Annotated in this window: 98 protein-coding genes and 4 pseudogenes (2 of these 102 cut by a window edge); 52 read left to right on the forward strand and 50 right to left on the reverse strand. The window is 61.8% G+C overall.

Annotation, left to right across the window (positions count from 1 at the left end; translation table 11 throughout):
- The 3 genes in view from MTX21_RS09705 to MTX21_RS09715 are tightly spaced (at most 34 nt apart) and all read left to right on the forward strand, a layout consistent with a single transcriptional unit that may run on beyond the window.
- Nucleotides 1–649, forward strand: partial view of an EF-hand domain-containing protein gene (locus MTX21_RS09705; protein ID WP_280964578.1) — the 3' portion only. It extends 131 nt beyond the left edge of the window; only the last 649 of its 780 coding nucleotides appear in the window; the start codon falls outside the window, past its left edge; it ends in the stop codon at nucleotides 647–649.
- Nucleotides 646–1,302 carry a hypothetical protein gene (locus MTX21_RS09710; RefSeq protein WP_280964579.1) on the forward strand — a complete coding sequence of 219 codons (657 nt, stop codon included), beginning with the start codon at nucleotides 646–648 and terminating at the stop codon, nucleotides 1,300–1,302. The genes MTX21_RS09705 and MTX21_RS09710 overlap by 4 nt, the downstream gene beginning before the upstream one ends.
- A gap of 34 nt (nucleotides 1,303–1,336) precedes the next feature.
- The gene (locus MTX21_RS09715) at nucleotides 1,337–2,026 is read left to right on the forward strand and encodes an EF-hand domain-containing protein (RefSeq protein WP_280964580.1); all 690 of its coding nucleotides are present in this window, start codon (nucleotides 1,337–1,339) and stop codon (nucleotides 2,024–2,026) included.
- Between the two features lie 5 nt (nucleotides 2,027–2,031).
- On the opposite strand, the gene MTX21_RS09720 is transcribed toward MTX21_RS09715, so the two are convergent.
- The gene (locus tag MTX21_RS09720) at nucleotides 2,032–2,424 is read right to left on the reverse strand and encodes a nuclear transport factor 2 family protein (protein WP_280964581.1); all 393 of its coding nucleotides are present in this window, start codon (nucleotides 2,422–2,424) and stop codon (nucleotides 2,032–2,034) included.
- A gap of 142 nt (nucleotides 2,425–2,566) precedes the next feature.
- On the opposite strand from MTX21_RS09720, the gene MTX21_RS09725 reads away from it, so the two are divergent.
- The 3 genes from MTX21_RS09725 to MTX21_RS09735 all read left to right on the forward strand — a co-directional run bounded on the left by MTX21_RS09725 (nucleotide 2,567) and on the right by MTX21_RS09735 (nucleotide 5,253).
- Complete coding sequence (locus MTX21_RS09725; RefSeq protein WP_280964582.1) at nucleotides 2,567–4,051, forward strand: PLP-dependent aminotransferase family protein; 1,485 nt, start codon at nucleotides 2,567–2,569, stop codon at nucleotides 4,049–4,051.
- An 80-nt stretch (nucleotides 4,052–4,131) separates the two neighbouring features.
- Entirely contained in the window at nucleotides 4,132–4,761 is a 630-nt protein-coding gene (locus tag MTX21_RS09730) for an FMN-binding negative transcriptional regulator (protein ID WP_280964583.1), read from the forward strand.
- Nucleotides 4,762–4,806: 45 nt separating this feature from the next.
- The gene (locus MTX21_RS09735) at nucleotides 4,807–5,253 is read left to right on the forward strand and encodes a DMT family transporter (RefSeq protein WP_280971016.1); all 447 of its coding nucleotides are present in this window, start codon (nucleotides 4,807–4,809) and stop codon (nucleotides 5,251–5,253) included.
- 51 nt (nucleotides 5,254–5,304) lie between these two features.
- Here MTX21_RS09735 and gor read toward each other — a convergent pair whose 3' ends face one another.
- The 3 genes from gor to rpiA all read right to left on the reverse strand — a co-directional run bounded on the left by gor (nucleotide 5,305) and on the right by rpiA (nucleotide 8,071).
- Nucleotides 5,305–6,693 carry a glutathione-disulfide reductase gene (gor, locus tag MTX21_RS09740; RefSeq protein WP_280964584.1) on the reverse strand — a complete coding sequence of 463 codons (1,389 nt, stop codon included), beginning with the start codon at nucleotides 6,691–6,693 and terminating at the stop codon, nucleotides 5,305–5,307.
- 125 nt (nucleotides 6,694–6,818) lie between these two features.
- The gene (locus tag MTX21_RS09745) at nucleotides 6,819–7,355 is read right to left on the reverse strand and encodes a DUF2059 domain-containing protein (protein WP_280964585.1); all 537 of its coding nucleotides are present in this window, start codon (nucleotides 7,353–7,355) and stop codon (nucleotides 6,819–6,821) included.
- Between the two features lie 11 nt (nucleotides 7,356–7,366).
- A complete protein-coding gene (gene rpiA, locus MTX21_RS09750) occupies nucleotides 7,367–8,071 on the reverse strand; it encodes a ribose-5-phosphate isomerase RpiA (protein WP_280964586.1) in 705 nt (234 codons plus the stop codon).
- Between the two features lie 164 nt (nucleotides 8,072–8,235).
- Between rpiA and MTX21_RS09755 the strand changes: the two genes are divergently transcribed.
- From MTX21_RS09755 to MTX21_RS09775, 5 genes are all read left to right on the forward strand, one after another.
- Nucleotides 8,236–8,910, forward strand: a complete 675-nt coding sequence (locus MTX21_RS09755; RefSeq protein ID WP_280964587.1) for an HAD-IA family hydrolase — start codon at nucleotides 8,236–8,238, stop codon at nucleotides 8,908–8,910.
- Nucleotides 8,911–9,083: 173 nt separating this feature from the next.
- The gene (locus MTX21_RS09760; RefSeq protein WP_280964588.1) at nucleotides 9,084–9,566 is read left to right on the forward strand and encodes a hypothetical protein; all 483 of its coding nucleotides are present in this window, start codon (nucleotides 9,084–9,086) and stop codon (nucleotides 9,564–9,566) included.
- Nucleotides 9,567–9,676: 110 nt separating this feature from the next.
- Nucleotides 9,677–10,711, forward strand: a complete 1,035-nt coding sequence (moaA, locus tag MTX21_RS09765) for a GTP 3',8-cyclase MoaA (protein WP_280964589.1) — start codon at nucleotides 9,677–9,679, stop codon at nucleotides 10,709–10,711.
- Between the two features lie 169 nt (nucleotides 10,712–10,880).
- Nucleotides 10,881–11,462, forward strand: coding sequence for a TRAP transporter small permease subunit (locus tag MTX21_RS09770; protein ID WP_280964590.1), 582 nt, complete (start codon nucleotides 10,881–10,883; stop codon nucleotides 11,460–11,462).
- Nucleotides 11,463–11,489: 27 nt separating this feature from the next.
- The gene (locus tag MTX21_RS09775; protein WP_280964591.1) at nucleotides 11,490–13,145 is read left to right on the forward strand and encodes a TRAP transporter large permease subunit; all 1,656 of its coding nucleotides are present in this window, start codon (nucleotides 11,490–11,492) and stop codon (nucleotides 13,143–13,145) included.
- 104 nt (nucleotides 13,146–13,249) lie between these two features.
- On the opposite strand, the gene MTX21_RS09780 is transcribed toward MTX21_RS09775, so the two are convergent.
- The 3 genes from MTX21_RS09780 to MTX21_RS09790 all read right to left on the reverse strand — a co-directional run bounded on the left by MTX21_RS09780 (nucleotide 13,250) and on the right by MTX21_RS09790 (nucleotide 16,594).
- On the reverse strand, nucleotides 13,250–14,338 hold the full coding sequence (locus MTX21_RS09780; RefSeq protein ID WP_280964592.1) for a TRAP transporter substrate-binding protein: 1,089 nt from the start codon (nucleotides 14,336–14,338) through the stop codon (nucleotides 13,250–13,252).
- Nucleotides 14,339–14,544: 206 nt separating this feature from the next.
- On the reverse strand, nucleotides 14,545–15,918 hold the full coding sequence (locus tag MTX21_RS09785) for an ATP-binding protein (RefSeq protein ID WP_280964593.1): 1,374 nt from the start codon (nucleotides 15,916–15,918) through the stop codon (nucleotides 14,545–14,547).
- Between the two features lies 1 nt (nucleotide 15,919).
- Nucleotides 15,920–16,594: a response regulator transcription factor gene (locus MTX21_RS09790; RefSeq protein WP_280964594.1), complete on the reverse strand. Its 675-nt coding sequence runs from the start codon at nucleotides 16,592–16,594 to the stop codon at nucleotides 15,920–15,922.
- Between the two features lie 270 nt (nucleotides 16,595–16,864).
- On the opposite strand from MTX21_RS09790, the gene MTX21_RS09795 reads away from it, so the two are divergent.
- Complete coding sequence (locus MTX21_RS09795) at nucleotides 16,865–17,671, forward strand: hypothetical protein (protein ID WP_280964595.1); 807 nt, start codon at nucleotides 16,865–16,867, stop codon at nucleotides 17,669–17,671.
- A gap of 74 nt (nucleotides 17,672–17,745) precedes the next feature.
- On the forward strand, nucleotides 17,746–18,024 hold the full coding sequence (locus MTX21_RS09800) for a hypothetical protein (protein WP_280964596.1): 279 nt from the start codon (nucleotides 17,746–17,748) through the stop codon (nucleotides 18,022–18,024).
- Here MTX21_RS09800 and MTX21_RS09805 read toward each other — a convergent pair.
- Entirely contained in the window at nucleotides 18,021–18,764 is a 744-nt protein-coding gene (locus MTX21_RS09805; RefSeq protein ID WP_280964597.1) for an IS5 family transposase, read from the reverse strand. The genes MTX21_RS09800 and MTX21_RS09805 overlap by 4 nt on opposite strands.
- Nucleotides 18,765–18,983: 219 nt before the next feature.
- Nucleotides 18,984–19,622 (reverse strand): annotated as a pseudogene (locus MTX21_RS09810) (NADP-dependent oxidoreductase); the annotation flags it as partial.
- 196 nt (nucleotides 19,623–19,818) lie between these two features.
- Here MTX21_RS09810 and istA point away from each other — a divergent pair.
- Nucleotides 19,819–21,357: an IS21 family transposase gene (gene istA, locus MTX21_RS09815; RefSeq protein WP_280971017.1), complete on the forward strand. Its 1,539-nt coding sequence runs from the start codon at nucleotides 19,819–19,821 to the stop codon at nucleotides 21,355–21,357.
- Nucleotides 21,358–21,368: 11 nt separating this feature from the next.
- On the forward strand, nucleotides 21,369–22,112 hold the full coding sequence (istB, locus tag MTX21_RS09820) for an IS21-like element helper ATPase IstB (protein ID WP_280964598.1): 744 nt from the start codon (nucleotides 21,369–21,371) through the stop codon (nucleotides 22,110–22,112).
- A 175-nt stretch (nucleotides 22,113–22,287) separates the two neighbouring features.
- Here istB and MTX21_RS09825 read toward each other — a convergent pair whose 3' ends face one another.
- Nucleotides 22,288–22,752, reverse strand: coding sequence for a hypothetical protein (locus MTX21_RS09825; protein WP_280964599.1), 465 nt, complete (start codon nucleotides 22,750–22,752; stop codon nucleotides 22,288–22,290).
- A 305-nt stretch (nucleotides 22,753–23,057) separates the two neighbouring features.
- On the opposite strand from MTX21_RS09825, the gene MTX21_RS09830 reads away from it, so the two are divergent.
- Both MTX21_RS09830 and MTX21_RS09835 read left to right on the forward strand, forming a co-directional pair.
- Complete coding sequence (locus MTX21_RS09830; RefSeq protein ID WP_280964600.1) at nucleotides 23,058–23,231, forward strand: hypothetical protein; 174 nt, start codon at nucleotides 23,058–23,060, stop codon at nucleotides 23,229–23,231.
- Between the two features lie 108 nt (nucleotides 23,232–23,339).
- Entirely contained in the window at nucleotides 23,340–24,371 is a 1,032-nt protein-coding gene (locus MTX21_RS09835; protein ID WP_280964601.1) for an IS110 family transposase, read from the forward strand.
- 409 nt (nucleotides 24,372–24,780) lie between these two features.
- Here the strand turns inward: MTX21_RS09835 and MTX21_RS09840 are convergent.
- From MTX21_RS09840 to MTX21_RS09855, 4 genes and pseudogenes are all read right to left on the reverse strand, one after another.
- Nucleotides 24,781–25,112: pseudogene (locus tag MTX21_RS09840) on the reverse strand (hypothetical protein); the annotation flags it as partial.
- A 621-nt stretch (nucleotides 25,113–25,733) separates the two neighbouring features.
- The gene (locus MTX21_RS09845; protein WP_280964602.1) at nucleotides 25,734–26,825 is read right to left on the reverse strand and encodes a TRAP transporter substrate-binding protein; all 1,092 of its coding nucleotides are present in this window, start codon (nucleotides 26,823–26,825) and stop codon (nucleotides 25,734–25,736) included.
- Between the two features lie 199 nt (nucleotides 26,826–27,024).
- On the reverse strand, nucleotides 27,025–28,155 hold the full coding sequence (locus MTX21_RS09850; protein WP_280964603.1) for an Mrp/NBP35 family ATP-binding protein: 1,131 nt from the start codon (nucleotides 28,153–28,155) through the stop codon (nucleotides 27,025–27,027).
- A gap of 54 nt (nucleotides 28,156–28,209) precedes the next feature.
- The gene (locus tag MTX21_RS09855; RefSeq protein ID WP_280964604.1) at nucleotides 28,210–28,659 is read right to left on the reverse strand and encodes a VOC family protein; all 450 of its coding nucleotides are present in this window, start codon (nucleotides 28,657–28,659) and stop codon (nucleotides 28,210–28,212) included.
- 207 nt (nucleotides 28,660–28,866) lie between these two features.
- Between MTX21_RS09855 and MTX21_RS09860 the strand changes: the two genes are divergently transcribed.
- The 5 genes from MTX21_RS09860 (at nucleotide 28,867) to MTX21_RS09880 (ending at nucleotide 33,698) form a co-directional block, all read left to right on the forward strand.
- Nucleotides 28,867–29,736 carry an NAD(P)-dependent oxidoreductase gene (locus tag MTX21_RS09860; RefSeq protein ID WP_280964605.1) on the forward strand — a complete coding sequence of 290 codons (870 nt, stop codon included), beginning with the start codon at nucleotides 28,867–28,869 and terminating at the stop codon, nucleotides 29,734–29,736.
- A gap of 121 nt (nucleotides 29,737–29,857) precedes the next feature.
- Nucleotides 29,858–31,138 carry a sodium:proton antiporter NhaD gene (nhaD, locus tag MTX21_RS09865; RefSeq protein WP_280964606.1) on the forward strand — a complete coding sequence of 427 codons (1,281 nt, stop codon included), beginning with the start codon at nucleotides 29,858–29,860 and terminating at the stop codon, nucleotides 31,136–31,138.
- Nucleotides 31,139–31,274: 136 nt separating this feature from the next.
- Nucleotides 31,275–32,870 (forward strand): HAMP domain-containing sensor histidine kinase, encoded by a 1,596-nt coding sequence (locus MTX21_RS09870; RefSeq protein ID WP_280964607.1) that lies wholly within the window; start codon nucleotides 31,275–31,277, stop codon nucleotides 32,868–32,870.
- A 44-nt stretch (nucleotides 32,871–32,914) separates the two neighbouring features.
- Nucleotides 32,915–33,115 (forward strand): DUF1289 domain-containing protein, encoded by a 201-nt coding sequence (locus tag MTX21_RS09875; protein ID WP_280964608.1) that lies wholly within the window; start codon nucleotides 32,915–32,917, stop codon nucleotides 33,113–33,115.
- Between the two features lie 28 nt (nucleotides 33,116–33,143).
- The gene (locus MTX21_RS09880; protein ID WP_280964609.1) at nucleotides 33,144–33,698 is read left to right on the forward strand and encodes a TIGR02281 family clan AA aspartic protease; all 555 of its coding nucleotides are present in this window, start codon (nucleotides 33,144–33,146) and stop codon (nucleotides 33,696–33,698) included.
- Between the two features lie 7 nt (nucleotides 33,699–33,705).
- Here MTX21_RS09880 and dusA read toward each other — a convergent pair whose 3' ends face one another.
- The 3 genes from dusA to MTX21_RS09895 all read right to left on the reverse strand — a co-directional run bounded on the left by dusA (nucleotide 33,706) and on the right by MTX21_RS09895 (nucleotide 37,673).
- Nucleotides 33,706–34,701: a tRNA dihydrouridine(20/20a) synthase DusA gene (dusA, locus tag MTX21_RS09885; protein WP_280971369.1), complete on the reverse strand. Its 996-nt coding sequence runs from the start codon at nucleotides 34,699–34,701 to the stop codon at nucleotides 33,706–33,708.
- A 327-nt stretch (nucleotides 34,702–35,028) separates the two neighbouring features.
- Nucleotides 35,029–37,266 (reverse strand): carboxypeptidase regulatory-like domain-containing protein, encoded by a 2,238-nt coding sequence (locus MTX21_RS09890; RefSeq protein WP_280964610.1) that lies wholly within the window; start codon nucleotides 37,264–37,266, stop codon nucleotides 35,029–35,031.
- Between the two features lie 8 nt (nucleotides 37,267–37,274).
- A complete protein-coding gene (locus MTX21_RS09895) occupies nucleotides 37,275–37,673 on the reverse strand; it encodes a c-type cytochrome (protein ID WP_280964611.1) in 399 nt (132 codons plus the stop codon).
- Between the two features lie 157 nt (nucleotides 37,674–37,830).
- Here MTX21_RS09895 and MTX21_RS09900 point away from each other — a divergent pair, with 157 nt between their 5' ends.
- From MTX21_RS09900 to MTX21_RS09965, 14 genes are all read left to right on the forward strand, one after another.
- Nucleotides 37,831–39,231: a cytochrome c gene (locus MTX21_RS09900; RefSeq protein WP_280964612.1), complete on the forward strand. Its 1,401-nt coding sequence runs from the start codon at nucleotides 37,831–37,833 to the stop codon at nucleotides 39,229–39,231.
- Nucleotides 39,228–39,725 carry a (2Fe-2S)-binding protein gene (locus MTX21_RS09905; RefSeq protein WP_280964613.1) on the forward strand — a complete coding sequence of 166 codons (498 nt, stop codon included), beginning with the start codon at nucleotides 39,228–39,230 and terminating at the stop codon, nucleotides 39,723–39,725. Before MTX21_RS09900 ends, MTX21_RS09905 begins: the two co-directional genes overlap by 4 nt.
- Complete coding sequence (locus MTX21_RS09910) at nucleotides 39,722–41,944, forward strand: molybdopterin cofactor-binding domain-containing protein (RefSeq protein ID WP_280964614.1); 2,223 nt, start codon at nucleotides 39,722–39,724, stop codon at nucleotides 41,942–41,944. Before MTX21_RS09905 ends, MTX21_RS09910 begins: the two co-directional genes overlap by 4 nt.
- A 169-nt stretch (nucleotides 41,945–42,113) precedes the next feature.
- Entirely contained in the window at nucleotides 42,114–45,302 is a 3,189-nt protein-coding gene (locus MTX21_RS09915; RefSeq protein WP_280964615.1) for an efflux RND transporter permease subunit, read from the forward strand.
- Nucleotides 45,299–46,570, forward strand: a complete 1,272-nt coding sequence (locus MTX21_RS09920; RefSeq protein WP_280964616.1) for an efflux RND transporter periplasmic adaptor subunit — start codon at nucleotides 45,299–45,301, stop codon at nucleotides 46,568–46,570. Before MTX21_RS09915 ends, MTX21_RS09920 begins: the two co-directional genes overlap by 4 nt.
- A 294-nt stretch (nucleotides 46,571–46,864) precedes the next feature.
- Nucleotides 46,865–47,236: a YbhB/YbcL family Raf kinase inhibitor-like protein gene (locus MTX21_RS09925; protein ID WP_341512017.1), complete on the forward strand. Its 372-nt coding sequence runs from the start codon at nucleotides 46,865–46,867 to the stop codon at nucleotides 47,234–47,236.
- An 85-nt stretch (nucleotides 47,237–47,321) separates the two neighbouring features.
- Complete coding sequence (locus MTX21_RS09930; RefSeq protein ID WP_280964617.1) at nucleotides 47,322–48,566, forward strand: trypsin-like peptidase domain-containing protein; 1,245 nt, start codon at nucleotides 47,322–47,324, stop codon at nucleotides 48,564–48,566.
- 77 nt (nucleotides 48,567–48,643) lie between these two features.
- Nucleotides 48,644–49,072 carry a hypothetical protein gene (locus tag MTX21_RS09935; protein WP_280964618.1) on the forward strand — a complete coding sequence of 143 codons (429 nt, stop codon included), beginning with the start codon at nucleotides 48,644–48,646 and terminating at the stop codon, nucleotides 49,070–49,072.
- A 361-nt stretch (nucleotides 49,073–49,433) separates the two neighbouring features.
- Nucleotides 49,434–50,624, forward strand: a complete 1,191-nt coding sequence (locus tag MTX21_RS09940) for an NADH-quinone oxidoreductase subunit D (RefSeq protein ID WP_280964619.1) — start codon at nucleotides 49,434–49,436, stop codon at nucleotides 50,622–50,624.
- A gap of 20 nt (nucleotides 50,625–50,644) precedes the next feature.
- Complete coding sequence (locus MTX21_RS09945) at nucleotides 50,645–50,971, forward strand: antibiotic biosynthesis monooxygenase family protein (protein WP_280964620.1); 327 nt, start codon at nucleotides 50,645–50,647, stop codon at nucleotides 50,969–50,971.
- A 97-nt stretch (nucleotides 50,972–51,068) separates the two neighbouring features.
- Nucleotides 51,069–52,580 carry a PQQ-binding-like beta-propeller repeat protein gene (locus MTX21_RS09950; RefSeq protein WP_280964621.1) on the forward strand — a complete coding sequence of 504 codons (1,512 nt, stop codon included), beginning with the start codon at nucleotides 51,069–51,071 and terminating at the stop codon, nucleotides 52,578–52,580.
- 130 nt (nucleotides 52,581–52,710) lie between these two features.
- Nucleotides 52,711–52,989 (forward strand): hypothetical protein, encoded by a 279-nt coding sequence (locus tag MTX21_RS09955; RefSeq protein WP_341512027.1) that lies wholly within the window; start codon nucleotides 52,711–52,713, stop codon nucleotides 52,987–52,989.
- Nucleotides 52,990–53,168: 179 nt separating this feature from the next.
- Complete coding sequence (locus tag MTX21_RS09960; protein ID WP_280964623.1) at nucleotides 53,169–53,537, forward strand: HIT domain-containing protein; 369 nt, start codon at nucleotides 53,169–53,171, stop codon at nucleotides 53,535–53,537.
- Nucleotides 53,538–53,637: 100 nt separating this feature from the next.
- On the forward strand, nucleotides 53,638–54,837 hold the full coding sequence (locus MTX21_RS09965; protein ID WP_280964624.1) for a site-2 protease family protein: 1,200 nt from the start codon (nucleotides 53,638–53,640) through the stop codon (nucleotides 54,835–54,837).
- A 353-nt stretch (nucleotides 54,838–55,190) separates the two neighbouring features.
- Here MTX21_RS09965 and MTX21_RS09970 read toward each other — a convergent pair whose 3' ends face one another.
- Nucleotides 55,191–55,475 (reverse strand): hypothetical protein, encoded by a 285-nt coding sequence (locus tag MTX21_RS09970; RefSeq protein ID WP_280964625.1) that lies wholly within the window; start codon nucleotides 55,473–55,475, stop codon nucleotides 55,191–55,193.
- Between the two features lie 349 nt (nucleotides 55,476–55,824).
- A complete protein-coding gene (locus MTX21_RS09975) occupies nucleotides 55,825–57,258 on the reverse strand; it encodes an NAD-dependent succinate-semialdehyde dehydrogenase (protein ID WP_280964626.1) in 1,434 nt (477 codons plus the stop codon).
- Between the two features lie 205 nt (nucleotides 57,259–57,463).
- Here MTX21_RS09975 and MTX21_RS09980 point away from each other — a divergent pair, with 205 nt between their 5' ends.
- Nucleotides 57,464–58,036 (forward strand): uracil-DNA glycosylase, encoded by a 573-nt coding sequence (locus MTX21_RS09980; RefSeq protein WP_280964627.1) that lies wholly within the window; start codon nucleotides 57,464–57,466, stop codon nucleotides 58,034–58,036.
- A gap of 108 nt (nucleotides 58,037–58,144) precedes the next feature.
- Here MTX21_RS09980 and MTX21_RS09985 read toward each other — a convergent pair whose 3' ends face one another.
- From MTX21_RS09985 to MTX21_RS10020, 8 genes and pseudogenes are all read right to left on the reverse strand, one after another.
- The gene (locus MTX21_RS09985) at nucleotides 58,145–58,966 is read right to left on the reverse strand and encodes a phosphosulfolactate synthase (RefSeq protein WP_280964628.1); all 822 of its coding nucleotides are present in this window, start codon (nucleotides 58,964–58,966) and stop codon (nucleotides 58,145–58,147) included.
- A gap of 13 nt (nucleotides 58,967–58,979) precedes the next feature.
- Nucleotides 58,980–60,371 carry an MmgE/PrpD family protein gene (locus tag MTX21_RS09990; RefSeq protein ID WP_280964629.1) on the reverse strand — a complete coding sequence of 464 codons (1,392 nt, stop codon included), beginning with the start codon at nucleotides 60,369–60,371 and terminating at the stop codon, nucleotides 58,980–58,982.
- Nucleotides 60,372–60,749: 378 nt separating this feature from the next.
- Nucleotides 60,750–61,184, reverse strand: coding sequence for a CBS domain-containing protein (locus tag MTX21_RS09995; protein WP_280964630.1), 435 nt, complete (start codon nucleotides 61,182–61,184; stop codon nucleotides 60,750–60,752).
- Between the two features lie 464 nt (nucleotides 61,185–61,648).
- Nucleotides 61,649–62,371 carry a metallophosphoesterase gene (locus MTX21_RS10000; RefSeq protein WP_280964631.1) on the reverse strand — a complete coding sequence of 241 codons (723 nt, stop codon included), beginning with the start codon at nucleotides 62,369–62,371 and terminating at the stop codon, nucleotides 61,649–61,651.
- Between the two features lie 2 nt (nucleotides 62,372–62,373).
- Nucleotides 62,374–63,165 (reverse strand): nucleotidyltransferase family protein, encoded by a 792-nt coding sequence (locus MTX21_RS10005; RefSeq protein WP_280964632.1) that lies wholly within the window; start codon nucleotides 63,163–63,165, stop codon nucleotides 62,374–62,376.
- 82 nt (nucleotides 63,166–63,247) lie between these two features.
- Nucleotides 63,248–63,413, reverse strand: a pseudogene (locus MTX21_RS10010) (IS481 family transposase); the annotation flags it as partial.
- 103 nt (nucleotides 63,414–63,516) lie between these two features.
- The gene (locus MTX21_RS10015) at nucleotides 63,517–65,817 is read right to left on the reverse strand and encodes a TonB-dependent siderophore receptor (RefSeq protein ID WP_348637482.1); all 2,301 of its coding nucleotides are present in this window, start codon (nucleotides 65,815–65,817) and stop codon (nucleotides 63,517–63,519) included.
- Between the two features lie 742 nt (nucleotides 65,818–66,559).
- Entirely contained in the window at nucleotides 66,560–66,910 is a 351-nt protein-coding gene (locus MTX21_RS10020; protein ID WP_280964634.1) for a DUF3141 domain-containing protein, read from the reverse strand.
- Between the two features lie 742 nt (nucleotides 66,911–67,652).
- Between MTX21_RS10020 and rfbA the strand changes: the two genes are divergently transcribed.
- Nucleotides 67,653–68,522, forward strand: a complete 870-nt coding sequence (rfbA, locus tag MTX21_RS10025) for a glucose-1-phosphate thymidylyltransferase RfbA (RefSeq protein WP_280971370.1) — start codon at nucleotides 67,653–67,655, stop codon at nucleotides 68,520–68,522.
- A gap of 60 nt (nucleotides 68,523–68,582) precedes the next feature.
- Complete coding sequence (locus tag MTX21_RS10030) at nucleotides 68,583–69,485, forward strand: hypothetical protein (RefSeq protein WP_280964636.1); 903 nt, start codon at nucleotides 68,583–68,585, stop codon at nucleotides 69,483–69,485.
- A gap of 147 nt (nucleotides 69,486–69,632) precedes the next feature.
- On the opposite strand, the gene MTX21_RS10035 is transcribed toward MTX21_RS10030, so the two are convergent.
- The gene (locus tag MTX21_RS10035; protein ID WP_280964637.1) at nucleotides 69,633–70,550 is read right to left on the reverse strand and encodes a hypothetical protein; all 918 of its coding nucleotides are present in this window, start codon (nucleotides 70,548–70,550) and stop codon (nucleotides 69,633–69,635) included.
- A 684-nt stretch (nucleotides 70,551–71,234) separates the two neighbouring features.
- On the opposite strand from MTX21_RS10035, the gene MTX21_RS10040 reads away from it, so the two are divergent.
- The 3 genes from MTX21_RS10040 to MTX21_RS10050 all read left to right on the forward strand — a co-directional run bounded on the left by MTX21_RS10040 (nucleotide 71,235) and on the right by MTX21_RS10050 (nucleotide 75,066).
- Nucleotides 71,235–72,488, forward strand: coding sequence for an oligosaccharide flippase family protein (locus MTX21_RS10040; protein WP_280971371.1), 1,254 nt, complete (start codon nucleotides 71,235–71,237; stop codon nucleotides 72,486–72,488).
- A 364-nt stretch (nucleotides 72,489–72,852) separates the two neighbouring features.
- Entirely contained in the window at nucleotides 72,853–73,833 is a 981-nt protein-coding gene (locus tag MTX21_RS10045) for an FkbM family methyltransferase (RefSeq protein WP_280964639.1), read from the forward strand.
- 165 nt (nucleotides 73,834–73,998) lie between these two features.
- Nucleotides 73,999–75,066, forward strand: a complete 1,068-nt coding sequence (locus MTX21_RS10050) for a glycoside hydrolase family 5 protein (RefSeq protein WP_280964640.1) — start codon at nucleotides 73,999–74,001, stop codon at nucleotides 75,064–75,066.
- A 90-nt stretch (nucleotides 75,067–75,156) separates the two neighbouring features.
- Here MTX21_RS10050 and MTX21_RS10055 read toward each other — a convergent pair whose 3' ends face one another.
- The 4 genes from MTX21_RS10055 to MTX21_RS10070 form a co-directional block, all read right to left on the reverse strand.
- A complete protein-coding gene (locus MTX21_RS10055) occupies nucleotides 75,157–77,010 on the reverse strand; it encodes a WecB/TagA/CpsF family glycosyltransferase (RefSeq protein WP_280964641.1) in 1,854 nt (617 codons plus the stop codon).
- A gap of 58 nt (nucleotides 77,011–77,068) precedes the next feature.
- Nucleotides 77,069–78,661 (reverse strand): undecaprenyl-phosphate glucose phosphotransferase, encoded by a 1,593-nt coding sequence (locus tag MTX21_RS10060; RefSeq protein ID WP_280964642.1) that lies wholly within the window; start codon nucleotides 78,659–78,661, stop codon nucleotides 77,069–77,071.
- A 701-nt stretch (nucleotides 78,662–79,362) separates the two neighbouring features.
- Nucleotides 79,363–80,607 carry a polysaccharide biosynthesis/export family protein gene (locus tag MTX21_RS10065; RefSeq protein ID WP_280964643.1) on the reverse strand — a complete coding sequence of 415 codons (1,245 nt, stop codon included), beginning with the start codon at nucleotides 80,605–80,607 and terminating at the stop codon, nucleotides 79,363–79,365.
- Nucleotides 80,608–80,700: 93 nt separating this feature from the next.
- Entirely contained in the window at nucleotides 80,701–82,227 is a 1,527-nt protein-coding gene (locus tag MTX21_RS10070) for a tyrosine-protein kinase domain-containing protein (RefSeq protein WP_280964644.1), read from the reverse strand.
- Between the two features lie 1,369 nt (nucleotides 82,228–83,596).
- Here MTX21_RS10070 and MTX21_RS10075 point away from each other — a divergent pair.
- Nucleotides 83,597–84,844: a hypothetical protein gene (locus MTX21_RS10075; RefSeq protein ID WP_280964645.1), complete on the forward strand. Its 1,248-nt coding sequence runs from the start codon at nucleotides 83,597–83,599 to the stop codon at nucleotides 84,842–84,844.
- Nucleotides 84,845–85,023: 179 nt separating this feature from the next.
- Here the strand turns inward: MTX21_RS10075 and MTX21_RS10080 are convergent, their stop codons facing one another.
- Nucleotides 85,024–85,293: a hypothetical protein gene (locus tag MTX21_RS10080; RefSeq protein WP_280964646.1), complete on the reverse strand. Its 270-nt coding sequence runs from the start codon at nucleotides 85,291–85,293 to the stop codon at nucleotides 85,024–85,026.
- A 27-nt stretch (nucleotides 85,294–85,320) separates the two neighbouring features.
- Here MTX21_RS10080 and MTX21_RS10085 point away from each other — a divergent pair, with 27 nt between their 5' ends.
- Both MTX21_RS10085 and MTX21_RS10090 read left to right on the forward strand, forming a co-directional pair.
- Nucleotides 85,321–86,334, forward strand: a complete 1,014-nt coding sequence (locus MTX21_RS10085; RefSeq protein ID WP_280964647.1) for an NAD-dependent epimerase/dehydratase family protein — start codon at nucleotides 85,321–85,323, stop codon at nucleotides 86,332–86,334.
- Nucleotides 86,327–87,457: a DegT/DnrJ/EryC1/StrS family aminotransferase gene (locus tag MTX21_RS10090; protein WP_280971372.1), complete on the forward strand. Its 1,131-nt coding sequence runs from the start codon at nucleotides 86,327–86,329 to the stop codon at nucleotides 87,455–87,457. The genes MTX21_RS10085 and MTX21_RS10090 overlap by 8 nt, the downstream gene beginning before the upstream one ends.
- Nucleotides 87,458–87,603: 146 nt before the next feature.
- Here the strand turns inward: MTX21_RS10090 and rfbB are convergent, their stop codons facing one another.
- The gene (rfbB, locus tag MTX21_RS10095) at nucleotides 87,604–88,656 is read right to left on the reverse strand and encodes a dTDP-glucose 4,6-dehydratase (protein ID WP_280971019.1); all 1,053 of its coding nucleotides are present in this window, start codon (nucleotides 88,654–88,656) and stop codon (nucleotides 87,604–87,606) included.
- Nucleotides 88,657–88,959: 303 nt separating this feature from the next.
- Between rfbB and MTX21_RS10100 the strand changes: the two genes are divergently transcribed.
- Nucleotides 88,960–89,886, forward strand: coding sequence for a hypothetical protein (locus MTX21_RS10100; protein WP_280964649.1), 927 nt, complete (start codon nucleotides 88,960–88,962; stop codon nucleotides 89,884–89,886).
- A 359-nt stretch (nucleotides 89,887–90,245) separates the two neighbouring features.
- Nucleotides 90,246–90,989 (forward strand): annotated as a pseudogene (locus MTX21_RS10105) (sugar phosphate nucleotidyltransferase).
- Nucleotides 90,990–91,298: 309 nt separating this feature from the next.
- Here the strand turns inward: MTX21_RS10105 and MTX21_RS10110 are convergent.
- The 11 genes from MTX21_RS10110 to MTX21_RS10160 all read right to left on the reverse strand — a co-directional run bounded on the left by MTX21_RS10110 (nucleotide 91,299) and on the right by MTX21_RS10160 (nucleotide 103,105).
- On the reverse strand, nucleotides 91,299–91,460 hold the full coding sequence (locus MTX21_RS10110; protein ID WP_280964650.1) for a hypothetical protein: 162 nt from the start codon (nucleotides 91,458–91,460) through the stop codon (nucleotides 91,299–91,301).
- Between the two features lie 102 nt (nucleotides 91,461–91,562).
- A complete protein-coding gene (locus tag MTX21_RS10115) occupies nucleotides 91,563–93,071 on the reverse strand; it encodes a glycerol-3-phosphate dehydrogenase (RefSeq protein WP_280964651.1) in 1,509 nt (502 codons plus the stop codon).
- Nucleotides 93,068–93,805, reverse strand: a complete 738-nt coding sequence (locus MTX21_RS10120) for a class II aldolase/adducin family protein (RefSeq protein WP_280964652.1) — start codon at nucleotides 93,803–93,805, stop codon at nucleotides 93,068–93,070. Before MTX21_RS10120 ends, MTX21_RS10115 begins: the two co-directional genes overlap by 4 nt.
- Nucleotides 93,806–93,824: 19 nt before the next feature.
- Nucleotides 93,825–94,865 (reverse strand): 2-hydroxyacid dehydrogenase, encoded by a 1,041-nt coding sequence (locus MTX21_RS10125; protein WP_280964653.1) that lies wholly within the window; start codon nucleotides 94,863–94,865, stop codon nucleotides 93,825–93,827.
- Nucleotides 94,858–96,438 carry an FGGY-family carbohydrate kinase gene (locus tag MTX21_RS10130; RefSeq protein ID WP_280964654.1) on the reverse strand — a complete coding sequence of 527 codons (1,581 nt, stop codon included), beginning with the start codon at nucleotides 96,436–96,438 and terminating at the stop codon, nucleotides 94,858–94,860. The genes MTX21_RS10125 and MTX21_RS10130 overlap by 8 nt, the downstream gene beginning before the upstream one ends.
- 2 nt (nucleotides 96,439–96,440) lie before the next feature.
- Nucleotides 96,441–97,550 (reverse strand): ABC transporter ATP-binding protein, encoded by a 1,110-nt coding sequence (locus MTX21_RS10135; RefSeq protein WP_280971020.1) that lies wholly within the window; start codon nucleotides 97,548–97,550, stop codon nucleotides 96,441–96,443.
- 20 nt (nucleotides 97,551–97,570) lie between these two features.
- Entirely contained in the window at nucleotides 97,571–98,677 is a 1,107-nt protein-coding gene (locus MTX21_RS10140) for an ABC transporter ATP-binding protein (protein WP_280964655.1), read from the reverse strand.
- Between the two features lie 4 nt (nucleotides 98,678–98,681).
- Nucleotides 98,682–99,539: a carbohydrate ABC transporter permease gene (locus MTX21_RS10145; protein ID WP_280964656.1), complete on the reverse strand. Its 858-nt coding sequence runs from the start codon at nucleotides 99,537–99,539 to the stop codon at nucleotides 98,682–98,684.
- 14 nt (nucleotides 99,540–99,553) lie between these two features.
- Complete coding sequence (locus MTX21_RS10150) at nucleotides 99,554–100,486, reverse strand: sugar ABC transporter permease (protein WP_280964657.1); 933 nt, start codon at nucleotides 100,484–100,486, stop codon at nucleotides 99,554–99,556.
- Between the two features lie 125 nt (nucleotides 100,487–100,611).
- Nucleotides 100,612–102,051 (reverse strand): extracellular solute-binding protein, encoded by a 1,440-nt coding sequence (locus MTX21_RS10155; protein WP_280964658.1) that lies wholly within the window; start codon nucleotides 102,049–102,051, stop codon nucleotides 100,612–100,614.
- 22 nt (nucleotides 102,052–102,073) lie between these two features.
- Entirely contained in the window at nucleotides 102,074–103,105 is a 1,032-nt protein-coding gene (locus tag MTX21_RS10160) for a sugar-binding transcriptional regulator (protein WP_280964659.1), read from the reverse strand.
- 150 nt (nucleotides 103,106–103,255) lie between these two features.
- Here MTX21_RS10160 and MTX21_RS10165 point away from each other — a divergent pair, with 150 nt between their 5' ends.
- Genes MTX21_RS10165 through MTX21_RS10175 form a run of 3 tightly spaced genes read left to right on the forward strand, consistent with a single transcriptional unit; the run spans nucleotide 103,256 to nucleotide 106,441 of the window.
- Nucleotides 103,256–104,536, forward strand: a complete 1,281-nt coding sequence (locus MTX21_RS10165; RefSeq protein ID WP_280964660.1) for an FGGY-family carbohydrate kinase — start codon at nucleotides 103,256–103,258, stop codon at nucleotides 104,534–104,536.
- Complete coding sequence (locus tag MTX21_RS10170) at nucleotides 104,533–105,402, forward strand: TIGR01459 family HAD-type hydrolase (RefSeq protein WP_280964661.1); 870 nt, start codon at nucleotides 104,533–104,535, stop codon at nucleotides 105,400–105,402. Before MTX21_RS10165 ends, MTX21_RS10170 begins: the two co-directional genes overlap by 4 nt.
- Nucleotides 105,403–105,412: 10 nt before the next feature.
- The gene (locus MTX21_RS10175) at nucleotides 105,413–106,441 is read left to right on the forward strand and encodes a class II aldolase/adducin family protein (RefSeq protein WP_280964662.1); all 1,029 of its coding nucleotides are present in this window, start codon (nucleotides 105,413–105,415) and stop codon (nucleotides 106,439–106,441) included.
- A gap of 288 nt (nucleotides 106,442–106,729) precedes the next feature.
- On the opposite strand, the gene MTX21_RS10180 is transcribed toward MTX21_RS10175, so the two are convergent.
- The 5 genes from MTX21_RS10180 to MTX21_RS10200 all read right to left on the reverse strand — a co-directional run bounded on the left by MTX21_RS10180 (nucleotide 106,730) and on the right by MTX21_RS10200 (nucleotide 112,650).
- On the reverse strand, nucleotides 106,730–107,677 hold the full coding sequence (locus tag MTX21_RS10180) for an ABC transporter substrate-binding protein (RefSeq protein WP_280964663.1): 948 nt from the start codon (nucleotides 107,675–107,677) through the stop codon (nucleotides 106,730–106,732).
- Between the two features lie 82 nt (nucleotides 107,678–107,759).
- Complete coding sequence (locus MTX21_RS10185) at nucleotides 107,760–108,797, reverse strand: ribose ABC transporter permease (RefSeq protein ID WP_280964664.1); 1,038 nt, start codon at nucleotides 108,795–108,797, stop codon at nucleotides 107,760–107,762.
- Nucleotides 108,790–110,313, reverse strand: coding sequence for a sugar ABC transporter ATP-binding protein (locus MTX21_RS10190; protein ID WP_280964665.1), 1,524 nt, complete (start codon nucleotides 110,311–110,313; stop codon nucleotides 108,790–108,792). The genes MTX21_RS10185 and MTX21_RS10190 overlap by 8 nt, the downstream gene beginning before the upstream one ends.
- 137 nt (nucleotides 110,314–110,450) lie before the next feature.
- Nucleotides 110,451–111,896, reverse strand: coding sequence for a xylulokinase (xylB, locus tag MTX21_RS10195; protein ID WP_280964666.1), 1,446 nt, complete (start codon nucleotides 111,894–111,896; stop codon nucleotides 110,451–110,453).
- 40 nt (nucleotides 111,897–111,936) lie between these two features.
- The gene (locus tag MTX21_RS10200) at nucleotides 111,937–112,650 is read right to left on the reverse strand and encodes a GntR family transcriptional regulator (RefSeq protein ID WP_280964667.1); all 714 of its coding nucleotides are present in this window, start codon (nucleotides 112,648–112,650) and stop codon (nucleotides 111,937–111,939) included.
- A gap of 174 nt (nucleotides 112,651–112,824) precedes the next feature.
- Between MTX21_RS10200 and MTX21_RS10205 the strand changes: the two genes are divergently transcribed.
- Entirely contained in the window at nucleotides 112,825–114,471 is a 1,647-nt protein-coding gene (locus tag MTX21_RS10205) for a sugar ABC transporter ATP-binding protein (protein ID WP_280964668.1), read from the forward strand.
- Nucleotides 114,468–115,343, forward strand: partial view of an ABC transporter permease gene (locus MTX21_RS10210; RefSeq protein ID WP_280964669.1) — the 5' portion only. It continues 462 nt past the right edge of the window; 876 of the gene's 1,338 nt are visible here — the first part of the coding sequence; the start codon lies at nucleotides 114,468–114,470; its stop codon lies beyond the right edge, outside the window. The genes MTX21_RS10205 and MTX21_RS10210 overlap by 4 nt, the downstream gene beginning before the upstream one ends.

Below are 115,343 nucleotides of genomic sequence, written 5' to 3' on the forward strand. Positions count from 1 at the left end.
GCATCGCGCCCATCAGATCGCCCTGATGCTTCAAGCCGATCTGAACAGTGACGGCATTATCACCACCGACGAACTCACGATCTTCGCGCGCCACCAGTCGCATTTTATCCCGGGAGAAGGACCCGAGAGCGACGCCCGGCGGCTCGAACAGGCACGGCGAGTCGTGGAGAGCCGAATGCGCGCCGATACGAATGGCGACGGCCGGATCGATTGGGACGAGACCTTTGCTTACGCGCGGAAATTCCCGGCGGCCCCGGGAACCGATTTCGACGCGCCTTACCGCATCCTGGTGAGCTATGACGCCGACGGCGACGGTAAGACCACGTTCAAAGAATATGCCGAAGCGATGGAGCTGCGCTTTGCGGCCGTCGATACCGACGGAGACGGCGTGACCTCGCGCGCCGAATTCGATGGCTATTGGCAGCGCGCAGGTCTGCCGGCGCCGCGCGTCAACGAGATTCAACCAAGCTACGACGAAAAGCTGGCCATCGAGTGCGCTGTCCCCAAAGCCGGAAAAGATCTCAGGTTCGTGCTCTTCAACGGGCATGAGCCGCTCGCGTTGTCGACGGCAGCGCTCGGTTCGCAGGATGAGGAAACGCGTACAAGGTCATCATCGAGCCCGGCGGCGAGCCGCTCTATCTGGTCATGATCGCGTGGGATCGCATGATCTGGCAGTTCGAAGGCGCAGTCTACCGCGTGAAGCGTGTCATTCTGGCCGGCGGAGCGCCCAACGAAGGCGAATATCCGGCGGTCGGGGCCACTGGCCTCCCAAGTGAGGTCGTCACAATTGCCAAAGCAGGCCGGTGCAACAGCTTCTGGGTCAACATGACCGAACGCAATCCGAAAGAGACATCGTATAGGAGCAAGCTTCTTCTCGGACGCGACCCGGACATTGTCCTGACGGCCAAGCAGATGTGGAATGTGAAGCTGCCGTCGGGAACGACATCGATCCCGGATCCGGCCGACGCAGACAAAATATTCTCCAACCTTAATCCTGCCTGGCGCGAGGTTCGTGCGGATTTCCTCCGCTCCTATCCAGGTGGATTGATGTCGGTCGATGCGGCGGCCGTCATCGGTGCACAGGCCGTCACGCGTTACGAGGTCTTGCCGCAGGAGGCCGGCCTTTTGCAGCTCCTGACCGACGGAACACTGGTCCGCAATGGACGTGGCGAATTCGTCGTCACCCGTCAGACCCGCTTCCCGGCGGGGCTCGCCGGAGGTCATTCCGTCAGCTTCGTCGTCCCCAACGGCGTGCCGCGGCCGGCAGGCAATCCCGGCCACTCCAAGGTGACAATGGAGTAGCGGCATGATCTCCCGAATTCTTAGAGAACCGTCATTGCTCGCGCCGCCGTTGTTGGCGGTTGCAATTCTCAGCAACGCCGCTTGCGCTCAACCCGCACCAACTCCCGCGGCATCGGCGCGATCGCTACTTGGGCGCTCCACCCTGGCCGGCGAGACGCTCGTGCAGTACCTCGACAGGCGCGGCGAGGAGTTTCGCAAATTCGACGTGGATGGCGATAGCGAAATCACTGAAGCCGACCTCAAGCTGCAACGTCAGATCAACGAAGCCGCCGTCCGCGCGGGAGCGCTGTCCTCGCTTCTCCAGTTCGACCTCGATGGCGACGGCGTCGTGACTCGGGACGAGATCGAAACTTACCTCGCCGGAAACATGATGATGATATTGCTGTCGCAGAGTCGCGGCGACGCCGCCGACGCCGACCGTCAATTCCAATCGGCGGTGACGCAGGCGATGGCTCCGGACACCAACGGCGACGGTCGCATCGATGCCGCGGAGATGCTTGCAACAGCCGCGAAGCACGCAATCCGCTTCGGTGGCAATTCGCTGCAATGGGTCGCACTCACACTCGATGAGAATGGCGACGGGCGCGTCACGCGGGTGGAATATCTGCGGGCTGCGGAGGCAATTTTTTGGACCATCGACAGCAACGGGGACGGCGTCCTCTCCAAGGAGGAGATCGATGCATTCAGCAAGCAGGACGTTCAGGCGACGAAAACTACCAAGTGATAGCCTTACTCCGCCCCTTGCCCCAGCCGCTCGACGAGATGCGCGCGCGAGGGAGCAGGCTCGAACGGATCGGCGAAATATTGCGTCTCGTGCGCGACCAGGTCGTCACGGAATTCCATAATGCTCACCACGTAAGATGGCACACCGTCATAGGTCAGGACGAATTCCGTCACCCATAGATCGCCGCCGCCGACAATTCGCCGGACCGTGAGGCGTTTCCTGTTCGGTTGAAGGAAACGGCTCTCCTGAATGTTCCCGCGACCGTGGATCCGCTCACCCGATTGCGGATAATCAAGCACGGCATCATCGCGATAGATGTCATGCTCGGCCTCGAAATCGTTTGCGTCCGAAGCATCCCAATGGTGCTGAAGCGCCATCATCTTGGCCCGATCATCCATATCGACCTCCGATCCAGGCTTCCCTCATCGACCCAGCAGCACACTCTTGAAGCTGCCGCCTCCGGGAATGAAGCTATACAACGCGGCCCTCACTTCGTACTGATCACGAGCGTGAGATATCGCTCCTTCCCGCGAACGACGGATGGTCGAGATGAAAACGAGTCCCGGACGCCGCGCCGGCCGGATGGGAGCGCGCCAGATCTACGAGGCGCTGAGGGATCAGATCCTGGCGCGGGTTTACGGCACTGACGATCTCTTGCCGTCGTCGCGGGCGCTCGCCGACGAGATGGGCGTGGCGCGTTCGACCGTCACCGTCGCCTACGAGCAGCTTGCCGCTGAGGGCTTTATCGAGACACGCCACGGCGCGCGGCCACGCGTCGCCCGCGCCGTCGTCGAGCGGGGACGAGCGCGCGCCGCGTCCCGGCCGTCGACACGCAAGGCGCGGCTGTCGAAGTTCGGCGAGCAGTTGCGGCAGGACCCGCCGCGCTGGAGCGAGCCGCCGCGCGGTCTGGTCGCGAACTTCCGGTACGGCGAGCTTTCGCCGTCGGACTTTCCCGCGCTGGCGTGGAAGAAGGCCGCGGTCGCGGCGATGAACCGCAAGCGCGAACGGCTGGCCTATGACGATCCGTGCGGCTCGCTGCGGCTCCGCACGGCACTTCAAGGATATCTGTGGCGATCGCGAACCGTGCGATGCGAGGTCGACCAGATCGTTGTCGTGAACGGCTCGCAGCAGGGCCTCGACATCTGCGCGCGCCTGCTGCTCGACGCCGGCGACCGCTTCGTCATGGAGGATCCCGGATACCTGATGGCGCGGCACACTTTTGCGGCGACGGGCGCCGTGGCGATCCCAATTCCGGTCGATCAGGACGGCCTCGAGACCGAGCGCCTCGACGGCGTCGAGGCTCGCCTCGCCTATGTGACGCCGTCGCATCAATATCCGCTGGGCGGCGTCCTGCCGATCGGACGCCGGCACCAGTTGCTCGCCTGGGCGAGGAGGGCCGACGCTTGTGTGATCGAGGACGACTACGACAGCGAGTACCGCTACGACACCAAGCCGATCCCGCCGCTGCATGCGCTCGAAGGCAGCGACAACGTGATCTATCTCGGGACCATCTCCAAGACACTCTCTCCGACGCTGCGCATCGGCTATCTGGTGGTGCCCTCCGGGCTTCGGTCCCTGTTCGGCGCCGCCAAGCAGATCATGGACCGGCACACACCGCTGCTCGAGCAGGAGGCCCTCGCCGCGATGCTGGAGAGCGGCGCCTATGAGAGCCACGTCCGGCGTGTCCGCCGGCGCAACGCCGAACGCCAGCAGGCGCTGCTCAGTGCCTTACGCCGCCGGTTCGGCGACCGGGTCCGGATCGACGGCGCAGCCGCCGGCCTGCATGTGGTGGCGTGGTTCGACGACCTGCCGCAAACGCGCGAAGCGGCGTTGATCGAGGCGGCCCGCGCAAAGGGCGTCGGCATCTATCCCATCTCCGCACTGTTCGACGGGCGCCGCCCGGGCCGCCGCAGGTCGCGGGAGGCGGTCGGCCTCGTCATGGGCTATTCGGCGCTCGAGATCGCACAGATCGAGCACGGCTGCCGGCTCCTCGCCCGAGCCGTCGACGAGGTCAGCAGCAAATAACTGGACTGGTAAAATCTCTTCGAACTGGTCGTTTCCTGCAGACCAGATTTCGACTATCTCCGAGCTAACGGAGATAGACCATGTACATACCACCCGCCTTCAGGGACGACGACATCGCGAGCATTCGGGCCAGCATCCGCACCGCGCGCCTCGCCAGCCTGGTCACGGCCACGGCCGACGGTCCGGTGGCCACCCCGCTGCCGCTCTTCCTCGACGAGAGCGAAGGCGAGCACGGCGTGCTCTACGGCCATCTGGCGAAGGCCAATCCGCAATGGCAGCTAGCCCCGATCGGTCACGCGCTGGCGATCTTTGCCGGTCCCAACGCTTATGTGACGCCGTCCTGGTACGCGACCAAACAGGAGACCGGAAAGGTCGTGCCGACCTGGAACTACATCGCCGTGCATGCCTACGGCCCGGTGGAATTCTTCCACGAACCTGAACGGTTGCTCGATGCGGTCACGCGGCTCACCAACAGGCATGAAGGATCGCGCGCCAAGCCTTGGGCCGTCACCGACGCCCCCGCCGACTTCATCGCCGCGCAGCTCCGTGGAATCGTGGGCCTGCGCATTCCCGTGGTGCGGTTCGAGGGCAAGCGCAAGATGAGCCAGAACCGTCCCGAGGCCGACCGTATCGGCGTCGCGGCCGGGCTCGCGGCCAGCGAGGACGCCGGCGATCGCGAGGTTGCTCCCCTGATCCCGCTTCCGGCTTGAACGAGGCACGCGGCGGCGAGCCGGAGAACCAGGGTGGACCAAGAGATGTTGAAGCTGACGTTTCCGATGATCCTGGCCATGGCGGCCGGGATCTGCCTCGTTGTGCAACAGGCGCTCAACGCGAACCTGCGGACGGCGTTGAGCTCGGCTGCCTGGTCGGGCTTCATGAGCTACTTCATCGGCGTCCTCTGCATGGCGGCGCTGGCGCTCCTCTTGCGAGATCCTGTCCCTTCGGCTGCGACCGCGGCCCGAATACCCTGGTTCGCATGGAGCGGCGGACTGTTCGGCGCCATCTACATCGGCTTGGGAATCTTTCTCGTCCCGCAGCTCGGCGCGGCTACATTCTTTGCGCTACTGATCGCCGGCCAGATGTTCGGATCGATCGCGCTCGACCATTTCGGTGCGATGGGCGTTCCCGTCCATCCCGTTAGCGCAATCCGGATCATCGGCGCCGCGCTGCTGGTCGGCGGCGTCGTCCTGATTCGCATGTAGGGCGGCGCGGCAGCTTGCTGGGCATCGCGCGCCGCCTTCCAGCGACGTGCCCTATTCCGCCGCCTGGCGCACGTGGCGCGCGGTCGGCGTGCGCATGGTGACGAGTTCTTCGGCCGCGGTCGGGTGCAGCGCGATGGTCGCGTCGAAATCGGCCTTGGTCGCCTTCATCTTCACGGCGATGGCGACCGCCTGGATGATCTCGGCGGCGGCATCGCCGACGATGTGGCAGCCGAGCACACGGTCGGACGAGCCGTCGACGACGAGCTTCATCAGCACGCGGGTGTCGCGGCCGGACATCGTCGCCTTAATCGGACGGAACGTCGTCTTGTAGATGTCGACGTGGCTAAACTGCGCGCGCGCCTCGGTCTCGGTCAGCCCGACGGTGCCGACCTCCGGCTGCGAGAACACGGCAGTCGGGACGTTGGCATGATCGACCCTGACCTCGCGCTTGCCGAACACGGTGTCGGCGAAGGCGTGGCCCTCGCGGATCGCCACCGGCGTCAGGTTGAAGCGATGGGTAACGTCGCCGATCGCGTAGATGTTGTCGACCGAGCTCTTCGAGAAATGGTCGACCGCAATGCCGCCGTTCTTCGGATTGATGGCGACGCCGGCCTTGTCGAGGCCGAGATTGGCGACGTTGGGGTGACGGCCGATCGCGAACATCACCTGGTCGGAGGCAACGCTCGAGCCATTCGACAGATGGCTGGTGAATTCGTCGCCGTGGCGATCGACCCTGGTCACCGTGCAGCCGGTGAGGATGGTGATGCCCTGATTCTCCATCTCGGCGCGGACGTGGGCGCGGACGTCGTCGTCGAAGCCGCGCAGGATGTTGTCGCCGCGATAGATCACGGTGACGTCGGAGCCGTAGCCGGCGAAGATGCCGGCGAATTCCAGCGCGATGTAGCCGCCGCCCTGGATCACGATCCGCTTCGGCAGCTTCTTCAGATGGAACGCCTCGTTGGAGGAGATCACGTGCTCGATGCCGGGGATGGAAGCCCCGTGGTTGGGCGCGCCGCCGGTGGCGATCAGGATGTACCTTGCCCTGATCTTGCGGTCGTTCTCGAGCAGGCGAACGGTGTGGGCGCCTTCCAGCACCGCGCGGCTCTTCACGATCTGCGCGCCCGACTTCTCGACGTTGGTCGTGTAGGCCGCCTCCAGCCGCGCGATCTCCTTGTCCTTGTTGGCGATCAGCGTCGGCCAGTCGAACGTGGCTGTCGGAATGGTCCAGCCAAAACCTGCGGCGTCCTCGATCTCGTGACGGACGTGCGATCCGATCACGAACAGCTTCTTGGGCACGCAGCCGCGGATCACGCAGGTGCCGCCCATGCGGTACTCTTCCGCGATCATCACGCGGGCGCCGTGACCGGCCGCGATGCGCGCGGCGCGCACGCCGCCCGAACCGCCACCGATGACAAAGAGGTCGACGTCGAATTCAGCCATTGTCCACTCCGACCTCTAGAGCATGATCCGGAAAAGTGCGTCGCGGTTTTCCGAAAAGATCATGCTCAAATAACAACCTAAAGCGCGATGACGCGCTTTAGGTATTTCTGAACAGATAGTGTCGGTCAGATGTCCTTGCCACGCTTGCGCATCTCGGCGCGGAAGGCGCCCATCACGGTCTCGGAGAAATTGTGGGCCCACGAATTCATGAAGGCCATGCTGAGGCCGATGGCGCGGGGCTCGGCTTCGATCAACTTCTTGCCGAGCGGCGACTTGTAGAAGGTGACGAGGTCCTTGAGTTCCTGCTCGGTGAACTCGCTGGCATAGACCTGCGCCATGCCTTCGCCGATCTCCTTCTCGCGGCCGGCGAGCTGCTGGGCGACGATCGGCGCGACCTCGTTCAGATCCTTCTGGTAGTTGAGGTTCTGCTGGATCAGTGCGGTCTTGGTCTTCTCGACCATGCCGGGCACGGCGTTGGCGTACATCGAATTGGCATTCTTCAGCGCCAGGATCTCCCTGGCCGCTGCGATCGCCGCCGGAGTCGATTTTGGCTGGGCGGGCTGCTGTGGCGCGGCCGGCTGCTGGGCCGAGGCCGGGAAGGCACACAAGGCCAGTCCCACAGCAAGGGTCGCGGCCGGCAAGAATTTAAACACGCTCTTCATTCCTAGTCTCCTTAGGGCTTTCGCCGTTCAACCACGCGGATTCCGCCGCCACCCGCCAGAACAGCCGAGCTGGCCAAGCCGATGAACAGCCCATGCTCGACCACGCCCGGGATCGCGCTCAACGCCTCGGCGAGGCGAGCCGGGTCCTCAATACGTCCAAGCTGGGCATCGACGATCCAGTGGCCGCCATCGGTGACGAAAACGTGGCCATCCTTGGCCTTGCGGACCGCCATTTGCCCGGAAACGCCGCAACTCGCAAATGCCTTCTCGATCGCCCGCCGGGTCGCGCCGAGCCCGAACGGAATCACCTCCACCGGCAGCGGAAAGCGGCCGAGCGTCGCCACCCATTTGGTGTCGTCGGCAATCACGATCATGCGGTCCGAGGCCGCCGCCACGATCTTCTCGCGCAGCAGCGCGCCGCCCCCGCCCTTGATCAAATTGAGCGCCGGATCGATCTCGTCGGCACCGTCGACGGTAAGATCGAGATGATCGATCTCGTCCAGCGTGGTCAGCGGCACTCCGCAGCGCTCCGCATCCGCGCGCGTCGCCTCCGAGGTCGGCACGCCGATCACCTTGAGCCCGGCCCGCACGCGCTCGCCGAGCAGCTCGACGAAATGCTTGGCCGTCGAGCCCGTTCCGAGCCCGACCTGCATGCCGTCCTGCACCTCTTCGAGCGCACGCGCCGCGGCCTGCCGCTTCAATTGGTCCATGTCCACGTTGCGCCCGTCCTTAGGTAGTGTGTGCCGCTGAAATAGTCGCTTGCGGCGGCCTATCTAGCCTCGTTTTGGCCCGGAGAACAGGGTCTCGGACATAGGCTATAAACCGAACTTATGGGATGTCCCCTTGCGCGGGCGCGGCCGGACCGATAGCGCTTTCGGCCATGACTTCCCCTCACACCATCGTCTTCGATCTCGACGGCACGCTCGTGGATACGGCGCCCGACCTGATCAACGCGCTGAACCACGTGCTCGACCGCGAGGGGTTGCCGCCCGTGCCGGTGCAGTCCGCCCGCAACATGATCGGCGCCGGCGCCCGCAAGCTGATCGAGCGGGGGCTGGAGGCCGAGGGCCGCACCGTCAGCGTCGAGGAGATGAACCGGCTGACGGCCGATTTCATCGGCTATTACGCAGACCATATCGCCGACGAATCGCGGCCCTTCGACGGGCTCGAGGCGGCGCTCGCCCACCTCGCGGAGTGCGGCCATACCCTTGCGGTCTGCACCAACAAGCTGGAATGGCTGTCGAAGCGGCTGCTGGACAAGCTGGGTCTGAGCGGCCGATTCGCGGCGATCTGCGGCGCCGACACCTTTGGCGTCCAGAAGCCCGATCCGACCATCCTGCGCCAGACGGTGGCGCGGGCCGGCGGGCAGCTCGCCGCCAGCATCATGGTCGGCGACGCCGGAACCGACGTCGGGGTGGCACGGCGCGCCGGGATTCCCGTGATTGGGGTCAGCTTCGGCTATACGGACGTACCGATCGCCGAATTGAAGCCGGACCGGCTGATCCATCACATGCGCGACCTGCCGGCCGCCGCAAGCAGCCTGATAACGGCCTAAGGGAACCACTTAGGGAATTACCGCAAGATACTGAAATCACTAGATAATTCCTTATATACCCTTGCGTTAACCATCTGTTATCTATGCATGCCCGGCCGGTTGCCCGGGCGGAACGACGCACCTAAGGTCGCGGCCGGGGATTGTGGCGATTCGTCGCACAGAAGTGGATGGTCATGCGTCGTGTCATCGCGATTGCGTTAGCGGGGGCGAGCCTTGGTGGCTGCTCCGCGGGCTCCTGGGACATGTTCAAATCCGCCCCGCCGGCGCTCCAGGTCAAATTTGAATCCAACCCGCCGGGTGCCGAGGCCAAGACCTCGCTCGGTTCGGGCTGCACAACCCCCTGCTCGGTCGCGATTCCCGCCCCGGATGGCCCGTTCACGGTCAGCTACACCCTGGACAAGCATCAGCCGGCCAGCGTGCCAGTGAACGTCATCAAGACCCCCGGCAGCTTCACCACGCCTGCGACTGCCACCACCGATCCGAATCCGGTGTTTGCGGAACTCCAGCCCGCCGTGCCGCCCAAACCGGTCAGGAAGAAGCCGCACCGGCCGAACAAGCCGAAACCGGCTCCCGTCGCATCCACGCCCGCAAGTGCCGCACCGGCCGGTGCCTCGCCGTTCCCCGATCCCAACGCGGGGTCGCCGCCGCAACACTGAACTCCGCGACAAGCGCACGATTGTCCTTGCCGCGTCCGGTGCTTAGATTGGTTGGAGAGCACCGCCAAAGCAACGGTGCGCCCGTCGCCGTAAGTGACAAGGCCTCTCATATGAACGGACCCTCCGCGAGCCCCCTCGCCGCGCTGTCGAGCCCCATGACCGATCCGTTCGGGCGGACCATCACCTATTTGCGCGTCTCCGTCACCGACCGCTGCGACCTGCGCTGCTTCTATTGCATGTCGGAGGACATGACGTTCCTGCCCAAGGCGGACCTGTTGACACTCGAGGAACTCGACCGGCTGTGCTCCGCCTTCATCGCCAAGGGCGTGAAGAAGTTGCGCCTGACTGGCGGCGAGCCGCTGGTCCGCCGCAATGTGATGTCGCTGGTGCGCTCGCTCTCGCGCCACCTGACGACCGGCGCACTGCGCGAGCTGACGCTGACCACCAACGGCACGCAGCTTGCGAAATACGCAAAGGAGCTTGCCGATTGCGGCGTCCGCCGTATCAACGTCTCGCTCGACACGCTCGATCCGCAGAAGTTTCGCGAGATCACCCGCTGGGGCGAGATCGACAAGGTGCTCGAAGGCATTGAGGCGGCACGCGCCGCAGGCCTTGCCGTGAAGATCAACGCGGTGGCGCTGAAGAACCTCAACGAGGACGAAATTCCTGACCTGATGCGATGGGCTCACGGCAAGGGCATGGGCCTGACGCTGATCGAGGTGATGCCGATGGGCGAGATCGGCGCAGGGCGCATCGACCAGTACCTGCCGCTGTCACTGCTGCGTGCGCGGCTCGCCCAGCAGTTCACGCTGACGGATCTCACCGAGACCACCGGCGGGCCGGCGCGCTATGTCGGCGTCGGCGAGACCGGCGGCAAGCTCGGCTTCATCACGCCGATGACCCACAATTTCTGCGAATCCTGCAACCGGGTGCGGATCACCTGCACGGGAACACTGCACACCTGCCTCGGCCACGAGGACGCCTCCGACCTGCGCCAACCTCTGCGTGCATCGGCTGACGATGCGCTGCTTGCGGATGCGATCGACCGCGCCATCGGGCTGAAGCCGAAGGGCCACGACTTCATCATCGACCGCCGCCACGACCGTCCCAGCGTGAGCCGGCACATGAGCGTGACCGGCGGGTAGCCCTTAACCGCCGCGGCCGTTATTCCCCTTAACTATCAACAAACTTCCGATTGACTGGCGGCACGCTCGCTGGTTTGGTGCGCCTGCCTCATGCCTGCGCGGCGAGAAAAGCCACGCGCCCAGTCGGCGCAGTCAAGACGGCCGGGGCAAATCCGGGGAGGACCTATCGTTGCAAGCGCTCCTAAAGTTGAGCCGTGGGATTGATGCGTTCACGCGTTGGACGGGCAAGCGTCTGGCGTGGCTGATCCTGGTCGCTGTCATCATCTCGGCGATAAACGCCATCGTGCGCAAGACGTTCGACACGTCCTCCAATGCCTGGCTCGAGCTGCAATGGGTGCTGTTCAGCATCGTCTTCCTGCTGTGCTCGCCCTGGACCCTGCTCGATAACGAGCACATCCGCATCGACATCATCAATAACCTGCTGCCCAAGACGGCGCGCAACGTCATCGACGTCATCGGCCACGCGTTCTTCCTGCTGCCGCTGACGATAGTCATGATCATCACCGGCGTGCCGTTCTTCGAGCGGTCGTTCCAGATCAACGAGCAGTCCGGCAACGCGGGCGGCCTGCCGCAGTGGCCGGCCAAGTCGCTGATCATGATCGGATTCGCATTCCTGCTGGTGCAGGGCATCTCCGAGCTGATCAAGCGCATCGCGATTATGCGCGGCATGATCCCCGACCCGCACGATTCGCAGGTGTCGGCAATCGAGGCTGAGGTCGAGCACCTCGTCGAGGCGATCGAGAAGAAGTAGTCGCCGGCGGCGTTTGAGGGGGAATTGATGACCGCGTTTCTTATCGCCAATATGGCGCCGATCATGTTCGCATCGCTGGTGGTGGTGCTGCTGCTCGGCTATCCCGCAGCATTCTCGCTCGGCGCCGTGGGCCTCATCTTCGCCGTGATCGGTATAGAGCTCGGCGAATTCCGCCCGGACTTCCTCCAGGCATTGCCCGAGCGCGTCTACGGCGTGATGAACAACGACACGCTGCTCGCGATTCCGTTCTTCACCTTCATGGGACTGGTGCTCGAGCGCTCGGGCATGGCGGAAGACCTGCTCGACACCATCGGCCAGCTCTTTGGCACGATCCGCGGCGGCCTCGCCTATGCGGTGGTGTTCGTCGGCGCCCTGCTTGCGGCGACCACCGGCGTGGTCGCGGCGTCGGTGATCTCGATGGGCCTGATCTCGCTGCCGATCATGCTGCGCTACGGCTATGACCGTCGCATGGCGACCGGCATCATCGCGGCCGCCGGCACGCTGGCGCAGATCATTCCGCCCTCGCTCGTTCTGATCGTGATGGCCGACCAGCTCGGCAAGTCCGTCGGCGACATGTATGAAGGCGCGTTCATTCCGGGCCTGGTGCTCGCAGGGCTCTATGCGGGTTACGCGTTCCTCGTGACCCTGATCTTCCCGAAGGCGGCCCCTGGCCTTCCGAAGGAAGCCATCGGCTTCCGCGAGGAGAGCGGCAGCCGTGGCCTGACCTCGCTGGGCGTGCTGTTCCTGGCGAGCTGCGTCTTCGGCTGGTTCATGATGCGCAATTCGGAGGCCCATGGCGCGGACTTCGTCGTGCTCGCCATGTTCTTCGGCATCCTGTTCGCGTTCTTCGTCGCCGTCGTTAACTGGATCATCGACAAGCTTACGGGCTTCCGCTTCCTGTCGCGCATGGCGCAGCAGACCACCTTCGTGATGGTGCCTCCGCTGTTCCTGATCTTCCTGGTGCTGGGCACGATCTTCATTGGTATCGCGACGCCGACCGAAGGCGGCGCGATGGGCGCAACCGGCGCCCTCATTCTCGGCGCCATGAAGCGGCGCCTGAGCTGGGACCTGATCCGCCAAGCCACCGAATCCACGGCGAAACTGTCCGCCTTCGTCGTCTTCATCCTGGTCGGCGCGCGCGTGTTCTCGCTGACCTTCTACGGCGTCAACGGCCACGTCTGGGTCGAGCACCTGCTGACCTCCCTGCCCGGCGGCCAGATCGGCTTCCTGATCTTCGTCAACGCCTTCGTGTTCGTGCTCGCGTTCTTCCTCGACTTCTTCGAGCTCGCCTTCATCGTGATCCCGCTGCTCGGGCCCGCGGCCGAGCATCTCGGTATCGACCTGATCTGGTTCGGCGTCATCCTCGGCGTCAATATGCAGACCTCGTTCATGCATCCGCCGTTCGGCTTCGCGCTGTTCTACCTCCGCTCGGTCGCGCCCAAGGACCGCTACACCGATCGCGTCACCGGCAAGCGCATGGAGCCGGTCACGACCGGACAAATCTATTGGGGCGCCGTGCCGTTCGTCGTCATCCAGGTGATCATGGTGCTGCTCGTGATCTTGTTCCCCTCGATGGTGATGCACTACAAGGGCGTTCAGTCCAACATCGATCCCAACAGCATCAAGATCGAGATCCCGCAGATCGATCTGCCGCCGATCGACTTCGGCCAGCCCAAGCAATAAGCAGGATCCGGAAAAACTGTGGCGCGGTCCTCTGAAACCGCGGGCGAAAAAAAGACCCGGAGCTATTGCTCCGGGTTTTTTATTTGACCCGATGGGTGTTTCGATCAGCTCTGCGAGTTGCGGGCCATGAAGTTGTCGTAGCCGACTTCGGCGACCTGGAACCACTGATAGCCGTTGTTGGAGAAGTTCGTCAGGGATTCGTAGACCTTCTTGAAGTCTGCGTTGCTGTCCGAGACCTCTTTGTGGAGTTCCTTCGCCGCCTTGAAGCAGGCCTGCATGACCTCTGGCGAGAACGGATGCAGCTTGGCGCCCGCACCGATCAGGCGGCGCAACGCTTGCGGATTGGATTGATCGTACTTCGCCATCATCCAGTTGTTGGAGTAGTGGCCTGCCTGCTCGAGAATGTTCTGATAGTGCTTCGGGAGCGCATTCCACTTGTCGAGATTGACGAAGGCGAGCAGCATCGGTCCGCCTTCCCACCAGCCTGGGAAGTAGTAATGCGGGGCGACTTTGACGAAGCCGAGCTTCTCGTCGTCGTAGGGGCCTACCCATTCGGCGGCATCGATCGTGCCCTTCTCCAGCGCCGGATAGATGTCGCCGCCGGCGATCTGCTGCGGCACTGCGCCGAGCTTCTGAAGCACGCGGCCGGCGAAGCCGCCGATGCGGAATTTCAGCCCGCTGAAGTCCTGAGGCGTCTTGACCTCCTTGCGGAACCATCCGCCCATCTGGCAGCCGGTGTTGCCGGCGAGCAGTGAGGTGACGTTGTACTTCTTGTAGAACTCGTTGAGGATCTCCTTGCCGCCACCCAGCATGTACCAGGCTTGGTTGATGCGCATGTTCGGACCGAACGGCACCGACGAGCCGAAGGTGAAGGTCGGATCCTTGCCGAAATAATAGTAGGAGGCGGTATGTCCGATCTCGCAGGTACCGTTCTGCACGGCATCGAGCACCTGAAGGCCAGGCACGATTTCGCCGCCGGCAAATGTCTGGATCTGGAATTTGTTGTCGGTGGCTTCGGCCACCATCTTGGCCATCATCTCGGCGCCGCCATAGAGCGTATCGAGCGATTTCGGCCAGCTCGTCGGCATACGCCATTTGATCTCCGGCATCGACTGCGCGATTGCCGGAGCAGCGACCGTCGCGGCTCCCGCCGCACCAAGTCCAGCGACTTTGATGAAGTCTCTTCTCTTCATGTTTCCTACCCTGATGGATTGTGATTGCGAGCCTTCTTGCCGAGGCTTGGATGCCAGCATGGAACATCGCGTTGCCGATTTCCATCCCGATCAAGCTGAGGGAGTGAAAATGCCTGACCTCGCCGGCCATTTCGATCTACGACTTTAGGCTTAGGCGGCAGAGAGGCGGGGCACAAAGTGACGTGGACCCGCTGGGTGCCGGCCGGTCACGCTAAAGCGGGATGGGTTTTGGTTGAATCGTTGTCCGCCAGCCTGAAGCGCAGCGTGAACTCCGCACCGCCGCCGGGGAGGTTTTCCACGCAGATGCTTGCGGCGTGATCCTCCGCGACACCACGCACGATCGACAACCCCAGGCCGGCGCCGTCAGTGCGCTGGCGGTCGGCGCGCCAGAAGCGCTGGAAGATCAGCTCGCGCTCGGCCTCGGCAATGCCGGGGCCGCAGTCGCGCACCCGCACCGAGCCATCGTCGCGCACCTCAATGTCGACGGAGGTGTCCTTCGCGGTGAACTTGATCGCGTTTTCCGCGAGGTTGAAGATCGCCCGCTGCAGCATCACGGAATTGCCGTGGATCATCACCGGCGCCTCGGTGCCTTTCAGCGCGATGTCCTTGCGCTGGGAAAGCGCGAGCGGCGCGATCGCGCCGATCACCTCGGCGCAGACCGCGCGCAGGTCCGCGGTCTCGCCCGGCTCGATCACCAGCGTGTCGAGTTCGGCGATCTCGAGGAGCTGGGCGACGATCCGGCCCATACTCTCGATGTCGGCATGCAGCGCTTCCCTCGCCGCGCCATCGCCGAGCGTGTCGATCCGCGTACGCAGGATCGCAAGCGGCGTGCGCAACTGATGCGCGGCGTCGGCCGTGAACTGCCGCTGCACGCGAAAACCGTCCTCGAGACGGTCGAGCGCCTGGTTGACGGCAGTGACCAGCGGCACGATCTCGCGCGGGATCAGCTCTGTCGGCAGGCGGATGTCGGTGCGCGATGGGCCGATATTGCTCGCCTCCTCCGAGGCCTTCCACAGCGGCGCGATCGCGCGGCGGAAAATGACGATGTCGGTGGCGAGCAGGACCAGCAGGATCGGGATGGTGGTCCACCCCACCCGGCGAAAGAAGTTCGAGACGATGTCGTCGATGATCACGTCGCGATGAGCGAGATCCTCGGCGACCTGGATGCGAACGGTCTTGCCGTCGATGGTCCTGCTGACGCCCGCGCCGGAAATGGTCTCGGACAGGGGCGGTGCCGGTGAGCCGGGGCGCCGATGCGACGAGAACAGCAGCCGGCCGTTGCCATCGCGGATGTCGTACTGGTAACGACCATAGGCGTCGGAATAGAGTCCCCTAAGACTGTCCGGCAGGTTGAACGTCAAGGTACCGTCCGGCTGCACCGCGATGCGCTCCGCCAGCACTTCAGCCTGCGCGCGCATGGCGTCGCGATGGAGCTGGCCGATCTCCGAGTTGAGCAGCCAGAACAGCAGCAGCGGCAGGAAGATCGCGACCACCGCCACGGCAACGATGTGCAGGAACACGATTCGCCAGATCAGCGACTTGAACGTCGGCGTTCTCGCATAGGCGCCGGCCGCGGACACGCTACTTCTCCTCGGCCATCAGATAGCCGACGCCGCGAATGGTATGGATCACGACCTTGGCGCCATGCTCGGCGAGTTGCTTGCGCAGCCGCGAGACGTAGACCTCCACCGCATTGGAGGCGACCTCGCCGTCGAGGCCGAAGATGTGATCCTCGACGTTCTTCTTCGGTACCACCCGCCCCTGCCGGCGCAGGAGGATCTCCAGCACCGCGCTCTCGCGTGCAGAGATGATCCGCGGCTGATCGTCGACGAAGATCTGGCGACTCTCGGTGTCGTAGACGAGGTTGGCCAGGCGCAGCGAGCGGCCGAGCAATTGGCCGGGCCGGCGCAGGATCGCCTCCAGCCGTGCCACCAGCTCCTCCATTGCGAAGGGCTTGGCAAGATAGTCGTCGGCGCCGCTACGCAGGCCGTTGACGCGGTCCTGCAGCCCGCCACGCGCGGTCAGCACCAGGACCGGCAGCGGATCCATCTGCCGGCGGAGCTCGCGCAGCACCGAGAGGCCGTCGCCGTCGGGCAGGCCGAGGTCGAGGATCATCGCGGCATAGCTGACGTTGCGCACCGCCTCGCGCGCCTCTCCGGCGCTGCTCACGATGTCGCTCTCATAGCCTGCCGCCGATAGGCCGCTCGCGACGAGTCGCGACAGCTCGGCATTGTCCTCGACGATCAGAAGGCGCATCACATTCCCGGTGTAACTGCGCGGCTCGCGCCGTATCTTCGCTCATTCTACCATTCCGGGCGCCTCGGCCAGCGAAAAAGGCCGTCGGCAGGTCGATCGTTCCTGCCTGTCAGCTTCGTGTAAGCCAATCAGGACGTCTCCTCACGAGGCGGCGAATGTTGCCGTCAGAGCGTGGGGAGAAGGCATTACCGCCGCTTCGGGACCCTTAGCGGAAATTAACGTTGTGCAGTCAAGATGATTGGCATGCTTTGGAACCAACGACTTCCGTGTTTGGCCCGCCCCAAGAAGTGGCTACTTGCTGTTGCGATCATCCTTGGGGTGGTGCCTGCCTATCCTCAGCAAGTACATCAGCAGTACGCAAAGGATAATGGGTATTTTTATCGGTTTAGGGCCAATTTCGAAGTCACGCAAACTAGAGAAAAGCTGTACTTCGATTACGTCGTGGCCTGTAGCATTCGCCTGACGCGCTGGCGCGGTGGCGGGCTATCCGATGATTCAACGCTTAGCCCAAAGGCCATGGCCGCAGCTACGCGCGACGGCCACGCCGTCATGGTACGAACACTGCAGGCATGTTCGGGGCTGACTTCCGAGAACTACGACGTGCCGCCTGATGTCTTGCCGTTGGTCGTCTGGTTCGACGATGTGGCAGACCTCTCGATCGGAGTGGGCTACATGACGGAGGCTGCCTACGATAATCCGCTCGGCAAACTCAAGTTTTTGGGAGCGCGGATCGACCGAGCGACGCGGGAAGAATGGGAGCTTTGGCGGGAGAAGTCGGCCAAAGATTACGTGCAACTGGGAGCGTTACCTGGGCCCTGGGGCTATGATTTTCCAAATCCCAAGCCGTCCGACCAACCTGCGTATATTCGGACGTGCGAGACCTTCCGAAGAATTGTCTTGCCGGACGACCTCCGCGCAAAGCTTCGGGAGTTGTGGCCCGAGGGACGCCCTCGATTTTGGACTTTACCTAGCGCAATTGAACTGAATACCGTCCGAGGAACTGTCTGGAGCTTCATTCGAAAATTTGGCCAGGGGAGCCTTGGAGCGGCCAACCGATTCGGAGTGGCCAGATCGTAGGCCGACTGCCTCACGTTCCCGGTCGATGGCCGGCGGAGTCATATCCTCTGCTCTGGCCAGGTCTGATCTCGATCATGCCCGTCGAGAAAGCGCCCCCCGCTTCGCGATTCAAAAAGTTCGTTCTCAAGCTCGACTATCGAGACGGCGCGATGAATGGGTTTGGCGCATGCCAAGACGCGGGCGATGCATTTTTGTACCATGCGACTCCGGCCGGCTTGGACGAAAATCATGTTTTTGACGTCGATGGAGCTGTAGTGAAGCAACTCGACAGAAAAACACCAGCGATGCAGCGACCTCAGTTCGTCTTCGAGCGGGATGAAGCGGTGTTTGCTTACGAGTCACAGGGATTCTAGGACGCGGACTCATTAAGGCGCAGCCATAGCCTGATTGACGCGAGTTGAACGAATGCGAGGTAGTTGGCGGCGAGCCTATCGTAGCGCGTCGCCACCCGACGACATTGTTTGATCCTGTTGAAGAACCGCTCGACCTGGTTGCGAGCACGATAGAGATAGGGGCTGGAGCAGATCGGATCGCTGCGATTGCTTTTCGGCGGGATGTTCGCCCACGCGCCCTTCTTCATGGCAAGCTCCCTGATCCAGTCCGCGTCATAGCCACGGTCGGCAAGCAGCATTGACCCGGATTTCAGACGAGACAGCAGTTTTCCGGCGAGTCGAACGTCATGGGCCTCACCGGGGCTCAGCGCCAGCCGTACCGGCAGACCATTGCCATCGACCACCGCATGGATTTTGCTCGTCAAGCCGCCGCGGGACCTTCCCATCGATTGGCGCTGGTTCCTTGTGATGCAGGCTCCATGCTGATGCACGCGGACAATGGAGGTGTCGATCATCTGGACAGCGGCATCATGGGCAGTGGAAAGCGCTTCTATGATGCGGCCCCAAACACCGGCCCGCCGCCACCTGACGGTGTATGGGCCAAACGCCGTCGGCAGATCACGCCAGGGTGCTCCTGATCGGAGGACCCAGAAGATGCCATTCAGGACCCGTCTGTCGTTCACTCGAGGAACGCCACGCGGCATGTTCGGCAGCATCGGCTTGATGGCGGTCCATTCATGGTCGGCGAGTTCGTAGCGCATGATTCGAGCCCCCAGTTCGGGAGTTTGAATCACGGCAGTCCGGCCAAACGCAACGCTCCTGGCCCGCTCCTGGTACGGCGCATACGGACAGGAGCGGACATCAACCAGCCCTCAATCTCTGCCAAATGCGTCGAAAATGACCCGAAGCGGAACTTACAAACCGTTTCCCCGAAGGATTGCTGCCAAAGATCCGTTGGGTGGCACTTCCGCTGTGGATCGCTATTGCACCCGAACCATGCGCTTGCCGCGATTTTCGCCCGCCAGCAGCCCGACCAAAGCTGCTGGAAGGCTCTCAAGGCCATCGCAAACATCTTCGATGACCTTGATGCGTCCCGCCATAACCCACGCCTTCAGGTCTGCCAAAGCGAGATTTCGTTCGGCATTGAAATCGCTCATGATGAAGCCCTTCACCATAAGGCGCTTGACCACGATCTGGGACGGATTGACACGGGGGCGTGCGTCGGAAAGGTCACCATCATAGCTTGATACCGCTCCGCAGCATACGATGCGGCCGTGCAATTTCATTTGCGATGCGCAGACCTCAAAAGTCGTGCCGCCCACATTGTCAAAGTATATGTCGATGCCTGCTGGTGAGGCAGCTTTCAAAGCCTTAGTCAGGTCACCCTCTTTGTAGTTAACGGCATCATCGAACCCGAGCTCACGTACGAGCCAACCGCACTTCTCGGCCGAACCGGCAATCCCAATTACGCGACAACCCTTTATTTTTGCGATCTGACCGACGAAAGTCCCGACCGAACCGGCAGCGGCTGACACGACGACGGTCTCGCCTTCTCTCGGCTGTCCGATTGAAAGCAAGCCGTGATAGGCTGTACGGCCGGCAATGCCGTAGGTGCTGATTCCGCTCGATGTCGCCCACCATTCCGGAATGATCTCGCCCACCGTTCCGATTTGATGTCGCCCACCATTCCGAGATGATCTCGCCCACCATTCCGGGATGATGTCGCCCGGGGTGACGAGGCCTCTTCTGGCTCCGATACGGTCCCGCCTTTCGGCTTTGCGAAGGGGGACCTGGATGCCGACGGAGAGGCTTGCGATGCGCCATGTGCGCGAAGTGATCAGATTGAAGTCGGCTGGGATGCCGACCCGCGAGATTGCGCGGCGGTTGGGGACGGCGCCTTCGACGGTGCGGCTGACGATCCGGCGGTTCGAGGCATCGGGGCTGACCTGGCCGCTGCCCGATGACGTCACCGACACTGATCTGGAGGCCCGGCTGTTCGCCAGCGCCGGTGCGGGTTCCGGCACGCGGCGGGGCCATCGCCGGCAGGCGGAGCCGGACTGGGCGGCGGTGCACCGCGAGCTCCGGCGCAAGCACGTGACGCTGTCGATCCTGTGGGAGGAGTACATCGCAAGCGAGCCCGGCGGGTATCGCTATTCGCGTTTCTGCGAGCTCTACCGCGCCTGGGAAGGCCGGCTGTCGGTGACGATGCGCCAGTCGCATGCGGCCGGCGACAAGCTGTTCGTCGATTATGCCGGTGACGGCGTGCCGGTCGTGATCGACCGGCTCAGCGGCGAGCGGCGCGCCGCGCAGATCTTCGTCGCGGTGCTCGGCGCTTCCAGCTTCACCTACGCGCAGGCGACCTGGACGCAGGGGCTCGCCGATTGGATCAGCGGCCACGTCGGCGCCTTCGAGGCGATCAACGGCGTGCCGGCGCTGCTGGTGCCGGACAACACCAAAGTCGCGGTGATCAAGGCCTGCCTCTACGATCCGCAGATCAACCGCAGCTACGCCGACATGGCGGCGCATTACGGCTCGGCCATTCTGCCAGCCAGGCCGCGACGACCACGAGACAAGGCGAAGGTCGAGCAGGCGGTCCTCATGGTCGAGCGCTGGCTGCTCGGGCGGCTGCGCCACCGCATCTTCCACAGCCTCGCCGAGGTCAATGCGGCGATCGCCGAGTTGCTCACCCGGCTCAACGAGGAGCGGCCGATCCGGCGGCTCGGCGTGACCCGCCGCAAGCTGTTGGAGGAGATCGATTGGCCCGCGCTCAAGGCCTTGCCGGAGAACCCTTACGTGTTCGCCGAGTGGCGGATCTGCCGGGTCAGCATCGATTATCACGTCGAGGTCGAGGCGCATTACTACAGCGTTCCACATCGCTTCGTCCGCGCCGAGGTGGAGGTGCGCTTCACGGCTCGCACCGTCGAGATCTTCCACAAGGGTGAGCGGATCGCCGCGCATCAGCGCATGAGCGGCAACCACAAGCACACGACGGTGCCGGAGCACATGGCCTCCAGTCATCGGCGCTACGCTGGCTGGACTATCGAGCGCATCCGTAAGGACGCAGCCTCGATCGGGCCGGCCACCGCGGCGCTGTGCGACCTGATCCTCGACGAGCGCGCGCATCCGGAACAGGGCTTCCGCGCCTGTCTCGGCATCATCCGGCTCGCCCGATCCTACGGGCACGAGCGGCTCGATGCCGCCGCCATGCGGGCGATCGATATTGGCGCGCGCACCTACGGCTCGGTCAAATCGATCCTTGCCAACAATCTCGATCGGCGTCCTTCACCCAAGCGCTCCGCGGACGACGCGCCGATCCTTCATCCCAACATCCGCGGGCCGCGCTACTACAATTAGGAGATCACGTCTTGCTTACGCATCCGACCCTCGATCAACTCTACGCGCTCGGCCTGCATGGCATGGCCAAGGCCTTCGCCGACATCGAAGCCGGCGGCGAGGCCGCAAGCCTCGGCCACGCCGAATGGCTCGCGCTGCTGCTCGAACGCGAAGCGTCATTGCGACGCGACAAGCGGCTGTCGAAGCGGCTGCAATACGCCAAGCTGCGCCAGGAGGCCTGCGTCGAAGACATCGACTACCGCACCCCACGCGGCCTCGACCGCAGCCTGCTGACGATGCTGGTCGAAGGCCGCTGGATCGATGACCACGCCAATCTGCTAATCTGCGGGCCCTCCGGCGTCGGCAAAAGCTGGCTCGCCTCAGCGCTCGGCAACAAGGCCTGCCGCGACAATCGCTCCGTGCTCTACCAGCGCGTCCCGCGGCTGTTCACCGATCTTGCTTTGGCGCGCGGCGATGGCCGCCACTCCCGCCTGTTGCGCGCGCTTGGCCGCGTCGATCTCCTCATCTTCGACGACTGGGGCCTCGAGCCGCTCGACGCCGCGGCCCGCCACGACCTCCTGGAGATCCTCGAGGACCGCTACGGCCGCCGCTCCACCATCGTCACCAGCCAGCTCCCGGTCGATCAATGGCACGCGCTGATCGGCGATCCCACCTACGCTGACGCCGTCCTCGACCGCCTGGTCCATAACGCCCACCGGATCGATCTCAACGGCGAAAGCATGCGGCGAACCCGCAAACCCGACCGAAAGGCCTGAGCCTGTGGCGCTGTGGACATGCCGCTACGCTTGGACAACGCGAAGGGCGTTGCCCACATGCCCACAGCAGGAGCAACAGAAAAACCCGCCCGTCGAGCCGCGATTCAAGATTGACCACGCGGCTTCGCCGATGCCAGAAACCAGACAGCCAGAACGCCTCACGCCCCGGGCGACATCAAATCGGAATGGTGGGCGAGATCATCTCGGAATCCTGGGCGAGATCAAATCGGTACACCCGGGCGAGATCATCGGAATCAGCACCGTAGGCGCTCAACAAGTGCGTGAGGGGGTCCACCCGTTCGACTTTGGTCACGTTGCTGGCTGGTACAGCGATGTAGTCTTGCCAGCCTGTAGTCGTGAAGACGAGGTCTCCCGGAGCGAAGCCGGTAGCCTTACTGTCAACAACTTCGGCGATACCGTAGGCGTCCATCACGTTTCCTGCCTCCACGGCTGCACGATAGGTCTCGCGATGCATCCAGGCTCGATTGGCAGCATCAAGAGAAACTAGGCGCACATTGAGCAGAAGCTCTCCTTCGTTTGGTATTGGGATTGGGGCCTCACGCATTTTGAAATCGTGGACCGAAAGCTTCCCCTTGGGTACCACGGAGAGAATAATCTGCCGATTGATGGTGCGGTTCATAACCCCTCCCTTGGGTATTCCAAGTTCGAAGGCTAGTGGAAAGGCAGGTCCGGTACAACGACCTGAAGGATGATGTAGGTCGCCTATTGGCCCTTCGCGACCTATTGCATCGCCGCACGACCTCGGTCGCGAACGGGGGAATATCGGAAATCGCCCGGCCTCCGTCTATCGGAGAGGTCGACGCTCGTGACCCCAACCGGACTTCGCCTCCAGCATCGATATAATTTGAGCAGAGTTCGTTAGCAGAGCGAAAGGATGCTTACCTACATCGTAAGCAAAGCGTGCAGCATCAGCGGAGAAATCCCGTGACAGAGCTAGAGCAAGAGGCTGAGAAATTGACGGAGCTGTTGAAAGGAAAAACGGTCCGAGTTGTTTGGCGTCATCGCGCGGACGAGATAGCAATCGAGTTTGACGATGACGATAGAACCCGTTTGTTCGTCAACCGCGATCCTGCTGGACTAGACATTTCCGTTACTTGAAAGCGTAGCCTTGTCCGCTTGTGATGCTGTGGACGGCTCCTCCACCGGCACGAGAGTGCCAAGGAATGGGCGCCGTTTTGAGGCTCCCACGATTCGGAGGAGCGGCCTATGCAGCCAATTTCGACTATCGGTTTGGATATCGCGAAGTCCGTCTTTCAGGTACACGGCGTTGATGCAGCCGGCCAGGTGGTCATACGCCGCCAGTTGAGGCGCCGGCACGTCCTGGCGTTTTTCCAGAAGCTGCCGCCATGCCTGGTGGGGATCGAGGCTTGCGCATCATCGCACCATTGGTCCCGCGAGTTGCAGTTGTTAGGGCATACGGTGCGATTGATGCCTCCGGCCTATGTGAAGCCCTACGTCAAGCGGCAGAAGAACGACAGCACCGACGCGGAGGCAATTTGCGAGGCAGTCACGAGACCCAACATGCGGTTCGTGCCGACCAAGACGGTCGAGCAACAAAGCTGTCTGATGCTTCACCGGGCGCGCCATCTCTTCATCCGCCAGCAGACTGCCGTGATCAACTCAATCCGCGCCTATCTCGCCGAGTTCGGGATTGTTGCCCCTGTCGGGCGCAGGGGTGTCGAGCAACTGCTGGAAGTCGTCGCCGATACAGCCGACCACCGGCTCCCCGAGGTGGCCCGTGCGTGTCTTGCTGCTCTCGGCAGTCAATTGCGCGCACTGAAGGCTCAAATCCTGGAGTTCGACCGACGCATCATCGCCTGGCATCGATCAAGCGTGACGAGCAAACGGCTGGACGCGATCCCCGGCGTCGGGCCGGCGCTGGCAACAGCTCTGGTCGCCAGCATTGCGGATCCCAAGGCTTTCCGATCGGGACGAGACTTCTCGGCCTGGGTTGGGCTCGTGCCGAAGCAGAACTCGAGCGGGGGCAAGGACAAGCTTGGCAATATCAGCAAACAAGGGGATCGCTATTTGCGTAGCCTGTTCACGGCTGGCGCGCTCGCAGTGATCCGCTATGCCAAGATCCATGGCACCAATCATCGGCCCTGGCTCACCCGATTGTTGGCCCGGCGCCCCACCAAGGTCGCCGCCATTGCGCTCGCCAACAAACTCGCCCGGATGGCTTGGGCGATGATGGCAAGGAACGAACGTTACAATGAACCCGTCGCTCTCGCGGCGTGACGAGATCACACCGGTCATCCGGGTGTGACGTAACGGTTGGAAGGGCGAACAGCACTAATGCAGCGCCGGTCGATCCGGCGATCAGGACAACCCACTTGGGCCACAGCATCGTCGAATGCGTGCTATTGACCGGGACCTGATCCGCGGAGGGCATTATGGCCAGCGGTCATGCGTACCGCGTAAACAGGCCGAACACATGGCTGCTCCGACCAATGCTGCAAAGTGAAGATTCTTCTTGCCAACCCGGAGCCGTCCACACATGGCCCATCGCGACATATTGCGCTGCCGCACGAAGTCGGTCGCTATAGGGGCAAAGCAGACATTGCTTTAGTCACATCACGCCGCCGGGTTTATGGGTACACGGCCTAGTCACTGGGACTGACGATCGAGCTGGACCCGACTTGGTACGGTGCTCCTGAAAAGCCGCTCTGAGTTCAGCTAGTTCGTCGTTTGTTGCTCCTGTTCTGCGTCGGCCCGATTTGTAGGCAAGTCCATGTAGGCGATTGGCTGATCGAACTGGCTCGCCGTGAAGTCAAACCTCCGGCCTCCGATCCGATCGTAAAAATGGTCGCCGGCCGGTAGAGGCGTCTTCAGTAAGTCACCGCCAAAGAGTTCATGAATCAGCAGCGAAGTGACATTGCATTGCCCTGCTGCGGGATTGTTCGGAGTCCATTTGCTGGCAGTGGACAATGACCATGCCTTGCTCAGCGCGCTTTGAACTTCATCAGGATCGAAGCTCATCGTCACTCCAAAGATCGGCGAGGCGCAAATTCGGATTATACGATAATCGCTTTTCTGACACTGTTTTGCCCGACGTGTCAAACGGCTTCGCAGATCGCGGGATCCGTGGAGCGAAGCCCGTCACCTTCGCCAGCGCGCGCTGATGGCGGCGGTCGCCGCGAATGCGCAGCGCCGGGCGGGAGCCCAACTCCACCCACTCGTCATTGCGAGCGTGGCGAAGCACTCCAGGATCTTTGCGCAGAGGGACTCTGGATTGCTTCGCTCCGCTCGCAATGACGGTGTGGGAGCACACCCGCGTAAAATGACGATGTCATTCCGGATGCGCGCCGTCAGGCGAATGACCTGCACCGGCCTCGGCTGCGCGGTGATTGCCTCGTTCTGCCGATTTGGTCCGACGTGTCAAACCGTTGGCAGCATCCACAGGGCATCGTGCCCTCACCCCTCGTCTACTTTGCATGGGGTTGTTTTCCATATTTTGGTTGGGCGCCCTCCAACACGCTGCGGCGGCAACGCCCCGGAGCCTTCGCTCCGGGGCCCTGCATTCGATATGCGCGCGACCGCCGCAAAAAAGCCCGGCCTCGCGAGCGAGGCCGGGCTCTGTTGTCGAGCGATCGTTCAGGATCAGCCGCGGGTGCGCGAGCGGATCATGAAGCTGTCGTAGGTGTATTCGGCGACCTGCCACCACAGATACTCGTCGGAGCGGTAGGCCTGCATGGCGTCGATCACCTTCTTGAAGTCGGGGTTCTTGGCCGAAATCTCCGCCCACAGCTCATTGGTTGCCTTGAGGCAGGCCTCGAGCACCTCGTTGGTGAACGGACGGAGCTGCGTGCCGCCGGCGACGAGGCGCTTCAAAGCCGCCGGGTTCTGCAGGTCGTATCGCGCTGCCATCCAGGAGTTGGTGTTGGCGGCCGCATTGGTGAGGATCGCCTGGTAGGCCTTCGGAAGCTCGTTCCACTTGTCGAGGTTCGCGAATGCGTGGACGGTCGGGCCGCCTTCCCAGAAGCCCGGGTAGTAGTAGTACTTCGCAACCTTTGCGAAGCCGAGCTTCTCGTCGTCATAGGGACCGACCCATTCGGCGGCGTCGATGGTGCCCTTCTCCAGGGACGGATAGATGTCACCGCCGGCGAGCTGCTGCGGCACGACTCCAACTTTCTGCAATACCTGACCGGCGATGCCGCCGATTCGGAATTTCAGGCCCGAGAGATCGGCAACCGTCTTGATCTCCTTGCGGAACCAGCCGCCCATCTGCGTGCCGGTGTTGCCGCAGGGGAATGCGATGGCGTTCGCCGACTTCTTGAAGAACTCGTTGGCGAGTTCGTTGCCGCCGCCCTGATAGAGCCAGGAATTCTGCTGACGCGCATTCAGCCCGAACGGCACCGAGGCGAAGATCGCGTAGGTCGGGTCCTTGCCGACATAGTAGTAGGAGACGGTGTGACACATCTCGACCGTGCCCTTCTGGGTCGCGTCGAGCGCCTGCAGACCCGGAACGATCTCACCCGCCTGGAAGACCTGGATCTGAAACTTGTTGTCGGTCATCTCGGCGACCTGCTTGGCGAGATACTCCGCACCGCCATAGATCGTATCCAGCGACTTCGGAAAGCTCGAAGTCAGGCGCCACTTCACTTCCGGCGAGGACTGCGCAATCGCCGGCGAGGCCACTGCGGTCGCCGCCGCGCCTGCTGCCGACACCTTCAAAAAATCACGACGCTTCATCTTCAGGTCTCTCCTTGCTGGGGCGTTTCCCCTCAACTTCTCTTTTGCCGCCGCTCATCTCGGCGATGCGTTCATTAGAAATCGCGTCGAACCGATGGCGCTAGACTGCCGTGGGCCTTTAACACGGAAGCCCCGGTTGCGGAACGCGACATTGGCATGACGGACCTCTACGAAAGTCGCATGTCCACTGCGAACCAGCTCAGGCCGCTGCAATGACGCCCTTGAGCTGGTCCCGCACCTTCTCTGCGACGGCGCGGTAGATCGCCGCATGGGGTCCGTCGGGCTCGCTGTCGACCACCGGGCTGCCGGCATCCGACGTAGCGCGAATCGCCATGTGCAGAGGGACCTCGCCTAGGAACGGAACTCCAAGCTTCTCGGCCTCATGCCGGGCACCACCATGGCCGAAGATGTCCGACTTCGTGCCGCAATGCGGGCACTGGAAATAGCTCATGTTCTCGACGATGCCGAGCACCGGCACGTTCACTTTCCTGAACATGGCAAGACCCCGCCGTGCATCGATCAAGGACAGGTCCTGCGGGGTCGAGATGATGACGGCGCCCTTCAGCGGCACGTTCTGCGCCAGCGTGAGCTGGGCATCGCCCGTGCCCGGCGGCATGTCGACCACCAGCACGTCGAGCGTGCCCCATTCGACGTCGCGCAGCATCTGCGTCACCGCCGACATCACCATCGGGCCGCGCCAGATCATCGCGGTCTCTTCCTCCACCAGGAAGCCGATCGACATGATCGCGAGCCCGAAACGCCTGAGCGGAATCATCTTGCGTTCGCCGTTCAGCTCCGGCTTGTCGCGCAGGCCCGTCAGCCGCGGCATCGAGGGACCGTAGATGTCGGCATCGAGGAGCCCAACCTTCAACCCGAGGTCGCGCAGCCCCAGCGCCAGGTTGAGCGCGGTGGTCGACTTGCCGACACCGCCCTTGCCGGACGCCACAGCAATCACGGCGGCAACGCCCGGGATCTCGGATTGCCGCGACATCGGCGAGGCGGCGCCCTGCGGCGGCCGATGGGCATGGGCCGGCTGCACTCCCGGCGCGCCGCGGCTCGGTGCCGGTGGCGGCGTGCTGCCCGGCTTGCGCTCGGCGGTCAGCGCCACCAAGACCGTGGTGACACCCGGAATGGCGCGCACGGCGGCTTCGGCCTCGGCGCGAACCGGCTCCCAGGTCCGCGCCTCGGCGGCATCCACATTGATCGAGAAGAACACCTTGCCGTCAGAGGCACTGATCGCGCTCAGCACATTGGCATTGGTGAGCGCGACCCCGCGCGGCGATTTGATCCGGCTGAGGCTGTCGAGAACCTGTTGCTGCGTCACGCTCAAAGCGCATCTCCTGAACTCAAGATGTGCCCCATTAGAGCGGAAACGCCCAAAAGGCTACTGCCTGCCGATATCGTCAGCCATCTCGGCGGGCGCCGCCGCTCTCTGTTCCTTGGCTGCCTCGTAATTCAGCTCGATCATCACCCCGTTGGGATCGTGGACGAATATCTGCCAGAGGTCGCCGCCGGGCACCTGGCGGGACTCGAACTTCATGCCCTTGGCCGTCAGCCGCCGCTTCATGCCGTCGAACCCGCGGCTGACGAAAGCGACGTGGTGGACAACGCCGGAATCCGGCTTTTGTGGCTCCGCGGTCGGAGAAATATCGACGAGATGCACCACCGGCCTGCCCTCGCTGTACATCCAGGCCCCCGGAAAGGCGAAATTGGGCCGCGCGCCGTTCTCCAGGCCGAGCACCTCTTCATAGAAGCGGACCGTCTCCGCCAGCTTCCGGGTCCGGATATTGAAATGATCGAGGACGCCAACGCTCACGCCCAAATCCTCACCCATGCCGTCGCTCCTTTTTTGAAGTCCTTGGTCTTTTGAAGTCTTTTGAAGTGCTTGTCCTGCCATCCTAGCACAGGAGGGCGCCAAACGAAGCCGTTGCCCTCTGGCCTTAAGGGTTTATGGTGCGCGCGATCCGCCCTCGCAGCGGAACCTGGCGCCCCTCGCCCGGCAATAACCGTAAAAACCCAAACTACGGACAAGGTTACACACATGGCTAAAGTCGCTTTCCTCGGTCTCGGCGTGATGGGCTTCCCCATGGCCGGACACCTCGTGAAAAAAGGAGGCCATGAGGTCACCGTCTACAACCGCACCGCGGCCAAGGCGAAGGACTGGGCGGACAAGTTCGGCGGCAAGACCGCCAGCACCCCGAAGGCCGCCGCCGAAGGGCAGGATTTCGTGATGTGCTGCGTCGGCAACGACAACGACCTCCGCGCGGTCACGACCGGACCCGACGGCGCCTTTGCCGGCATGAAGAAGGGCGCGACCTTCGTCGACCACACCACTGCCTCCGCAGAGGTCGCACGCGAGCTCGATGCGGCCGCCACCAAGGCCGGCTTCAAATTCGTCGACGCGCCGGTCTCCGGCGGCCAGGCCGGCGCCGAGAACGGCGTGCTGACCGTGATGTGCGGCGGCGCCAAGGACGCCTATGCCGGCGCCGAGCCGGTGATCGCGGCCTATGCGCGCATGTGCAAGCTGCTCGGGCCGGCCGGCTCCGGCCAGCTCACCAAGATGGTCAACCAGATCTGCATCGCCGGCCTCGTGCAAGGCCTCTCGGAGGGCATCCACTTCGCCAAGAAGTCCGGCCTCGACGTGGCGGCCGTGATCGACACCATCTCCAAGGGCGCGGCGCAATCCTGGCAGATGGAGAACCGCTACAAGACCATGAACGAGGACAAGTACGATTTCGGCTTCGCGGTGGAATGGATGCGCAAGGATCTGTCGATCTGCATCGCGGAGGCCCGCCGCAACGGCGCCAACCTGCCGGTGACCGCGCTGGTCGACCAGTTCTATGCCGAGGTCGAGAAGATGGGCGGCAAGCGCTGGGATACGTCCAGCCTGCTTGCGCGCCTGCAGCGCTGAGGAGCGCTGCCAACCCGTTCGCTGACCGGGCAGGCGGCGACGGTCCCGAGCCTCGATGCGGCGCCTGCTGCGACGAGGCCGGGCAAGCGTGCATTAAGAGAGAAGTTCAGGGGGAACTGACTTGCTGAGTGTGATAGCCGCCGTTTTCATCGTTGCGTATGCAGCCATCGCGCTCGAGCACCCGCTAGGTATCAACAAGAGCGCTACCGCTCTGTTGGGAGCCGGCCTGCTCTGGACCATCTACGCGCTGTCCGTCGGCGACGCCTCGCTCATCAATCACCAGCTTGACGAGTCAGTCTCGTCGACCGCGCAGATCGTCTTCTTCCTGATCGGCGCCATGACCATCGTCGAGGTGGTCGACGCCCATAACGGCTTCGAGGTTATCACCTCGCTCATCCGCACCACGAGGCAGACCACGCTGATGTGGATTCTCGGCTTCGTGACCTTCTTCCTGAGCGCGATCCTCGACAACCTGACGACCACCATCGTCATGATCTCGCTGCTTCAGAAGCTGATCGGCGACAGGCAGGATCGGCTGTGGTTCGCGTCGATCATCGTGATCGCCGCCAACGCGGGCGGCGCCTGGACGGTGATCGGCGACGTCACCACGACGATGCTCTGGATCGGAGGCCAGATCTCTCCCGTCAGCATCATGGGCGCGGTGTTTCTTCCGTCACTGCTCAACCTGCTCATTCCCTTGCTGATCATCGGCTCCTTCGTGAAAGGGAAGGAAATCATCCCTCCGCTGCAGCAGGAAATGCAGGGCCGCAAGATCGAGCTGTTCGAGCGCAACCTGATGTTCTATCTCGGCCTCGGCACGCTGATCGCCGTTCCGGTTTTCAAGGCCGCCACCCACCTCGCCCCCTTCATGGGCATCCTGTTCGGGCTGGGCATCCTCTGGCTGGTCGGTGAGATCGTTCACCGCCACAAGGACGAGGAAGCGCGCCGTCCCCTCACCCTCGTTCATGCGCTGACCCGCATCGACATGAGCTCCATCGTGTTCTTCGTCGGCATTCTTTTGGCGGTCGCGTGCCTGGAGCACGCCCACATACTGGAGCAGCTCGCGAAATGGCTCGATGCCACGGTCGGCCGTCTGGACATCATCGTGATCCTCCTCGGCCTGCTGAGTGCCGTCATCGACAACGTCCCGCTCGTCGCGGCGACGATGGGCATGTACAATCTGGCGCAATATCCGCCCGACAGCTTCATCTGGGAGTTCATCGCCTATTGCGCCGGCACCGGCGGCTCGATCCTGATCATCGGCTCGGCCGCGGGCGTCGCCGCCATGGGCCTCGAGAAGATCGAGTTCCTCTGGTACGCACGCCGCATCGGTGGCCCCGCGCTCGCAGGCTATCTGGCCGGCGCCATGGTCTACATCGCGCAGCATGCGGCGCTGCATTGAGCGGGCCGCACCGCCTGAAATTAACGCCCCGTTAACGTAATTCTTTAGCTCCTTAAGGCAGCTCTTAAGGATTTGTTGCCAGAGATAGACAATGCAGAAGGCCCGCCTCCGCGTGGGCAGGAATCGTTGTTGTTCGATGAGTAACCCCGCTGAAAAGCCCGAGGTTGTGCAGCTTCCGGCCGAGCCGGTCAGCGTGCCATCGGCGAGCAGTCGCCGGGCTGCCTTGCAGCGGGTGCGCGAGGCGCGCGACAAGTTAACGTCGACCAGCGGAACCCGGCCGGCCTTCGACGCCGAGCTGCTGCGCCAATATGCCCAGACGCGGCTGTCTGCTTCCTACGTCGTGATGCTGCTGGTGGTGGCGACCGGCGTGTTGTTCGGGCTGTGGATGCAGCCGATCCCGGCCGCGGCTTGGACCTGCGGCATGCTCTGCATCCACGCGGCACTGATCCGGAGCTGCCGGCGCTTTCTGGCCGAGCCGACCTCGCCCGCCGCGACGCGCACCTGGCAGACGCGCTTCGTCGTGCTCGATCTACTCTATGGCCTGTGCTGGATGGCGATCCTGATCCATCCCGTGCTCGACATGGTCACGGAAACGCTGATGATGTTCCTGATGCTGCTGGTGATCGCAGTGTCGAGCATGCTGGCCGCCAATTTGCCGATTGCAGCGCTTGCCGCCACCGCGCCCGTCGCCGTCGCGATGGCCTTGAGCTTCGCGATGAGCGGCTCACTGGACAATTACATCCTGGCTGCGCTCGCGCTTGCGGCCGAAGGCTATTTCGTGCTGCTGGCGCACCGGCTGCACTCCTCGACCTTCGCCACGCTGGAAGCGCGCGCCGAGAAGGATGCGCTGATCGGCGAGCTCGAGCAGGCTAAGGCGATCTCCGACGAGGCGCGCCACCGCGCCGAATCCGCCAACGTCGCCAAGTCGCGCTTCCTCGCGCAGATGAGCCACGAGCTGCGCACGCCGCTGAACGCGATCCTCGGCTTCTCCGAGGTGATGAAGAGCGAGATTTTCGGCGCGCATCAGGTCGCCGTCTACAAGGAATATTCCGCCGACATCCATAATTCCGGCGTGCATCTGCTCAACCTCATCAACGAGATCCTCGACCTGTCGCGGATCGAAGCCGGCCGCTACGAGCTGAACGAGGAAGCGGTGTCGCTGGTCGGCATCGTCGCCGATTGCCATCACCTGATGAAGCTGCGCGCCTCGAGCCGCGGCATCACCATCCACGAGGTGTTCGAGCAGGCGATGCCGCGGCTGTGGGCCGACGAGCGCGCGATCCGCCAGGTCGTGCTCAATCTGCTCTCCAACTCGATCAAGTTCACCCCACAGGGCGGCGAGATCTGGCTCAAGGCCGGCTGGACCGCCTCGGGCGGACAGTATCTCTCGGTGAAGGACACTGGCTCCGGCATCCCCGAGGACGAGATCCCGGTCGTGCTCGCCTCCTTCGGCCAAGGCTCCAACTCGATCAAGTCGGCCGAACAGGGCGCAGGGCTAGGCCTGCCCATCGCCAAGAACCTAATCGACCTGCATGGCGGCACGTTCACGCTGAAATCTAAGCTGCGCATCGGGACCGAGGTGATCGTCACCTTCCCGCCGGAGCGCGTGATGAGCGCGCTGGCGCCGCTGACGGAGGATTCGCCGCCGCTGCAGCCTGAGAGTTCCATCGTTCCCGACGAGAAGCGCCGGCCGCGCCACAGACCGATCATGAGCGCAGGCACGGGCTCTTAAACAGATGCTTGCAGACATACCCGACGATCCCTCACTATGTCCGAATGAGCAAAGACACGCCGTGCGTCGCCGTCTGCATGATCGATCCCAAGACCAAGCTGTGCTTCGGCTGCGGCCGTACGCTGCCGGAGATCGCGTGCTGGCATGCGATGGAGCGCGCGGAACGGCTCGCGGTGATGGCGCAGCTCGCGGCGCGCATGGCGGAGGCCGGACTTGCGCCGATCGCCGGATCGAGGCGCACCTGACCTGCGTGCGCGTCGGCGGAGGCGCGCGATGATCCGATTCCTGCTCGTTCTCGCCATGCTGGCCGGCACCGCCGGTGCGGTCGTCGCGTATGGCGATCCTGCGCAGATTGCACGCGCCAGCCACAAGGTCTCGCACATGTTCCGCGCACAAGCCGCCGCGCCCGCTCCCGCCGTACAGATCCAGCGCGGCCAGGGCGGCGAATTCGCGCTGCGGGCGAAGATCAACGGCGTGACCGCGCCGATGGTGATCGACACCGGGGCAACGTCGGTGGTGCTGACCTGGGAAACCGCAAGAGCGATCGGGCTGCCGCTCGAGATGCTGGAATATGACGTCGACCTGGAGACCGCGGGCGGTCATACCAAGGCGGCCCGGCTCACGCTCGACCGTCTGGCCGTCGGCCACCTCGTCGAGAAATCGGTGCCGGCGCTTGTCGTGCAGCGCGGGCAGATGAAGACCAATCTGCTCGGCATGAGCTTCCTTGACCGCCTGGAGAGCTGGGGCGTGCGCGCCGATACGCTGATGCTTACCGGCTACCCGGAGCTCCAAAGCAGCCGCCGCCGGGCGCGCACGGCGGTCGACTAAAGCGCAGCTACGCAGCCGCCTCAGCAGGTAGAGCGCGGCCGATGCGGGCGATCGCATCGCGCAGCACGTCGACGCCCGCGCCCGGCTTCACCCCTTTTTCGGCAAGATGGCGGCGGAAGGCGCGCGCGCCGGGCACAGCGTGGAAGGCGCCGACGAAATGCCGTGTGATCGCATGCAGCCGCGTGCCGCGCGCAAGCTGCTGCTCGATATAAGGCATCATCGCCTCGAGCGCGTCCTGCATCGTCGCATGCGGCGCCGCCTCGCCGAAGATCTCCGGATCGACCGAGAGCAGCCGCCATGGCGCCTGATACGCGGCGCGGCCGAGCATCGCACCGTCGACATGATCAAGATGCGCCCTCACCTCGTCGATGCCGCCGATGCCGCCATTGATGACGACACGCACATCCGGCATCGCGCGCTTCAGGCGATAGACGCGATCGTAATCGAGTGGCGGGATGTCACGGTTCTCCTTCGGCGACAAGCCGTTGAGCCAAGCTTTGCGAGCGTGCACGATCAGGGCGTCGGAGCCTGCCGCGACGACCGCGCGTGCGAGCGTATCCAACGCGGCTTCCGGATCCTGGTCGTCGATACCGATGCGGCACTTGACGGTGACGGGCACGGCGACCGCGCGCTTCATCGCATCGACGCATGAGGCAACGAGTTCCGGCTCCGCCATTAGACAGGCACCGAAGCGGCCGTCCTTCACGCGATCCGACGGGCAGCCGACATTGAGATTGATCTCGTCATAGCCGAAGTCCTCGCCGATCCGCGCGGCCAGCGCGAGCTCGCGCGGATCCGACCCGCCAAGCTGAAGCGCCACCGGATGCTCGACCGCGTCGAACCCGAGCAGCCGCTCCCGATCGCCGTGAATGACGGCGCCGGTCGTCAGCATCTCCGTATAGAGCAGCGCCCGCCGCGTCAGGTGACGATGGAACACCCGGCAATGACGGTCAGTCCAGTCCATCATCGGGGCGACGGCAAATCTCCAGCGCAAGTCCTTCATTTCGTTTATCTATTTTGCTCCCTCGATCCCAAATGTGATTGGACCGACTGAGAAATTTGGTTCGATGAGGCTTCCTCAGATTGCTCGTTCTAGGCTCATATATGTCCGAATTGGAAGCGAAAATCTGGCTTTCGGATTCTCAGTGCGCACACCATGCACACGAGGTGTGTAATCGAAAGGTCATGCTGACGAAACTCCGCTCGCAGGGTTCGATCACCCGTCCACCCGACCCAAAGCACAAGTCCACCAGCACAAGATCAACTGGCGTGGTCGAGGGTGACCGCGGCGCGACGGCACGGTCGTAGAAACGACCATCATCAGACCAGTCTAGTGGGCGAGAGGATCCGGGCGGAGCTGAAACTGAACAACCAGCGGACTCGATCGCGTGGCCTCCGTCGCCCCTGGCGCGCCGGGATGGGGCGCATCAATGCCCTCGATATGAACGGGGGTGCGGTTGCCTGAGGTCGCCCACAGCCCACGAGCTTTCCAGCCGGCAGTGGGATCATCTATCCGCCCGTCAAGCTGCTTGGCAAAGAACCCCATCGGATACGGCACGCGCAGCTCGATGATGCGGCCATTCACCAGCGCATGCAGCGAATCGGACTGGTTGCCGGTGGCGATCGGCGTATTGACGCCGAGCCCCAGGATATCGTGCTGATCGACCCAAAGATAATAGGGGTTCTCTGCCGCGGTCGTGTCGCCCTGCAACGGCGGCCCCGGCAAAGGATAGAAGCTCCAGCCTTCGGGACATTTGTCGCCCTTCTCCGCTCCAGCACCGTTCAGCGGACCTTTGCATTTGCGGCGGTCGAAGCTGCCGATATGGCCACTGTCGAGCGGGACCCACACGACCCCGTTGCGATCTACGTCCATGCCGCGGATGCCGTAGCCGGGCAGTGGCACCTTGTAGACCTCGGATAGCGCTGTGCCGGGTGGATCTGACCCGGGATCGATGCGGACGATGTAGCCGGGATGCGGGAGGCTCGAGCCCCAGATCGAGCCGTCCAGCGGACTTGCCGAGATGCCGTAGAGACCGAGCGGAATGCGCGTATCCTTGTTCGGATCGACCGGCTGACCGGGCTCGTTGTAGCCTTCGTCGCGTCTGCCATTGCCGTTCGTATCGATCACGAGAGCAGTCCAGCCCTGCGCGGCCGCGGCATCTCCGTCCGACCAGAACCGCTTGGTATTCACCCATCCGACGACTGCGCTCTTGCCCTGCGTGTTGTTGCTGAACCAGAGCGTGTTCGCTTCATCCTCGGCAAAATTCAGATGCTGGGTGCCGAAGCAGGTATCGATGAATGTGAACTTCCCGGTACGGGGATCGTAGACGGTCACCTGTCGCGAGTTCTGATTGAACCCCTCCGGCCTTGCCGTCAGTGGATAGAGCTGCGCCGAGCGAAGCGGCGAGTCTTTGCCGCAGTAGGTGGGGATTTCCGCCGGTGGCCGCATTTGGGCCGTGAAATAGATGCGGCCATCCCGGTCCATCGCCGGCGAATGGGCATTGACTTGGCTATCCCATACCTGCTCGCGCCCCAAGTAAGGCGAAGATGCAAATACGGGGTTCGCCAATGCCGAGCTTGGTGTGCCCTCGGGCTCGCGGACCGGCACGTCGACGACGCGCTTGTGGTTGCGCACCGGATCGAGCACGGGCATCGTATTGCTGCTGAGCTCGGTCGCACCATAGAGCGGACCGTTCGCATTCACGGTCGGCTGTCGCTTGTCCGTTGCCGTAAGGTCATGCAGATAGTGCTTCGGGTCGAGCCAGTCGCGCACGGTGACGACGAGTTTTCGCTCGATGCCCATCGGCCGCGACGGCGCAGTTTTTGGAAACTCGCCGGCCTTGATGCGGTCGGTCCAGTCCGCGAGAGCCGCGAGGTGGCCGCCGTCCGGCGTCAACAGGCGGCCCATGGTGCGCACCATGGTCGTCCCGCCCGGTCCCGATTGCAGTCGCTGCGCCCAGGCCGCCACACTCGACCCAAGTTGGTCGAACACCGGCGGCATCGTGCGCGTGGCATAATTTCCAATCTGATGACAATTGCCGCAACCATTGGTCTTGATGACGTCGAGCCATTGATCGCGGGTCTTGAATTCACGCGGAATGCCGTTGCCATTGGGACCGGTGCCGGGAAATTTGTCCGCACCTGGCGGCTTGAACAGTGAAAACCAATAGATCGCAGGATAGTATTGCGCCGCCGCAGCGCGATCGGGCGCGGTCACTGCGTCGAGCTTCAACCGTTGGCCTCTTTCACCACTGACCTTCGGTGAGTCGACAAGACCATAGCCGCGGACCCAGACCTGATAGCGCGCGGCCGGAAGATCCGGAATGACGAAGCGTCCCGCATCGTCGGTGACGACCATCTTGGCGAAGCGTGTGCCGAGATCCCGCGTCTCGGCGATCACCCAGACCCCACCTTCCGGTCCGTTCGCGCTTCTGACGGCGCCGCCGATGTCATGCACACCGATGTCGACCGACAGCGGCTGCCCAGCGTCCTCTGCAAGCGCGACTAACGGCCGCGCAAATGCAAGTGTCAGCACCAATGCCACGGTCGGGCCAATCCGCAGTCCCATGAACGCCTCTATTTCTGAGCCGTCACGTAGGCAATGAGATCGTCAAGCTGCGAGTCCGCGATCCCCTGAAACACCGACATCCTGTTGCCCGGAATCATGAGGTCCGGCGCGAGGACGAACGACGCAATCTCGTCGGCGCCCCAGGTCCAGGTCGCTGCAGTAACGAATTCCGGCGAATATTTGTATCCTGGCGCGGTGCCGGCCTTGCGCCCCGCGATCCCGAACAGATTTGGTCCGAAGCGATTTGGCTCGCCTTTGCCGATGGTGTGACATAACGCGCACTCGCGGCTGAAGCTCACGGCGCCTTTGACCGAATCGCCGGCTGCGCAGGCGAGATCGGGAGCGATGCCGACTGCCGCCACCGACAGGAGAAGAAGACGCACAGCCGAGAACAACGCCTGGAGCACGGGCGTGCCTCCCTGTTCAAATTCTGGCGACAACACGTCCCGGCAGCGTCGGTTCCTACCACTAACGGCACCCTCAACATCTGGTGATCTGCGAGGCGCTGGATGAAACCTGCCGCGAAGGGCCTGGTTATGCGATCGTCAACCGCGAATATTCGGCATGGCCACCTCAACTCGGATCAGCCTAGCCGTTGCCGGCGTGCTGCTGATCTTCGGTGGGACGACCATTGCGCTTGCTTGGCGCCCGGCCATCGGGACGGTCGAGCCGCCTGCCCCCCAATCGTTCGATCCCGAGCTGGTCAAACGTGGCCGTCAACTTGCCGCGATCGGCAATTGCATTGTCTGCCATACAGTGCGCGGCGGCGAAGAGCTCGCCGGCGGCATGCCGGTGTCCACACCGTTCGGCACCGTGTACTCCACCAACATCACGCCCGATCCGGACACCGGCATCGGGCGCTGGTCGGAAGCCGCCTTCCAACGCGCAATGAGTTACGGTGTCGACCGTGCAGGTCAGCATCTCTATCCGACCTTTCCTTATGATCATTTCACCCGTGTTACGGGCGAGGACGATCGCGCCCTTTACGCTTATCTCATGACACGACAGTCGGTGCGTGCGCCGGCCCGTCAAAACCAACTTTCGTTTCCGTTCAACCAGCGCCTGCTGATCGCCGGCTGGAAGCTGCTCTTCTTGCGTCACGGCGAGTTTCGCCCCGAGCCTTCGAAAAGTTCTGAATGGAACCGAGGCGCTTATCTGGTTGAAGGACTGGCTCACTGCGGCGCCTGTCATACGCCACGCAATGCCTTGGGTGCCGAACGGAACGAGGCAGCGTTCGGCGGCGGCGAAGCCGAGAACTGGCTCGCCTACGCCATCAATGCGCAATCGCCCGCGCCTGTCCCGTGGACGGAAGAGGCCCTGTTCGCCTATCTGCGGCGCGGCTGGGCTTCCGATCACGGCGTGGCACGCGGGCCGATGGCACAGGTCGTCAGCAATCTCTCTGACGTCGACGACGACGACGTCCGCGCGATTGCGGCCTACACCGGCGGCCTGTTCGGGCCGCCTGCCCCCGATCGCGTTCGCGCCGGCGAAACCGTACGCGCGGAAGCGGGCAAGACGCAGACCACGTCACCGCAAACATCAGCCTCGATATCCACGCGAAATGCGGGCTCGCCCACGACTGATAGCGGGGCGGTGATCTACGCGGCGGCATGCGCCGGTTGCCATGAGACCGCGCGGCCGCTTCCCTATGCCGGGGTCAATCTCCGCCTCTCGACGGCAATCAGCGCGCCGGACGCGCGTAATGCCGCCAACACCGTTCTGTATGGCCTGCCAGCGCTCGAAGGCGAACGTAGTCCGATCATGCCCGGCTTTGCTTCGAGCATGACCGACGCACAAGTGAGCGCGCTCCTGAAATACCTGCGCGCTCATTTCAGCAACCAGCCTCAATGGAGCAACATCGATCAGACGGTTGCCGGCGCCAGGCAGGCCCAGGCAGCCTTCCTCCAGACGTCGGCGGACCCGCCAAACATCGCCACCGATCCATCGCCGCGAGACAAGCCATGATCAAGCTGAATGTGAACGGGCAAGATCACTCCGTCGACGCAGAACCGGACACTCCCCTGCTCTACGTCCTGCGTGACGACATCAAGCTGAATGCAGCCAAGTATGGCTGCGGGCTCGGCCAGTGCGGCGCCTGCGCGGTCATGGTCGACGGCAAGGCGGCGCTTTCTTGCGTCACGCCGCTCGTGGTGCTCGAGGGCAAGCAGATCACGACGCTCGAAGGATTGGGCACAGCGGAGAACCCGGCACCGATCCAGCGCGCCTTCATGGAAAAGCAGGCAGCGCAATGCGGTTATTGTATTCCCGGCATGATGATGCGTGCGCAAGCGCTGCTCCAGCGCAACTCAAAACCAACCGACCAACAGATCCGAACCGAGCTCGCGCCGCATCTGTGCCGTTGCGGGACACACATGCGGATCCTGCGCGCCGTGCAGCGCGCCGCACGGATGATGGAAAGCTCTGATCATTCCTCTTCAGGTCATGGAAGTTCGCTATGAGCGCCCTCCTCACCATCGATCGCCGTCGCGTGTTGATTGGTAGCGGCGCTCTGATCGTCAGCCTGTCGCTCGGCCGAGCGTCAGCACAGGAACAAACATCGGCTGGCGCGCCGAACCTTCCTGGCAGCCTCGCCAAAGCACCTTATCTCGATTCCTGGATCCGCATTGATGCCGACGCCGGCATTACCGTATTCACCGGCAAGGCGGAACTTGGCCAAGGCATCAAGACCGCGCTGCAGCAAATCGCCGCGGAAGAGCTCGATGTGCCCTTCGAGTCGATAAAGCTCGTTACAGCAGACACCAAATTCACTGCGAACGAAGGCTACACGGCAGGAAGTCACTCCATGCAGGATAGCGGCACGGCGATCCAGAATGCTGCCGCGCAGGCGCGTCAGTTGCTGATCGAGGAAGCATCGCGCCGGCTAAGCCAACCGATCGAACGCCTGAAAACCGAGAGCGGCGCAGTCGTCGCTCCCGGCGGCACCCGGTTGAGCTATGGCGAACTCGTCGCTTCCGAGCTTCTGCATGTGCAGGCGCAGCCCGGCGCAAGGCTGAAGGATCCCTCGACCTTCAAAGTGATGGCTCAGCCGATACCGCGGGTCGACATTCCCGCCAAGGTCACGGGCGGCGCAGCCTTCGTACAGGATATCCGGCTGCCCGGCATGCTGCACGCGCGCGTGGTGCGTCCGCCGAGCTATGGCGCTCAATTGATGGATTGTGACCTCTCCGCCGTCGAGAAGATGGCAGGCGTGGTCAAGGTCATCCGCAACGGGAATTTCCTGGCGGTTACCGCGGAAAAGGAATTTCAGTCGATCAAGGCCATGAACACGCTCGCCGCCGCAGCCAAGTGGCGGGAGACCCCAACCCTGCCTAAAGGCGATCTGCACGACGTATTGACCCGGTTGAGGTCGCAGGATTCGACCATCCTCGAGCTCAGCGATGCCGCGGTGACGGGGCAGCGAACGATCGGGGCGACCTACGTGCGGCCCTACCAGTTGCATGGTTCGATTGGACCATCATGTGCGGTCGCTCACTTCAGCGATGGGGCGATGACCGTCTGGACCCATACGCAGGGCGTCTACCCCGACCGTCAGGCGATTGCAGAGCTATTGGGCATGCCGCCGGACAGCGTGCGTCTCATTCACGTCGAAGGCTCCGGTTGCTACGGTCATAACGGCGCCGATGATGCTGCGGCCGATGCGGCATTGATCGCCAGCGCCTTGCCGGGACGCCCGGTGCGCCTGCAATGGATGCGTGAACAGGAGCACGCCTGGGAGCCGTTCGGTCCGGCCATGGTGACGAGATTGAGGGCATCGCTCGATGCCGAAGGACGTGTCGCGAACTGGCACTTTGAGGTCTGGAGCAATACGCATTCGATGCGCCCCGGCGGCGCCGGCGCGCTGCTTGCTGCGCAGCACAAGGCGCAACCGATCGCTGCGCCAGAGCCAAAGCCGCTCCCCTTGCCGGAAGGCGGCGGCGACCGCAATGCGATCCCAATCTATTCGTTTCCCAACGCAAAGGTCGTGCACCACTTCATTGCCGACATGCCGCTGCGCATTTCCGCGCTGCGCGCGCTCGGTGCCTACCACAATATCTTTTCCATCGAGAGCTTCATGGATGAGCTCGCGGCTCTTGCTGAGGCGGACCCGGTCGAATTCCGGCTGCGACACCTCAAGGACCAGCGCGCTTCCGAGGTCATCGAGCAAGCTGCGAGGGGCTTCGGCTGGACAACGGATCGGAAGCCACCGAGCGGTCACGGTTACGGATTTGCTTTCGCCCGCTACAAGAACCTCGCGGCCTACTGCGCGATAGCCTCGGAGGTCGAGGTCAACCGAGACACCGGCCGCGCGCGTCTCGTCCGTGCCGTGGCTGCGGTCGACGCAGGGCAAATCGTCAATCCCGACGGCCTGATCAACCAGATTGAAGGGGCGATCCTGCACTCGGCGAGTTGGACCCTCTATGAGAGTGTGACCTTCAACGACTCGGAAATCACCAGCGTCGATTGGCAAACTTACCCTATCCTGCGCTTCAACGCCGTGCCGGAAGCCGTTGAAGTTCATCTCCTCAACCGGCCCGGCCAGCCGTTTCTAGGCAGTGGCGAAGCCGGCCAGGGACCGACCGCGGCCTCGATCGCAAATGCAATTGCAAATGCCACTGGCAAGCGCTTGCGCGATCTGCCCCTAACCCGGGATCGGATCAGGAAGGCAATTCAGGCTTAGACCGGAGTTCGGCCTCGGTCCGTCAGGAACTTCGTGGCCAACGACAATGGCGCGAGGCCTGCCTCTTCTGGAACAATTCCGTTGCGGTCCACTTCTACCGGATTGGCCATGCCGAAGGTGCAGGACAAGTCCGTGTGGCGACGATCATCAATGACATTGGAACGGTCTGATGGGAATCGTTCGCTTTGCTTTGAAATACAGGCATACGTTTTATGTCATGGCTGTCGCCATGCTGGTCCTCGGGACCAGCGCCATCTTGAGTACGCCCAAGGACATCTTCCCCCGGATCGACATACCTGTCATCACGCTGATCTGGCAATACACCGGCCTTACTCCGGAGGAGATGGAACAGCGGGTCACGACCTACAGCGAATATTCCATCAGCTCGAGCGTCAATAACGTCCGTAATATTGAGTCGCAGACGTTGTCCGGCATCAGTGTCGAGAAGATCTACTTCCAGCCCAATGTCAACGTCGATCTCGCGATGAGCCAGATCGTCTCGGCGAGCAACTCCATCCGCAATCTGATGCCCGAGGGCATTCAGCCACCGATCGTGGTGCAGTACAATGCATCGAGCGTTCCCGTGCTGCAACTTAGCCTGAGTTCGGATCGCCTCAACGAGCAGCAGCTCTACGACTATGGCATCTACCGCATTCGTCAGGCGCTCGCCCCGATCCAAGGCATCACGCTGCCCACGCCCTATGGCGGCAAATATCGTCAGATCATGGTCGACATCGATCCGGCCGCGCTGCGTGCCAATGGACTGACGCCGACCGACGTGGTGAACGCGGTCAATGCCCAAAGCCTGACGCTGCCATCGGGCGACGCCAAGATCGGCCACAGGCAATACATCGTCGGCATCAACTCGCAACCGTCGACCATCGACGATCTCAACAACGTGCCGATCCGGCAGATCGGCGGCACGCCAGTGACGCTCAAGGACGTGGCTCACGTGCGCGACGGCTGGGCCGTGCAACAGAATGTCGTTCGCTCCGAGGGCCGCCGCTCGATCCTTCTGACCATCATCAAGAATGGCGACGCTTCCACGCTCGACGTCGTAGATCGAGTCAAAGCCGCGCTGCCCGAGATCCAGAAGGCAGCGCCTCAAGGAATGGAAATTCGTCCGCTGTTCGACCAGTCGGTGTTCGTTTCGCAGGCTATCGGCGGTGTGGTGCGCGAAGGCCTGATCGCGACCGCGCTGACCGCGCTGATGATCCTGCTCTTCCTCGGCTCGTGGCGTTCGATGCTTATCGTGGCCGTCTCGATCCCGCTATCGATCCTGACCTCTATCGCCATATTTTCTGCGCTGGGCCAGACCATCAACACGATGACGCTCGGAGGACTTGCGCTCGCCATCGGCATCCTGGTCGACGATTCCACCGTGGCGATCGAGAATACGCATCGGCTGTTCGAAAGAAGGATGGATTTTCATCAGGCGGTGGTCGAAGGAACGGCCGGAATCGCCCTTCCGACCCTGGTGTCTACGCTGGCGATCTGCTCCGTGTTCGTCTCCCTCTTCTTCCTGCATGGGCCGGCGAGGTTTCTGTTTACCCCGCTTGGACTTGCGGTGTCGTTCGCCATGCTGGCATCCTATCTCATCGCGCGCACGCTGACACCGATCATGATCGACCTAATCCTGCGCGGCGAGCGGCCAGGCGAACACACTCGGTCGACAATCACGCGCTCATTCTCGCGGCTTCACGACCGTTTCAACCGCGGCTTCGAGCGCTTCCGCGAGTTCTATGGCTGGCTGCTCGCAGGCTTGTTGGCGCGTCGCATCCTGGTGCCGATCGTGGCAATCGTCACCGTCGCTACGTCTGTCGCCATTTCTCCCTTCATCGGCTCCGATTTCTTTCCGCCGGTCGACGCCGGCCTCATCCAGCTTCACGTGCGGGCGCCGGCGCGCACACGCATCGAGGATACGGAGCGGATATTTCAGAAGGTCGAAGACAAGATTCGCCAGCACATTCCAGCCCGCGACCTCGGACTTGTGCTCGACAATATCGGGCTTCCCCAACGTCTCTACAATCTCGCTTTCACCGACGGCTCGACCATCGGGGTCAATGACGGACAGATCCTGATTTCCCTGAAGGAGGGCCATCGCCCCACGGCGGACTATGTCCGCAGTCTGCGCGAACAACTGAGGCAGGCCTTCCCGGATGTGCTGTTTTATTTCCAGCCGGCCGACATGGTCACCCAGATTCTCAATTTCGGCATTCCTTCACAGCTTGACATCGAGGTGCAGGGACAGAACCACGCCGAAAATCGTGAAATCGCCAAGACGTTGAAGCAGCGCATGAGCAGCGTGCCCGGCCTCGTCGACGTCCATATCCAGCAGGAGCTCGATGCGCCCGAATTGCGTTACGATATCGACCGAAACCGCGCTCAGGAGCTGGGCCTGTCGGTCCGCAATATCGCCAACGACATCAATGTCAGCCTGAGCTCCTCGGAACAGGTCTCTCCGAATTTCTGGACTGATCCGAAAGCCGGAATTCCCTACTATCTCGTAGTCCAGACGCCCCAATACAGCATCAGCAGCGTCGACGACATCAAGAATACGCCGATCACCAGCTCCGCCTCGGCGCAAGCGCCCATTCCAAATGTGCTCGGCAACGTCGCGACTATCGCGCGCCGCCCGATCCAATCCGTCTACAATCATTCGAACGTGCAGCCGGTCTACGACATTTATGGGAGCGTGCAGAATTCGAATCTCGGCGAGGCCGCGTCACGGATCCAACCGATCGTCAATGATCTCAACTCCAAGCTCAAGCCCGGCAACCGCATTGCGGTACGCGGGCAGGTCGAGAGCATGAATTCCGCATTCAAGGATTTGACAATCGGCCTGCTGTTCGCGGCGCTGTTCGTCTACCTGCTCATGGTCGTAAACTTCCAGAGCTTCCTTGATCCGCTTGCCGTCTTGCTGGCGCTGCCAGGGGTCGGCAGCGGCATCCTGCTGATGCTGTTCGTCACCGGGACGTCGCTAAGCGTACCTTCTCTGATGGGCGCGATCATGGCGATGGGCGTCGCCTCGGCGAACTCCATTCTCCTCGTTGCATTCGCGCGCGAGCGACGCCAGGCGGGCGCAGACGCCACGCAAGCGGCGCTCGAAGCGGGCAAGACCAGGCTGCGCCCGGTTCTGATGACGGCCGCCGCCATGGTGGCCGGCATGATACCAATGGCGTTCGCAGGCGCGGGCGAGGAGCAGAACGCCGTACTGGCCCGCGCCGTGATCGGCGGAGTCGCGATGGGTACCGCCACCACGCTACTCTTCGTTCCCTACCTGTACTCGGTCGTCGGTCGATACGAGCATGCTACAGCGTCCGAGTCGCGCGGCGGTGCCAGGGAGACGCTGAGATGAATGGCCATGGACAGACGCGAAGCCCTGTCGATCCCGCCGACTCCGACGATATGCGCGCAACTACCCAACGTCGCCGGATCACCTGGAGCGTCGCCCTCGGCGCGCTCGCGATCGTCGCCTGCCTCGTGGGCTACGGCGCCTGGCGCCACCTGGAGACCAAAGCGCTGGCGGAGGAGACCCTGCAGCGCGAGCAGCGCACGGTACCCACGGTTCGGATCAAATCGGTCAGCCCGGTCGTCGAACCGAGGCCGCTCGATCTTCCGGGCACGATCGATGCGTTCGAGAGCGCCACGCTGTTCGCGCGGGCAACGGGCTATATCAGCAAGCGTAACGTCGACATCGGCAGCCGCGTGCACGGCGGCGATCTCCTCGCGACGATCGCTGCGCCGGATCTCGATCAGCAACTGGCCCAGGCGCGCGCGCAACTGGTGCAGCTCGAAGCCGCGCTGGAGCAAGCCCGCGCAACCGAGCAATTGGCGCGCGCCAACAACGAGCGAACCTCTCGTCTGGTGGTTCAAGGCTGGCAATCGCAGCAACAGGGGGACACCGACCGTCTCTCATTCGCGGCACAATCGGCCGGCGTACGCGTGGCCGCGGCCAATCTCGAGGCGCAGAAGGCACAGGTCTCCCGCCTCGAGCAACTGACCGGATTCGAGCGTGTGACAGCTCCATTCGACGGCGTCATCACTGCGCGCCAGGTCGACGCCGGCAGCCTGGTCACGGCCGACACCGCCAGCGGCACGCCTTTGTTCTCGATTGCCCGGACCAACACGCTACGTGTGCAGGCCTATGTGCCCCAGGACGCTGCGCTGGCGATCAAGGATGGGTCGCAGGCCGATATCACCGTTCCGGAACTTCCCGGACGGACATTTCATGGCACCATCGCGCGCAATGCCAATGCGCTGCAGGCCGGGACCCGCACTTTGCTCACGGAAGTCGATATCGACAACTCGGACGGCACGCTCCATCCCGGGCTCTACTGTACGGTTCGGTTCGCCGTGCCACGCACGCAGCCGGTGATGGTCGTGCCGGCTGAGGCCGTGATCTTCGACGAGCGCGGATTGAGCGTAGCGGTCTTTACCGACGGAAAATTGCATCTGCGGCATATCGAGCTTGCAGCGGATAATGGTGCACAAGTCGAGGTCAAGCAGGGCTTGAATGCCGGCGAGTACGTCGTCCTCAACCCACCGGTGACGATTACAGATGGCATGCCGGTTAACGCGAACGGCGCAAATTCCGGAACCGATCGGAAGGTCGCCACTCAATAGGTCGGCCCACCGAGGCGTAAGCCAACCGACGCGACGGAAACAAGGAGTCGTTTTGTTCCGACAAGAAACTCCTGCTGAAATTGGCCGTTTCTTGAGGACGGTAGAAACCTTTGCCTCGATCTGTCGTTGGGCGGAAGAAGGGCAAGGCTTCTGCCTCAAGAGGTCACCACGACATCATGCAAGCCGACCGGAGGCTCAAATGCCATTCACCTTGACAAGCCCTGCATTCCGCGACGGCGAGCGTATACCGGTCAGATACACCGCGGACGGCGAGAACTTCTCACCGCCCTTGCAATGGTCGGATCCGCCGCCGGCACCAAAAGTTTTGCGCTCGTGGTCGAGGATCCGGATGCGCCATCGGGCACGTTCCGTCATTGGGGACTCTACAATATCGTGAGCGGACGTACCCTTCTGCCGGAAGGTGTCGGCCGCGGCGAGGCAAAATCAGAAAACATAGGCAAGGGTGTCAACGACTTCGGCGAGCCGAACTACCGTGGGCCCGCACCGCCCAAGGGCCACGGCACGCATCACTACCATTTCAAACTCGCGGCGCTCGACATCGAGGCGCTCTCGCAGGCACCCACGCTCGCCGTGGCCGATGTCTGGAAGGCGGCCAAGAAGCATATGCTTGGACAAGCGGAGCTCGTCGGCACCTACAGCCGGTGAGCCGTCACGGGATTGTGCTCCGCGCGGACCTTGGAGTACGGCCGCGAGCGAAGCGGATTGCCAGGCAACGGGAAAAACGAAAACAATGACAGTGGAAGCAGCGTTTCGAAAATTGATCTTCGGCCATCATCGAACGTCAGCTACCGGCGGCATGATCGCTTTGACGGCCCTGGCCGCCGTCAGCACCGCTGTTGCGCAGCCGCAATCTACCCATGACACCAGTGTCGCAGTGTGGCCTGCGGGCGCGATCCACTTGATTCGAGATGTCGCGCCGCCAAATGGAGGGCCTAATAACTTTGCCGAGATCGCTGAGAGAGTTCAACCCGCAGTCGTCGGCGTCATCTCAAAATCTGCAGAGACTAGGCAACTTCCGCCAGACCTACCGTTTCGATTCGATACGCCTGACGAGGACATTCCCGGTAAGCGAGTTCCGGGACCTGATGGCCTGAACCCCGGAAGAGGGCCGAATACACTCGAAGCGGTTGCAATGGGATCAGGATTCTTCATCTCGCCCGACGGTTACGCCGTAACGAACAGTCACGTCGTCAAGGACAACGATACTGCCGAGATCCTCACGAGCGACAAGAAAACCTACTCCGCAAAGGTGGTCGGAAGGGATCCGCTCAGCGACCTGGCCCTCATCAAGGTCGACGGGCGAACCGACTTTACCTACGTGAAGATAGCTGGGCAACCGCCACGTGTCGGCGACTGGGTGCTTACCGTAGGCAATCCATTCGGGCTTGGAGGTACAGTCACGGCGGGCATCGTCTCGGCTCGCGAACGCGAAATCGAGAATGGTCCGAGCGAGGGTTTCATTCAGATCGATGCACCGATCAACAGCGGCGATTCTGGCGGACCAAGTCTCAACACCAACGGCGATGTCATCGGCGTGAACAGTATGATCTTCTCGCTGACCGGTGGCTGGTCGGGGGTTGCGTTTGCGATCCCGGCAGACACCGTCAGCGCGGTAATACCCCAATTGAAGGAAAACGGCACCGTAACGCGCGGATCGATGGGTGCCGAAGTCCAATCAGTTACTCCCGAGATTGCCGATAGCCTCGGTGCCGACAACCTTCATGGTGCGATCGTTACCGGCATTCAAGACGGCGGCCCCGCAGCGAAGGCCGGATTGCGACGTGGTGACGTAGTCACGTCGGTGGGTGGACAACCAATCAAGAGCGCTACCGAGTTGACAAAGAAGATCCACGCGACGGCGCCCGGCTCGTCGGTTCAGCTCGCGATGGTTCGCGCCGGAAAGCAGAGTTCATTGAGCGTAACCCTGGGTCAGCTCCCGCATGAGCCGCGGCAGCAGCCGGGCAGTCCAGAGTAGTCGACGCCGAACCCGAACGGTTCCGTCGGTCTGCCTGCCCGCCAAGCGGTACTGCGAAGAACAAGTTGGAGAATTTCATGTGTGACTACAGCCTCCATGCCGTTCACTCGCGTCCGGCAAAGGCTGGCGATTTGCTGATCTTAAGCGAATTCGCCGGTACCGCTACGCGAGGGTTCTCGACAATCGCGGAGCCAAAGACGTGCGCGTGCCTCCTGCCAGGCACCGAACTTGCCTTCAGCGAAGACGCCGTACTCGACCACCCGTTTGCGACGCTTTTCCCGAAAATGGAATTCGGCAACATTGGGTCGCGGTTGGCGCGATTCCGAAAGATCAACCAGAGAGTGACGAACAGGCATCACGACGCGCTGGAATTTGCGAACGGCAAGGTTGTGCTTCTTACAAGACTGCGCGTGGGTCAGAGGGCAGTCGTGCTGCAACTTCCTGCGAAGCCCAATGAGAGCAGGTTGTTCAGATTGGAGCCGGACCAGCACGCGCCAGTGGTCTAGAACGACCAGGGGCATCCTGTTGAGTCGTTCCCAGCGGCGCGCGGGGGGCGGATGCTCAGGCTCGGACAGGTGGAGGCCGCCCCCTCTGTCGCACAGAACCATCCAGCCGCCAATCGTGCTCAACATCGTCTGTCATCTGCATCTTCTGTCATCTGCCCAATCGAGTGCAAACCCGAGCGCTTCCGGGTTGTGGCTGGGGCACGGTGCGGTTGCGCAATCCTCGCTCGCGGCCGAGTGAGGCGAGACGAGCTTTAGGAACGCCAAAGGCTTGGGACGCGTTGAAGGCGCGTGAATGCTGTGCGCCGCCCAGGCCATGGGTCGAACTATGCCGGCTCGAAGGCGCCATAACTGCGAGTTTGCTATGACTGAAGCAGGCCTCCGCAATTTCACCATCAATTTCGGTCCCCAACATCCCTCGGCCCACGGGGTGCTTCGACTTGTGCTGGAGCTTGATGGCGAGGTCGTGCGCCGCGTCGATCCTCATATCGGGTTGCTTCATCGCGGCACCGAAAAGCTGATCGAACACAAGACCTATCTGCAATCGATCGGGTATTTCGACCGGCTCGACTATGTTGCGCCGATGAATCAGGAGCACGCATTCTGTCTCGCAGCAGAAAAGCTGCTTGGCCTCGAAGTGCCGCGGCGCGGCCAATTGATCCGCGTGCTCTATTGTGAAATCGGACGCCTGCTTTCGCATCTTCTCAACATCACGACCCAAGCGATGGACGTCGGCGCGCTCACCCCGCCGCTGTGGGGATTTGAGGAGCGCGAAAAGCTGATGGTATTCTACGAACGCGCATCCGGCGCGCGCATGCACGCAAACTACTTCCGCATCGGCGGCGTGCACCAGGATCTTCCACCGAAACTGATCGACGACATCGAGGCCTTTTGCGACCCATTTCTGCGCGTGGTGGACGATCTCGATCGACTCCTGACGAATTTACGCATCTTCAAGCAGCGCAATGTCGATGTAGGAAAGGTGACGCTGAATGAAGCCTGGGGGTTGGGCTTTTCCGGCGTCATGGTGCGAGGCTCGGGCGCGGCCTGGGATCTGCGCAAGGCGCAGCCCTATGAGTGCTATCCCGAGATGGATTTCGACATTCCGATCGGAAAAAACGGCGACAATTACGACCGCTATCTGATCCGTATGGAGGAGATGCGCCAGTCAGTGCGCATCATGAGGCAGTGTATCACCAAGCTCCGGGCTGCCGACGGACAGGGCCCGGTTGCGGTGCAGGACAACAAGGTCTTCCCTCCGCGCCGTGGCGAAATGAAGCGCTCGATGGAGGCCCTGATCCATCACTTCAAGCTCTACACTGAGGGCGTTCATGTGCCTGCTGGCGAGGTCTATGCGGCAGTGGAAGCCCCCAAGGGCGAATTCGGCGTGTATCTGGTCTCGGATGGGACGAACCAGCCTTACAGGTGCAAGATCCGTGCGCCCTCCTTCGCGCATCTGCAGGCGATGGACTTGCTCTGCCGCGGCCATTTGCTGGCCGACGTCGCAGCGATCATCGGTTCGCTGGACATCGTTTTTGGAGAGATCGATCGATAATGTCGTGAAAGGAGATCGCCATGCCGCAGATCCAAATCGACCCGCAGCCAGTCACACAAATTACCATCATCGACGCGGAGCCGGGGAAGCAGACCGAAGCCTTGTCGCTCATGAGAGAGCGAGCCCGCTTCATGCAACGCCAGCCGGGGTTTATTTCGATCAGCCTGCATCGCAGCCTCGATGGGCGCCGTATCGTCAACTACATTCAGTGGGAAAGCCGCGACCTGCTGCGGGCCGCGCACCAGTCGCCTGACTTTCGCAAGGCCTGGAGCCAGTTCGGAAGGCTCACCGACGATATCGATCCTCATCTGTACGAGGTCGCCGAGGTCCTCGCGGAGAGGGGGTGAACCGGCGCTTGGTGAGCGCGAGGGCGAAACGACACAGTTCATGTGAGAGGCTCCCCATGCAGATGGAACCGGAGCAGCACGGGACTGTTAGGCGCTCATGAACATCCGAAGCGCCTTTTCAATGGCGGCACGTCCTGTATTGATGGCCGGACTACTTGCACTTGCGGCGTCGCCGCCGCTGTCCGTCCTTGCTCAAGACAGCTCGGTTCTGACCTATCACGGTGACAATAGCCGAAGCGGCCAGTACGTCGTTCCGACGTTGTCCTGGGAGAAAGCCAGATCGGTTGAGCTGGATCGGGCGTTCAACGCCCACGTCGCGGGCTCGATGTACGCCCAGCCACTTTACTGGCGTCCTCCTGGCGCGGACGCCGGGATGCTATTTGTGGCCACCGAGGACGACGTCGTCCAGGCCTTGGACGCGACGACCGGCAAGGAATTGTGGAGGCGCGTAGTCGGGCGTCCTGTTCGCCGTTCGTCGCTGCCGTGCGGGAATATCGATCCGCTTGGCATCACCGGGACGCCCGCAATCGACCCTACAACCCAAGCCATCTATTTCGATGGTGCCGTGGAGCGGAGAAACGGCCCGCGCCACGAAGTGTTCGCACTCTCGACAAAGGATGGCAGCGTTCTCCCCGGCTGGCCGATCGATGTGGCTGCCCTTCTGCAAAAGGCAGGACGACATTTCGATCCGAGCGTCCACAACCAGCGTGCGGCACTCACCCTTCTCGACGGCACTGTCTATGTCGCCTTCAGTGGCCATTTCGGTGATTGCGGAAACTATCACGGCTGGGTGGTTGGACTCTCCCTGCGCGAACCCGGCAAGCATGTCAGTTTCGAAACGCGTGGGCGAGGAGGCGGCATCTGGGCGCCGGGTGGTCTCAGCGTCTCCGAGCACGACATCTACTTTGCGACCGGGAATACGCTCGGCGCACCGACCTGGAGCGACGGTGAAGCCGTGTTTCACGTTGGACCCGACCTGCGCCGCAGTGACGACAAGAAGGACTATTTTGCGCCGTCGGACTGGAAAACACTCGATGCCGGCGATGCGGATCTCGGGGGCAGCAATCCGCTTGCTTTCAACATATCCGGAGCCGGCGGGAGCCGCGCTCTGATCCTGGCGCTGGGAAAGGATGGCAAGGCTTATCTTCTCGACCGAAATAGACTCGGCGGCGTTGGCGGCCAGTTGGCGGTCGAAACAGTATCCCAGTCGTCGATCGTCACGTCGCCAGCCGCCTATCGTGTCGGCGAAGATGTCTTTGTTGCCTTCCAAGCCTCAGGAGCGCACTGCCCGCAGCCTGGCCGAGGCCACGATTTGACGGTCTTGAAGATCGCGGCAGGCCCGTCGCCGGCGGTCGCCACCGCCTGGTGCGGCGCGCTCCGCGGCCGCGGCTCCCCCATTGCGACCACCACGGACGGCCATTCCAACCCGATCGTCTGGATGCTTGGCGCCGAAGGCGACAATCGGCTGCACGCGTTCCGCGGCGATACCGGCGAACCGATTTTTGTCAGCGAGCCCTTGAGCGGTCTCCGACGCTTCCAGACGCTGATAGCGACGCAGGATCGCCTCTATGTCGGCGCCGACGGGCGCATTTACGCCTTCAAGTTCTGAACGGCACGGTGATCACCTGAACGGTCATGACCCTGCTCCCCCCAATGCGCTCGTCAACTCTTTGATCCATCAGGCGATGTGCTAGTGTCCACGATCACCCAACCGGACCGACGGTGAACGCACTGTGATCATGGTCGAGCGAGTCAGCGATGGCGATCCACTCGGATTCGAGGTGATCGTTCGTGTGGGAGACGGTGAGACCCGTCACCACGTCACTTTGGCACGAGATACTTGCGAGAGGCTGACGATGGGCACGTACCCGCCGGAGCATTGCATCAGGGCTGCGTTCCAATTTCTGCTTGACCGCGAACCCAAAGAGTCAATCCTGCGGCAATTCGACGTCACCGTGATCTCCCGCTACTTTCCCGAGTTCGAGCGCGAGCTGCCGAGCTATCTCTCCCGATCCTGATTTGGCCGGCAATCGCCAGCATGTTGGCGGCCGCAGCCGGCATCCTAGGCATCGGAAAGAGGAACCCTCCCCCGGTGAGCAGCGGATGAACACGAACCGGCATGAACCTGTGACCGAGACTCGCGTTGACTTCGCGTCGAAATGTCCGCCCCTCAGTTTCGCAGCAAAGGGCATGAACAATGGTCGACTGTCCGTTCTGCAAAATCGTCAGCGGCGAGATTCCGTCAACGAAGGTGTATGAGGACGACGAGCATCTCGCGTTTCTCGACATTCGCCCGCAATCTCCGGGGCACACTCTTGTCATCCCAAGAAAGCACCGGCGCTGGGTCTGGGATGTGCCGAATGTTGGCGCGTATTTCGAAGTCGTACGAATGATTGCGCGCGCAATGCAACAGGCATTCTCCGAGGAAATACATTCCCGCATTATGGGCGAAGAAGTGCCACACGCACACATTTGGCTGTATCCCGCTCCAGGCCGGGCGAAAGGCGACCCGAGCGATTTCGAGCAGAATGCGAAAGCAATCCGCGACGCACTTGGGACGAAATGATCCAGAGTTCTGGGCATCAAGTTCGCCGACATTCTTCGTGCAGCGCCTGATGCGCCTTGTTCAGCCTTAGGAACAAGCGCCTTCGACGCGATGTTTTCCCATGAACGCCACTGCTCGCGAGGCAGCGATGTTCCTGCACAGGATCAAGATCCTCACGCTCGCCGGGTTTACGGTATGGATCGACATCTCGTGGCTCATCCTGGCGGCTCTGTTCATTTGGACACTGGCGCTCGGCGAGTTCCCCCGCACAGTTCCGAATTTATCGGCCAGCGCCTATTGGTGGATGGGGTTCGCCGGCACGATCGGTTTGTTCATCTCGATCGTCCTGCATGAGCTGAGCCACGCTCTGATTGCGCGGCGTTACGACATGCCAATCGCCGGCATTACTCTGTTCATCTTCGGCGGGGTCGCTGAACTGCACAAGGAGCCGAGCAGCGCCAAGGCAGAATTCCTTATGGCGATCGGCGGGCCGATCGCAAGCATGGTGCTTGGCACCATCTTGCTCCTGGTCGCTGCTGCAGGTGAGCAGACCCTGTCTCGCGCCGCATTCGGCGTGCTCGACTATCTTGGTACCCTCAATTGGATCTTGGCGCTGTTCAATCTCATTCCCGCGTTCCCGCTGGACGGCGGACGGGTGCTCCGCGCCGGCCTTTGGGGCTGGATGAGCGACTTTGGACGGGCCACACGCATTGCCGCCGGCAGTGGCGAGTTCTTTGGCATTGCCATGATCCTGTACGGCATCCTGGAATTCATCGCCGGTAGTACAATCAGTGGTGTCTGGCTGTTCTTTATTGGGTATTTCCTGCACGGCGCCGCCGGTGCGGCGCGGCACGAGTTGGCACTTCGCCGAACTTTCGGTGGGCTTCCCGTTTCCACGCTCATGCAACGTAATCCGATCGGGGTCGCACCGGATCTTTCCATTGCGAAATTGATCGAGGACTACTTTTATAGATACTACTTTAAGGCTTTCCCAGTGCTGCGCGACGGCGAACTCCTCGGCTGCATCATGGCGAAAGACGTCCGCGATCTGGGTCCCTCCGACACCACCCGGCGCCACGTCGCTGATGTCATGCGCCCCTGCTCGCCGGAGATCATTGTCCCTCCGCATCTGGATGCGCTGGAGGCGCTTGCCAGGATGCAGGGCGGTCGGCACAGCCGGCTGCTTGTGGTCGAACAGGGACGGCTTCTCGGCGTCCTGGCCTTGTCCGATATGCTTCAATACCTCTCGCTGAAGCAGGAGCTTGACCCAAACATGCAGGATCTTCCGTGGAACGATGCCAGGACCCGGGTTGGGATCTGAAGCGCCTCTGTGCGCGAGTGCTGAAGCAGCTTGGTATCAATCGGCTGACCAAATCATAAGGTCAGGACGCAGAAGGTCGGCTCAGCCAGGTTGAAGGCGATGCCCGAAGCCCGAAAGCCAAGCGCCGCGGCCCACGGCACCAACATGTCGATGGCAGAATCCCTGCCCCTGAGTCGGCTCCTGCCAAATCTCGACCGATCCATCGACCCATTGGCCAAAGCCCCTATTGCTCGTCAATGAAGGTGGCCGTCACTGCGAGGCGCGTGGACCGCGCGCCCCCTTCATTCGCCGCCTGACGCAGAGAGGGCGCTGACCCGGGCGCGTTAACTTGCGTGACATCACTTCATGACCGCTCACTTACCACCAAGAGGCTTCGCGGGTGCGCCATTCTTGTTTCCGGGCAGGCCGGCAATTTCCGCGGAATCCTGTTGCTTGACCGTCGGATTCACCTGCTCAGCGACTGTTGCGGAACGAGGCGGAGGGCCGCTCTGGATTCCGGCGTCGCCTGGAATTCCGGCGCCTGAATTCTGGGCGCTCGGAACGTGGGTGTCGAGGTTCATCGTTTGCGCGGCGGCCGGCGGAGCCGATACCGCCGCCGCAACGATCACTGTGCCAACAATGTTCTTCATCGTCTCCATCCTTTTTCGTTGGAAGGTGTCGGAACAAGAGCCGTTCGGCCTTCTCCCGATTTGCCAACACCGGTCGCGAACGCCTGTTTCCGCCCGCGCCGAATTTAACGTGTGAGGAATCGCGGCCCCACGGGGTGACCAAAGCGCGGCGCAACGACGCGACCGGCACGGATTTGCGTGGATCAAGTGCCGCTCAGTTCCGCAGGCAGAACCGCCTATTCGCATCGATCCACGTTTTGGAGCCCAAGGTGGCCTCCGCACGGTTCATGCCTTCAAGTCGTCCGGGCAAAAAGCGCTGTGGACATTCTCGTGTACCGAAGGCCCGTGCCTCGGTTACCGAATTCGACCCGCGAAGCAACTACAGTGGCTCAACCAAGACCGACTTGATATTGCAGAATTCGCGGATTCCAAATTCGGATAGTTCACGCCCGTAGCCACTGTCCTTGACGCCGCCGAATGCCAACCTTGGGTCTGAACGGACGTTCTCGTTCACAAACGCGGCGCCCGCGTCGAGCTCTTCCGCCGCTATCCGTTCTCCTCGAGCGGCGTCACCGGTAATCACCGCCGCTCCGAGACCAAAGTGACTGGCGTTGACGGTACGGATCGCGTCCACCTCGTCCTTGGCGGAAATGACGGCGGCGACCGGTCCGAACACCTCTTCATCATGCGCAGGCTGCCCGGGCCGCACGTTTGACAGCACCGTGGCGGGATACCATGCACCCGGTTGCTTCGGCACTTCGCCACCGAGCAGAATTTTGGCGCCCTTCTTCACGCTATGGCTAACCTGGCTCGCAATCTGATCGCGCGAATGTACGCTTTCCATCGGTCCCAGTCTGGTCTTCGGATTGCTCGGGTCTCCCACTACATAGTGGCGCATCTCTTCGATCAGCGCGCGCTCGAACACTTCCCGTATGCTCTCGACCACGACAAACCGCTTGGCCGCAATGCAGCTCTGGCCGCCATTGACCATCCGTCCGCGCGCGCAGATCTTGGCGGCCGCAATGGGATCGGCATCTTCCAGAACGATGTAGCCGTCCGATCCTCCAAGCTCGAACACGCCCTTCTTCATGACGGCGCCCGCAGTTGCAGCGACAGACTTTCCGGCCGCGACGCTGCCCGTCAGCGTCACGGCGGCAATATGCGGATCCTCGATCAGCGGCTTGAGGTCCTTGGATGACAGAAGCACTGTTCGGAAGATGTTGGTCGGAAATCCGGCCTCCCGAAAGACCTCCTCAATCGCAAGCGCGCAGCCGGGCACATTGGAAGCATGTTTGAGAACGCCGCCATTTCCGGCCATCAGATGCGGCGCCGCAAATCGCATCACCTGCCAGAAGGGAAAATTCCAGGGCATCACCGCAAGGATGACGCCGAGCGGATTGAATGTCACGAAAGCACGAGGGGGAGGCTTTGGCCCGGCATGGTTGACGCTCATATCCTGAGGGATTGGCCTCAAAAATTCTTCGGCATGTTCCGCAAAAAATTCGCAACACCAAGCGCACTTCTCGAGCTCGGCCAAACCATCCGTAACGGTCTTGCCCATCTCGTCGGTCATCAATCTGGCATAGCGTTCGCGGTTCCTGCGAATGGCTTGCGCCGCGTTCTTCATCAGATCCGAACGAACGCTGAATGGAGTCCGCCGCCAGTCAATTTGCGCCCGATGCACATCAGCCGCAATCGACATGGCTTGATCCACTGCATGTCCTTGATAAACGCGGCCGTTTTCGCCAGTCGCCGGATTGATGGTCTGGAATGAACGAGCTGCCGCCGCTGCCAGAGTCTTTGTCTTGGCCATGTCACGCTCCTATTCTTTGGCATTGATGCGCGCGGCAGCCATGCGTCGAGCGCTCTCTAGAACGAGCTTATGGGTCGAAAACTCGCGCCGGCAACACCGGGTTCCAATGCGGAATTCCGAGGGTCTAGCGCTCTTGGAAATCGGCGGCGCGACGATGGTTGATAGAACCAGAACGTCGCCGTTCTCAGGCCTGGCAGAGGAACCGATGGGCAAGGCAAGCGCCCCCAACACACGTCTCGATCATCGTCGTGTCGCGCCCGAGGGCCGGTTCCGACGACCGCGGCTATACGTGGTTGGCGAGGCACCCGGCGCCGAGGAGTCTACGCAGGGCAGGCCTTTTGTCGGTCCGGCCGGCAGAGCGTTGCGCGAGATGCTGGAGGAGGCCGGAATCGAACCCCGCCAGGTGCGTTTGGCAAACGTCATTCCTTTCCGGCCAATCGCATATTCCAAGGATCGGAAACCACGCAATCGCAGCCCAACGATCGAGGAAGTCGACCACTATGGCGCAGCCGTGTTAGCCGACATCCGGCGTTCAAGGCCTGGCATAATCGTTGCGCTCGGCAGCACAGCATCCCGCCTGTTTGGCCAGTCACAATCAATCCGGATGACGCGCAAGGCAAAACTGCAATTTGAAGGCCATCCGCTCCGCATCACTTTCCACCCAGCCTACGCCCGCCGCTTCGGCGGGCGTAACGGCGATGCATGGCGTCAGGCGGTCGCTGATCTCCGCCTGGCTTGGCAAGAATCGGCGGTTCATTTGAATCCAAATCGCGCTTGAAGACTGGATGACGCGTACCATTGACGATTTCGGCCTCGATCGACCGCGAGGTCACCGGCGGCGGAAACGAAACGCACAATGTGCGATCCGTCGCTCAGGTCCGCACCGTCAACCGGGCAGGTTCTGAATTCGACCCCAGGTGCTCTTGGTGCCCCAGATCCCTGAGCGCAGCGCCTCGAGTTGCACGATCTGGCTGTGGTCGACGAACAGATTGACCTCGTTTCCGTAGTTCTTGACATACCATTCAAAGACCTGCGGGTCGGCGCCTTCGAACATGACCTTTTCGAGCCCGAGCTGATTGATGATGCGGGCGACCACATCGGTGCGCCAACTGCTGACGTTTTCGGTGATCCCTTCGCTTTCGATCATGATGATGTCGGCTCCGGCATCGAGCACCCGCTCGGCTTGCGCGACGAGCCAGCCGACATCCTTGGTACCCTCGGCTGCGAGCTCCTCGGTCGACGTGCTGCCGCCAGCGCCGAACTGAATGCCGAGTTCGGGCTTCGCCTTCAGCCCCGCTCTTTTCACCTTCTGCACGAGACGCAGCAGGCTATCGGTCGGCAAGCTGATGAAGCCTGTCGAAATCTCGATCACATCAAAGCCAAGCACCTTGGCCTCCTCGATGTAGCGATCGACCGCGTCCACGCCGAAGCGCACAACGTTCTCGATCCAGCCGCCGGTTGAGACGTAGACGTCATGATCGTGCGCCAGCTTGTTGATCGACCTGACCGCATCGGCTGGCATCAGCGCAAAAGAACCACCGGCATATTTGAGACCGTCAACCCAGGTGCCGACCGTTTCCAGGATATCGGCCAGATGGCGGGGACCATAGGCGCTGTAATAGGGACCTCTGATCTCGGTGATGCCGACCCGGCGCGGCTTGGCCGAGCGTGCCGCCCGGGGAATGAAGGGAAATGTGGTGTCTGCCATGGCTTCATCCTCCTCAGAACTTCGTTCGAACCTCCGCCGGCGGGATTGAGATGTCGCCGAGCAGCGACGTGAGAGCGGCAACTGGGCACTCCTCCAGCGACGCAATCGCCTCGGCGAGTGCGTCGCACTCGGAACGGCTCGCGACGGCAGCCGTGACGCTATCGAACTTGCGGCGCGCCGCGGCCCAATCGAACGGCCTGGTATGAAAGCCGTGATAATCGTCGCAACGGATCCGAAACACAGTCCCGTCCTTCTGTTCGACTTCGAGATCAGCAGGGATCCGCTGCGGGAACTGCGCCGACAGGCCGGGATCGGGCGTGACCGTCACCTTCCGCAGCAGCATCTGGACATCTTCGGCCGAAATCCGTTCGGGTGCGTATTGCTCCGGCTGCACCTCGCCGTCGATCAACGCGACCGCCAGCATGTAGGGCAGACTGTGATCGGCCTCCTCCTTGGTTCGCACGATTCGCTTGTCGCCCTCCTCCCCTCCGCCAATGATCTGATGGGCTACCGCAAACGTCTTGAGCCGTATTGCCGAGACTGCGGCCGCCTCGAAGCCCGGGCGAGCACGAATATCGAGCGCTGCGTCGAGCGCAGATTGGGCGTGGATCTCGGCATTATGCTGCTTCACGATCGTTCGGCGCACGCCTTCCAGATCCTCTTGTCGCCAGTCAATCTCGAAGGGGCCGCCGATCACCTCCTTGAATCCCTTGATGCCCTCGAACACAGCTTGGGGGCCGGTAATGCCGCGACTGGCGAGCAGCGCTGCGTGCGTGGCCGACATCGCCGTATTCGGATAGGCGAGTCCCTTCCAGTGAGACAGCGCGCCTGTGCGGGTGATACGCAGCGCATTGTTGGCAGTGCCGCTGATGGCGATCGCATGCGCGATCTGTGCAGACGGCAAGGCCAGCGCCTTGGCAGCGCCTGCAGCGGCCGCGTACGCCCCCTGTGTGGTATGATCGAAGCCCTTGTCGCGGACCGGAGCGGCATCGCTCAATCGGATGTGGACCTGGTAGGCGACAGCGAGCGCGGTGAGCAGATCGGCCCCACTCGCCTCCCGCATCTCCGCTGTTGCCAGGACTGCGCCGAGATTGTCGGATGGATGGCACGTCTCACCGGGCGCTATATAGCTGTCCATGAAATCAAGGTACCGGCTGAGAGCGCCATTGTAGAACGCGGCGCGGTCCGGCGCGGTGCGACCGCCTCCGATGAGCGTGGACAACGGACGACCGCCAAGTTCGGCGACGAGACCGCGAATCGCCGCGACAGGCGGCGCATCCAGCGCTGCGATGGCTACACCAACCGTATCCAGCACGCGAATTTTGAGCTGCTCCAGCGCCCGCTCGCTCAGATCCTCCAGTCGGGCACGTTCCACAAACGTTGCGAGCTCCTGTACCTCTTTCATGACCGCAGGCTCCTTGTCTTGCTCCGCTGCCGAGCTCCGCCCATGCGGGCAAGCATTCCAGCACGGTCAGCCTCAGGCCCGCATCGTCGCCGTCCTTTCAGCCGCTTGCCTGCGATGCAGGGTCAACGTAACAGCATGAAGACGGTTGCAACGCGAGAACAAGAACCGGGATGGGTAACTGGGCTCGATTACGACGGCCCGCCGCGTCTGGCTTGAACCGAGCGATGTCATCAATGCCCCCCTTGCCAAGTTGAGAAAGCTGTTGAGACGGTAGCGCCGGACCCCGCTAGCTGTGACCGGCGCGGCGGGGGTCCGCATGCCGGCGATATCTTCCGTCAGCTCACTTGCTTGGCTGATGCGATCGTCGTGTTGCTCTGTCTAGGCAGCTTGCGTGTGCTGGCCGCCGGGCCGCGAGATTTGCTGCAACGAGGCTGCAGTTGCATCGCGTTCGTGGCTTCGCGCTATGTCACCCAAGGAAAGTATGCCTACCAGACGCTTTTGCCGATTGAGCACCGGCAGCCGCCTGACTTGAATATCGCCCATGTTCCAGCAAACCGAGTCCAAGTCCTGGTCCTCGAAGCAATATTTGACGTCGGGGGTCATGACTGCCTTGATCTTCGTGTCCGGTCCGCGCCCTTTTCCAAGCACGCGGATAGCGAGGTCCCGGTCGGTGACCATGCCTACGAGGTAGTCACCTTCCGCAACCGGCAATAGCCCAACGTCAAGCAGGGCCATCGCTTCGGCTGCCTCTCCTACCGTGTCTTCGGGGCTGCAAAGCTGAACGTCCGAGGTCATTACATCAGACACTCTCATGGAATTTCTCCGCTCTGATTGGCCTCCAACAGCCAGCGATACCTGACGTTCCTGAGCGGCGGACAAGCCGTCCTGCAGGCGATTCCGGTGCACTTCGGGCGAGGCTTCCCGCTTGCTGTGTGAGGCCTCGCGATCGGCGGAACCTTCCTAGAAGTCCGCTTGAGGGCCATGTTCCGGCGATCCGACCAGCGCTCGCCTTCCAGGTGCGTCGATTTCCCAGATCCGCCCATTTCGTGCGTATCAAATTCTTGCTGCCCAAAAAAGCGGCCCCGCCATTTGCATTTGCGCAAAGTGACGGGGCCTTCGGAACATTCGCCTCTTTCGAGGTCCCTGCTCCTTGTCGGGCAACGTCCAACCAGCCGCCGCGTTCCGTTGGCTAGGGCTTTTTTCAATCCATGCCGTTCCGGGTTGAGATCTCGACGCTGGCGGTGCTTGCGTTACCGCATTGAATCTAGATGCCCGGCTCAGACCTCAATCAAGGCATAGGGTCGGCCGGTGGGCTTCTCGATTGATCGGGCCACGTTGTAGACTCGCGCCCCCCCGGGCGTGCGGCCCTCATAGCGGCCCTGATGGGCATGGCCATGCACCACTGCACTCACCTTAAATCGATCGATCGTTTCGCCGAGACGTGACGAGCCGAGGAACGGAAGAATCTCCGGTGGCTCGCCCTCTACCGTATCGAGAACCGGCGCGTAGTGAAGAACAACGACAGCCTGCTTGCTGGCGACGGCGCGCATTGCATTTTCGAGGCGCGTCGCTTCGTTGACGGCTTCGGCGACCAGGCTTTTGACGACGGCCTCGCCGAACGAAGCAAGCATGCGGCGGCCAAACCCACCGATGAAGCCCTTCACCCCGACGAAGGCGACGCCATCGATTTCGTACGACTGCCCATTGAGCAGGTGCATCCCGGCACCCTTCAAGATGCGCTTTACGTCTTCAGTCTGCCCTGACTCGTAGTCGTGATTTCCGAGCACGCCGACAACGGGAATGGAGCAGGCGCGCAAATCCTCCGCCAGAAGTTCCGCTTCGGACGGTTTGCCGAGGTCAGTGAGGTCGCCGCAAAGGACAAGCGCCTGGGCCTTGGTCGAAAGCTCAGCAAAGAGCTCCCGGAAGGACAACGTGCGATCCTCCTTCACGTGGAGATCGCCAATGGCAGCGAAAGTGAGGTTGTCGGGCTTTTCAGACATCGCTACTCACTATCCTCGTCTGCGTCGACAAAACCCCATTCCTCAATGGCCTGCTCGTAATCGACCTGCGAAAACAGACGCCCACGACATATCTTCACGCGCGGAGGAGGAAGCTCAAACTGAGTCTTCAGGCGGGCGACCAGTTCGTCCATCAGCCAACGCGGCACGCATTCGCGTTCGCTCGGATAGGCCCAGCGGAAGTTGAGTAGATGTGCCAGAAGCACCTCCCAATGCAACTCCATGTGGGCAAGCAGACGCCGCCAATCGATCTGGTCGTGCTGTTTGAGAATGAGATGCGCGATGTCCGCACCGTCGTAACGGTGCCGTAGCTGGACGAAAGCCTTGGACCAGATCAACTCCGTCGGGGCAATGATGCGCATCAACGTGCCGAACACCTCGATGCGCGGTGCGGATTCGAACCATTGGTCGGTCACCGGAGCCATGCCATGCCAGAACGCGAAGATCACATCGAAGAAGTCCTCGCCCTGGAAGACTTTGCCGAGCCAGCGTTCGTCCTCGATTTGGACGGTGTATCCGAGGCGCCGGAAGTGATTGAGAACCCGGGGATAATCAGTCGGCTTGCACACGATATCGAGATCTTTGGTCGCGCGCGCCACGCCGGTATAGGCGCTGAGCGCATAAGTGCCGGCCAACAGAAACGGAAGATCGAGCTTCGCGAGCTCGCGCAAGGCTTGAGTATAAAACACCTCGGCGCGGACCGACGGCACGGTCGGCTCAGCGGCTGCATCGACCGTCTTTATGGATCCAGCGACCGGTCTGATTTCCTTTGCCATGAAGGTTCACTCGAAGCTTATCGGCTTCGGCCATAAGCCACCTATTTGACAATCGAATAGGCCATGCAAGGTTCCGCTCGCCCTAGATGTGGAGCCTCAAGAGGTTATCCTCGGTCAAACCCAGTCTGCTGATCGGCGTTCTATAGTCGGTGCCAGTTGTATCAGTGCAGCCAGATCGGCAGCCCTTGGGCGCGCCGATCTGATGTCGGATAGGCTTTGGCATAAGCTCAATCCCGAAGTGCGGTCTGCGATTTCAATGGCTTACACTTATGCACCGATGCAACACATGAACGTCCAAACTCGCGCTTCAGAAGCTCCCATGAAGCGCATCACCAGCCATAAGAGCAACGATTACATGTCCACGGTCATCGACAGCAGATACGTGCGCGGTGCTCCCAGGAAGAACGTTCCGAATGAAGCTACGCTGGACCAGTAATTCGTACCGGTCACATTCTGAACGTTGGCGCGGAAAACCGTCTTCCTGCCGTTGATCGCCGTCGTGTAGCGCGCACCGAGATCGAGTCGCGTCCAATCCGGGATCGGCTGCTTGTTCGCCGCATCGACGAACTGCCTGCCCGTGTAGATGACTGCCCCATTCAAGGTGAGCCCTCTCACCCACGGGAGATCCCACTCGGCTCCAATATTGGCCTGTAGGTTCGGAACGCCGATTGGGGTGTTGCCCACGTTTGCCGCGATCGCGGTCTTCGTCAGGGTGCCATCCAGCAGCGAAATGCCTCCGAGAACACGAACATCGGGCATGAGTTCGCCGTAGACGTTGAACTCGAGCCCGCGTACTTGCGTTTCGGCGGTCGCCGCGAAGCGCCCGGCCAACAGCTCGCCGCTCGCCTTCGATATCTCGAAGGCGCTGAAGGTGGTTGCGAGCCGGCCGAAGTCCACCTTGATGCCGGCCTCGTATTGCTTGGCGATATAGGGCGCGAGCACTTCGCCGGAATTGGAAGCACTTTGAGGCGCGATGTCGCCCCGGCTTAGCCCTTCGACGTAGTTCGCGTACAGGGAAACGTTGTCCATGGGCCGGACGACGAGGCCGACCACGGGAGTGGTCGCGCTCTTGTCGTAGGACGTCGTTAGCGTTCCGACATTGGAGAGATAGTTGTTCGCCTCGACGCCCTGGCGCCGGACACCCAAAGTCAACAGGATACGTTCATCGAGCACGGACAAGGTGTCGGCGATCGCGAGCCCCGTGAGTTCACTGTCCGAGAGCCGAGGGCGCCCGCTGATCTCGTTGGCGAACTGAGTTGGCGCCACGGTCGGAATATAGATGTTCGACGTAACCAGACTGCCATTGGTGAGCCGCCGGTACAGCGCGTCATGATAGACCGAGGCCTGGAAGGTGACGGCATGGTGAACGAATCCGGTATCGAAGCGGGCCCGTACACCGCCATCATATGTGTGCCGATCAATGCTCAGCCCGAAGAATTGCGGCGTCGAGGTCGTGTCGCCGCTGGTGTTGATGATCGTTGGAAGACCGAAGAAGCGCTCGACATTGGTTCGCGATCCGCCGACGTCGGCAAACAGCGTAACCTGATCGGTTATGTCGTATTCGGTGCGCCACAAGGCAGATTGATCGTTGATGCGCGACCACTCCCAGGATTGCGTCACGTTCAGCCGGCCGTCCGGCGCCTTCGGCACTTGCAGCCCGGTCGCCATGAGGAACGGACGTGACGGAGCATCGAACCGATCGGTCTGCGCGATAAGGTAAAGCCAGGACCTGAACCGTTCGCCCTGATAGTCGAGTGCCAGTGATCCGACACCCGTCGTTTCAGACTGGCGGTCAATCGGCGTGTCGCCGCTGCGCAGACTGCCGCTGGTGCGCAGGCCCCATTCCTTGCTGTCGCCGTAGCGCCTCGCAACATCCCAGTAACCGCCGAACCGTGTGGTCGAACCGTAACCGGCGGTGAAGCGGGTCAAGTCCTCTCCCGCACGCTTAGGCACAACATTGATGACGCCGCCGACACCGCCATTGGGTGCGATCCCCGAGAGCGCGGCTAAGGGCCCCTTGAGCACTTCGATGCGCTCGACGTAATCCGTGAAGATGCGATAGCTCGGTGCGATGCCGTAGAGACCTTCGAAGGCGAACTCACCATTGTTGCCTTCGTTGATCGGGAAGCCGCGAATATTGAAGGAATCGACCACACCGCCCGTGGGGTGGGAACTGCGCACGGAAGGATCCAGGATCAATGCATCCGCACCCGTCGCCGCCTGCTGATCCCGGATGAATCTGTCCGTGTAGCTCGTCACGTTGAACGGTGACTTCATCGTGTCGATGTTTCCGAGCAGTCCGAGCCGCGCACCTTGAGCGACTTGGCCGCCTGCAAAGGCCGGCATGACACCCGACTGCGACGGCTGCGATTGCACCGCGACGGTTACGGTCTGTGGGGCGCCAGGCGCCGTGGTGCGGCGCGAAGCTGATCGAGCCCCGGCGGCATTTCGTTTGATCGATGCGCGGCGGACCGACTGTTGCGTCGGAGCATCGATGGTCACGGGTGGAAGTGAGGTGGTGCCTTGCGGTGTTTGGGATCGAGCGGGCGATTCGCACCACGCCAACAACGCCGCTCCACCCAGCAGCACCGCACCAAAGCGAGCTACCGTCCCAACCCCACCTGCACGTCGCATTTCCAGAAAGTCCCTCATCAACAACACGGCGCCCAACGTGAAATGGCTCCACGATCGGCCTGCAACAACCACGGATCGACGATCCGCTCTCCGCGTTCGAACTCGGCCGACACGTATGGCGCCGTGAATCAACTCCCCCGCAGACTCGAACTCCGCGTTGGTTGCCTGCGCCTCATCGGCAAGTCCGATCGCTAGCGATCTGCACCGTCTCCTTAGAGAGACGCTATGGTGACCACAACGCAAATGCGTGGGCTGCGACTTAGAATGTCTCGATCGTCGATCGACTCGAGCCAGCGGCACCGTGTTTGGAGAAATTCCAAAGTTGCTTTGGAAGATTCTAGATCAGTGCTGTTGAAATTTGGCAGGAAGGATGGACGGGAACGCTCTCCGCAGAGGAGATGCTTTTCCTGGAAGCGGCAACGATTTGGCTCGCCTTTGCCGATGGTGTGACATAACGACTCGCGGCTGAAGATCACGGCGCCTTTGCCGGATCACCGTGATCAGTAGCGGTGCCGCGTGCCGCCACCGACAGGACAAGAAGACGCGCAACCGCGAACATCGCCTGCAGCACGGGCGTGGCTCCCTGTTCAAATTCTGGCGACAACACGTCCTGGCAGCGTCGGCTCTCACCCGACCAAACGCGCAGAACGCTCAACATCTTGGTGATTTGGGAGGTGCCGGATGAAACCTGCCGTGAAGGGCCTGGTTATGCGATCATCAAACGCGACTATTCGGCATGGCCACTTCAACGCGGATCAGCTTAGCCGTTGCCGGCGTGCTGCTGATCATCTTCGGTGGGACGGCCATTGAGAGTGTTGGACGGGTTCTGGTTCTCGAAGTTCTGCACCAGCCAGGCACCATCGAATCTGCCGGCGCCAAGATCGCTGGTCAGCGCCGTGAGCCAGCTTCCGCCCAGAAGCCCACCCGAGTAGCGCATCGGATATTTGCCGTGCATGCCGACCCAGTAGGCAAGCGGTGCGCCGGCGATAATCAGGGGGCCGAACAGCTTGGGCCGCAGCGAGGCCCTGGGACGCGCAAACACATAGGACACGCCGGCCGTGCGCAGTTCCAAAAGGTGAGCGTCGGAGACGTGCTCTCCGAGAACCGCCATGGCATGATCGCCGCCCACATTGTCTTTACCGAAATGTACGCGCCCCGATGGGTCTATCCCGATCGCGAGCTTGGGGCCGTTGCGATTTCCGAGATGCGCCTCGCGTGTCAACTTTGGCGCACTGGGGCGTCCCTTTGCCATTTCGCTCATCGTCTTGCGGCCGACGATCCACCCATCGGCCTCAAAGCTTTCGTGAATCCTTCATAGTGGCCGCGCAGGACATCGGACAAGATACCCGCGGCAATGACGACTTCTTGAGGCAAGTGACAGGCTCCGGAGTCATTCTGCGGCGTGAGTTCGTCGCCTTCGGCACTGATCGTCAACATTATCGAAAGGCACCGGAAGCATCACAGGTGTTGGGCTTTCTCTTTCGACGCACCTGAGCGGTGGATAGTACTGCTGAGGTCCTGTGCCAGGCGCACGCGACGCTTCGCGGGATCGATCCTAACGAACTAATCCTTTGTGGCGCTCAGCAAAGTTGACGAGAAGGTTTGGCGGCAAGTATCGTTGGCTCGCGGTGCGGTTCACTTTGGGTTGGCATTCATGATCCCTGTGATGCGCTTCCAGGCTGATCACCTCGTGATCGGTGACGAACGCTCCCGGAAGCAATCGTCCGGAAAGCGTGTGACCAGCGATGCCAGCTTTCTCGGCTCCGCCCTGGGGCGCGGCTCGTCGCCCGCGAGATTCTGTGGCGATTGTCGGACCATCACACATTGTAGACCCCGCTTTTAGAGGTGGCGGCATGAAGGGGATCATCCTCGCTGGGGGCACCGGAAGTCGACTGTGGCCGATTACGCGGGGCGTGAGCAAGCAGCTCCTGGCCGTGTACGACAAGCCGATGATCTACTATCCGCTGACCACGCTGATGCTGGCCGGCATCCGTGAGATCTTGCTCATCACGCATTCCCGCGAAACGCCGCAGTTTCAAGCCCTACTGGGGGACGGTGCAGGATGGGGCATTGAACTGCGCTATGCCGTTCAGCCGCGGCCCGACGGCCTCGCCCAAGCACTTATAATTGGCCGCGACTTCATTGCGAACGGGCGGTCCGCATTGGCCCTTGGCGATAACATCTTCTATGGCGAAGGCTTCATCGCCCAATTGCGGCGCGCGGCTACAAGCAACGTCGGTGCCGTCACATTTGCGTACTGGGTGCGCGAGCCGAGCCAGTACGGCGTGGTCGATTTCGATCCAGATGGCGGCGTGCGCGCCATCATTGAGAAGCCGAAGAATCCGCCCTCAAATTTTGCAGTGACCGGACTCTACTTCTACGACGAGCAGGTTGCCGACATCGCTGCTACGCTCAAGCCCTCGCCACGAGGCGAGCTCGAGATCACGGATGTCAACAATCATTATTTGCGCCAAGGCCGGCTCATGGTCGAAAAGTTGGGCCGCGGCTTCGCCTGGCTTGATACGGGCAGCCCGGAAAGTCTGCTGCAAGCTTCAGAGTTCATGGCGACAGTCGAAGCGCGCCAGGGCCTGAAGATCGCCTCGCCCGAGGAGATCGCCTGGCGACAGGGTTGGATCGATGACAGTCAGCTCGAAGGACTCGCCGCTGACTTCAAGGGCAACACCTACGGCCAATACCTATTCAGTCTGTTGGCGGGCCGATAGCAGAACTCTGGATGCCGGTACGACGCTCTCGAGATCATTTGGTGCTATATGGCTGTTTTGTTGGACAGACCTGAAAGCTCAAAGTATCGCACTATTATTCTCGCTGGTTGTGATCGCAACTACTTCGATCTATTGTCGGAGATGCTCGTTTCGGTCGACCCGCACCGACGCATGCGCGGTATTGACATTGGCATCATCGATTATGGGCTTACGGCCGACCAGGTTCGCTCGCTGCACGCCTATACTTCGCGCATTATCAAACCAACGTGGCGTCTCGAGATTGCGCGCGATCAGGACCCGACATCCGGAATTTGGGCCAGCCATTTGTTCCTTCCGATCGAGTTTCCCGGCTACGACGTGTACTTCTGGATCGATCCCGACGCATGGCTCCAGGTCCCCGGCACACTTGATGCATTCATCGAGGGGGCCGGCGCTCATGGCGCCGCTGTCGTCGCGGAGCACCACCTGAGCTACCGCTTCCAGCCTCGTCTCCAGTTTCGGAACATCAAGAGTTTCATTCGCGGATACGGACTGACAGACGGACTGTGGCTGCAGATGCAGCCGCACATCAACATGGGTGTCTTCGCGATCCGAGGTGATGCGCCGCATTGGGAGAGGTGGCGTGAACGCCTCGTCGCCGCAGCTCGGCGGACCGGGCGGATCTATCCGAATGACCAATTCGCCTTCAATCAAATTGTCCATCAGGACAAAACACCGACCTTGATCCTCCCGCCGGAACTTAATTGGATTCCTGATCGCGCCCCCCCTGCATGGGACCCAGCCGTCCGCCTGTTCGTAACGCCCGACGAAAATCGGCGGCCACTCGGCATCATTCATCTTGCAGGCCAAGGGGCCAAGCGACGAAGGTACGAAATTCCAGTCCTTGGCGGGGGGACAATGAATACCGAACTGCGCTATTCGACCGTCCGTTCGTTTTACGACCACGTGCTGGAGCCGACATAGCGGGTTCGTTGAGATAGCAGTTGCGCACTCGCTCTGGCAATCAGCTTCCGCTCAGCTGATCCTTGTCGCCGCGAGGCGCGCGTGCCGTGGATCTGATCGCGAAGTTCGCCAGGCCCCAAGATTTCGAGTGTGACTCCGACCTGGCCGTCAGGAACCGGCTGTGACGTTTTGCATGAAAGCAGCAGCATCCACAGTGTCCGGATCTATCAATGTGCGATCCGCCTTATAATTCCCCAGAGCGCTACGCGCTTGCCTTGCATACGCGATCGCTTTGTAGACATACGGATTCAATATCCTTCGAGCAAACTTGCGCGATTTGAGTATCTGTTCTTGATTCCAAGGTTCGAAGTGGGAGTAATCGGCAGTAGTCCACCTTACATTCTCATAATCCGATTGAATTACCTCCAATCCCCTCACGTCACCGCATTTCCGCGAGAAAACCGCTATCAAGAATTGCTTACCGAAAGGAATTTGGTTCCGGCGCTTGAGTCCGGCGGGCCTCTTGATCAAATGCCACAACTTCGGACGAGAGGTATCCACGAGAAATACACTGGTGTCGCCGAAGCCGTTGCGTTCGCTGAAGACACTATAGAAAAATTCAGGAGAGTATTGATAGAAACCGTGACCCGCAAATCCATTCGCAATTGTCACGATCAGAATCGAACCGTGGACCCTTACCATCGAACGAATGTTGTCTATCGCTTGCGCCACGTCAAAGATGTGTTCGATAGACCCGAAATCTACAAAAGTATCAAATGATCTATGCAAATTCTCGGGGAGCGGCAGATTGAAATCGTGGATTATTGAGGCCCCTTCATAACTAGCCGCATCAACAGATTTAACCTTCTGCGCTCCCATTTTTCGAAACAGCGGCTCGGCAAACTGACCGAGCTCGATGGCCTCATCATATTCAAAATCCAACTTGGCGCTCTCGCGAACGGCCATATATTCTTCTTTCCAGAAATGGATCTCTTGCCTGCCAAGCATTACGGTCTCGCGAAAATCAAAACCATATACGCGGTTTGCGAAAGCGAGAGCTCGGAGTCCGGTGAAATCGATGCCCATGATTCTGGCCCGACAAAATCGCTCAGTCTTGAAGTCCCGGAGCCCGTGAGCGGCTCAGGGAGCTTCCTTTCTAAGACCAACGCAGGTCGTAAGCAATCGCAGCTCGAACAACTCGATGAACCTCCGAAATGCCGATTGGGCGCCGGGGATCGAGTCACAGTTCCGAAAGCCCTAACGTATAATTGTCGCAGATATTGAGGGCCCTTGACTTTGGCCGACCGGCGGGTGTGAATTTGGAATAATACCGACTTGCGTGGCGAGAGTGCACCGAATGTTTCTGCGCGAGCTGATTGGCGCCTGGATGGAATAGTTTTTTCTGTTAGTTGCGGTCGAGAAGATCACGGGAGAACGCGAGGATCGCGGAACGGTTGCGGCAACTGGCCGAACGAAGTCGGGAAACGTCGAAACCGTTCCAAGGACTTATCCGAAGTTAGCGGAGGCCTAGATCGAATTTGAAATATACGATCTAGTGGTGTTGGAAGTGTAGGATTGCCCCTTCGATCGCTTTGCGATCCATACGCTGCCGCCTTGAGCAGGGTTTGGAGATGACGTGTACGCCGCCAGAAGTACAAGCCGGGGAGTAGATTCTGCTTCTCTGTCCCGGACTCGGACCTCTTCCCCGAAGTCCGCCTAATCGCCGTCCGGCTTGGGTGAATCCGATCAACCTCTCGCGCTTATTCGGTCATGGTGCTTCGGGAACTATTAGGACGTTCAGGCTGGCTCTCGCTCATCCAGATCGCGGACCATGCCTTACCGATCGTCACGTTTCCAGTCGTGACCAGAGCCTTGGGTATAGAGTACTATGGTGACTACGCTGTTGTCGTTGGTATCTGTTCGTACTTTTCTTTATTCACGATTGCCTCGGTGTACGTGACAGGCCCAAAGATTGTCGCGGAAGTCAAGAACGACAAGCGAAAGCTGGATCACAGCGTCTCCCAGATTATTCTTTTTCAGCTTGTCACGTTTGTGGTTGTGTCGCTCCTATTTATTCCAGCTTTTACGCTGGTGCCGATGCTCCTAAAGCACCCCGCGGTTAGCATACTAGTCTTCTTACAGCAGAATGCTGTCGGACTTGCCCCAATGTGGTTCTTCCTGGGCATGGAGCGCACCAAGCTGCTTGGCATATCTCAGCTGCTTATCCGATCGGCCGGTGTCGGCGCAATTCTCGTTTTAGTCCGGACGCCATCCGATCTGGTCACATACGCAATCATAAACTTGGGCGTTGCGTTGACAGGTTCTGCGCTTCTGTTCGCTGTGCTTTGGTCTAGCATACGGTTTTCTTACCCGGGGCCCCGAGCGCTCCGTACCTCTGCGTCCTCGAATGCAGGGATCATGCTGTCCGAGTTCGGTGTGGTCCTGTATTCAGGTGCAGGCGCAGTTATTGTTGGCGCACTGCTGGGATCTGCCGCCGCCGGCGCGTTCGCTTTTGTGGACCGGATCTTAGTAGCGGCGCGCAGTCTTTTCGTCCCCGTCTATAACTCAGCCTTTCCTGTACTTTGTCGATATTCAGCCAATGAGCCCGAGAAAGTACCTAAATTGCGGCGGACCTTGTTGCTCCTCTTGCTAGTGACGGGGTGTGCCCTCTCGTGCACGTTCCTCGCATTGGCCGGCTATTTGGTCCTCTTCTTCGGAGGCAGAGAATTCGCAAACAGTGAAATATACTTGAGGTTGTTGTGGCTCATCCCGCTCCTTTCAGTCTGCTCCTTTTTTTTGGGCATGTTGTCGCTCGTCGTCTTCGGCTTCGTCACGCAATTCAGTCGGGTTCGGATCCTTGGATCCGTACTTGGGGTGGCGTGCCTGTATGTTGGAACGGTTCTCGCGGGGATAAAGGGAGCCTTCATGGCCGTCCTGATTGTAGAGACGTTAACCGCTTTAGGCTTCGTTGCCGTCCTGGTCATTGAGAAGTCGTTCCTGAGGGCTATCGGGGCACGACCATGAGGGGTACGCTTTCATGGCCGTGAACGGAGTATCAGGCGACAGCGCCGGCAACTCCTCGCTTCCTAAAAAAGGGTTGGGTCCCGCGCGATTCAACCCGCGCGAGAGGTATTGCGCATGATCTCAAGCGGTCGCTGCCAGGGATCTCCGTCCCGGGATGAGCGCGCGAGAGGCCGACCCTCATTGCGTCGGATTCGCGGACCTGCCGGGCGGCATGTTGTACTGGTGCGCGCGAGCGGCTTGGCGCCGGACTCAACGGCCGTAGTTCGCAAAAATTGCCCGTTGCGGCTTTCCGGTGTATCAATTTCGTTGTGTTCTAGGCTGGGCGCGAGAGGGACCTAACTAATCGCTTCAGGTAGGGAACGCCGTGCGATACGCATTTGAAGAACGCTGGCATTTAGGCGGACTGCTGGTCGATAGACTGCTCTACTGGGCAGTGACCAAAATCCGCGCCAGGGCGCTCAAAAAGGGTCGTTTCCAGCACCTATTTGTCCCGATGGACGACACTGTGGGGATGAGGGTCTTTGCCACCGGAGAATACGAGTCGACCCATGTCGCCGCTATACAAACGTTGATTGAGTCTTCTCACCAACTCCTGGGCTTCAAGATTAATACCGATGCGGTTTGCGTGGACGTTGGCGCTAATATTGGCCTGTACTCGATTGTCTTCAGCGGACTTTTTAGGCACGTTCTCGCATTAGAAGCCAACCCGGTCACCGCGAAAGTCTTGGAGGCGAATATAGCCGTTGCCGGATTGGATAACGTATCGTGCATCTGCCGAGGCGTATCTGCTTCGTCGGGCGAAGTTCTCTTGCACGTCCCTAACGATGGGAACTTTGGATGGTCGACGATCGAGCCAAACCAATCTGCATCCAACTCCAATCAACTAGCCATCCAAACTGCTACCTTGGACGACATTCTCGCTTCGTGCGAATTTGCTGGTGAGCCAATCGCTCTGATTAAAATCGACGTCGAAGGTCATGAATTGTCGGTCCTCCGCGGCTCGACACGCACGCTTCAGCGGTGGAATCCAATTGTCGTTTTTGAGATGATTGACAGCTCTTTGGGGTGCGAGTGCATGGCATTCCTCCGAGGCCTTGGCTACGCAAGTTTCTACAGGTTTCGTCGCAACCTAAGAGGTGCGGCAGCAAGCTGGAGAGAGACCGCTGAGAATCTGGTGCGCGGGCTACCTGTCCGGCTAGAGCCGCTCGACAATCCAGGATCCGGACACGAGACACTTGTCTTGGCCACGAAGGATCCGGCTCGTGCGACCCGTTCCTCCGGGGAGAGACGTAGCTCTGGCCGCGGCGACGTCCCCCTGCGGGCACTAAACGATCGGCTCTGCTAACGCAGGCGGATGTCTGAGCGGTGCGTCATGTATGTTGGAAAGCCCCGAGCCGCGGTCACTGGGCGATGAGGATGGAAGCTTCCGTGAGTATCCGGAGTATCTTACGGCTCGCCACCGTGGCTTCGGCGGCCTTGATAGCGCCAACTCAGTAATGAGGTGATCAACATGAAGCGGCGCGACATCCTCAAGCTCATCTGCGGCAGCACCATCGCGTGGCCGCAAATCAGCAATGCCCAGCAGAATCGTTCGTCCGACTCGGCGGCGCGCGTCGAAGCACCCGCGGCCGTCCCGCTACTCGCTCCCTTTCTGCCCGGGGTCAATCTAGCAGTCGGCGAGTTCAACGAAGAGGCGAAGTACGGAGGCAAGCTGTGGACCAACTACGGCTACCCGGATCCAGCTGAGATCGACTATTACGCCAGCAAAGGGTTCAGGCTGGTCCGCATCCCGTTTCTTGCGAAGCGAGTTCTGTCGGCAAGCTACAAGCCGACTGCCGATATGGATGTCTTACTGCGACTTATCGACCACGCCGATCACAGGCGCGTTGCTGTCGTACTGGACATGCACGATTATGGGATGTCACGATCGGGAAGATTGATCGGCCGAGATGCCGGGGCAACGCGCGAGTTTGCCGCCTGCTGGGCAGCGATCGCGGAGCGGATCAAGGGCGAGCACAACGTGGCGTTGGGCCTGATGAACGAGCCGCATGACCAAACCGCGCGCGAATGGCTCAGCGGCGCGAACGCGGCCATCAAGGCGATCCGGTCGGCCGGCGCAGGCCAACTGCTGCTGGTGCCGGGCTCGTACTGGGATGGCGCCTGGAAATGGACAGAGGAGGACAACCATACGGTCATGCTCGGTGTGATCGATCCGCTCGACAACTACGCGTATGAGGCGCATCAGTATTTCGATGCTGATGGATCGGGCAACCCGGGGGATCCGGTGATAGCTGGCTCGGGAGCGTCGCGTCCCAAGCCTTTCACGGAGTGGTTGCGCGCCAACGGCAAGAAGGGCTTCATCGGCGAGTTCAGCTTCACCTCCTCGCCAGCGTACCTCGCCGAAGCCGATGCCTTCCTCAAGCACATTTCCGAGAATCGAGACGTCTATATTGGGTTCGCCGTGTGGGCCGGCGGTCCGTGGTGGGGCGACTACCCGTTCTCAGTCGAGCCGGACTTGGCGGCCACGCCGGTCATCGACAAGCCGCAGATGCGAGTATTGGCCAACTATCTCCGCTAAGGAGCCTCGATCGCATTAGCGAGTGTTCAAATCCGCCCCAATGCTCATAGGACGACCTGAACCGGCACGTGCTATCCGGATGCAAACATCTCACACCCGCGCGCCCGACCACCACTGCCCAAGCACGCGCATCAAAAAGACCGGATTTCCCACCAGATAACGGTGCCACAGCCGTCCCGGCTCGAGCAACAGGCGGTACACCCATTCCAGCCGCGCCTCGCGCACCCACAGCGGCGCGCGCGCAACATCGCCGGACAGAAAATCAAACAGCGCGCCTACGCCGATGCCCAGCCGGCAACCGGTGGCCTGAAGATGTTCGGCCAGCCACAATTCCTGGAGCGGATTACCCATGGCTACCAGCAGCACGTCGGCCTTGGATGCCACGATCTTGGCCACGATCGTCATCGCATCGCCCTCGCGCAAATAGCCGTTCTGGTAGCCCGCAATCCGGTGGCGGCCGCCGCACATCGTGATCAGCCTGGAAGCTGCGCGTTCGGCGACGCCCGAGGAGGCACCGAGAAAGAAGATGCGGTGGCTGTTCTTCGTTTGCTTAAGGTAGTCGGGGGTGAAATCGGTGCCATTGAGGTTCTGCGGAAAGTGCGATCCGAACAGGATGCGGCTTGCAGTATCAATGCCGATGCCGTCGTTCATGACCAGGCAGTGCTTGAGCACGCTGCGATACCTCTCGTCGCGGCTTGCGACGTTCAGCGTGTTGGCGTTGGCGAAGACGACGATCGTCGGCTTGCCGCTGGCGTAGGCCGCATCGATTTGTTGGACGGCCTCGTCCCGGGTTCCCGCAAAGACCGGGACGTCGAGAATGGTGCGATACCTCGCTCCCAGCACGTCGTCGTAGAGCGATCGGTAAAGGTTGACGACATTTTCCCAACCATAGCGGGCGGCCGCGGCAATCGACCGCTGGCGGATCGAAGAGTAATTCGCTGCGACGTTCTGCCAGCGCTCCGCGAAGGATGCTGCCGCAGCCTCAGGATCGGCAAAATTCACATTCAATCCGACACCGCTCGCTGCAACCAGTCGCTCGAACGGCGGGATGTCACTCAACAACGGAAATAGTCCCGCCGACATGCCCTCGATCGCCGCGATCCCGAATCCCTCGTAGTCGGAGGAGCTAACGATGACCGAACAGCTCCCGATCAGCCGCCTGATCCTGGCATCATCCGGAGCTTCTTCGATCGTCACCGAGTTCCGCACGCCCGAGACATCGACCAATTCCTGCACCTGCTTTAGGTCGAGATCCCACGGCCGCCCTGCGATCGTCAGTCTCCAGTCGGGGACAAGCCGCGAGAGCGACGCAAAGAAGTGGATCAGCCGGTCGAGCCGCTTGTTCTGCGAGAAGCGGCCGATCCAGATCATCGACTTGACGGCCCGATGCGACGAGGCGTCGTCAAACTTCTGAATGTCGACGCCGTTCTCGATGCAGACTAGGCCGCGCGCCCTGATTCGGCTGAACCGGTCCCGATCGGTCTGGCTCACCGCAACGACGCCGTCGTACTCGCGCATCGAGCCGCGCGTCACGGTGGAGAAATAAATCTCCTTCAGCCGCGCCGCGAAGGACGTATGGAAAAAGCCGCCATGGGTCGAGACGACGAGCTTCTTCTGATGCAGAAGCCTGGTCCATGCGAGATAATCAAAGAAGAAATCGATTGCATGCACATGGACAATATCGGCGTCGCCAACATGGCTCAAAATCGAAGGAGCGATCGGGTAACGCGAAGAGCCGAAGAACGGAATTCTAACGATCTCTATTCCGCTGACCAGCTCATGCGCAGGACGCTTGCCCAGCTTGTCAGTTTTGAACAAGCGATCAAGCGTGACAACACGCACCATGTGAGCATCGCGCGCCTGCCTCGTGGCCAGCTCCCAGACGACGCTCTCGACCCCTCCGACCGCCGGATAAAACTGGCGAACAACGTGCACGATACGCATCCACCACTCCGATTGTCTTGTACTGCATCAATCAGCTGCCGACGGTCACCGGTGCGCCTCAATACGCGTTTCTCCGGCGCAGCACTTCCCCAGGGGTTCGAAGCAGGATCAACAGATCGAGCCCGATGCTCCAGTGGTTGATGTACCAGAGGTCGCAATCGACCCGCTTCTTCATCAGCTCGATTTGCGCGGTCTCACCTCTGCAACCGTGAATCTGCGCCCAACCGGTCATTCCGGGTTTGACGTGATGGCGGAACGCATATTCCGACAACATGCTACCGTAGTGGCCATCATGAGCGATCGCGTGCGGGCGCGGGCCGATCAAGGACATGTCGCCAAGAAGAACATTGAAGAGTTGCGGCAACTCATCGAGGCTAGTGGCACGCAAGATGGCGCCCACTCTGGTGACGCGCGGATCATGCCGGATTGCCTGAGCGACATTGTCGCCCTCCTCCATGACCGTCATGGTACGGAACTTGAAGATCCTGAACCGTCTTGCATTAAAGCCGCTCCGCACTTGCCGGAAAAAGATCGGTCCCGGGGAGTCAAGCTTGATCGCCACTGCCGTCAGCGCCATGAACGGCGAAAGCAGAACCAGTGCAACGCTGGCGCCCACAACGTCGAACAGCCGTTTGGCGAGCCGCTCAGTCGCGGAAAGCGGGGGACGCTGGATTCCGATCGCAAAAGAACGATTGATCGAAAAGCTGGGATTCTCGATCAGATTGCGTACATTGCGATCAGGCAAGAGCTCAACCGGCAGCGGCGAGCTCCTAAGCTTCTCGCGAATGAGTTCTATAAGCCTGGTTTCGTTCCAACGAAATGCCAGAACGATCTCCTCGGCCCCGCGATCGCGAGCCAGAGCCAGCGCTCGGTCCAACGATGCCAAGATGCTCTTGGTTGCCGGCGACGGCCAACTTGCCGCGACAGGACATGCAACGCGCGCAACTTCGTTTAGCCCGAACCGCCGAAGCAAATCTGCGTGACTGATTATCGCCAATTCGTCGCGCAGTCCCACCACAACGGCGCGGCGGCCCTGCACCCGACCCTGCTTCATCGCTGACGCAAGCGCCGCTTTCATGAGATTGCGCGAGATCAACAACATCGGAAGCGCCAGACCGGCGAAGCAAATGATTGAGCCTCGTGAGAATTCCACGCCAATCCGAAACAGAAATGCCAGCATCGCAAGGATCAGACTGATCAAGAACCATTGCCAGACAATGCTTGACACTTTTTGGACAGAGAACAGGCTGGACATCTGATAGAAACCTGATGATCGCCCGACTAGTACGTAGAGCAGCGCAGCGGTGACACCTGCCCCGACATGGAAGTTTAGATTCCATGGCGCATGTGAAATTAAGTCCTGATAGCCGCGCGCTCCCAGAAGGCTTGCCAAAACAATGAAGCTGGCATCGGCGGCAGCAAACAGCACTCCGATCGCCGCGCAGGGAATCTGCAGTTTCAGCCGCGCTTGGTCCTGCAAGTCGTCGGTTTCATCATTGGCAACATACAGGTTTGATGCATTGCCAAGAATGTTTGTGCCGGCGAGAAGCGGCCCGTTCGCTTCGGCGGGTCCACTCGATACCAAACCCGTCCAGCCGCTAGCCTGGGGATGATTTCGGCTTGAGATTGCTTCGGAGTCAAATTGACTCATTTGCGCCGACCTTTTACCCGCGACCATTCCCGATCGCGCAACAGGTCTGAATCACGGATGCAAACTATCCTAAAACCTGCTCTATCAAAGTGAGCTTCATGAGCTAGTCCATAGGAGGGGTGAGGCGATCAGGTGCAACAGGGCTTTTTTGCCGCCCAGTCGCGGGGAGGACGCGGCGGTGCCTTGTGATCTTGCCTCAAGACCATTGACCGCTCGGTTTGATCTGCGCCCCTTCGAGACTTGCTACTCGGTTCGCTATCGCGAACGGCCAAAGGCCATCACAGCAGCGACGCTACACGTCGTCCTGGTCTCCCCGACACAAGCGTTGACGATTGGTGCGGCAAGCCGCACGTTCTCGATCATGCTTTGGCACGTCACAGACCACTTTGCCTTGCCACGCGCGTGTGGCTCATGGTTGGTGGAACGAAGGAAGCGTGTGGCAGCGGCCCCTGTTCAGAAGGCCCTTGCGTTTCGCCTTCACCCTGACCGCCGCTCATGTGTCATCTTCTTCTGGGAGCGCGTATGATGGAGGCGGCCCGGCACTGGCTCCATTCGATGCGTCGGAAGACTCTGCGATCGATCCCGCAGCAACAAAGGTCGGCAGGAGCTGAGCCTGCGCTTAACCTCCTTGCATCGCCCGACGCGATCCCTTCAGGCCTTGCTGGTAGCCATGCATGTGGGAGATAGCAAGGACCGCCGAGTTATCGATCCGCTTTCGCCGGACTTGACCCGGACAGATTGGCAACGTCGCTCGGAGCGTACGGCTCGGGATGGATCACGGGAACCTTGACAATATCGTCGGGCAACACCGATGTCATCTCGTCCGCCGCGATCTCGCGCGTGGTTTGACCGTCCCTCCGAATTATTGTGAAGGTGGACTGCTGGCCGCGCGCTGCAAGGCGCGCGCGAGCCTCAGCGGGTGCGCTAATTTCCGCCTCGGTCAGAAGGTCTACTTCCGTCCGGATTCGAGTCCGCAATTCCGAGAGCTGATCTTTGGTCTCCCGCAGTTCCTGCGTGTCCTTCCGCTTCCTCTCGAGCGAGCGCTCGTGAAGCCCCTGCTCGGCCAATGCGACGCTCTCGTGAGCCTTTGTGATTGCCGTTTCGATAGCCATCTGTTCATTCACGATCTGCGCGAGCGCCCGCTCGAGGGTGAAGAGCGTCGGCGCAAGCGCGAGGCCCTTTGTCGAGAGCGCACGAAGCTGTTTCAGCTGTACCTCAGTCGTCTCGCGCTCCCCTGCCAGCGCCTGCACTTGCCCGTTGAGTGAATCGATCTCACGCTGGTAAAGCGTCTTGATGTTTTCGAGCGCCGCCTTTTCCGACCGAGACGTATCGTTCTCCAGGGCCAGGACAGCGCGCTCGCTATCCAGGATGACGGAGATGCTAGGGTCATCCCTCTGCTCCGCAAGACTCGGCGGCACCGTAAAATCATTGTTGCCGGCGAGCGCCGCCGTCAGGCGCGCCTGGCGCGCCAAGAGCCGGTTCTGCTTCAGCGACAATTCGCGGATCTGGCCTTTCGCGAGCGCAATATCGCGGTCCAGCCGCAGCAGGCCGAACTCTGGCCGGTAGTATCCGCTCGCGATACTGATCGCCTTGAGCACCGTAAGACCCGGTCGATATGGATAATCACCGGGCCGTTGCACATCCCCCACGATGGAGAACGGCCGATACTGAACCATTTCGACCGCTGCAATTGGCGGCTCGCCTCCGCTTGCGCGCCGCTGCAGTTGCTTCGATATTTCTCGTGACAGATCACTGAGGCGCTCGCCAACGACATGGATGTTTCCGATCTGGGGGAGGGAAATGTCACCATCCGCGGTTATCGTGTATTCGCCGGCTAAATCCGGCCATTCCTGCACCTTGATCTTCACGCGGTCCGATACCCCGAGCCGGTATTCGTCTGCGACTGCGGCTGTCGAGGCAAGCATCAGCACGACGTTCAGAGCCATTGCACTCTCGCGAAGCTTTTTCCGATTCATAGCAGTTCTCTGCCGTCTGGATTCTGCAGATGGCGCCTGCCGAAGCCGGCGCCTTGTTTGCATCTAGATCAGGGCCTCGGAGCGAAGCGAGCGTCGTGGCGTCTTGTTAATGACCGTTCCGACAATCCTGTCTCGTACGGTTCCGAGCGCACGCAGCACCTGCTCGAGCTGGGCCTCCGACGCGCGCCCCCATTCCACCACGACCAGCAAGTCGTCAATGATTTGACCAGCAGCGCGCACGTCCACGGCACTCGTAAGCGCAGGAAGATCGAGAATGACCCACTGGTAGAACAACTCCGACCTTCCATTGATGAGCTCGGCGAGATTGCCCCATAGCGCGTCGAGGTTGTCGGTGGGATTTCCGGTCGGCAGGAAGTCGAGATTGGGGCAAATGTCCGCCTGGATGACCTTGCCCGGCGCAACTTCGCCGCGCAGCATCTCGTAGAGGCCTTGCATCTCTCCCTGCCCCGGCTTGCTCGAGAAGATCGCGGTGTCGCGACATCCATCGATAAGGAGCACACGGGAACCGTCGCGCGCAATGGATTTAGCTAGCCTGGCGGCAAGCATCGTTTTTCCTTCTCCGCGCGAACAGGACGTTACGGCAACCATATGCGGAGCCCTCTCGGAGCGCTCCAGCACCGCTGAGCGCGCACGACGCAGCACCGAGCTTATCAAGCTGGCTGCCGGGCCGGGCAGGACAGTCCGCTTGCCCTTAACTTGCGGTACGTATCCGAAGCACTCAACGGAGGTCAGCGCGGCCAGTTGCTCAGCGCTGCGCACGCGTCGATCCGCTAGCGTCAGCCCGAGCCCGCCGCCGATGCCTAGCACAGCGCCGAACAGTGTCCCCAGTAGCATGGCGACGCTCGTACCGGGGCCGTCCTTGGCGTCCGGTGGAACGGCATCGCTGATGACCTTCGCGGTCGGTCCAAGCACCTTGATCCGCTCCCGCAATGCCGCGTTCGTCGTGACGACGGCGCTGGTGTCGTTCTGCTCCTCAACGAATGCCTGTGCGATCTCATTGGTCGCCCTGGCGGCGTCCGTGGCGGTCAAGGCGGTTCCGCGAACCGAAACGACCTGACTTGTGCCCACCCGACGAACCGTCGTGTTGGATCTCAGCAAAGCCAGCGCGATTTGCCTGCGGCTCGCCCCCGTGCGCTCCGGCTTCGCGCCAAGTGCTGCGAAGCGTGATCTCGGCAGGATTTGTTCGATGTTGTCCAATCCGAGCCTGTCGATGACGCGGTCGAGAACGCTGCCCGATTTCAGCATTTCGATTGCACTCTGAATGAGCGAGTCCTCCAGAAGAATCTGGAGGACGACCGCGTCCGGCCCCGACGATTGCAGGGTCGTATTGGACATTAGAAGTACGGCAGACGCGGAAAATACGGGAGTTCTGATCAAGCCGTAAGCGCCGCCTGCAATCCCACCCAGCGTGGCGCCGACAAGCGCCAATCTCACGATCATCGACCTTCGTTGCCGAGCCTTGGCCAGAAAGATCCTGAAGCCGTTTCCTTCGCGCCAGCATCCCGGTGCAACGGATCGCCCCTCCGGGTCGACAAGGGCGGAACGCTGCCTGTTTGTTGCGTCAAGCATGGATAAGTCTCCGGCATTGTTGCGCGCATCGCTTTTTTCGGCTCGCGCACGAGGCGCACGTATGTCCTTCTGAGTGTCTCCTCACTTCTCCGGCTTCGCCCGGAGAGCTACCACCTTGTCCCAAGGAAAGCAGCGATGCCGGTTGTTGGCGTCGAGATAGCGTGCCGATTCCGCGTCATCCTAGGCAACGAAAGATGCCGCACGCCGACGTTAGGATGGAGGCTGCCGGCAGACGACCCACCGTTTCGCTCCTCGACACAACGACGCGATCTTCCTGTCGGCCTCATTGCGCTTCAATTCATCCGTTCCGGCAGCGCCAACACAATCTAGTGCAAAAGCTTTGGTCGTCATATGCGCTCCGTCCACAAGACTCATGGCGACAGCTGGTGCAATGCTGCAATCGGTCCGAAGTAACTAATCCTTTTGAATAGCGGCGGATCTGCGTGCCTCCTGCGCGTAACCGAGCCGCCTGATGACAACAGGCGCGTCTTGCTGCTGACGTCAACAGACTGGCGAGGGATCACGGGGATCAAGTGCACTGCCGCACCGACTTCCCCATAACCACAATCCAAGGCAGATCGCACGGCCTGCTCGCAAAGGCGGATCGATCAGCCGGCTTCGCGGCTTTGCGGTCGAACGTTGTGAAGGTGGGAATTGCCTCCTTGCCGTTCACCTCATGCAGAGGGTCGCTGGTCGTGCGACCAGAGATCACCCATCGAAGAGCGCCATCCATGTCCGCTCCGCCGCCGCAATCCCACGCTTACGCGTGGCGGAGACGGCATTCGCCCGCTCGCGGCGGCGCAATTGCGGGCCGCCTTTTTCACCAACTCGGTGTGTTCACCAACTCGGTGTGCCGACCGTCGATCCGTCGTCAGCAACTATGATCTCATACGAAGCATCAATCTGGCTCGCCGCGGAAGAAGGCATTTTCAGAATGAGATGGTCTACTCAAGAAGTAGTCCTTCTGGACCACTGAACGATTTTGTAGTGCACGTTTGCTCCCCCAGGCTTCGCGAACACTCCGGCCTGCGAACGGCCATTCCCAAGAATCACTCCCAAGTTCCACGAGCGAAGCCCGCCGGCACGATCCGGTTCACGGAGACGGAATACGCGGTGCAGGCCTACATATCCTGCCCGAGTACCTCGACATCAAAGCGGCAGTCCTCATTGATTCACGAGCATCGTGGCCGCGCAGGAGTGATACCGCCACTCGGCAGGTCAACTGGTCACGAAAAACACAGTTGCTTTCTCGGTCGGTGCGGATTTTGCGGCATGCGCGGCTCTGGCCGAAACCCGCGAAATGACCTATAGTTCGGTGTGCCATCCGAGCCGCCTCGTGAGGGCGACCGTACGTCGCAAAGCGCTCAACATGAGTTCAGCCCTCGCAGCATCTGTCCTGGTCTGTGCGGTCTGCTTTAATGCGATCCTTTCAATCGTCAACGGTCATGTCGTAGCGCTTGCGCGCGTCCATGTTGTCCTGGCCGAAGTCACCATCTACGCTGGCGCCATCGCGATCATTGTATCTTACGCCGACCGGAAGATGTGGCCATGGCTGTTGTTGGCTCTATTCATCGTTTCGACGGGTCTGCTCATTTCTGCCGGAAACGGCGCGTTCAACGCGAAATACGTAAGAGACGTCCTGGTTATACCGATATTCATCATGCTGGGAATGACCTATCAGGGGAATAGCTTTGCGCTGCCGTTTCTGACCCTTCATACCATCATTGTCACCGTTGCCGTTTTTGAAGTGGTAAGTCCGTACGCCTACGCAGAGCTTTTCAAAATTCTGAGCTACTACATCAATACGCGGGATTTTAGCGCCCAATCGTTCTGGAACACCGGATCGACCTTATTCGTGAGCGCGACGCGCCCCGGCACACGATTCTTCAGTTTTGTCGAGTGGCATCGTGTCTCTTCGGTTTTCCTGGAGCCGGTTTCTCTCGGCAATTATTGCGCCATCGCGGCGGCCCTCATCGTTGCCAGCTGGTATGAGATGAACATCCTGGTCAAGCTCTACCTCATCGGCTCGACATTCTTCCTTCTCGTCGCTTGCGACGGCAGGCTCGCGGCAATCTCGATCCTGGTCATCGTTCTCGTGGGGGTTCTCCGCAACGTCACGGGCCGCTGGTCGGTCAGCTACCTGCCGGTCATTCTGTTTCTCGCGGCAGGATATGTTTGGACGTTCAGTAACGGCCAAGTGTCCGATAATTTTAGCGGCCGCATTACCAGCACGATCGACGCACTTTCCCAGCTCGATGTCCTCGGACTGATGGGCCTCAATGCTGCAACAGCCGAGAGCGTTGCGGATAACGGCATCGTCTATTTCATCCTTTCGCAGTCGCTGATCGGCGTAGTTGTCATCTGGCTCGCGATCTGCCTGTTCGCGCCTAACTGGACCGCGGCGTCGCGCAGCTATGTCCATGGGATCATGATCTTCATTCCTCTGAACCTGCTCGTCAGTTATTCGTTCTTCTCGATCAAGATCGCGTCCCTGATGTGGTTCGTCTACGGATATCGGTACATGAAGGATCTGGTGGACGAGACGAGATACGCGAGGGACCGGGTGGTCGACCCGGCGATGTATCCTGCCGCTCATGATAGGGTTGTAGGATTATGATTATTGATCACCTGCAGTGCTCGGCTCATGAAATCAGGCTTTTCGCGCGGCTAAGACCCGGAACGAAGGATATTTAGTATGGGAGCTGACCAGTTTGTTGTCGTGATGATGCTGCCCTCGGCAGTTGGGCAGAACGGACTATTCGTTCCTCTTGGACCAACTTCCTTCGTTCGAATTGGTCACCAAGCATGCACAATGAGGCGATCGAGCGGCCGCACGAGGAGTTCAACCACGACACAGACCGTATTGCTATCAGCGACGCCCCAGTCCTTGGGCGCTACTCGCCTCCGGCCAATCACATGCGCAAGCTTGATCGCTGAAAAACACTCGCCAACAAAGCTGATCGATAAGACGAATGACCTCGCCGCGCAATCAATTGGCTTCACGGTATCGGAGATTATCGCCACTCCGGATTCCAAATCCACGTCCCGGATGGCGCCGAATTGCAAGACGCAATCTCGCTGGATTGAGATACAATGATAACGCAAGCGTCGCCCACTCCCGATCTCAAGTCCGCCTTCGGCGGCGCGCGCGTGATGATAACGGGTGGTCTTGGCTTCATTGGCTCGACCCTGGCCGCGCGTCTTGTCAAGTTGGGCAGCGAAGTGACGCTTGTAGACAGTCTTGCTCCGACTTCTGGCGCCAATCTTCACAACATCGCACCAATTCAGGACCGACTGCGTGTGGAGATGATCGATGTTCGTGACGTACCAAAACTCGGTGGCTTGCTGCCCGGATGCGATTATTTATTCAATTTGGCAGGCCAGACAGGCCATCTTGAGTCGATGGCCGATCCCATCACTGACCTCGACGTCAACTGCCGCGCCCAACTCGCGCTCTTGGAAAGCTGTCGAATGGTCAATCCAGGGGTGATTGTGGTCTTTGCGAGCACACGTCAAGTCTATGGGAAGCCCGACTATCTTCCAGTGGACGAAAAGCATCCCACGAGGCCGCCTGACGTGAACGGTGTGAACAAGCTGGCCGGTGACCTCTACCATATCCTCTATCACAACGTTTACGGTATACGCACGACTGTATTGCGCCTCACAAATACCTACGGACCGCGCATGCGCATCAAAGATGCGCGGCAGACGTTTATTGGCATCTGGCTACGTCGGGTGCTGGAGGGTCAACCCTTTGAGGTTTGGGGAGGTGAGCAGCGCCGCGACTTCACATATGTGGACGATGCGGTGGACGCCCTCCTCTTGGCCGCCGCGCGCCCTAATGCCAAGGGTCGTATCTTCAATCTTGGCGGTGACGAAGCTCTCACACTAAGCGAACTTGGCGATCTCCTCGTCTCCGCAAACGGCGGCGGCCGCTTCGTGGTGCGCAGCTTCCCGCCCGAGCGCCAGCGTATCGACATTGGCGACTATGTGGCCGACGATAACCTTTTTCGTGGCACGACCGGTTGGAGACCGGCCGTAGGGATTCGTGAGGGGCTTACCCGCTCCCTAACCTATTTTCGAGAACATCTGGCGCACTATGTCTGACCTGGCAATCCCACAGAGCGACCCGAGAGCGTCCTACCTTGTGAGGCAATCGGCAATTGATGCCGCGATCTCACGTGTGCTGACCAGCGGCTGGTACATTTTGGGCAATGAGGTCGCGGCCTTTGAAGAAGCATTCGCAACCTATATCGGCTGCCAGTTTTCGGTTGGGGTCGCGAGCGGCACCGACGCGCTGGTCCTGGCACTCCGGGCAATTGGCGTCGGCGCCGGCGACTACGTCGCGGTGCCGTCGCACACAGCCGTTGCCACGGTGGCGGCAATCGAATTGACAGGTGCCCGACCGCTGCTGATTGATATCGACCCTGCAACTTATACGCTCGATGTTCAAGCGTTCGCGGATGCCCTGGCCCAACCGGTGGGACGCATCTCGGCCGTCATTCCGGTTCACCTCTATGGGCAATGCGGCCATCTCGAAGCAATTGTCGATTTGGCGCGCCGATGCGGCGTGCGTGTGATTGAAGACTGCGCTCAATGCCACGGCGCCACGCTCGGGACACGGCGCCTTGGAACCTTTGGTGATATGGCGGCTTTCAGTTTTTATCCCACAAAGAACTTGGGCGCGTTCGGCGACGGGGGCGCTGTAGTTACGGCAGACAAGAAGCTGGCGGAGAACGTTCGAATGCTGCGGGAGTATGGCTGGCGCACGCGTTACGTCAGCGACATCGCAGGCGTGAACTCTCGATTGGACGAGTTGCAAGCAGCCGTACTGAACGTGAAGCTAGGGACATTGGAGGCCGACAATGCACGTCGCCAAGCGATCGCTGCGGCCTACGATTTCGGCTTGAAGCAAAGTGGGCTCGGCCTCCCGGCACGGCACAGCGGCTCGACTCATGTCTTCCACCAATACGTCGTCCGTTCAACGCATCGTCAGATCCTGCGTTCATCGTTGCGGCGCTTGGGGATTGCGACGAACATCCACTATCCGATTCCAGTCCACCTCCAGCCGGCTTATGAAGGTCGTGTCGCCATCGGTCCAGCGGGTCTCAGAGAGAGCGAGCGTGCGGCTTCCGAAGTCTTGAGCCTTCCGATTTATCCGGAGCTAGCTGATGTTGCAGTTTCACAGGTCATCTCGGGTGTACTGGCGCAGGTGCAAGAGATTGACTGATCTTGCACCTTTGGATCTTACTCGTTTTGTAGAGAATCGGCGACCGCGACCAGTCGGCATTGCCGCCATTCTCGCAAGCGGTCGCCTCGTGCAATAGGCCAAAGCCGCGCCCGCGTACCGCCAGCCAAGATTATCTCTACCGCCCGTCATCCCACGCCCCGGCCAAGCCCCAGCCGCTCCTGTTGATAGCTTGTGGACGCGCGATGACACCAATCTTGGTTCTCCAAGTACCAATCGACGGTTGCGGCTAGGCCACGCTGGAGATCATACATGGGCCGCCAGCCCAACTCCATTTCGAGCTTGCGCGGATCAATCGCGTAACGTGCGTCGTGGCCCGGACGGTCCGCGACAAACGTGATCAGCCGATCGTGCGGTTTACCCGCAGGCCGCCGCACATCCAGCAAGTGACAAATGGCACGCACAATGTCGATGTTGCGAGCCTGCGCGCGACCACCGATCAAATAGGTCTCGCCAACCCGTCCCGCGCGAACGATCAGACGCAGCGCTACAGAATGGTCTTCGACGTGCAGCCAATCCCGCACGTTGAGACCCTTTCCATAGACGGGCATCTCGTTGCCCCCGAGCGCCTTCAGAATCATAAGCGGGATCATTTTCTCGGGAAATTGATATGGCCCATAGTTGTTGGAACAATTTGAAAGAAGAATAGGCAAGCCATATGTACGGCACCAAGCTCGGGCGAGATGGTCCGCGCTCGCCTTGCTCGCCGCATACGGCGAGTTTGGCCGATAGGGACTCGTCTCGCTGAACTCGCCGCTAACGCCGAGCTCGCCGTAGACCTCGTCGGTCGAAACCTGAAGGAATCGAAAGGAAGCGCGGCTCCTCGCATCAAGGCTGCGCCAATAGTCGAGTGCGGCCTCAAGCAATGTCAGAGTGCCGACGACATTGGTCTCGATGAACGCGGCAGGCGTATCGATCGAGCGGTCAACATGGCTCTCCGCGGCAAAATGGTAAACTGCACGCGGCCGATACTCTGCAAATATGGCCCGCACGGCCGCTCGATCGCAAATGTCGGCTCGAACGAAAGTGTGCAACTGGCTCCCAGCAATCGGCGCTAAGTTTGACAGATTGCCGGCGTAAGTTAACTTGTCGACCGTGATAACGCGGTCCCCCTCGCTGATGAGCGAGCGCACTAGGGTGGAACCTATGAAGCCGGCACCGCCAGTCACGACAATAGCCATGAGAGATACAGACTCAGTCGACGGGATCGTCGTGAAGCTATCTCGAGTTGCCTCCAGCAAGAGACTGCTCATCAGGCCACCCGGAGAGGCGTTTGGGCTAGTCTCGAATTCCCAAGGCATGCGTTTCAATCTTTCGCGGGGCGGTGCTGGACCACCACTTCATCGGCGCACCGAGCTTAGGACATTGTCCCGCCGCAGACTTGTGGCAGCATGTGTTGTGAGATCGTCTGCGCTCTCAGTTGTGAGATCGTTTGCGCTCTCAAGCGATGCCCCTGTCGTCCGACATCCCGGGAGCAAGCGACCGTGAAGCCGACCGACGCGCCAGCCACCGTGTTTCCGGCTCTAAGATCGCGGGCGAGAGTTCTCGTCCATGCCTATAAGCGCGCGATCTGGTCTCGAGCTGTCGGCGCGCGCGGGATAGCGCGCCTCCTGTTGCCGCCGATCGTTGCCAGGATGGCATCCCAGGTGGGCGGCGCAGAGTGGGAATACGTTGCCGATCATTGGCCGCAGGACGACCGCAGGAGCTTCGGCTGGGATGATTCTACTGTCCTTCGAAGCATGCTAGACAATTGGGAGCCCTACAAGCGAGCCGTCGACGGCACAGAGCCCCTTGCTTTCTCGCCCTGGTTTACTGACCTGCCGGACTTCAAGGCCCATAATGTCCTGATGACTTACGGCTACGTCCTGGCACGGGCGGCCCATCGTAAGACACGGCTTTCCGTTCTCGATTGGGGCGGTGCGTTGGGTCACTATGCGGCCGTCGGCAACGCATTTCTGCCGGAGGTCGCCCTCGATTTCACGGTGAAAGAGCGGGCCGATCTCTGTACGGGCGGCCGCGCACTGCTGCCGGAGGTATCCTTTACCTCGTCCGATGATTGTTTCCGCCGCCGCTACGACCTGGTGATGGCAAACAACTCTTTGCAGTATGCTCCCAATTGGCAAGCTGTCGTCCGCCAGCTCGCCGATGCCGCAGAAAGTTGGCTATTCGTCATGAGTGTGCCTGTGGTGCACAAGGCGCGGAGCTTCGTGGTCGTTCAGCGACCGCAGCGCCACGGCCTGGAAGCCGATTACATTTCATGGGTCTTCAATTATGACGAATTCTTGAGGCAGGTGACAGGCTCCGGATTCATTCTGCAGCGTGAGTTCCTCGCCTTCGGCACTGATCGTCAACATTATCGAAAGGCACCGGAAGCATCACAGGTGTTGGGCTTTCTCTTTCGACGCACCTGAGCGGTGGATAGTACTGCCGAGGTCCTGCGCCGGGCGCACGCGATGCTTCGCGGGATCGATCCTAACGAACTAATCCTTTGTGGCGCTCAGCAAAGTTGACGAGAAGGTTTGGCGGCAAGGATCGTTGGCTCGCGGTGCGGTTCACTTTGGGTTGGCATTCATGATCCCCGTGATGCGCTTCCAGGCTGATCATCTCGTGATCGGTGACGAACGCTCCCGGAAGCAGTCGTCCGGAAAGCGTGTGACCAGCGATGCCAGCTTTCTCGGCTCCGCCCTGGGGCGAGGCTCGTCGCCCGCGAGATTCTGTGGCGATTGTCGGACCATCACACATTGTAGACCCCGCTTTTAGAGGTGGCGGCATGAAGGGGATCATCCTCGCTGGGGGCACCGGAAGTCGACTGTGGCCGATTACGCGGGGCGTGAGCAAGCAGCTCCTGGCCGTGTACGACAAGCCGATGATCTACTATCCGCTGACCACGCTGATGCTGGCGGCATCCGTGAGATCCTGCTCATCACGCATTCCCACGAAACGCTGCAGTTTCAAGCCCTACTGGGAGACGGTGCAGGATGGAGCATTTTCATCGTCCCAGTTGCGGCGCGCGGCTACAAGCAACGTCGGTGCCGTCACATTTGCGTACTGGGTGCGCGAGCCGAGCCAGTACGGCGTGGTCGATTTCGATCCAGATGGCGGCGTGCGCGCCATCATTGAGAAGCCGAAGAATCCGCCCTCAAATTTTGCAGTGACCGGACTCTACTTCTACGACGAGCAGGTTGCCGACATCGCTGCTACGCTCAAGCCCTCGCCACGAGGCGAGCTCGAGATCACGGATGTCAACAATCATTATTTGCGCCAAGGCCGGCTCATGGTCGAAAAGTTGGGCCGCGGCTTCGCCTGGCTTGATACGGGCAGCCCGGAAAGTCTGCTGCAAGCTTCAGAGTTCATGGCGACAGTCGAAGCGCGCCAGGGCCTGAAGATCGCCTCGCCCGAGGAGATCGCCTGGCGACAGGGTTGGATCGACGACAGTCAGCTCGAAGGACTCGCCGCTGACTTCAAGGGCAACACCTACGGCCAATATCTATTCAGTCTATTGGCGGGCCGATAGCCCGCGAGCGTGAAATGGTAGCCGTTCGGGAATAGCGGATTGAAGGTCCCGGGCACGTTGTCGCGCGGCTGGTGATCGCCCGCGGCGGCCGCATCGTAGGATTATGGGGAACAACTCGAGCTCCGACGCCATTTCTTGTTCTCACGGCAACAAGCAGAGCCTCTCCTGATCAATCGAGCGAAGCGCTGCCGGGACGAGCACCATTAGCTCTTAAGTCGCGCGCGAAAGCCCTCCCCTTGCGACGTTATTCTGAAGTTCGCCCCCTACTTCTGACGAAAACGATCAACATCGCAGCTTCAACCCACGGGGCTAGGTGGCACTGACACTTCCAAACGGTCCGAAGTCGCCAACGAAAGTCTCTCCTGCCTTCGGCCGCAGAATGCCCGTCAGCGTGCCCGTGCTGATCATCTGCCCAGCCTTCATCCCGATGCCCGTGCACGAAAGCTCGTTGGCAAGCCAGGTCAGCGGCACGCCGTTAGCCTCCTGCCGGCGCGGCACCGAACGCCCGCGCGATACGCGCGCGTCCGATTCGCCTCGCTCTACCGACGCCCCCGACTGGTCGTGGCGGTGATCTCAGATGGAACGCGCGAAAGCGTCCCGTTGCGGCGCCGTCAGATGCAAACCATGCTTCGTGCGCCGGTCCAGGAAGTCCTCAGGACCCCTAGCCCACTCCTTCTCGCGCAGGAACGCGGCTTCGCACTCATAGAAATTTCCGCCGAAATGGCGTCCGAGATCGGTGGAGACGCGCGCCGTTCCGACCAATTCGCGTGCACGCGTGCCATAGAGACGCGCATAGTGATGGACCAGCCTGCGCGGAAGATCGGGATATTCGCGCGCCAGCTCGACGATGAAGGCATCGAAACTGCCCCCGATATCGCCGCCCGGCAGCGGCTGACCCGCAGTCCAGGCCGTCGACATCTTCGGAAACCATGGCTCCAGACGTTGCAACGCGTGTTCTGCGAGCCGGCGGTAGGTCGTGATCTTGCCGCCGAAGATCGACAGCAACGGCGGCACGCCCTGCCCGCCGTGAACCTCGAACACATAGTCGCGCGTCACCGCCGACGGATTCTCGGCATTGTCGTCGTAAAGCGGCCGGACGCCGGAAAATGCATGGACGATTTCCCGCTCGTCCGGCGGCGCACGAAAGTACCGGCGCAGCACCCCGAGCAGATACGCAATCTCGCTCTCGTCGATCGCGACGTCTTCCGCGCGGCCGTCATAGGAAATGTCTGTCGTGCCGATCAGCGCCAGATCGCTCTCGTAAGGGTTGACGAAGATGACGCGCCGGTCCTCGTTCTGCAGCAGATAGGCCTGCGACCCGCTCCAGAATTTTGGCACCACAACGTGACTTCCCTTGACGAGCCGCACATTATACGACGAGTTCAGTCCGGCGACGCCCTGGACCACGTCCTGAACCCACGGCCCCGCCGCATTAACCAGCGCCCGCGCACGGACGCTCTGCGCACTGCCATCTTCGCCCTGCATCTCCAGACACCATGCGTCCGTTTCTCGCCGCGCGCATATTGCCCGGGTGCGCGGCAGGATGATCGCGCGGTTGCGTGCGGCGTCGACCAGATTGAGGATCACGAGCCGCGCATCGTCGACCCAGCAATCCGAGTATTCGAAGCCGCGACGGAATTCTGCGCGCAGCGGCGCGCCCTCAGGCGCATGCGCGAGATCGAGGCCGCGGCTCGGCGGCAGGCGCTTGCGACCGCCGAGATGATCATACAGAAACAGGCCGGTGCGAACCAGCCAGGCCGGCCGTTGTTCCGGCGAATGCGGCAGCACGAAACGCATCGGCCAGATGATGTGCGGCGCGGACGCGAGCAGCACCTCGCGCTCGATCAAGGCCTCGCGCACCAGACGAAACTCGTAATATTCGAGGTAGCGCAGCCCACCATGCACGAGCTTGCCAGAGCGCGATGACGTTCCTTCGGCAAAGTCGCCCTTCTCGCACAAGAGCACCTTCAGGCCGCGCCCGGCCGCATCACGGGCAATGCCGGCGCCATTGATGCCACCGCCGATAACGGCGATATCGACCAACCCGTGATCCCTGCCCGTGCCCGGCGCAGTTCCCGTCATCGCGTCCTGCTGCGTTTCTTCTCAACGCGCCGGCCGGCTGCGGCCTTCGCCGTGGTGCGCGCCCTCACGGGCTTCGCCTTTGGCGGCTGCAATCCGTAGGTCGAGAACCCTCTTGCCGTCTCGGCAATCTCTGTTTCGGTGAGGATGTGCGGCGAGCCCAGCGCGAGCGAGAGATAATACTGCCGCGCGATGGTCTCGAGCTCGACGGCGAGCCACATCGCCTTGTCGAGATTGGCACCGACGGCAATCATGCCGTGATTGGCGAGGAGGCAGCCGTTGCGACCTTCGAGCGCTGCGAGTGCGAGCTCCGACAATTCTGCCGTGCCGTAACGCGCGTAGCCGGCGCAGCGGATGTCATGGCCGCCGAACGCCGCCATCATGTAGTGACAGGCTGGAATCGGCTTGCGCGCGATCGCGAGCACGGTGGCGTAGGTCGAATGGGTGTGAACGACGCTGCCGACATCCGGTCGGCCCCGCATGATGTCGAGGTGGAAGCGCCATTCGGTCGACGGCTGCAACGGCCCCTCCCACGAACCATATTCGCCTTCGAGCGGCATCGCGGCGATCATCTCGGGTTTCATCGCGTCGTAAGGCGTGGCCGACGGCGTGATCAGCATCCTGTTCTTGTAGCGCGCGGAGATGTTCCCCGATGTCCCCTGGTTCAGACCAGACGCATTCATCCATCGACACTTGGCAATGATCGCCTCGCGCAATTGCCGTTCTTCGCGGGTCATCTCAAATCACCTTTCGTCTTCAGCACGGATTGAGCGGCGGCTCGCCGGCGAGATACCGCCGAACCTCCTCCGCCGCCTGGTCGGCGGCAATGGTGACGGTGCGCAACGATGCGCCGGCGATGTGCGGCGTCAGCGTTACGTTCGGCAACTGCAACAGCGGCCAGTCCGGCGGCGCCGGCTCGATCGCGAAAGTATCCAGCATGGCGCCCGCAAGCCGGCCTGAGGACAACGCGTCATAGAGCGCCTGGTAGTCGACCAGGGGACCACGGGCAGTATTGATCAGGAACGCATCAGGCTTGACCCGCGCGAGCGCATCGCGATCGATGAAGCCAGTGGTCTCGCCGGTCACCCGCGCATGCAGGCTGATCACGTCGGCGCGCGCGAGGAGGTCCGCGAGCCCGACATGTTCGACGCCGTCATTGCGGTCCTGCGCGCTGAGCTGGACGTAGGGGTCCGCCACCAGGATCTTGCAGCCGAAAGCCTTGAGCAGCTTCACCACGCGGCTGCCGATGGCACCATAGCCGACGATACCGACCGTCATCTCGCCGAGCTCGCGACCGGTGCGGTCTGCGCGGTAGAGATCGCCGCGCCATTCGCCGCCGCGCAAGGATTCATGTCCGCTGCGGATCAGCCGCGTCTCGACCAGAATGGCACCGATCGTGAATTCGGCGACCGCACTGGCGTTGCGGCCGGGGGTGTTGACGACGATGACCCCGTGATCGCGCGCGGCCTGCATGTCGATATTGACCGGGCCGCCGCGCGACACTGCGATGAACTTCAGGTTCGGCAACCGTTCAAGCATCGATCGTGAAATGGGCGCGAGGTGCGTCACCAACAACGACGCATCGCCGATGAAATCCGCGACTTCGTCCGGATCCCCCATGAACTCCTTCAGGCCATCGACCTTCGTGTCGGCATAGCCGTGCTCCATCGGCTCATCCGGCCAGGGCTGTTCCAGAATACGGATCTCAATGCCCTCGCCACAGGCCGCGGTGATCCGTTCGGCGAACACCGACGGTAGCATGAAGCGGTCACCGACGATGGCGATGGCCTTAGACATGGCCGGCCTCCGTGCGCAGCGCCGCAAGCCGCTTCCACACCGGCCGGGCGGCGAGCCTTGCGTCGAGATAGGCGGGAAACATCCGTCCATAGTGCGCGGCCAAGGCCGCATCGGGCCGTTGTGGCGCGTTCAAATGTGGTCTCACCCAGTCCTCCGCACAGGCCATCATGTCCGGATAGAGTCCGGTTGCGACAGCGGCGATCATGGCTGCACCTGCGGCGCCGGCTTCGCCACGGCTACAGACCTGAACATTGCTTTCAAGCGCAGCTCCCAGGATGGCGCAGAGTGCCCGGCTTCGCGCGGCGCCGCCGGTAATCCGCACGTTGCCCGGCAGCGCGCCCATCGCCGCATAGCAATCGCGAGCGGCAAACGCGAGCCCCTCCATCACGGCGCGCATCAGGTCCCAATAGCCGTGGCGGGTGCGCAGGCCAAGGAACTGCGCACAGGCCTCATGCGCAATGAAAGGCCCGCGCTCGCCGGCATCGGAGATGAAGGGATGAAACAGCAAGTCGCCCGGGCGCGCCTCGAGGACTCGCTCGTCGAGCCGGCCGATCAGATCGGCGCGCGAGCGGACGATGCCTTCCGCGGCCAGCAGGTCGCGGGCAAGATCGAGCAGCCAGTCGATGTTCAGCGTCGCCGCCATGTTGGACTGCATCTGGGCATAGTGACCGGGAACAGGGAACGGCATGGTGTAGCCCGTCGCTTCGGCATTCAGCGTCACCGCATCGGGGCTCTCGGCCAGCCGCATATGCATGCCCGTCGACCCGATGATGGTGCAGCCGACATCGGGCGCCGGATCGTAGAGGCCCGCCCCCAGCGCGTTGCAGATCACGTCGACATAGCCAAGCGAGACCGGCACGCCTTGCGGCAGTCCGGTCTCCATCGCGGCGGCGGGGCTGAGCGGATGGGTTGTTCCGATCCCGTCGACGACGTCGGGAAACAGGGCGATGCAATCGGCGATGCCGATCAGGCGCGCGGTCTCCGCATCGAAACCGCGCTTGCGAAAGTCGCCACAGGAGAACGTTGCCTCCGATGGATCAGTCGCGCGCTGGCCGGTGAGCAGGAAGTAGAGCCAGTCCTTGCAATGAAACGCAGTCCGCGCGCGAGATAAAGCCTCTGACGCATGCGCCTGGAGCCAGGCCAGTTGCGGTCCCTGCTGGCAGGCGTTGAGCCCAGAGCCGGTCCGCCGATAGAGCGCCGCGTTACACTCGCTGGCGCGGATTTCCTCGACGATGCCGGCGGCACGCGAATCCAGCCACAGCAGCGCGGGTGCGACCGGACGGCCGTCATCGTCGATCAGCCATGTGCCGTCGCCCTGCCCGGTGACTGCGATCGCGGCGAGGCGCGTCGCGAGATCAGGCACGGCCGCAACGAGACCGCGCACCGCCGTCACAGTGTCGTTCCAGGTCCGCGACATGTCCTGTTCAACGCGTCCGCCGGCAGCCGTGCTGTAGCTGTTAGGCAGCGCGACGTCGCCGAGTTGCTGCCCATCGCGCGTGAACGCCACGGTCTTGATCAGAGAGGTGCCGGCATCGATGCCGATGATCACGTCGCGGCGAGACGTGGTGCGCATGGTCAGGCGCCCTCCGCATGGCGAATGCAGGTACCCTCAGTGCCGAAGATATGCAGGTAGCGGGGTTCCAGCGCAAACGGCACGACGTTGCCGGGCCGCGCCCCAATCCGGTTCGCGGTCACGGCAATCAAGAGATGGCCCGCGCATTCGCCGGCAATATGGGATTGGTCGCCGAGCCATTGATTGGACACGACGCGCACACGCAGATCGCCGGCTCCGACGGCTATCCTTTGCGGACGAATACCAACCCGGACGCGCTTGCTCTGCTCGAGCGTCGACCTCGCGACCTGGTCGAGTGTATCGCCCGGAATCTGGAATGCCATATCCGAACCTATCGAGAGGCGGAAACCGCCGTCGACCCGCGCCACGTCCGTGTCCAGCAGGTTCATCGGCGGCTCGCCGATAAAGCTCGCGACGAACAGGTTGGCGGGGCGGTTCTTCAGCTCTTTCTCGTTTGCAAATTGCTGGAGAACGCCGTCCTCCATGACGGCAATACGATCGGCCAGCGCGCTCGCTTCGGTCTGGTCATGGGTGACGAAGATCGCCGTCATGCCGCGCTCGGCCAGGAGGCCCTTGATCCGCCCGCGTAGTACGGCGCGAAGCTGCGGCTCGAGCTGGCCCATCGGCTCATCGAGCAGATAGAGATCGGCATCGCGCACCAGCGCCCGGGCCAGCGACACGCGCTGCTGCTGGCCGCCCGAGATGGAACGCGGGAAGCTGTCGAGAATATCCTCGATCTCGACCAGCCGCGCGATCGCATCGACACGGCGCTTCACCTCGCGATGCGGGAGCTGCTGCGCCTTGAGCGCAAAGGCAATGTTCTCGCGAATGCTCAGGGGCGGATAGAGCGAATAGCCTTCAAAGGCCATTGCCACCTTTCGCTTGGCGGGCGCCAGCTCGTCGATCCGCCGCTGCGACAGCGCGATTGATCCCGAGGTGACACTCTCGAAGCCCGCGATCATGCGCAACGTCGAGGTCTTGCCACAGCCGGAGGAGCCCAGCAGCGCGACGATCTCGCCCTTCTTCACCTCCATGTCGAGCGCGCGCACGGCATGTACCGGTGGCTTGCCGCGGCTGCGATACACCTTGTCGACATTCCGGATTTCGAGCATGCCCATGGTCGTGTGCCCCTTCACGCCGCCTGCCGCCGATGCGACAGACCGACCCGAAGTCCGGTCGCGCGATCGAACAGGAGCGCCGCTTCCGGCGCAAAGCGGACGAACACGCCATCATCGGCACTGGCAATCGGCGCATCCTGCGGCTGCGCCGCAAGCCATTCAGTGCCGTCGGCGAAACGCAACAGCAGCACGGCCCGCTCATGCATCGGCGTGACCGCGACAACACGCGCCGGAATGGCGTCTTCACTTGCCGACCGGAGGACCGCTAGATCGTCGGGCCGAACGCCCAGCCAGCACGGAGCGTGATCCGCCGGCTGGTTATCAAGCGACCCGAGCCGAATCCGGGCCCCGCCAATTTCGCCCATCAGATACCCCTGATCGACCACGGGCACGACTTCGGCGAGATTGATGCTGGGATCGCCGAACAGGCGAGCAACTGCAACCGATGCCGGCCGGGCATAGATCTCTTCGGGTCTTGCGACCTGCGCCAGATTCCCACCGATGATGACCGCTATCCGGTCCGCGATCGCCATCGCCTCGCGATAGTCCTGAGTGACATAGAGCACCGCGGCGGAGCTGCGGCGCAGCAGGTTTGGTAGTTCGAGCCGCATCTCGTAGCGGAGCTTGGCGTCGACGTTGCGGAGCGGATCGTCCAGCAACAAGACATCCGGGTTTCCGACCAGCGCACGCGCGAGCGCCGTGCGCTGCTTCTGCCCGTTCGACAATTCGCGGGGCATGTGGCCCAATACATGCTCGATCTTCAGGAGCCGGCTGATCGACTTGACCCGGCTGGCCACCTCTCCGGCGCCCGCCCTGGCACGCAAGCCGCTTGCGATGTTATCCTGCGCACTCATGTGCGGAAACAGGGCAAAGTTCTGGAAAGCCATGCCGATCCCGCGCCGCTCGGGCGCGGCGCCCACGATCGAATGACCACCGACCAAAATATCCCCGTCATCAGGCTCGAACATGCCCGCGATCATGCGCAGCAGCACGGTCTTGCCGCTCCCCGAGGGTCCGAAGACCGCGACGATTTCGCCGGGCTCGACTGCCAGTGAGATGCTATCGGCGCAGCGAACCGGACCGAATGCCTTGCTGACGGCGCTGAGTTCGAGACGAGCCATGCTGTCAGCCCTTCACCGCGCCGAGCGATAGACCCTCGACCAGATAACGCTGCGCATAGAGCGCGAGCAGCAACGTCGGCGTCACCGAGAGCACGATCGCAGCCGCGATCTGACCATACTGGATGCCGGACGCCGTGACGAAGGCGAGCGCGCCAACGGTCACCGGCTGCTTGTCGGCCGATGCCAGGATCAGCGCGAACACGAAATTATTCCAGCAGAAGATGAAGGACAGAAGGGCCGCTGCCGCGATGCCTGGCCCGGCGAGCGGCACCGCAATCCGCGTAAAGGCCTCGCGCCAGGAATGTCCGGCAAGCCGGTAGGCGTGCTCGATGTCCGGGCTGATGTCCTCGAAGTAGCCCCGCACGATCCACAGGATCAACGGCAGCGCGATGAGCTGATAGACCCAGACGATGCCGAAATAGGTGTCGTTGAGCCCAAGCTGCTGGTAGTAGAGCGACAGCGGCAAGAGCACGAGCAAGGGCGGCGCAAAGCGAAACGACAGCAGCGTGAAGGCGATGGTCTCGCCGAGGCGAAACTTGAACCGGGCAAAGGCATAGGCCGCCGGCACGCCGAGGAGCAAGGCCAACAGCACCGCCGCGCTCGACAGCACGAAGCTGTTCATGAGATTGCGCATGAACGAGATTTCGAGATTTCCCGCCGCGGTGCGGAGTTGGCCCGAGATCAGCGCCTCATAGTTGGCAAGCGTCGGCTCGAACAGGATGCGCGGCGGGATCCGCAAGATCTGCTCGTTGGTCTGGAACGACATCAGGAAGATCCAGACGATCGGGAACATGAAGAAGACGAGCACCAGCGCAAGCGCAACGCTCCGGAAGATGCGACCTGCGAGACTGGAGTGATCCATCGTCGCCTCCTGCCTTACGCGTGGCCATGGGCGCGGGCCCGCAGCCGCAGCCAGTTCTTGATGAAGATGTTCGACAGAATGTTGGTGATCAACCAGAGGATCATCAACAGCGCCGCCGAGCGGCCGACATTTGTGTACTGGAAGAACTCCAGATAGGCCTGAACCTGAAACACCATCAGCCGATCGCCCGGCCCGCCTTGCGTCATCGCGTAGATGATGTCGAACTGCTGAATGGAGTCGAGCAGGCGGAACAGCGAGGCCGTGATGATATAGGGCGCGAGCATCGGCAGCGTGATGCGGAAGAACACGAAGCTCGCCGGCACACCATCGAGCGCTGCCGCCTCGAACGGCTGACGCGGCAGCGAGCGCAGCCCGGCGAGCAGCAGGATCATGATGAACGGCGTGTAGACCCAGACATCGACCAGAACCACCGTGAACAGCGCAGTCGACGGGTCGGACGCCCATTTGAAATCATGCAGGCCGAATAGGCCGACCAGATAAGAGAGGATGCCGAAGCTCGGATTGGTCATCAGCTTCCACATCAGCGAGGCGATGGCCGGTGCCGTCATCAACGGCAGCAACAGCACGATCGACACCGCATTGTGAAAGCGCGTCGGGCGCCGCAGCAACAGCGCGATGCCGAGGCCGAACAGAAGCTCCAGAATCACCGTCGCCGCGGTATAGACCAGCGAGATGCGCAACGTATTCCAGAAGGCGGGGTCCGAAAGGAAATCGATGTAATTGTCGACCCCGATGAAGCCGCGCAAGTAAGGTAGATTCAGCCGGTAGCGCTGAAGCGAATACACCGCCGCCGTCACGAAGGGCACGAGAATCGCGATGCAGACCAGCAGAGCCGGCAGGCTCAGCACATAAGGCAGGACCCGGCCGCGCAGCCTCGTGGTGCGCCGCGGAAGCGCATTTGTCTGAAGGAGTTGGACCATGCTCATGATGATACGAGCTCACATCTTCGCTGCAACACCGCCGGCTCGGAACGGGTAGGCGCCCGAACCGGCGGGTTGTCGTGGCGCTGGAGGAATTGAGACACCACGAAAGCCGCTAACCCACGCGAGATTCAGCCAAGACCTGCCTGCTTGAGCTGGCGGTTGATGCTGTCGGCAAGCTTGTCGAGACCTTCGTCGACGCTGACCTCCTTGGCGACCATCTTCTGAAGCGATGCCGCCCATTCCGTCGTCAAATCGAAGAACAGAGGCTGCGCCGTGAAGTAGATCTTGGCGCCCGGCGCGGAGACATCGTGCTGCTCGAGATAGCCCGGATAGGACTTTGCAATGCGGTCGCGGAACTCCGAGTCCTTCCAGACCGAGGTACGCACCGGATTGACGAAGTCCATCTTGCGGGCGCCGAACAAATCGTGCTCAGTCGAGGCCGCCCACTGCATGAATGTCCAGGCTGCGTCCTTCTGTTTGGAGAAGCTCGACAGCGCAAGCGACCAGATCCAGACATTCGGCGTCGGCGCCTTGGCGGCCGGGTTTGCGGCGAACGGCGCATAGCCGAGGTGGCCGCGCTCCTTGTTCTCACCGCCGTTCATGAAATAGCCGAGAATATCGGCGTCGAAAATCATGCCCGAGGCGCCGGCGCCGAGATCGGTGCCGACCTGATACCAGGTGTAGGTCGACCAGTTCTTCGGGCCGGAAGTCTGGATCATCTTGACCCATTTCTCGTGAAACTCCTTCGAGGCCTTGGTGTTCATCGCGGCCTTCAGCTTGCCGCCTTCCATCACAAAGTCCTTCTGGCCAAAGTTCGAATAGGCCGAGAGGAAGCCCGGATGAATGGTAGCCCAGGAGCGTGAGCCGCGAACGCCGACGCCGTAAGGCCCGCCTGCGTCCTTGGTGATCTTCGCGGCGACCTCCAGCATCTCGTCGAGGTTCTTTGGCGGCTTGACGCCGACCTTGTCGAAGATATTGCGGTTGTAGGTAATATTGTTGAGCTCGTAGCCCCAAGGAATGCACCACTGCTTGGCCTTGCCCGAACCGAGCTCGGAGCCCGCGACGCCATCCCACGCCGTCGAAGCGCGCAGACCGGGCAGCACGTCGTCCCAGGCAAAGGCCGGGTTGGTCTTAGCGGGGTCTTTGATGTAGGGGTTGAGATCCTCGATCCATCCGGCCGGGCCGTACGTCCAGGTCATATAGGCACCGGTCATGAAGGCGTCGTACTGATCCGATTTCGAGGACAGCGCCGCCGTCACCTTGTCGAAATAGACGTCCTCCGGGAAGATGTCGTAAGTGACGTTCATCCCGGTGAGTGTCTTGAACGCTTCGAGATCGCCGATCATGGCATCGACGTATGGATGCTTGTTCAGGAGCAGCTTGACCGTCTTGCCGCTATAGGCCTTCCAGTTGAAGTCTGCCGCCATCGCCCGCGACATGGCAGACGTGAAGGCGGCATTGGCGGCGACGCCGGCGATGCCGAGCTTGGTCGCGCCGTCGAGCAGATCACGCCGGCTGATGCGTTTGGCGGCGTAGGAATCGAACAGATTCTTCTCGCGATCGAACATTGTAACCTCCCATTGTGCGCGTTTACTTTCCCTTGCGACCCTTGCTTTTGGCCTTGTTGTTCTTGCCCTTACCGGATGTTGCCTCCGGCTTGTCGGTAGTGAGTGCCTGAGCGGTCAGCTCATCGATGATGAGCCCGTGCAGGAGGCCGCTGCGCAGCACAGCACGCAACGCCGTCACCTTGGCCAGTCCGCCGCCAATGGCGACGATGCGATGTTTCCTGAGATCCGCCGCCTCCATCGAGGTGGCGCGCGCCGAGAGATCAATGTCGAGCATCTCGCCATCGGCATTGAAGAAATGTCCGAGCAGGTCGGCGCAGGCGCCGGCGCGCTTCAGTTCGACGACTTCGTCGGGCCTGATCATGCCGCTCGAAACCAGGAAGCCGTCGGCGTGGATCTGGCCGATACCGACGAACAGCAGCGATGCCTTGCGAGCGAGCGCGAAGACGTCGGCAATGCCAAACTGCTGCATCAGGACGGCGCGGTCGGCGACCGAATTTGCGAACACCGGAACGGGAAGAAGATAGGCCTCCGCGCCGGTGCGCTCCGCCAGGCGATGGATCACGTCAAACGGATTGGCCGCGAATTTCCGCGTCAAGCCGCCGAGCAACGACACAAACTGCACGCCGCGAGCCTGCGTCTGCGGTAGTTGTTCGACCATGGCTGCGAGCGTGCGGCCGTGACCGACGCCGATTATCTTGTGTTCGCCGCGCTCGAGAATCTGCCGCAGGAAACTCGCGCCTTCGAGCGCCAGCGCCTTCAGGGGCAGGTCGCCCTCTCCGAGATCGGGCGCGACACGGCAGAAGCTGAGTCCATAGCGTTCAGCGAGCATGTTCTCCAGCGCCACGCATTCGGCCACCGGCCCTTCCACGAACACGCGGATCATGCCTTCGCGGCTCGCGCGCGCGATCAGCCGATGCGCCTTGGTGCTCTGGATGTTGAGCCGGTCCGCGACCTCGGACTGGGTCAGCCCGGCGGCGAAGTAGAGCCACGCGGCCCGTGTCGCGAGCGACGCTTCGCCATCAACCGTCGGCAGCCTGTCGGAAGGTGTCGCCACGCCCAAAAAGCCCGCTTGCAAATTTCTTCACATCTTGCAAAAAATTGCAGAGACCGGTTGGAACGTCAATCCCCCAGACGTGCTGCAGTGCAGTCGAGCGAAGATTGCGTTGTCAGTCGAAAGAACATCACCACAGTGTTGTGAGGTCGAATGACGGGAGTATTCCTTGGTCTAGACGTCGGAACCGGAGGCGTCCGCGCCTGCGCCATCAATGCGCATGGCGATATTCTGGGCATGGAGTCGGCCGCTCTGCCCTCGCCCCGCCAGGATGGTGATGCGATCGATCAGGATCCGGAACTCTGGTGGACGGCGACGGTGGCTGCGGTCGGCAGGCTCGGCCACAAAATCGATCTTGGCCAGGTCAAGCGTGTCTCTGTTGATGGCACGTCCGGGACACTGCTCTTGATCGACGCAGCCGGCCGCCCTTGCACGCCGGGGCTGATGTATAACGATGCGCGGGCGAAGGCCGAGGCGGCCCGCATTGCCGCCGTGGCACCCGCGGAAAGCGGCGCACACGGTGCGAGCAGCGCGCTGGCAAAACTGCTTCACCTGTTGGGCCGCACCAGTGCCGGCGACGCGCGTTTCGCCGTGCACCAGGCCGACTGGATCGCCGGCCGGCTTGCCGGGCGGCACGGCGTCAGTGACGAGAACAATGCTTTGAAGCTCGGCTACGATCCCGTCACGCGCGCCTGGCCAGTCTGGCTCGATCAACTCGACGTCCCCCGCAAAATCCTGCCCGAGGTACTGGTGCCTGGAACCCCGTTTGCGGCAATTGCTCCCGAGATTGCAGGCACGCTCGGCCTGTCACCGTCAGCCCAGGTTACGGCGGGCACCACCGACGGCGTCGCCGCCTTCATCGCGACACGGGCGGATGCGCCTGGCGATGCCGTCACCTCGCTCGGCACGACGCTGGTGGTCAAGCTGCTGGCGACGCAACCGATCTTTGCCGCAGACCAGGGCGTCTATTCGCACCGGCTTGGCGAACGCTGGCTTGCTGGCGGCGCATCCAATTCGGGCGGCGGCGCGTTGCTGACGCATTTCACCGCCTCGGATATGGAGCGACTGACGCCGCTCCTGAGGCCGGAAGAGCCGACAGGCCTCGACTACTATCCTCTCGCCAAGCCGGGCGAACGGTTCCCGATTGCCGACCCGACGCTGGCCGCGCGGATTGCGCCGCGCCCTCCGGAAGACCACCGTTTCTTCCAGGCCCTGCTCGAGGGCATCGCATCGGTCGAGGCGCTCGCATACCAGCAACTGGCCCGGCTCGGTGCGCCGCCGCCCCGCCGTGTCATCAGCATCGGAGGTGGCGCGAAGAACGATGCGTGGACACAGATCCGGCATCGCCGTCTCGGCGTTCCCGTGGTCACCGCCGAGCAAACCGAGGCCAGCTATGGCGCAGCGCTGCTTGCCTTGCAGGGCAGTCCGTCATGAGGAACGGCACCATCGAAATCGAAGCACTGAGCGCGATCGCCGACCGGTTCGACCACGTGCTGCTCGATCAATGGGGCACGCTGCACGAGGGCGGCCCCGTCTTTCCGCCGGCGCGCGACTGCGTGGCAAGACTCAGAAGCGCTGGCAAGCGCGTGCTGGTGCTCTCCAACTCCGGCAAGCGTGCACGCAGCAATGAAGAGCGGCTGGAGCAACTCGGGCTGCCGCCAGCCGCCTATGATGGCATTCTGACGTCGGGCGAAGTGACCTGGAGCGGTCTGTACGCGCGAGACCGCGAGCCGTTCGCCGGTCTCGGCCGCTCTTGTTTGGTCATTACGCGCGGCGGCGATCATTCCATCATTGATGGACTCGATCTCGCGGTCGCGACCGACGTACGGAAGGCCGAGTTCATTCTGCTGGGCGGCCTTGACGATGCCGTCGCCGAACCAAAGCACTGGCGCAACGTCCTGATCTCGGCTGCGACACGCCGGCTGCCGATGCTCTGCGCCAATCCTGACCTGACCATGTTCAGCGCAGACCGATTGATTCCGGCACCAGGAGCCTTGGCGAAATTCTATGAGACACTTGGCGGCCACGTGAGATATGTCGGCAAGCCGCACGCGCCGATCTTTGATGCGGCGCTGGAACGATTGGGCCGGCCCGATCCAAAGCGCGTTCTGATGGTCGGCGATTCCCTTGATCACGATATCGCTGGCGCGAGGGCCGCCGGGATGCTGACGCTGCTCCTCACCTCAGGCGTGCACAGGGAGGCGCTGGCATGGGCGCCCGATACGCCGACAGCGATCTACGCGCTGGCCGGCTCGCAGAGCCGCACGCCGAATTGGATCATGAGCCGTCTAGCCTGGTGAGACAACCGCGATGCAAGCCCCTGCCCAACTCGGAGATCTTCGTCGCATGTCGGCACGCGTCGGCAACAACATGCTGCTGGTGCAGGCTGCCGGTGGCAATTCGTCGATCAAGCACGACGACGTGCTCTGGGTAAAGGCGTCGGGCACCTGGCTTGCGGATGCAGAAGCCAAGGACATTTTCGTGCCGGTCTCGCTTTCAGCCGCACGCGTCGCGCTGGCGCAGGGGGACGAGCGGGTGCCGCTTGCGCCGCATGCCACGACGACATTGCGCGCCTCGATCGAGACGTCGCTCCACGCACTGATGCCGCATCCGGTTGTCCTGCATGTCCACTCGGTCAACACGATCGCATGGGCGGTGCGAACCGACGCGCCCGATGAGCTTGCTCAACGACTAGATGGGTTGGCTTGGCATCGCCTCGACTATTTTCACCCGGGATTACCATTGGCGCGTGCCGTGAACGCCGTCATCGCACAGAATGCGATCGATGTCCTGATCCTCGGCAATCACGGCCTGGTGGTCGGCGCGGCAGACTGCGACGCGGCGGAAGCCCTGGTCTACGAGGTGGAAAAGCGACTCGCGCTAGCGCCGCGCCGCGCGCCACCGGTGAACGCGCAAGCGCTTCGCAAGATATGCACGGGGACAGACTACCGCTTGCCAGCAGATCCGCTATGCCACAGCATTGGCACCGACCGCTTTAGCCGTGCGATTGCGACAGGCGGCTCGCTGTACCCAGACCACGTGGTCTTCCTCGGTCCGGGTCTGCCAAGATTGGATGAAGGCAAAGACCTGGCTGCCATGACGGCGCACGCCAGCGCCAATCGACTGCCCCTGCCCGTTGCCGCTCTCACTGCAGGCATTGGCGCCGTCATTCGGAAGGACGCCAGCTCTGGGGCTGAGGCCTTGTTGACCTGTCTAGCGCTTGTGACCAGTCGCTTACCTCTGAGTGCCGAGATCGGCTACCTCTCGGTCGAGAATGAGCAAGCGCTTTTGAATTGGGACGCCGAACACTACCGGCGACAATTGACCGCTCATCGCTGACGAAGCTCCGCTGGAGCGCTCGCCTCTCTGTGTGCCTCGCGCCCGAGAGCGGTCCGGCCCGTTGCAGGTCAAGCAGGGGCTTCGGGTCAAGGTCCTTTTGAACAAAGGACCTTGTAGCCTTATCCGACACCAGCGGCGGTCAACGGCTCCGCCGGGGCCTCACACGACTAGTCGCGTGAGGCTCCTTACGTCGGTCGATCGATGCAATCGCTAGGATCTCCGAAGCGCGGGCTTTGTCAGCCAGGCACCGCCTGAGCGCCTCGGACCGCTAGAGCCGATGTGGAGTGGCTATTGCGACCGGTCCGAGGTCCAGCCCTTGTAATCCTTGACGTTGTCGCGGGTCACGAGCTTCGACGGCAAGAGCTCGACGGTCGAGGCCGGCTTCTGGCCATTGAGGATGCCGACACCGACCTGCACGGCGCGCCGCGCCATGAAGAACGGGTCCTGCGAAGCGGAAGCCTGGATCTGCGGCGCCGCGGGGTCCTTGAGTGCGGCCTCGATGTCGGGCGCGCCGTCCACCGCGGTGATGACAATGCCGCTCCGGCTTTGCTGGCGCGCCGCAAGGTCGGTGCCGATCGCCTGCGGATCGTTGATGGCGAAGATGGCGTCGATCTTGGGGAAGCGGGTCAGATAGCCCTGCGCGACGGTGAGGCCACCTTCGCGCGAGCCCTTGCCGTCCTGGTCGCTGGACAACACCTTGATGCCGGGATTCTTCGAGAAAACGCTCTTACAGCCGACGACGCGGTCGATCACGGCAGAGACCTGCGGCCCGTTCTCGATGATGACTTCGCCCTTGCCGCCCAACTTGTCGACGATGTACTGGCAGGAGATTTCGCCGGCCTGGACGTTGTTCGTGGTCACGGTAGCATCGGCTCCTTCTGCCGCGGTGTCGACCGCGACGACGACGATACCTGCTGCCTGCGCCTTCTTGATTGCCGGCCCGATCGCCTTGGGATCGCCTGGGTTCAACAGGATCAGGTCGACGCCGGCAGCAATGAAATTGTCGATCTGGGTGACCTGCTTGCCGAGGTCGTATTCGAAGCCGACCGTGGTGATCTTCACATTGGGATTGGTCTTCTTGGCCTCGAACTCGGCGCCCTTCGACAGCGCGACGAAGAATGGGTTACCCATCGAGCCGAGCGAGACGCCGATCGACTTGAGCTCCTTGGCGAAGGATGGCGCGGTACTTAGGGCAAGCGCCATCGCGGCGCCGGCGAGCGTGATCGTCTTAAACATTGGCTTCCTCCCTGGTCTGTCTTCATCCCCGGCACGGCAGACCAGTTGCCGCAACGGAAACTTCGTATCGGGCCTTGCGCACTCAGGTGCGCGCCGAGCCTTGCAGCCGGTAACGATCAAGCGCCACGGCGCCGATGATCACCAGACCCTTGATCACGTATTGCCAGATGTCGGAGACACCGATGAGGATGAGGCCGTTCGAGAGAACGGCGATGATCAGCGCGCCAACCAGCGTGCCCCAGATCGAGCCAATACCGCCGACGAATGAAGTGCCGCCGAGGATCACGGCGGTGATCGCGTCGAGCTCATAGGACTGGCCAAGCTGCAAGCCATTGGCCGCATAAAGCCGCGCGGCCTGCATGGCGCCGCCGAGCCCCGCGAAAAGTCCCGACACGCCGTAGACGAAGGTCAGCACGGCCCAGACCTTGATGCCGGCAAGCCGCGCCGCACTCTCATTGCCGCCTACCGCATAAATATGCACGCCGAGCACGGTTCGGCGCAGCACCAGCCATGAGACGAGAATGACGAGCAAGGCGATTACTGAAAGCCATGGGATCGACACGACGCCGGGAACGAGCGTCAGCGAGCCGTTGCCGATGAAGGCATAAGGAATTGAAGGATTGAACACAGTGGTATCGGCGCCGAGCAACCGCGCGAGCCCCCGTACGGCGGTGAGGGAACCGAGCGTGACAATGAATGGCGGCAGGCGGAGGAGTGCAATCAGCGCACCGTTGATGACGCCGAAGCCGAGGCCAGTGAGAACCGCGGCCGGCAGCCAGAGCGCGCCGAGGTCGGGCAGCTTGGAGACCGTCAGCCCGGCCATCGCAGAGGCCGCCAGGATCGAGCCGACCGAGAGGTCGATGCCGCCGGTAAGAATGACGAAAGTCATGCCCGCGGCGAGCACGGTGTTGACGGCGGCCTGTTGCAACACGATGCCGAGGTTTTGTCCGGTGAAGAAGCGGCCATCGGAGAGGAAATGAAACCCGATACAGAGGATCAGCAGAACCGGTAGCATGCCAGCCGCGCGGATCAGAAGCCTGATGCGCTGACGCTTGGTTTCCTGCGCGGCGACAAGCCCTGCAGCGGTGGCGGCTTCTGCCTTCGGAGGGCTGTCATGCATCGAGCTGCTCCATACCCGTGGCGAGAGCCATGATGTCTTCTTGGTTCAAGGGCGCCGTCGCCTCGCGCCTGATCTCCCCGGCGATGTGCCCGCTTCGCATGACGATTACGCGGTCGCAGATGCCGATGATCTCCGGCAGGTCGGACGAGATGACGAGAATCGCGGCGCCAGCCTTGGCGAGATTGTCGATGATCGCATAAATCTCGGACTTGGCACCGACGTCGACGCCGCGCGTCGGCTCGTCGAGAATCAGGACCTTTGGCCGGATCGCGAGCAAGCGCGACAGCAGCACCTTCTGCTGGTTGCCGCCGGACAGCGTGCCGACGGTGACGCCGACATTGGCGGCACGAATGCCGAGCGCCGCAAATGCCCTGTTGGCACGGTCGCGGGCCTTGTCGCGGTCGAGGACATAGCCGAGCCTGGCATCCCGGCCGAGCATCGCGAGATTGATGTTGTCCAGGCACGACATGTCCAGGAATAGGCCGAGCGCCTTCCTGTCTTCGGTCAGATAGGCGATCCCGGCGTCGAGCGCCTCACCAGGCGTGCGGATCTCGACCGGGTGTCCTTCCAACTCGAGACGACCGGAGGTCTTGGGCGACGCGCCGATGATGAGATGCGCAAGCTCGGTGCGACCCGCGCCGATGAGGCCTGCGAGCCCCACCACCTCACCTGCGTGCACGGTGAGCGAGCAACCTTTGACGCGCTGTCCATCGGCCATATCGACTGCCACAAGCACGGGGTGCCCGCGCCCCGCTTCGGGATCATGATCCTTCTTGTAGAACGAGGAGACGTCACGCCCGACCATCATGCGGACGATGGTGTCGGCGCGGATGTCCTGCTTGTCGAGCGAGCCGACCAGCCGGCCGTCGCGCAGCACGGTGACGCGGTCGCCGAGCGCGTAGACCTCGTCCATGCGGTGCGAGATGTAGATAATGGCAAGCCCCTCCGCCCGGAGCTGCCGGATTAGCGCGAACAGCCGCTCGCTCTCGCCGGCCGACAAAGCGGTGGTCGGCTCGTCCATGATCAGGATTTTTGATCGCGCGTGCAGCGCACGCGCGATCTCGACGAGTTGCCGCTGGCCCATGGACAGATGCGCCACCAGCGTCGATGGCAAGAAGTCTGCGCCCAGCCGTTCCAGGATCGGACCGACGCCCTGGCGCATGGCGCCGCGCGCCAACAAACCTGAACGCGATATCTCGCGGCCGAGATAAATATTCTCGGCGACACTGAGATTGGGGGCTAAAGATAGCTCCTGATAGATGATGGAGATGCCCGCAGCGCGGCCGCCGAGCGGGCCTTCGATCCGCACCGGCCTACCCTCGATGCGGATCTCCCCGCCGGGATCGGGCCTGTAGGCACCGGACAATATCTTCATCAGCGTCGATTTGCCGGCGCCGTTCTCGCCCATCAGCGCATGGATCTCGCCAGCATAGACGGTGAGATCGACCGCACGCAGCGCCTTGATGCCGAAAAAGGATTTTGAGACCCCGCGCATCTCGAGGATCGGATCGTCCATCGTGCCTCCCGACGCACAATGCGTTTCCCACCCGCGTCTCGATTTTTGCCAGCGCGGTTCGCGCATTAAACAAAACGCCGCGGCACAGAGCAATACCGAAGACGGCATGCCGAAGTATGTGCAACGCCAGATCGATGCTAGTGGCGCGGCCGGTACAGTTCGCGCCACGCAGGAATCCGCTCGGCATAGGCATCGACGAGCGCCCGTTCAGGTTCGAATGTCTCGATGCGTCGCGGCGGCGTGCAGACGGCCTCGATCGCTTCGCCCGTGACAGCAAGCCGCCCCAATCTCGCCGCACCAAATGCCGCTCCTGTTTCACCACCGGCAAAGCGATGGATCGGAACATCCAGAACGTTTGCCAGCACCGACAGCCAGAACCGGGACCGCGAACCGCCGCCGATGGCGTCGGCTTCCGCGACCGCAAGGCCGGCATCCACGAGCGCATCGCGGCAATCGGCCAGCGCAAAGGCAACGCCCTCGAGGACGGCCTGCACGATCGTTCCACGATCGGTGCCATGGCTCAAACCACCGAGCATGCCGCGCACGACGGGATCGTCGTGCGGCGTCCGCTCGCCCGCGAGATAAGGCAAGAAGCTCACGGGGGACGGCTCCTGCGGGCGCGACCCGAGCGGCGCCAGCAGTTCGGCCTCGGCGACGCCGAACAACTGCGCGATCCAGGCGAGGCAGGACGCCGCCGAGAGGATCGCACCGGCCTGAATCCACATTGCGGGAATGGCGTGGCAGAAGGTGTGCACGACGCGATCGGGGTTGGCGGCAATTCTGTTGGTCGGCACCAGCAAGGCACCCGAGGTTCCCAGCGACACGAACGCGGTTCCCGGCCGGATCGCGCCGATGCCGACGGCACCCGCCGGGTTGTCGCCGGCGCCGCCCGCGATCATCGGCCGTCTGGTCATGCCCCAGCGCCGCGCCAGCTCGCTGCGCAGTGTTGCTGCGGGCGCGCAACCCTCGACCAGACGCGGCATGTGCTTGCGCGACAGGCCGGTCGCCGCCAATGCTGCATCCGACCAATCCCGGCGCGCGACGTCGAGCCACAACGATCCCGACGCGTCCGAGACGTCCTCGATCGCTTCGCCGGTCAGGACCAGGCGCAGGTAGGCCTTGGGAAGCAGGACGAGTTTCGTGGCCGCAAAAATCTCAGGTTCGTGCGTCGCGATCCAGAGCAGCTTCGGCGCCGTGAATCCGGGCATCGCTTTGTTGCCCGACGTCGTACGCAAGGCGGGCCAGCGTTGCTCCAGAATACGACACTCAGTGGCGGAGCGTCCGTCATTCCAGAGGATGCAAGGCCGCAACGGCCTTGAGCGCGCATCGAGCAGCGTGGCGCCATGCATCTGGCCGGACAGCCCGATGCCTTCGACCGCCGCCAATTCGCCGGCATGCGTCTCCTTCAAGGCATCCAGCGTGGCAAAGGTCGCATCGATCCACTGCGCGGGATCCTGCTCAAAATAGCCGGGCTGCGGCGAGGCGGTCGTCAACGGCCGGCTCTCGCTTGCAATCACGCGCTGGGTGCCGTCAACGAGAACGGTCTTGACCGCCGAGGTGCCGAGATCGATGCCGAGATACATTGATGCTTTTGCCTGAAGCGCGATGTCGGTCGATACGGCCCTATTCCTCGAAGAAGCCGGGATGTTTCGCGACAAAGGCCTGCAGCTCCCGCGACACACGATCGAGATGATTGGCCATTTCGCTCCTTGCCTGCTCCGGTGCGTGCGCGGCAATCGCCCGATAGATGGCTTCGTGCTCGCGGAAAGTTCCCTCGGGCCGCCCGGGCTCGGGAAGCAGCGTCCGGCGCACGCGTTCGAGATGGGTGCGGATCGAATCAAGCACCTCGCCAACGCGCGCAAGGGCAAGGCTCTCGGTCATCTGACGATGAAACCTGGTGTCGAGCTCGTGGAAGCCCTCGAGATCTCCGCTGCTGATCGCAGCCCTTTGGTAGGCGATATTTTGGCCGAGGGCTTCGGTCGCATCAGCCGACATGTCGGCCGCACAGACCGCAACAACCTCCATCTCCAGCGCGCGGCGCATCAACATCCATTGCCGCACATCCTCAAGGCGGATCTTTGCGACGTAGGAGCCGCGCTGCGGCTCGACGATGACAAGCCCCTCGAAGGCGAGCCGATTGATCGCCGTCGTGATGGAAAGTCTCGACACATCGAAAGTGGCGCACCACTCATTCTTGTTGATCGGAGTTTCCGGCGCGAGCACGCCCGAGACGATGGCCCGCTTCAGCGCCACGTAAGCCCGGTCGACCTTCGAGCCGCCCGCATTGCGTGCTCGTGCGGCAACGGTGCCTCGGCTGAACCCGCCGACTGAATGCATGCTGTGATTCCCCGAGGCTAATTTTCACTTTTTCAGATTGCGAAGCTCAATTCCGCGGACAAACGCTTGACGGGTGACGGCTGATATAACTAGCATATCAGCAAAAGAGCAATGGGCAGCCTACCCCTGGGACGACTGGACGCGGGGGCAAAGCGGACCCGGGAGGAAATCCAGATGGAGACACGCTTCGGCGCCGTCAAAGCGCGTGAAGGGCGACGCGCGTCCCCGCCCTCTCCGCTTGTCGAGATCGGCAAGAAGTCAGCGGCCGGCGCGCACTCCGGTGAGGTCGTGCTGCTTGCCGATCGAGTCTCCAAATCCTTCGCTGGGGTGAAGGCGCTCCAAGATGTCGACTTCGATCTGCGTCGCGGCGAGGTGCACGCGCTGATGGGCGAAAACGGTGCCGGCAAGAGCACGTTGATGAAGATCCTCGCTGGCGTGCACACTGACTATCAGGGCGCCATTCTGGTCGAGGGCTGCACGGCATCGTTCACCGGCGTGCGCGACGCCGAGAATGCCGGCATTGCGATCATTCATCAGGAGCTCAATCTCGTTCCCGAGTTGAGCGTAGCCGACAATATCTTTCTTGGTCGCGAGCCGCTGATCGGAGGCATGCTCATCGATGGCCGCCGCATGGTGAGAGCGGCAGAACGCCTGCTGCAGCGCCTCGGCGTCACGATCGCCGCCGAAAGCCGCGTTGCCGAATTGCGCGTCGGTGAGCAGCAATTGGTCGAGATCGCCAAGGCGCTATCGCTCAATGCCCGCATCCTGATCATGGACGAGCCGACCTCGGCACTTTCGTCGTCGGAATGCGGGACGCTGTTCAAGATCGTGCGGCAGCTCGCGTCCGAAGGCGTCGCCATCATCTACACATCGCATCGCATCGAGGAGGTGCTCGATCTCGCCGATCGGGTGACGGTCTTGCGCGACGGCAGGCGGGTCGTCACGGCCCCGATCGGCGAATTGTCACGCGGCGCTATCATCTCGGCGATGGTGGGCCGCGACATGATCGCAAGCGACCGCGGCACCGTGGCGCAAAACGGCGCGATCGTCCTCTCCGTGTCCGATCTGACACTTGACACACTCGGCCCTCATGGATGGAAAAGAACGCTGCACGGCATAAGTTTTGAACTCAGACGCGGCGAGGTGCTGGGCATCGGCGGCCTGCTCGGCGCCGGACGGACGGAGATCCTGGAGTCGATCTTCGGCGTTGCACGCGGCTGGCGGGGCGGCGAGATCGCCATTGATGGCGTAGCCGTCGAGATTGGTTCGCCGGCCGACGCCTATCGCCTCGGCGTGGCGCTCGTCAGCGAGGACCGCAAGGAACGTGGCCTGCACCTTACCGCCTCGATCTGTGACAATATCGCGCTGCCCTCGATCAGCGCGATGTCGCGCTTTGGCCTACGTGCTTTTGCTGCGGAACGCGCCTTGGCGGCCGAAATGGTCCGCCGGCTCTCGGTCCGTTGCACCGGCATCAGCCAGCAAGCCGCGGCGCTCTCGGGCGGCAACCAGCAGAAGGTCGTGATCGGCAAATGGCTGGCCACCGAGCCTCGTATTCTTTTGCTCGATGAGCCGACCCGCGGTATCGACATCGGCGCCAAGCAGGAAATCTACCGGCTGATCTTCGATCTCGCCGCGCAAGGCCTCGGCATCGTCGTAGTGACCTCGGAGCTGCCGGAACTGTTGCTGCTCTCCGACCGGATCCTTGTGATGTGCGAGGGACGGCAGACCGGAATCCTTTCGCGCGAGAGCGCGACGCAGGAGGCGGTGATGCGCCTTGCCGCGCCGGGCATGGCGGCTTGGGCGCAGGAGACGGCCTCATGAAAGCAACGCTTCGCCTTTTGTCCCGGACCAAGCTCTATTGGGGCTTGCTGACTATCTGTCTGATCGGCGCACTTACCTCGCCGCATACCTCTTCCGGCAACAACATTTTTCTATCCTACGCCAACCTGACCGACGTTCTGCGCCAGGTCTCGATCACAGGCCTGGTAGCAACCGGTATGACCATGGTCATTCTCCTCGGTGGAATCGATTTGTCGGTCGGCTCAGTCATGGGATTCGCGACCGTGATCTGCGCGATGTTGCTCACCAAGCCGGGCTGGACTGCGGCCTCGATGATGGGCATTCCGGCAGCAACCCTGGTCGGTGGAGCCGTGGTAGCGCTTTTCGTGCGCTTCGTCTTCCGGGGTCTTGCGCGCGGCCACGATGTTAGCGCGGGGCGACGCCCACCGATTGCGCTCTCTCACTGGCGCAGCGTATGGATTCCCACGCTGATCGGCGTTGCCGTCGCGATTGCGATTGCTTGGTGGCTGACAACCCAGGTGCAGACCAAGTTCGGCGTGCTTGGTGTTCTGCTGATCGCACCTTGCTTGGCTCTGCTGCTCGGCGCCATCAACGGATTCCTGATCGTCTCCGGGCGGCTACAGCCCTTCATCGTCACGCTGGCGATGATGGTCAGCGCGCTTGGCGTCGCCCGACTCACCGCGGGGCAAGACAATGCCGTCGTGCCGGTTTATACCGGCACCAACGCCACCGAGGCCTTCGAGATGCTGCGCTCGATGCTCTGGGGCGTGTTGCCGGTGCCGAGCGTGTTCTTCCTGGCGGCAATCGTCCTGTTCGGCGCGATCCTGCGGTTCACGAGCTTCGGCCGCTATGCCTACGCGATCGGCGGCAATGTCGAGGCCGCCAAACTGTCC

Origin of the sequence: Bradyrhizobium sp. ISRA430, assembly GCF_029909975.1 — a bacterium.
Classification (GTDB): Bacteria; Pseudomonadota; Alphaproteobacteria; order Rhizobiales; family Xanthobacteraceae; genus Bradyrhizobium.

Coding starts and splice junctions, on each gene's coding strand:
- MTX21_RS10185 (WP_280964664.1), bottom strand. CDS start 108,797: ATGCATGACAGCCCTCCGAAGGCAGAAGCCGCCACCGCTGCAGGGCTT.
- MTX21_RS10200 (WP_280964667.1), bottom strand. CDS start 112,650: ATGCATTCAGTCGGCGGGTTCAGCCGAGGCACCGTTGCCGCACGAGCA.
- MTX21_RS09745 (WP_280964585.1), bottom strand. CDS start 7,355: ATGAAGAGCGTGTTTAAATTCTTGCCGGCCGCGACCCTTGCTGTGGGA.
- MTX21_RS09730 (WP_280964583.1), top strand. CDS start 4,132: ATGTACATACCACCCGCCTTCAGGGACGACGACATCGCGAGCATTCGG.
- MTX21_RS10140 (WP_280964655.1), bottom strand. CDS start 98,677: ATGGCTCGTCTCGAACTCAGCGCCGTCAGCAAGGCATTCGGTCCGGTT.
- MTX21_RS10020 (WP_280964634.1), bottom strand. CDS start 66,910: ATGGCGGTTCTCGGAGAGCACGTCTCCGACGCTCACCTTTTGGAACTG.
- MTX21_RS09950 (WP_280964621.1), top strand. CDS start 51,069: ATGAACATCCGAAGCGCCTTTTCAATGGCGGCACGTCCTGTATTGATG.
- MTX21_RS09935 (WP_280964618.1), top strand. CDS start 48,644: ATGTGTGACTACAGCCTCCATGCCGTTCACTCGCGTCCGGCAAAGGCT.
- MTX21_RS09835 (WP_280964601.1), top strand. CDS start 23,340: ATGCAGCCAATTTCGACTATCGGTTTGGATATCGCGAAGTCCGTCTTT.
- MTX21_RS09940 (WP_280964619.1), top strand. CDS start 49,434: ATGACTGAAGCAGGCCTCCGCAATTTCACCATCAATTTCGGTCCCCAA.
- MTX21_RS10175 (WP_280964662.1), top strand. CDS start 105,413: ATGCAAGCCCCTGCCCAACTCGGAGATCTTCGTCGCATGTCGGCACGC.
- MTX21_RS09890 (WP_280964610.1), bottom strand. CDS start 37,266: ATGGGACTGCGGATTGGCCCGACCGTGGCATTGGTGCTGACACTTGCA.
- MTX21_RS09985 (WP_280964628.1), bottom strand. CDS start 58,966: ATGGCAGACACCACATTTCCCTTCATTCCCCGGGCGGCACGCTCGGCC.
- MTX21_RS09905 (WP_280964613.1), top strand. CDS start 39,228: ATGATCAAGCTGAATGTGAACGGGCAAGATCACTCCGTCGACGCAGAA.
- rfbB (WP_280971019.1), bottom strand. CDS start 88,656: ATGGCTATTGTCGTGACTGGCGGTGCCGGCTTCATAGGTTCCACCCTA.
- MTX21_RS09975 (WP_280964626.1), bottom strand. CDS start 57,258: ATGGCCAAGACAAAGACTCTGGCAGCGGCGGCAGCTCGTTCATTCCAG.
- MTX21_RS10040 (WP_280971371.1), top strand. CDS start 71,235: ATGGTGCTTCGGGAACTATTAGGACGTTCAGGCTGGCTCTCGCTCATC.
- MTX21_RS09720 (WP_280964581.1), bottom strand. CDS start 2,424: ATGGATGATCGGGCCAAGATGATGGCGCTTCAGCACCATTGGGATGCT.
- MTX21_RS09980 (WP_280964627.1), top strand. CDS start 57,464: ATGGGCAAGGCAAGCGCCCCCAACACACGTCTCGATCATCGTCGTGTC.
- MTX21_RS09870 (WP_280964607.1), top strand. CDS start 31,275: ATGAGTAACCCCGCTGAAAAGCCCGAGGTTGTGCAGCTTCCGGCCGAG.
- MTX21_RS09805 (WP_280964597.1), bottom strand. CDS start 18,764: ATGCGCTACGAACTCGCCGACCATGAATGGACCGCCATCAAGCCGATG.
- MTX21_RS10170 (WP_280964661.1), top strand. CDS start 104,533: ATGAGGAACGGCACCATCGAAATCGAAGCACTGAGCGCGATCGCCGAC.
- MTX21_RS10150 (WP_280964657.1), bottom strand. CDS start 100,486: ATGAGCATGGTCCAACTCCTTCAGACAAATGCGCTTCCGCGGCGCACC.
- MTX21_RS09880 (WP_280964609.1), top strand. CDS start 33,144: ATGATCCGATTCCTGCTCGTTCTCGCCATGCTGGCCGGCACCGCCGGT.
- MTX21_RS09735 (WP_280971016.1), top strand. CDS start 4,807: ATGTTGAAGCTGACGTTTCCGATGATCCTGGCCATGGCGGCCGGGATC.
- MTX21_RS09875 (WP_280964608.1), top strand. CDS start 32,915: ATGAGCAAAGACACGCCGTGCGTCGCCGTCTGCATGATCGATCCCAAG.
- MTX21_RS10075 (WP_280964645.1), top strand. CDS start 83,597: ATGAGTTCAGCCCTCGCAGCATCTGTCCTGGTCTGTGCGGTCTGCTTT.
- MTX21_RS09860 (WP_280964605.1), top strand. CDS start 28,867: ATGGCTAAAGTCGCTTTCCTCGGTCTCGGCGTGATGGGCTTCCCCATG.
- MTX21_RS10145 (WP_280964656.1), bottom strand. CDS start 99,539: ATGGATCACTCCAGTCTCGCAGGTCGCATCTTCCGGAGCGTTGCGCTT.
- MTX21_RS10035 (WP_280964637.1), bottom strand. CDS start 70,550: ATGGGCATCGATTTCACCGGACTCCGAGCTCTCGCTTTCGCAAACCGC.
- xylB (WP_280964666.1), bottom strand. CDS start 111,896: ATGTATCTCGGCATCGATCTCGGCACCTCGGCGGTCAAGACCGTTCTC.
- MTX21_RS10130 (WP_280964654.1), bottom strand. CDS start 96,438: ATGCGCACCACGTCTCGCCGCGACGTGATCATCGGCATCGATGCCGGC.
- MTX21_RS09900 (WP_280964612.1), top strand. CDS start 37,831: ATGGCCACCTCAACTCGGATCAGCCTAGCCGTTGCCGGCGTGCTGCTG.
- MTX21_RS09910 (WP_280964614.1), top strand. CDS start 39,722: ATGAGCGCCCTCCTCACCATCGATCGCCGTCGCGTGTTGATTGGTAGC.
- MTX21_RS10050 (WP_280964640.1), top strand. CDS start 73,999: ATGAAGCGGCGCGACATCCTCAAGCTCATCTGCGGCAGCACCATCGCG.
- MTX21_RS09755 (WP_280964587.1), top strand. CDS start 8,236: ATGACTTCCCCTCACACCATCGTCTTCGATCTCGACGGCACGCTCGTG.
- moaA (WP_280964589.1), top strand. CDS start 9,677: ATGAACGGACCCTCCGCGAGCCCCCTCGCCGCGCTGTCGAGCCCCATG.
- MTX21_RS10190 (WP_280964665.1), bottom strand. CDS start 110,313: ATGGACGATCCGATCCTCGAGATGCGCGGGGTCTCAAAATCCTTTTTC.
- MTX21_RS09945 (WP_280964620.1), top strand. CDS start 50,645: ATGCCGCAGATCCAAATCGACCCGCAGCCAGTCACACAAATTACCATC.
- MTX21_RS10055 (WP_280964641.1), bottom strand. CDS start 77,010: ATGCGTATCGTGCACGTTGTTCGCCAGTTTTATCCGGCGGTCGGAGGG.
- MTX21_RS09845 (WP_280964602.1), bottom strand. CDS start 26,825: ATGAAGCGTCGTGATTTTTTGAAGGTGTCGGCAGCAGGCGCGGCGGCG.
- MTX21_RS09995 (WP_280964630.1), bottom strand. CDS start 61,184: ATGAGAGTGTCTGATGTAATGACCTCGGACGTTCAGCTTTGCAGCCCC.
- MTX21_RS09930 (WP_280964617.1), top strand. CDS start 47,322: ATGACAGTGGAAGCAGCGTTTCGAAAATTGATCTTCGGCCATCATCGA.
- dusA (WP_280971369.1), bottom strand. CDS start 34,701: ATGAAGGACTTGCGCTGGAGATTTGCCGTCGCCCCGATGATGGACTGG.
- MTX21_RS10070 (WP_280964644.1), bottom strand. CDS start 82,227: ATGCTTGACGCAACAAACAGGCAGCGTTCCGCCCTTGTCGACCCGGAG.
- MTX21_RS10015 (WP_348637482.1), bottom strand. CDS start 65,817: ATGAGGGACTTTCTGGAAATGCGACGTGCAGGTGGGGTTGGGACGGTA.
- MTX21_RS09725 (WP_280964582.1), top strand. CDS start 2,567: ATGGTCGAGATGAAAACGAGTCCCGGACGCCGCGCCGGCCGGATGGGA.
- MTX21_RS09920 (WP_280964616.1), top strand. CDS start 45,299: ATGAATGGCCATGGACAGACGCGAAGCCCTGTCGATCCCGCCGACTCC.
- MTX21_RS09760 (WP_280964588.1), top strand. CDS start 9,084: ATGCGTCGTGTCATCGCGATTGCGTTAGCGGGGGCGAGCCTTGGTGGC.
- MTX21_RS10180 (WP_280964663.1), bottom strand. CDS start 107,677: ATGTTTAAGACGATCACGCTCGCCGGCGCCGCGATGGCGCTTGCCCTA.
- MTX21_RS10060 (WP_280964642.1), bottom strand. CDS start 78,661: ATGAGTCAATTTGACTCCGAAGCAATCTCAAGCCGAAATCATCCCCAG.
- MTX21_RS10165 (WP_280964660.1), top strand. CDS start 103,256: ATGACGGGAGTATTCCTTGGTCTAGACGTCGGAACCGGAGGCGTCCGC.
- MTX21_RS09960 (WP_280964623.1), top strand. CDS start 53,169: ATGGTCGACTGTCCGTTCTGCAAAATCGTCAGCGGCGAGATTCCGTCA.
- MTX21_RS10005 (WP_280964632.1), bottom strand. CDS start 63,165: ATGGCAAAGGAAATCAGACCGGTCGCTGGATCCATAAAGACGGTCGAT.
- MTX21_RS09965 (WP_280964624.1), top strand. CDS start 53,638: ATGAACGCCACTGCTCGCGAGGCAGCGATGTTCCTGCACAGGATCAAG.
- MTX21_RS10115 (WP_280964651.1), bottom strand. CDS start 93,071: ATGACGGGAACTGCGCCGGGCACGGGCAGGGATCACGGGTTGGTCGAT.
- MTX21_RS09955 (WP_341512027.1), top strand. CDS start 52,711: ATGGTCGAGCGAGTCAGCGATGGCGATCCACTCGGATTCGAGGTGATC.
- MTX21_RS09790 (WP_280964594.1), bottom strand. CDS start 16,594: ATGCGCCTTCTGATCGTCGAGGACAATGCCGAGCTGTCGCGACTCGTC.
- rfbA (WP_280971370.1), top strand. CDS start 67,653: ATGAAGGGGATCATCCTCGCTGGGGGCACCGGAAGTCGACTGTGGCCG.
- MTX21_RS10000 (WP_280964631.1), bottom strand. CDS start 62,371: ATGTCTGAAAAGCCCGACAACCTCACTTTCGCTGCCATTGGCGATCTC.
- MTX21_RS10085 (WP_280964647.1), top strand. CDS start 85,321: ATGATAACGCAAGCGTCGCCCACTCCCGATCTCAAGTCCGCCTTCGGC.
- MTX21_RS10205 (WP_280964668.1), top strand. CDS start 112,825: ATGGAGACACGCTTCGGCGCCGTCAAAGCGCGTGAAGGGCGACGCGCG.
- MTX21_RS10120 (WP_280964652.1), bottom strand. CDS start 93,805: ATGACCCGCGAAGAACGGCAATTGCGCGAGGCGATCATTGCCAAGTGT.
- istA (WP_280971017.1), top strand. CDS start 19,819: ATGCGCCATGTGCGCGAAGTGATCAGATTGAAGTCGGCTGGGATGCCG.
- MTX21_RS09925 (WP_341512017.1), top strand. CDS start 46,865: ATGGTCGGATCCGCCGCCGGCACCAAAAGTTTTGCGCTCGTGGTCGAG.
- MTX21_RS09780 (WP_280964592.1), bottom strand. CDS start 14,338: ATGAAGAGAAGAGACTTCATCAAAGTCGCTGGACTTGGTGCGGCGGGA.
- MTX21_RS10065 (WP_280964643.1), bottom strand. CDS start 80,607: ATGGCTCTGAACGTCGTGCTGATGCTTGCCTCGACAGCCGCAGTCGCA.
- MTX21_RS10090 (WP_280971372.1), top strand. CDS start 86,327: ATGTCTGACCTGGCAATCCCACAGAGCGACCCGAGAGCGTCCTACCTT.
- MTX21_RS09800 (WP_280964596.1), top strand. CDS start 17,746: ATGCCCGTCGAGAAAGCGCCCCCCGCTTCGCGATTCAAAAAGTTCGTT.
- MTX21_RS09990 (WP_280964629.1), bottom strand. CDS start 60,371: ATGAAAGAGGTACAGGAGCTCGCAACGTTTGTGGAACGTGCCCGACTG.
- MTX21_RS09915 (WP_280964615.1), top strand. CDS start 42,114: ATGGGAATCGTTCGCTTTGCTTTGAAATACAGGCATACGTTTTATGTC.
- MTX21_RS09710 (WP_280964579.1), top strand. CDS start 646: ATGATCGCGTGGGATCGCATGATCTGGCAGTTCGAAGGCGCAGTCTAC.
- MTX21_RS09970 (WP_280964625.1), bottom strand. CDS start 55,475: ATGGAGACGATGAAGAACATTGTTGGCACAGTGATCGTTGCGGCGGCG.
- MTX21_RS09855 (WP_280964604.1), bottom strand. CDS start 28,659: ATGGGTGAGGATTTGGGCGTGAGCGTTGGCGTCCTCGATCATTTCAAT.
- gor (WP_280964584.1), bottom strand. CDS start 6,693: ATGGCTGAATTCGACGTCGACCTCTTTGTCATCGGTGGCGGTTCGGGC.
- MTX21_RS10135 (WP_280971020.1), bottom strand. CDS start 97,550: ATGCTCGAAATCCGGAATGTCGACAAGGTGTATCGCAGCCGCGGCAAG.
- MTX21_RS09825 (WP_280964599.1), bottom strand. CDS start 22,752: ATGAACCGCACCATCAATCGGCAGATTATTCTCTCCGTGGTACCCAAG.
- MTX21_RS10155 (WP_280964658.1), bottom strand. CDS start 102,051: ATGTTCGATCGCGAGAAGAATCTGTTCGATTCCTACGCCGCCAAACGC.
- MTX21_RS09775 (WP_280964591.1), top strand. CDS start 11,490: ATGACCGCGTTTCTTATCGCCAATATGGCGCCGATCATGTTCGCATCG.
- MTX21_RS10125 (WP_280964653.1), bottom strand. CDS start 94,865: ATGTCTAAGGCCATCGCCATCGTCGGTGACCGCTTCATGCTACCGTCG.